Origin of the sequence: Nocardiopsis sp. CNR-923, from assembly GCF_001942255.1 — a bacterium.
Lineage (GTDB): Bacteria > Actinomycetota > Actinomycetes > Streptosporangiales > Streptosporangiaceae > Nocardiopsis.
The window spans coordinates 1-115,343 of record NZ_MKKC01000142.1; the positions used below are offsets into that span (position 1 = coordinate 1).

Consider the following 115,343-nt stretch of genomic DNA (forward strand, 5'->3'; position numbering starts at 1 on the left):
GGACGATCTCCCAGAGCCCATCGGGCAACACGTCACTCACAGTCCGTGATCATGCCAGGCTCGGAGTCATCTCGCAGGACTTTTGAGATGAGCTCTTAGAGGAATCACCGTGAATACCATGCTCCGTGTCGACCCTCGGCAGCGGCGGCGTCTGGAAGAGATCATCCGCAACCTCGGGGACCGCATCGAGGAGGCCCGCGTCAACGGCTGGCTCGGAGAGGTCCAAGGACTCCAGACCAGCCTCGAAGCCGCCCGGAACAAGCTCTCCTCCCTGGACCGGCTGGCTCGGAACCGCATGCGCAACCGGACCTCGGTCGGCTTGGGCATGCCGATCATCCCCGGAGAAGAGCGATGACCGCCGCACTGCCCCACGTGCTGAAAGCAGCGCAGTGAGGGAGCTACTGGCTGCGCGACTCCCCGTCGCGCCATGCGTCGGTGGCACAGGCAACCTCGAAGTGCCACCACCCGTCCTCTCGGCCGCGAACGAGCAACGCCTTGAGTCCGTCAAGGTCTGCATCGGCGGGCACGGTGAAGGCGACCAACGGGAATTCCTCGCTGAAGACCTCACCGCCCAGGCCAAACGGCGACAGCAGCTCATGCACAGCCCGAGCGCTTCGCCCCAGCGGGCCGGAGGGAATGGGCAGGACCCGGATGGTGCAGTTACCCGACGCCTCCACCCGCTCCTTCGCCCAGTGGAGGCCGTCGGCGTCCGTCGCGAACCGCACGATCTCGCCCTCGGCCACCCCGTCCTGCAAGAAGGGACGCTCTCCACCCGGGCGGTATCGCAGCTCAGCCGCGTGGCCCACAACCCCTCAGTGTCATGCGGAAGCCAGCCTTCTCGCGGCACAAACCGGTACCACACCTTGATCCGACCGTTCTCAGCAGCGACGGGCTCGGATGGAGTCATGGAAGTCATGGTCCACATGATCGCGCACTCACCCTGAAGCATCGAACGCAAGTACGCCTGCTCTTAGTCCAGAAAAGGGCCTCCGCCAAGCCGGTGGGAGTGACGGTCCAGAACGACTGGGCCGCCTCACCGAAGTAGATGATCAGGTGGCAGTGCCGGGCCTGGACAGTGGCGGCTTGGGCGTGTTCGACGGCGAACTCGGATCTGTTGCCGCCCAGGCGGGGCAGGCGCTGGGCGCGGCGTGCCCGACAGGAGTTGTGGTCGCACACGGGAAGGGACTGCGCCGAAGGCGTCCGGTCCAAGGGACATGACCCGGGGGAAGCGTCCATGGGCAAGCTCCTGTGACGTCGCTCTCGGTGGGGCGGAAGGTGTGTCACAGGCCACGATCTCGTTACGGGCACCCAACTTCTCAGGTCAGTACACCCCTGCTGATGCGCGCAAGCTACAAACGGTCAGTCCTGACCTGGATTGCCCAGTCGCACCAATGAACGAGAGGCGATCCTGTCTGTTCTCAGGCATCGCGGGGGCGACCTTGGTCGACTCCCCGCACCAGGCGCCTCCGGAATGTCACCTTGCTGAGGCATACTCCTGAACGCCGGTTCCCTCAGTGCTGACGACGCCGAAAGGGCTCAGTGACTTCCCCGAGCACACTCCCCGAACCCGCCGACCAGTTCCTCACCGCCCTCGCCCACGAGGTCAGGGCCCAGTTGGCCGACGACGCCAACTCCAAGGAGAAGGTCGCCCTCAAGGACGGCGAACGCGTTCGAGTCGGCGACAGCGACCATCCCCACGAGTACCTGTTCTCCTGCACCCGTTGGAAGGACTCCTTCGACTCCGACCGGCTTCTGGTACGCCTTTCCCGGTCTCGCCGCCCCTGGCAGCACGCCGCGGCCACAGCCCACCCCGACGGGAAGATCCTCGTCACCACGGAGGCCGACCTCGGTGACCGCCCCGGAAACGTCCAGCTCCGCGACGACGAGACGCGGTCTCTGACCGCCCTCGCTGACCGGGTCCGGGATTGCGAGCAGCGCCCCGGGCCCGTGAACGTGGCAACCGCAGCCTGGATCCTCGGGGACGGTGATCCCTCGGTCGGGGTGCTGGCCAGCCCGCACCGATACATCAGCGGGTACCAGGACATGAAACTGAACGAACACCAGCGCCGTGCTGTGGAACAGGCCCTGGGCAGCGACATCACCTTCATCTGGGGCCCACCCGGTACCGGCAAGACCGCGGTGGTCTCCCTCATCGCCGAGGGCTCCTATCGCCTCGGTGAGCGGATCCTGTTCCTGGCCCCCACCCGGGTGGCCGTCGACCAGGCGCTGGAGCGGGTCTGCGAACAGTTGGAAGGTGAGGACGACTTCGACACCGGTCTGGTACAGCGCGCCGGGGACATCGAGGTCACCTCGCTCCGGGAACGGTTCGGTTCGATGATCGACCTGGAGATGATCGCCGGACGACTGGGCGTCGACCTATCCGCCCGGGCCGAGGAACTGGAGGAGACCCTCAAGGCCGCCGCGGCCCAGCGCCTCGCATACGAACGCCTCACCCAAGCCGAGGCGGAGTTGGGGAGCGGATGTTCCCTTGCGGGGGACCTCACCAACGAGATCTCCCGCCACCGAGCTCGAACCACCCGTGCCCAAAGGGAACTCGACCAGGTGGCCGCGAGCGCCAAGGCGATCGGCACACCCTCGGGACCGTTCGCCAAACGCAAGGCCGAGCGGCTGACCCGCCTGCTTGAGGAGCGGGACCGCCTGCGCAACAACCTCAAGGAGGACCAGTCACGGATCGACGACGCCGTCGCGCGCCTGGAGGACATCAACGCGACGATCACCGAACGTGTCCGGGAACGGGACTCCGCTCTGGAAGCCACCCGCGGCCTTCCTTCCGCTGAGGCCGTAGAGGCACTGATCAGCCAGGCCGAGGCGGAGCTCGCCGAAGTTCGGAAGGAGCTGGACGGACTGCTGGAGGCGGTCCGTTCACGGTGCCGGGTCATGGGCACGACCCTGTCGAAGGCTTTGCAGAGCCGCCGCCTCATGGACGAGGTGGATACCGTGATCATCGACGAGGCCGGCATGGTCGACCTTCCCTCCGCGTGGTGTGCGGCCGGGTTGGCCGACAAGCGTGTCATCGTCGCCGGGGACTTCCGGCAACTGCCCGCCATCACCCAGGCCTCGGGGTCCCGGGCCCTCCAGCCTGAGGAGCAAGAGCACTCCCGATACTGGATGGACCGAGACGTCTTCCACGCCGCGGGGCTGGTCGCCCCCTCCGGTCGGGTGAACGACGATCCCCGCCTGGTCGGCCTGAACACGCAGTACCGTATGCGCCCCGACATCTGTGCCGTGGTCAACCAGGTCGCCTACCGTGACGCTCCCCTGGCCACCGGGCGCTCGGACCAGTCCCGGCTACCGCACTCACCGCTGGTGGACCGACCGGTGGTTCTGGTAGACACCTCCGACAGCCGTGTCCATGTCGGCGGCGCGGGTCGGCACAAGTCCAACCCGGTACACGAGGCCGTCATCCACGAGCTGGTGCGTGGGCTGCAGTACGACGGGATCCTGCCCGGACGCAAGCACGACGGTCCCGTCTCAGCAGACCAGCGCATGGCGGTCATCTCTCCCTATCGTGACCAGGTCAAGCACCTGCGCAGCAGCCTGAAGTACCGGTTCGGCCAGGAGTACGAGGGGCTGGCTGACACCGTGCACCGGTTCCAGGGCAGTCAGCGGCCCGTGGTCATCGTGGACACCGTGGCCGGTGCCGGGGACACACCGGGCTTCTTCTACAGCGGCACGGGGATGTCCTCGTCTACGGCCCGGCTACTCAACGTGGCACTGAGCCGGGCCCAGGACCACCTCGTGGTCGTCGCTGACGTCGAGTACCTGCGCGAACACCTGCGTCCGGGCAGCGAGACCGTCATCATGCTCGACACCCTGGAGGAGTCGGCCCAGCGGATCCCCGCCCAGGAACTGGTTCCCGTCCGTAGCGCTGGCGATCTCGTCGGCCTCAGCGAGGAGGAGCTGCGCCGTCCCGCCTTCTTCCCCGCCGACGAGGTGACCAGGGCCTTGGAGTGGGACCTGGCCCGGGCCAACGAGAGCATCGAGATCTACTGCGCCTTCCTCAACAAGGGCCCCGTCGAACGCTGGCTCAAGCACCTGGCCCCGCGTATTGCCCAAGGGGTGCGAGTCACCGTGTTCACCCGACCGATCGGTGACAACCAGGACAAGAACGCCGAACGGCACGAGGCGCAGATCCGGCGCCTGCAAGAACAGGGGTGCGAGGTACGCCCCCGCGAGCGGATGCACGAGAAGGTCGTGGTGCTGGACGGCACGGTGCTCTGGCACGGTTCCCTGAACCTGTTGTCGAGCAACGGGCCCACCGACCTGATGATGAGGTTGACCGACCCCGATGCCTGCGATCGGGTCCGGCACATCGTGGAACGGGCCCGCCGGGACCAACCGCTGCAACACGTCCGTCAGGCCCAGAGCGAGCAAGTGGCCCCCGCGGACGCCCCCGGTATCGGCGAGGTGGTGGGCGACCGCCTGTACCTCAAGGTCCCCTTCGGCGAGAAGGACGTGGCCAAGCGCGAGGTCAGTGCCCGGTGGGACAGAGAGGCCCGCCTGTGGTGGGTAAGCCCGGACACTCCGCGGGAGAAACTCACCCGCTGGCTGTGACAGCCCTACCCCGCCGCCCGCGCCCTCTCGGGGCGCGGGCGTGGCTACCAGGGGCCGGTGGCGCGGTCGAGTACCGGTTTCACCCGTCCTGTGATCGGCCTGCTACCCATACTCTCGGCGGCTCCACCGGCGCACCGCCCACCCTGGCGCAAGGGTGGCGCCGAGTTGGAGCAGGTGCATTTCCAGTGCTCCCGTGGCCGCTTGAAGGGTGGAGCGGCTGGGGTGGTCCTCGTCCCAGACAAGTGAGATGTCCTCGCGCACGGTCTGAAACACCGCGGCGAAGTCCTGCCACGACCACGCCTCGGTCATGGCCGCCCATCGACGGGCCTGGAGTTCAACGGAAGGGAATTCCTTCTCCTTCAGCTCCGGATGGACGGGTTCGGGCTGGGGTTCCCTCACCGGGGGTGCCGGAGCCGGTTCGATGACCTCGTTCCGGACAGGGGCGGTCCGCGCGGGCTGCGCGGACCGCATTTCCCTGATCCGGGCCGGACCGGTCTCCATGGGGTGCATGTCCAAGACCGTTCAGAAGAATTCCGGATCTGGCCTTGTCAAGGAACCACGTTCCTTGCCCCGAGAATCCCGGCACGACCGTACAGCCCGTCCTCAGCACGCGCAGGTGTGAAACCTGCAAGCCGAAATCAACGGAAAACCCGAGCCGCGGATCACCAGTAGCCGGACCACGGTCCGGAGAGACGGAGAAAGATCGGTCAGACGCGTTCCAGGGGGCCATCAGGCCCCATGAGCGCACGGAAGTGGCTCACCAGTCGCTTGACCTGGGACGGGTCGCGGACCAGGACACCCACTTCGACGTTGTGGTGCAGGGCGTGCCCGGTGAGGTTGGCGCTACCCACCAATGCCTTGCTGGTGTCAGCGGCCACCAGCTTGGCGTGCATGGACGCCTTGCCGTTGGCACCACGGCGCGCCTCGGGCCATCGCCACAGCCGGACCTGATCGGTCATGTGTGTGAAGGGGGTCGTGAACGCCTTCAGCGCCCCGGTCCTCTCCTCCAGCAGCACGTCCACCACCACTCCGCGTTCGGCCGCCGCGGTCAGCTCCTCCACCATCCGGGTCGAGGGGTGGTGGGCGTAGCTCACCACCAGCAGCCGCTTGCGCGCCGAATGGATCACCTCTTCCAGTGCGGCGCCAGTGGTGCGCGCGGCGCTCTTGTGCAGTGCGGAGCCACCGGACGGGCCGGTCGCCACGACGCTGGAACGGCGTTGGTCGGCCCGCTCCACAGCGGCGGCCGCACCGAGCAGGGCCAGGCCCAGGGCCTCACCGCTCAGGTGGGGCCGGCGGTGCCAGAGCCGGGCCAGGTCGGCGGCGTGGTGGCCCATACCCGCCACCGGGTGGGCGTCGAGCAGCACATGCTCCACCTGCCCGGGATCGGTGCACTGCACCAAGACAGAGGCCCATCGCCGAGCGACGGTGGGGTTCAGCCGTCCGGCGAGTTTTGCCAACTCCAGGGCCCAGCGTTCACGTTCCGTCTCCTTCGCGGGGTCCGGGGTCACCGGAAGTACCCGAGCCCGGCGGGCAGGTCCTGGGAGATGGTGTCGACCAGCAGGGTGCGGTCCAGGTAGTGGTTGTTGCGCTCGCAGGAGGTCTCGGAGGCGAACAGGCACACGTGGCAGGCGGCCCCGTGCAGGCGGGCGTGGTCGTCGGGGTCGTGTTCGGCGCACAGGGGGTCGGAGCTGCACAGGCGGGCGGCATCCAGGGCGTGGTCGATGAGCAGTCCCAGCCGGTCCGGGTCGGCGCCGAGGGCGACGAGCCCGCCGAGGGTGCCCTCGCTGTCAGGAGCGGCGGTGTAGAGCAGGATGCCCGCCATGGCGTCGGATCCGCCGCGCGCGTACACCTTCTCGGCGATCCCGGAAGCGCTGTACCCGGCTTCCAGAGAGAGTTCGCGGATGAGGCAGTGGGCGAGCGAGTGCAGCAGCGCGTAGCGCATCCCCGGCCAGTCCGCGGGCGGCAGATTACGGGCCTGGCGCCAGCGTTCATGGCCGCCGGTGAGCTGCTTCTCCCGCTCCTTGACGGCCGGGGCCGACTCCCACGCGGCCAGGGGTTCCTCGGCGAAGCGCAGGAAGATCCCCTCGCCCCGCTGCTCGGCGCAGGGCACCCACTCCGGGGCTTTGGCGGACAGCGGGGCGATGCGGTTGTCGTCGGTGGTGACCACGTCGAACTCGGGGGCGTCCACCCGGGTGAAGCCGTACAGGGCGCTGACCACGCGCAGTCGGGGCACCAGCACCACCTCCGCCAGGCGCTCGCGGTGGTTCTTCGCCACCCTGCCCACGTGCTTGGTGGTGAAGTCGGGCAGGTCCACGTCCTTGGGCTGGGTGAAGGCCTCCCATTCGGGTCCGGCCAGGTCCACCTCCTCGTCCTCGCTCGGCGGCGCCGTGTCATCCGACTGCGCGTCGGCCGCTTGGGCCTGGACTTCGTCCCATACCGCGTCGAAGCCGAACTCGTCGAGGTCGGCCCAGAAGACCATCTGCCGGATCGTGTGCTCCACCTGCTCCTTCGGCAGAACCGCCAACGCCCCGAGCGTGGTCATGTGCTCGGCGACGGCGTCCTTGAGCGCGGTGTCGCCCTGCGGCAGACTGAAGACCCGCATCTGGGTGGGGAACCAACTGTTGGTGGCGCCCAGCACCATGGTGCGGGGTTCCTGGTCGCAGGACTCGAACGCGGCCAGGTGGGGGTGACGGCCGCGGCAGCGGGGCAGGTTCACCGCGTTCTCGGGGCCGAACGCCTCACCCATCGAACGGCCGCCGCCCTGGTTCGGGTCGTCGTTGCATCCCTCGCAGATCACCAGGACGCTGGCGGCCTCGCCCGTGGTGCCCTGCTCGACCAGTTTGAGGGTGTGTTCCCCCGTTTCCGGGACCTGGCCGCGGTGGGCGAAGTACACCCAGGGGAAGTCGTCCAGGTGCCCGGCTTCGCAGGCCATGACGAACCGGGCGGGGACGGCCGCAGGACGTCTGTTGCCCTCACCCCGGCAGCCGTGCACGTAGCGGGTCCGGTCCGGGCTGTAGGGGGTGGAGATCAGGTCGAAGGCGCCCGAGTCCGCGGAGGACAGCCGGTGGCATTTGGTGCAGCGCAGCCAACGGGGGAAGGCGGACACGGGCACCCCGATCTTGGCCCATTCGTCGAAGACGTTGGCGGTGGAGGGCACCCAGGGAGGGCTGCGCAGCTCCTTGACCTGGGGTCCGAGTTTGCGTCGGACCGCGTCCAGGAGCCGGTCCTCCTGCAGGGGTGCGGCGTGGGCGCTCTTCCAGGCGTCGAGCCCGCGCACCACCACGGACAGGTTCGGCAGGTCGACGAGAGCGCCGATACCGAAGGTGTGCAGGAGCTGGCTGGTGCGCAGCTCACCGACACGGATGGGATCGTTGTTCATCGCAGGGCCCCGTTCTGGTCGTCACCGGCACCGTTGTGGGCCTGGAAAGGATGTTGGCTGTCCTCGCCCAGGCTGTCCTGGGGGTCGAGGACCAGACGGATCCCCGGTTCCACCTCGCGCAGGGAGGTCGGGCAGGTGGTGGTGGCCCAACGGCCGTCCTCGGGGTGCCGGATCAGCCCAACGTCCTCCTTCTTGCTCCTGGTGTAGCCCAGGGTGAAGCTCTCCAGGGTCTGTAGGCCGCGTTTGTCGTTCCACAGGTCGAACCGGCGGTCGACCTCCTCTTCGATCGCACGGATCGTGGCCTTGTCACCGGTGACGTCACGGGCCCGTCGTTTGACCTCGGCCGCCAGGTGGTCGGCGGTGCGCCCGGTGCGGTCGAAGTGGCCGGCCCCGGCGTTCGGGTTGAGGAGAGGGTCGTAGCCGCGGACCATGGCGATGAGCAGCCCGGTCAGGCCCCGGTCGATGGCCCGGGCCGCGAAGGGGGTGACCGACAGCGCCTCCACGTGCCGGTACAGGTTCGCGTGGAAGTCGGCGAACTGTTCGTAGTGCGACAGGTCCCGGGGGCGCGCCCAGTTGTAGACGGTGAAGACGATGCCGGGGTGTCGGCGTCCGACCCGGCTGGTGGCCTGGATGTACTCGGCGGTGGACTTGGGCTGGCCGTTGACGACCATGGCGCCCAACCGGGAGACGTCCACGCCCACGGCGATCATGTTGGTGGCCAGCAGCACGTCCAGCGGCTGCGGCCCCTTCGCCTCCTGCTTGCCCTTTCCCGTGCCCTTGCTGGCAGCGGCGTTCAGGGCGGCCTGTTCGACGGCATCGGGGAAGGCGACCCCGAGGCGGTCGAGGATGTAGGGGATGTCGTCGGAGTTGCGCCGGGAGGTGAGCTCCTCCACCCAGGGGGCGCGCCGCCGGGCCAGGCCGCGCTGGTCGGCGCGGCTGAGCCTGGTCGCGACGTCGTCGTCGACCAGGCGGCGCATCCCGCCCAGGTCGCGCAGGCTGTTGAAGTAGCCGACCAGGGTCATGTACGGGTCGGTGATCTCGTTGTGGCCGTACTTCAGGTGCAGTTTCTGGGCGGCGGCAAGGACGGCGACGTAGACCCGGATCTGGGTCGACTTGATCCGCACCCCGTGGGCGCACAGCCCCACGTAGCGGCGCCCGTCGGCGGTGTGGGCAGTGTGGGCGGCGGTGTGGCCGTCGCTCCGCCCTGGCACGAGGACGTCGCCGGGGTGGACGGGGCGCTGCCGGGAGAAGAACGTGTCCGGGGCGTCCAGGCCCTGGGGCGGGAAGATCCGGGTCTCGCCGCGGGCGAAGAGCATTCCGATCTGTTCCTTGGCGCGGCGCACGGTGGCTGTGGAGGCGATGACCTTGGGCCGTACCTTGTGGCGGGTCTTGCTGCCCGGAGCTGTGTGCTCCCAGCCGGCGAGCAGGTCCACGGCGGTTTCGTACAGCCCCACCAGAGAGCCGAGCGGGCCGGTGATCAGGTGCAGCTCGTCCTGGACGATGAGGTCGGGCGGCCGGACGGCGGACGCGGGACCGACCTTGGCGATGGGCAGGTTGACGCCCTTGGACACGGCCTTGTGCTGGAGGGAGCCCTCGCACACCTTGTCGTGCATCTGGCCGGCCAGGTACCCGTGCCGGGTGCAGTGCCGAGAGGCCCGACCGAACAGGCTCTGGGCCTCCCCCTTCCAGGTGAGCTGGGCGAACTTGTCCACGGTGGCGATGACGAGCGAGGGGACGAGCCGGTAGATCTCCTCGTCCACCACGAGCACCGGCAGCCCCTCGCCGTCGCTGAGGTAGTCGCCGAAGGGGCACTCCAGGTCGGGGCAGATGATCCGGGTGCGCCGGGCCTGGCCCTCGGTCTCGATGTGCTTGCCGGGTTCGATGGTCGATCCGCACCAGGGGCAGCTCGTGAGCTGGTGCGGGGAGCCCTGACCGCCGCCGCCCCGGTTGGCCCGCTTCTCCCGGACCCAGTCCTGGGCGCCGTCGAAGGTGTTGGGGGTGACTCGGCCACCGACCCACAGGCCCAACCGGAACGGCACCGCGCCCCAGCGGTCCTCGTCCTGGCGGCGCTCCACCTCGCAGGCGCAGATGAGCGCGGCGGCCCGCTGGAACTGCTGAATGGTGAGCAGCCGGAGAGTGTAGCGCATCAGGACGGCCACACCGGTGTCGGAGCGCGGGGCGTTGCCGCCCTGGGCCGCGTCCCCGTGCTGGAGGCGGCGGACGGCCAGGGTGTAGGCGGTCAGACCGAGGTAGGCCTCGGTCTTGCCGCCACCGGTGGGGAACCACAGCAGGTCGGCGACACGCTTGCCGCCAGGCCCGGTCCCGGAGCGTTCGGGGTGGGCGGGGTCGGTCAGGGAGGGCAGGTTCAGCAGCAGGAACGCCAGCTGGAAGGGGCGCCAGCTCCGGTTCTTCGGAATGTCGGCCCCGTGCACCCGGGTGTCGATGGCGATCTTGCCGTCCCCGTCGGCGGCGATGCCCTGCACCCGCTGGCGGTGCATGGCCCGGTTCGCGAAGCGGAACGCGGCGAGCGCGGCCGGGTCGGATTCGAGCAGGTCGATGGCGGCGGCGATCCGGTTCGCGGCGTGTTCGGCCTCGTCCATGTTGGCTTTGGCCTGGCGCCGGAAGTCGCTGCCGTCGTGCCGCAGCCGGGATTCGGGGGCGTCGATGCGTTCCCGCTGCCGCTCGATCCAGGCCCGGTAGCCGTTGACCAGCGGGTCCAGCGAAGACCGGAGGTCGACGGCGTCCTCGCCTTCCTGCCCGAGGAGCGACATGTCGACCACGAGGTCGGCCAGCTCGGGCAGGTCCTCGTCCTTGTCGGCGCTGGGCACGTCGGTGTGCCGCAGTTCGTGTCCGGGGGTGGCGTTGGTGGCGACCCTGACCGCGCGCATAGGGTCGTCCGCGGCGGTCCGGACATCCACCGCGACGCTGTGGCCGACCGCGAACTGGGCGTGGAACCGGTGGGTCATCGCCAGGTTGCGCTGTTCGTCGCGGTCCCGCTGGTCACCGCCGGAGAAGTTCTCCGGCCGGGGGACGAACACCGGGCCGGCGCCGTCGGCGGCGGTCAGCGAGAGTTCGGCCTGGAAGAGCCACAGGTGCTGTTCCTTGCTCTTGCCCTGCTGGGCGTTGACGAGGAAGACGGTGACCAGTCGGCGGCCCTCGTAGGTGCGGACCCGTCCGCGCAGCAGCACCCCGGGCTGTTCCGGGTCGAGTTCGATCGGGCCCAGGTGGCCGTCCTTCTCCGGCAGGCCGAGGGTGACGTCGGCGGTGTGCGGGAACCGGCGGTAGAAGCGGGCGCGGCCTCGGGGGCCTTCACCTTGTCGTAGTGCGCCCAGGAGGCGTGGGCGTGCAGCTCGGTGGTGTCGGGTTCGACGCAGACGGTGAAGCCGTGGGCGCTGCAGAACATGCTGGCGGCCGCGGGCACGTCCGCCCCGGGGTCGGTGCTGTCGGCCTCCCCGATCCCCGCGGAGTCCTCGACGCCGGACTCGGCGAGGGTGTCCTGCTCACCGGGTTCGATGACCGCGCCGTTGGGGGCGAGCCTGCCGAGGATGTAGCGGTCGGTCACCCGCTCGGAGGTGGGGAACTCCTCGTGTTCGTCACCCCCGATGGGGCCGTGGAGGTCACGGATGACGAGGTCTTCGAGTTCGGCACGGATTTCGCGGGGTGTGGGGGCGTGCAGCACCGTGTGGTCGGCCATGCACACAGGCTAGAGGAGCCCGGTGACGGGCGAACAGCGGAGTTGGGACTTGGTACCAGCCCGTGGGTCGGTGACGCTTCCATCCCGCGTGGTCTTGCTACCGGGGGCGAGTTCGGCGCCTTGGGTTTCGGTGGCTCCGCGCCCCCGGTAGCAAGACCACGCCCGTCCCAGGGGCTCCGTTGCCGGCGCGGTTGGCGGGAGCGCTGGAACGGAGCCCCGGTGTCGGCCTGCGCGGGTCAGAGGCGGGGGTGGCCGACCCGGGCGTGTGCCCACAGGTGGGCAAGGAGGTCGTCCCAGTTCCTCGCCTCGTACAGGCCGGTGGAGGAGGCCACCCAGAACGACTGCGTGCTCTCCCCGAACCACACGATCTGGCGCGGGTGCCGGGCCTGGACCTGCGCGGCCCTGTGGTGTTCGAGGGCGAACTCGGCGCGGTGCCCGCCCAGGCGGGGCAGGGCCTGGGCCCGGCAGGAACGGCAGGTGCGGTGGGTGCAGGAGGGACAGGCCGGTCCGGGCACGGCAGGGGTCCGGTACGGGTTGTTCGAACGGGAGTCCAGCGGACGGCGGGGCGCGGGGATAGGATGCGTCATCGATCCTGCTTTCTTACATAAGCGACTGTGGAATTCAGGGTTTGCGGGGCTCAGGGGACGTGGCTGCGTCGTCCTGAGCCCTCTCTCATCTGCGGAGAGTTCGGGTCAGAGCCGGGACCAGGGGGTGCCGTCCAGGTCCCGCGCGAGGAAGAACCAGACGTTGCGCGCCTCGGGCAGCCCGTTGTCACCCCAGGCGGTCGCGAGGGCATCGACCATCGCCAGCCCGCGTCCGGCTTCGGCGTCCGGGTCCAGCCCGTCCGGGTCCGGGGAGAACCGACCGGCCCCGATCGGGGCCACGCTGCCCCGGTCGCGGCAGGTCAGGTGCATCCCCTGCGCGGAGCGGCGGACCTGGAGGTCGTAGAAACCGCCGGGCAGACCGGACCGGGAGTGCCGGATGGCGTTGTTGGCCAGCTCGGACCCCAGGAGGGTGAAGAGGTACCGGTAGTCAGCGGTGCAATCGGCCGCACAGGTGTCCAGGAACAGTCGGGTCAGCGGCATCAGGTCCGGGATGCCGGGGAAGCTGTAGTCGCGCTGCCGGAAGTGGGGGCGGTCGGTGCGCCCGGAGAAGTAGTGGGAGTGGTAGGGCTGGATGAAGCTGGTCAGCGGGACGGTGACCTCGCTCCGGACGACATCGGGGGCGGAAACGGGCATGACGAACACACTCCTTGGCATGGCTGTACATGAGTCGGGGTCGTGCTGGGAACCCGTTGGAGGAGTCTCACGGATGCCGTGATGCGCGGAACGGGCAAGGCGTAGCCTGACCGGCATGAACTCTCTGCAATGAATCGGTCACTGACTACACCTCCATAGTGCTACCGGAAATCTCTGCTTGTCAATCGAAAACTGGGATTTCCGGAAGACTCTGACTAGGCTGGCCCCATGCAACGCCCGCACAGCCCCACCATCCGCCTCCGGCGGCTCGGCTTCGAGCTACGCCACCTGCGAGAACAACACAAGTTGACCCTTGAGGAAGCTTCCAAGAGGTCAGGGGTCCCCCGGACTACGCTCAGCAAGATCGAGACCGCTGAATCACGCCGCACCCGTGCACGTGACCTCGACGCGCTCGCCGACCTGTACCAGGTCAGCGAAGAAACGCGCGAAGCGTTCCACCAGCTCTACCGAGAATCCAAAGAGAAGGGCTGGTGGTACCGGTACAAGGAGCTCTTCGGCACGACTGGCCTACCAGCCTTCGAGGTTGAGGCGTCCTGATCCGAACCTACGAAGCACAGGTCATCCCCGGTCTGCTTCAGACCCCTGAGTACACACGCGCAGTCTTCACCGGCACCAACGCCTACGCCGATGCCGAGATCCAGCGCCATGTAGATGCCCGGATGGAGCGGCAGAGCATCCTGGCACGCCTCTACCCTCCGGAGTACGCAGCCATCATCGACGAAGCCGCTCTACGACGACCAGCAGGCACGGTCGAGGTGATGAAGGAGCAACTGCGACATCTCGCACACATGGCCACACGGCAACACATCTCAGTGCACATCCTGCCCTTCTCAGCAGGCATGCACGCAGCGAACCTCGGCGGCTTTCAGATCATGGAGTTCGCCGACCCGGCAGATCCCACCGTTTGCTTCGCCGAAGTCCCTACAGCTGGCCTCTTCCTGGAAGAAGAAGCGAGGTTCGTCGATACGACGCGATCTGGCGCGAGGCGCACAACGCAGCGATGACAGTATCTCAGAGCATAAGCTTCATCGAAGAAGCAATCACACCTCTAGAGGGCAAACCGTGACCGATCTGGACTTCCGTAAGAGCAGCTACAGCGGGGCTGGGCAGAACTGTGTCGAGGTCGCCGACCTCCCGCGTGGGGCAGCCATCCGAGACTCGAAGCACCCCGACGCCGGACACCTGCCCTTCCCCCAGAGCGAGTGGACGGGGTTCCTCTCCGTCGTGCTCAAGTAGCCCACCCCTCGAAGCCTGGCCCGGGAGCGATCCCCGTGCCAGCTTCGGCATCTCAGAAGAGAGTGCCCTCCGGAAGGAACAGGCCGTCCTGCATCACTGGTGTAGCGTCCTTCTTCGCCTCAGTCTTCTTCCGAGACTTCTTCTTCGGTGGCCAGATCCCCTTGCGCTCTTCTTCCGCATGCCGATCGAAGTTCAGTTGGAGCAGCCGATCCAAGATCTCTACGCGAGCGACCGGGCTCACCGTCCAGCGCACGCCTTGATCAGTCTCATGGTGACCATGCTGCAGGTCGAGATCGCTCCATCCGTACGCCTCCTTGACCGCCTCATCGATCTCAACATGAATCTCACGAATTCGATCGATGTCCAGATCACCTTGCAGGTCAGGATCATGGACCAAGTTGTAGAGTTTGGTCAGTCCAAATCCTCGGCGCAGCATGATCTCACTACGCTCCCGGTCGAGGGTCTCCCCCACCTCGTCCATACATTCCATTGACCGGGGAAAGGGCAGGGTTTCAAACACATCTGTCGGAGTATACCGAAGATCACCCTTCATACTCGATGCCCAAGCAACCGCCCAAACATAGTGGATTCCACTACTCAACAGGGTCAAGTTTGAATAATTCCCATCCGCAAAAACAGCCAACATATGCGAGAACACCTGACCGCCAGGAACCAAGCAGGGCATAACCGTCTTGCTCGTAAGAGCAAGGACCAACACCCTATCGAGGCCGCAGACAGCCTCCTGCATATTTAGCTGCTTCTCACCAAACTGCCACCAGAAGTCCCGGTAGATCTTTCGGTTGTTTTTTGCACGAATAGGCTTGACATCACGCTCGACCACTTCAAATAGATCAGTAAAGTCTCGGGCTTCCTCTTCAGATCGCACGCCAAAGTTGATCACCCAGCGACTAGCAGAACCATCAGAACGGGAGTTAAGATCTTTTCCAACCAGATATGGAAAGAGCACTTCTCGATTCTTAGAATTATGACGGATCAGCGCCCGCGCGTCGTCAGGGTCCAACAAGAACCCATCACCTAGGACATAGGATCCAATAAAAGACTTCTCCGCGTTAGCCACCAGCTTCCATGGGTTTCCTGTCACCCTCGAACGCGGGTCCAGCGACGGAGTAATCCCGGGGACAGGGATCTCGCTCAGGATCGCCTGTTCTTCCTCACCGGCGTGCCCAGCCCAGACCAAGGACACGTGGACACTCGCATTTCCCGGCCACAGCTGGCTCTTCACCGCTCGATAGATCTGCCAACCCTCCCGTTCGACCATCTGGTCAAGACCCACCTCCCGACTATCGCCCTGGGCAATGGAGTTAGTGGCGATGATTCCGGTCCGCCCAGCAGGGGCGAGTTCAAGGTTGCGCAACAGGAAATAAGAGCAAAGATCAGCATGACCTCGCTTCCCTGAGGCGATATCCACCACCAGATACTCGCGCACGTCAGATCCGAGATTTCCACTTAGACGCTTGCCACCCATGAACGGCGGATTCCCCACCACCGCATCGAACCCACCGTTCCCCATCACCTCGGGGAACTCGATGGCCCAGTGCATAGGCTTGATCGGCTGGTCCCTGTCCCCCCGCAACCAGTCACGGATCTTGGACTTGGTCGCCTCTTCCTTGTAGAAGTCGTACGCACCCTCGTCCAACAACTCCAGGAACTCATCCGACAGGAAGGTCAGCAGCCGGTTGTACGCGTCCTGCCAGTTGTACTTCTTGTCCTCCGCGTCCTGGAGCTTCTTCTCGTAATCCTCCAGGTCGAGTTCCGCGTACCGCTCGGCCGCCAACGCCGCCGCGACCACACCGTCGCACGCCAACCGCAACTGCGTGAGCCGCGCGTCGGCCTCCGCGTTCAGCTTCTCCTTCTGCCGCACTTCCTCCGGGTCGTTCACCGGGGGCAGCGACTCGATCTCCCGTCGCAATGCGGTGACCTCGCCCAGCACCCGGTCGATGTACTCGCCCACGTCGCCCGAGAGGCGAGCGTTGATGGACCGCCCTTCCTCCGGGTCGGTGTGGAAGGCCCGCACCTGTTCCTCGTTCACCAACCCGACCAGGGAGTCCCCGCTCTTCAGCGCGTGGTCCAGGAAGCTGAACGGCTTGTCCCTGGCCAGGGTCTCCAGCCACATCGACAGCTTCGCCAGCTCCACCGCCATGTCGTCGCGGTCCACCCCGTAGACGCACGAGGCCGCCACCCGGCGCTTGGCGTACAGCCTCACGTCTTCGAGCTCGACGGAGCCCTCACCCTGCTCCTTTCCCTGCCCCTCCCCAGGTTCCCCACTGGCCTCCCCGCCACCCCGGCGCAGCTCCTCCGGAAGCCCGTCCCGCTGCCAGGCCTCGACCACCCGCTCCCCCAGGTACCGGGTCGCCGCCACCAGGAACGCCCCGCTCCCCGCCGCGGGGTCGACCACCTTGAGCTTCAGCAGCTCTCCCGCGGGCTTGACCCGCCACTCCCCCTCCGGCGCACCGTCAGCCGGCCCCGGCTGGTACACCAGCGGTTCCAGGGTGTACCGCACCACCTTCTCCGCCAGCTCACGCGGGGTGTAGTGCGTCCCGGTCCTCCTGCGCTCCCCCACCTGTGTGAAGACCACCGACCGGTCCGGGAACACCGTCGGATCGTCACGCAGGTCGGTCCGGAGCAGCCCCCAGAAGGGCAGGGTCCGCTCGGTCAGCTCCGCGTCGCTGTCCCAGGCCGAGTGCAGCCTCGAACGTTCCTCCGGTCCGGGCTCCGCCGCCAGCATCTTCTTGAGCTGGGTCCGCGTCGCCTTGGTCCTATCCTGCAACCAGTCGAGGAAGGCCTCCTCCCCCTCCGAGTAGGCTTCCTCCACCTCCCGCAGCGGCAGCTCCGGCTCCAGCTTTCCCCTGAGCCCCACGTACGGGCCCTGGGTCTTGCGGACGGAGAACTCCAACAGGCCCTCGTACACGTGGCCGATGTCCTCCACCCCCAGACCCTTGTACGAGATCCGGGTCGGGGTGCCCTTCCTGGTCTTGGGCTTGAGCATGACCAGAGCGTCGAGGATCTCGAACACCACCCGGTCGGCGACGGCGAAGCCCGCCAGCCACTCATACGTCCGCGGGTCGAAGAGCGATCCCCCGTACGGCGGCAACCGCAGGTCCGGGTGCTCCGAGCCCTTGTGGATCCCGTTGAACAGGGCGAGCAACCGGGGCCAGGCGGCGGCCCTGCGATCCACGACCTCCTCGCCCAGCCGGTCCCGGTCGGCGGTGAGCTGGTCGTGCAGGCGGCTGACCGAGTAGTGGTCGGCGTACAGGTCGTCGGTCGGCAGCAGCCGCTGCTCCTCCGCGTACAGCAGGAACACCAGCCGCATGAGGACGGTCAGCGCGCCCTTGTAGATCTCCCGCTCACCCACGTGCTCCAGGAACCGGCCGCCGGACTCCCGGTCCAGCCGGGCGATCTCGGCGACGAGCAGCTCCACCGCGCGCAGGACCTGGTTGCCCAGGTCCTCGGTGAGGTCGCTCTGCTTGTCGAAGGTCCGCTCGAACAGCGCCGCCGCCGCGTTGGTGAGCTCTCCGTTCCTGTCCCGGGCGGGCAGCCGTACCCGCTGGCTCTCCAGCAGCGCCGCGAACGCCTGGAGCAGCAGGGGTTCCTCGCCCCACAGGTCCGCGTCGAAGACCCCCACCGAGGTGGGCTTTCCGGGAAGCGCGTGCACCAGCGCCCAGTACTGGCCGTCGGTCACCAGCGCCAGCGGCACCCCGGACTCGCGGCAGCGGGCGGCAGCGGTCTCCACCGGAGAGGGACGCTGCCCTGGGACCGGGCGGGTTCGGTGCCCAGGGCCAGCCGGTAGAAGTGCAGGCGTTCCTCGCGCCCGCTCGGCCCGGGGCCGAAGAGCGCGAACTCGGGGGCTACCCGCGCGCCCTCCGCCGTCGGCTGCGCACGCTGCCCCTCGTCCCAGCCGAGGAGTTCGCCGAGCACCAGCTCAATCCACGCGGGAACCAGGGCACCGGTGCGTTCCCGGTCGAGCTCGTGCCACCCCTGCCGCAGGGTTCGGCGCACCTCGGTCTCGACCGCGGGCAGGCCGTCGGGAAAGGCTTCGAGCAGGACCTCCGCGGAGAGGAAGGGCCCGTCGGGTGAGAGGAGCCCCAGCCACTCGGTGTGCTGTTCGGCGGGTCGGATCGAGGGCGCGCGACGTCGGCGAGGTCCAGGCATGCCTTGAGGTTATCGGCCACCCGCGGTCCAGCCACAGCCCTCCTGAACGCCCCCTGCCCCGTGATCTCGCTACCAGGGGCACGTTCGGCGCGAACGTGCCCTGGTAGCCGAGATCACGACAGGTGGGGAGTTCTATCTACCCCAGGAGTTTCTTCGCCCTGGCCCAGGTCTCGAAACCTCCCTTGGCGAAGGGCAACCGCATGCCGGACTCCCGCAGGGTGTCCGCCAGGGTCGAAGCGCCCGCCAGGGTGTAGTCACCCCGCGCGCAGGCGTCGGCGACCAACCGCATGGTCCCGCAGACGGACAACCCATAGCGCTCAGCCGTCTTACGGGCGTCCCTGTCGTCCATCACCAAGGTTCCGCCCTGCAGCTCGGCGTAGGCGCACAGCATCGTCTCGCCGATGTCGTGGTCGTCCTTGAGCGACATCCGGGTGCTCCAGACCCCGAATGCGTGCAGGAACTCCAGGGAGTCCATCGGCGCCGTGCGGATCCAGGCGGCGCGCACCACCACAGTGTGCGCATCGCGAGCATTACGCCTCACCTCGTCCAGAACCGACTGGGTGGTCAGACAGTCACAGTCCCTGACCAGATAGACCGAGCACGTCCCAGCGATCGGCTTTGGCGGCGTGCAGCAACGGAGAAGCGTCGAACAGGAAGGGATCATCGAAGGAGGTCAGCCCGTCAGTCCTCGCTGAGGTCTCGGAGTTCGATCTGTCCGCGCATCATCTCCACCGCGCGGGCGGGCGTGATCGCGTTCTCCCGCAAAGCGGCGATCACCGCGGACGCGTACCTCGGAGAGACCCGGATGGAGGCCAGGTCGGGCTGTGGTTTCCACCCCACCGCCTCCCGGAGCTCGATCTCGGTGGGCACACGGCCCCGGAGCCGACGCAGCTCACCGCTGTCCAACGTGCCAGAACGTCGAAGCTGCGCGATAGCGAGGCTCCACGACACCCGGTACTCAGCGGCCACTCTCACCAGAGTGCGCCGTCGGCTCTCCTCATCAGGTGCCGCCAAGACCTGGTTCAGCTGGACACTCGGCAACAGGAACTCCGCGGCGAAGACCTCCACCACACGTTCCCGCTCCTCCTGTGAAGTGTGCACGCCCAGATCGTTGGAGTACTCATCGCCCAACACCATGTGCCCCAGTTCGTGAGCGGAGGTGCTGCGCCGTCGGCCGGGTTCCTGGTCCAGGCGAACGACCGCGACCGCGACATCGCCGTCCACCAGCGAAGCACCGTCCGACGACAACGGAGCCACCGCCAGAAACTGACCGGCACGCTCACAGGCATCGGCCACCGACTCGATGGGAACATCTCCCAGGCCGAGGTGTGTCCTGAGCCAGCGGGCCGCGTCCCTGGCAGCGTCGTGGTCCGCGACCTTGCGCGGGTAGAGCGCCAGAGGACGCCGGTTCAGCGTGCCCAGGTCGATCAGCTGACGTACGTCCCGCAGCCACTGGGCGAGTTCAGCTTCGTTTCGGTACGTGTCACGCGCGGCGGCGCTGTCGCTGAGCTCCTCCGCTTCGGCGACGGTCGCCCGGCGCGAGACCACCTCGGGGGTGGGTGAGAGGAAGTGCGTGACCGGGTACCCGAGCACTCTGGCGATAGCGGTCAACTCCATCGCGTCGATGCGACGGGCACCCTTCTCCAGCTTGGAGATCATGCTGCGTTCCAAGCCCACTTGGTCGGCCAGGTCCTGTTGGGAGAGCCCCATGGAAGCACGGCTGTCCCGCACACGCTCGCCGATGCTCTCCCAACTCAGCTGATCCATCATGTGTGCGATCATCGCACTGTGCTCGTAGGTTTTTGACCAGCGCTGATCAATTCCGACTGACAAAAAACCTCACAACTTCGCACATCTCATCGCGCAGTCTTCGAGTCGGCCTGATCACCCCTTCACCGATGCCGGAACCAGAAAGGTGACCGCCACCGGGAACCAGCGTGCCCTGCGGTCGGCGTAGCGGTGGCGCAGGGCCGCCTGCTCCTGGACCTTGCGTCCGGGAACCTCGTCCAGGCGGGCTCGAAGCGCCTCGCGGTCCTGCCGGAGCTGCTCCTTCTCCCGAGGCTCGAAGAGGCTGGTCTGCTCCCAGCGCGGGGTGTCGTCCAGAGCCGCCTCGATCCCTTCCGCCAGTTCGTCCAACACCAGGCCGATCGCGTCGACCTCCTCCTCGCACTTGCGGTCCAGGTCCCGCTGGACCGCCCTGAACCGCTGGTTGGCGCGCTGGTGCAGCGCGCCGCCCACCGCCTTGTCCAAGGAGGGCCACAGGTCGACCAACCGCTTCCGGATCGGTTCAGGAGCCAGGCCTTCGGTGGCGACCTCCATCCAGCGGCCGATCTCCTCCTCCTTGGCCCTCACGAACGAGCCCTGCTCGATCCGGCCACCGGCGAGCAGGACCTCCTCGTGCAGCCGGGTGCCCTCCGCTCCGGTGACCACCACCCGGCCGTGGGCGACGACCGCGGGTACCCGCAACACGTCGGACTCCACCACCCGTGCGGTGACCCGGCTCAGCTTCGACCCCTGTGACCACAGCTCCTCACGGAGCAGGGTCAGGCACAGGTCCACCAGATGGTGTTTGAGGTGTAGCAGGACCAGGTCGTTGCGGCCCACCACAGCGTCAGGGTCGAAGGTCACCAACCGCTCCACACCGGTGACCGGATGCGCCAGACCGGCGTTACGCGCGCTCGCCCACGCCCCGGCCAGCTCCGGCAGGCGGAAGCACTTGGCGGTGACATCCTCCGGAGGTTCGGCGTCGATGAGGTCCTTGCGGTGGGCCAGGTCCAGCCCGGTGCGGACCACCCGCTCCAGGGTTTCGGGGGTCAGGTCGAGACGGTCACGGCTCCCGGTGAGCGTGGCCGCCAACTCCTCCACCCGGCGGTTGAGTTCCCGCTGGGTACTGAGCCGGGCCACCCCCGCACGCGAGGTGATCTCGCTGTCGGTCTCGGCCCACTCCGCCCGCTTGCCGAGCATCTTCTGTTCGACCTGGAGGGCGATGACGTCACCGGCGCTGCCCAGGTCCTCGCGGATACGGTCCACCTTCTCCACCGCGGTGCGCAGGAACCCGAGTTCGTCCTCCAGAGAGCCCGGTTCGGCGGCCTCCCACCCCTTGGGGACGAAGTGGGTGACCTCCACCTGATCCGCCTTCTGACCGTGGCGGTCCACACGGCCGTTGCGCTGTTCGAGCCGGTTGGGGTTCCAGGGGATCTCCCAGTGCAGGATCCGGTGGCAGTACCGCTGGAGGTTGATGCCCTCGCTGGCGGAGTCGGTGGCCACGAGGATCCGGACCTTGTCGAGGTCGGGGCGGTCGGTGAAGACGTTCTTGACCCGTTCACGCTCCTCCGGGTCCTGGCCGCCGTACAACTGGGCCAGTCGCTCTCCGCCCTTGCCGCCGTAGCCGGCGGCGATGAGCCGCTCGCGCAGCCAGCGCTGGGTGTCGCGGTACTCGGTGAAGATGATGACCCGCTCGTCAGTCCAGTCCGCCTGACCGTCCGATCCGCCGGGACCGCCCGGTCCGACCGGTCCGACCGGCTCTCCGTCGACGCCGGGGTGGAAGAGGATCGGATCCAGCCAGGAGCGCAAGGCCGCGAACCGGGCGTCCGAACGCCCCTGGGCTTTCTCCGCCCAGGAACGCAGGCCGACGAGGAGGCCGCGTTCGTGTTCGGCGAGCCCGGGGGCACCACGGCTCACCGTGCCGAACACCTCCGTCTCGGCCTCCTGGTACTCCTCCTCGTGTTCGGAGGTGGCCGACAGGCGTTCCCGCAGAACCGGCAGGACCGCCTGGGCCGGGGCCTGCTCGCAAGTACCGGAGTCCTCGTCCGCGGCGCCTTTGGCATCCATCGTCGCCAGGTGGGTGGTGACGGTACGGGCGAAGGCCTGCGGTGAGGAGAACAGGCGCTTCTTCAGCAGGGTGGTGACGAAGTCGACCGTGTGGCGGCCGGTCTTTCCGACCCGGTCGCGGCGGCTGTCGGCGTACTCCACCAGGGCGCGGTGCGCCTCGCGTTCGGCCTCGGAGTAGTCCACTTCGGCGTAGCCGAGCACCCGTGCGGGAAAACGCGCGGCGCCGTCCCAGCGTTTGGGCAGGTCACGCTTGAGACGGCGGACCATGGCCCGGGCGAGCTGTTCGTCGGAGGGCTTGACCCCGCGGGCGAAACGCTGGTCGTCCAGCAACTCCAGGAGAGCGGAGAACGACTCGGGATAGCCGTTGTGCGGGGTGGCCGACAGGAACAGCCGGTGTTCGCAGTGGGGTGCCAGCTCCCGGATCGCCTTGGTACGCAACGAATCGACCGCGTACTTGCCGCTGCCCGCGGGGGCCACGTTGTGCGCCTCGTCCACCACCAGCAGGTCGACGGTGCGCGGATAACGGGGACTGGCGGGCAGGATCTCACGGAGCATCCGCCGGGGGCGTTCACGCTTGAGCCAGTCGATGCTGACGATCAGGCGTGGGTAGTGCGTCCAAGGGTTGGCGTACAAACCGCGCTCGCGGCGCAGCCGGCGGGCCAGGTCGGCGTCGACCACTCGGAAGTCCAGGCCGAACTTGTCGCGCATCTCGTCGTGCCACTGGGTGGTCAGCCCGGCCGGGCACACGATAAGCATGGTTCGGGCGCGGTGGCGCAGCTGGAGTTCCTGCATGACCAGTCCGGCCTCGATGGTCTTACCGAGACCGACGTCGTCGGCGATGAGCAGGTTGGTCCGGGGCATCGACAGGGCCCGCACCACCGGTTCGAGCTGGTAGTCCTCGATCTCGATCCCCGAGCGGAAGGGCGCCTGCAGGGAGGTGTTGTCGGCCGAGGTGATCGCGCCCCAGCGGACGGCGTGCAGGAAGGCATCCAGGCGGACGGGGTCGTCGAAGCCGAGCGCGGGTGCGGGCAGGTCCCTGTCCTCGTGGATCCGGGTGCCCACCTCCAGCTCCCAGAGGACCTCGATCCGGTCGGTGGAGGCGTCGTCCCCGATACTCACCAGGGACACCATGTGCTGGGGCTTGCCGGTGATCCGGGTGGGATCGCTGGAGACGATGTGGGAGGCGCGCACCTCGGAGACCACCCACTGGCGGTTGCGGACGGTCACCAGCTGCCCGGTGCTGGGGGCCGGAGTGCCGCTCTCATCGATCGCGTCCTCGGAGTGGGGACCGAGGACCTCGATGTGCGCCGCGCCCTGGGGAGTCATACGTGCGCCGCCCTTCGTCGTGTGTGCCTCCGTCATACCAGGGGCCGGTGTCAGGGGTGGCGCCTACCGCGGGGCTCCAGGCCGTTCCCCGTACGTACGACGTTCCGGGAACACCGCACCATTGACCGATATCGGCCACCGGACGAACAGGTCGGTCCCGGGCGCCGGGAAGCCCGACCTCGCAGAGGTTCTCGTCCTATGCTGGTTTGGCAGGCCCCTCCCCTGGACGCCCCTCCCCCACCCCCTGTCCCGGAAAGGCTCCCGTGCCTCAGCTCGCGATCGCCAAGGACTTCCTCACCACCTACGCGGTGCTGGACAAGAAGCTGCGCAAAGCCGTCGACGAGGCCTTGGACAAGTTCGCCGACACCTATTTCGCCGGCGGTCACCTGGAGAAGATCACCGACAGCCGGGACCCCCGCTGGCGAACGCTCCGCATCAACCAGGGCTACCGAGGCGTCGTCCTCGCCCCTGATTCCGGAGACGTGTTCCTCCTGGTGACCGTGCTCGCGCACCGGGAGGCCTACCGGTACATCCGCAACCGACGCCCTTCCGTCAACCAGGCGCTCGGTGTCTTGGAGTTCCGGGACGAGACAGCGCTGGACACCATGAGCACCGCGCTCACCCCGATGGCCGAGGCTTCGGACGACACCCTGTTCCGGGAGGTCCCGGACAAGCACTTCACTCAGCTGGGTATCGACGAGGACACCGTCCGGATCGCCAGACTGCTCCCCGATGAGAGCTACCTCGACGCTCTGGCGATCATGATGCCCAAGGCCCAACACGACGCCCTGACCGCGCTGGCCTCAGGGATGTCCCCTGATGAGGTGTGGGCCCTGCTCAGTCGGGAGCTCGTCGAGGAGGTCACCGCACGGGAGGTCGACCCCGACGACCTGGTGTCGGCGATCCGGCGCAGCCCGGACCAGGCGGTGTTCGTGGAAGGTCCCGAAGAACTACGGGAACTGCTGGAGCACCCGTTCGACGTGTGGCGGACCTTCCTGCATCCGCGGCAGCAACGCATCGCGTGCAGGGATGAGTTCGCGGGTCCGGTGATGGTCACCGGCGGCGCCGGTACCGGCAAGACGGTGACCGCGCTGCACCGGGTGGCGCACCTGACCGACCGGTACGCCCCCAACGGGCGGCAGCTCTCCCTGGACACTGGCGATGTCGCCCCGGACCAGCCCATCCTGCTCACCACTTTCACCACGACCCTGGACACGGCTCTTCGCTCCCAGCTCGAACTGCTGGTGCGGGACGAGGACCGCCGGAAGCTGGTCGACGTGCGCAACCTGGACAAGGTCGCCCACCAGGTGGCGCGTCACGTGCACGGCAGGCCCGACTTCCCGAACTCACGTGAACTCGTCGCTCTCTGGGGCCGCCACGCCGAGGGTTCGGACGTGTCGGGACGGTTCCTGTTGGAGGAGTGGGAACACGTGATCCTCGCCCAGGACCTGCGTACCGAACGTGACTACCTACGAGCCCGACGGCACGGACGGGGACGCTCCGGCCGTATGGGCATCGGACAGAAGCAACGGGTGTGGCGTTCGGTCCTGGACGCCACCGAGGAGATGCGCGCCAACGGGCAGTGGACGTTCACCTGGCTCGCCTCGGAGGCCGCCGACATTCTCAACCGCACCGGAAAGCGTCCCTACCGGCATGTCGTGGTGGACGAGTCACAGGACCTGCACCCGGCCAAGTGGCGACTGGTGCGTGCCTTGGTCCCCGAGGACCGGGACGACCTCTTCGTCGCGGGCGATCCGCACCAGCGCATCTACGACCACCGCGTTTCCATGGCAGCGGTGGGGATCAACGTGCGCGGCCGGAGCCACCGCCTGACCGTGAGCTACCGCAGCACCCAGGAGATTCTCTCCTGGGCCGTTCGGGTGCTCGGCACCGCGCCCGTGGAGGGGCTCGACGGGGTGCGATCTCACCTGACCGACTACACTTCGCCGCTGCACGGCCGGACTCCAGCCATGCACGCCTACCCCACGGAGCAAGCGGAGCTGGAGGCTCTCACCCAGGTGGTCACGGGGTGGCTCACCTCCGATGTCGAGCCCGGGACCATCGCGGTCGCTGCCCGCACCGAGGCTCTGGTCAGAGAAACCAGAGCTGCTTTGGAGGCCGAGGGCATCGACACTTGCGCTCTGGCCCAGGACTCCGGGGTCCGGGTGGGCACGATGCACTCGATGAAGGGGCTGGAGTTCCGCTGTGTGGCGGTGGTGGGTGCGGGGACCGCATACCTGCCCCTGGAATCCAGGGTCACGGACATCTCCGAGGATCCGCTGGCACACGCCCACGACCTGCAGCGCGAGCGGAACCTTCTGTTCGTCGCCTGTACGCGGGCCCGGGACACCCTGTACGTGTCGTACTCCGGCGAGCCCAGCCCGTTCCTACCGAAGTAGGAGTCCGCCCCCGACAGCCCGTCCGAGATTGCGGAGACATGCAGGCCAACGAAACCACCTTCCGAAACATGGTCGAAGGAACCAAGCAGTTCCAGGTGCCGCTGTACCAACGCCCCTACTCCTGGGGCAGGGAGGAACTGGAGCGGCTCTGGGGCGACCTCACCGAACAGGTCGACCGCGACGAGGAGGCGCGCCCGCCCCGGTCCGCCGGGCACTTCCTGGGCTCGGTCGTGCTCGCGCCCGGGTCGTCCTCGGCGAGCACGCTGACCCGTTGGCTGGTCATCGACGGACAACAGCGGCTCACCTCCCTGTCCATCGCGCTCGCAGCCATCCGCGACCGGCTGCGTGAGGTGGAGGTGCTGGAGGAGGGTGACCCCAGCGGCGCGGACCGGATCGATGACGTCTACCTGGTGAACAAGTACAACAAGGGACCTGACAAGTACCGGATCGCGCCGACCCAGGCCGACCGGTCCGCCTTCGCGGCCGTCGTCAACGGGCACCCCGAAGCGGGCGGTGACGACAGGGTCGGGTTCGCCTACAACTACTTCTCCCGCCAGGTCAGGCACTACACCGAGGAGGATCTCCTCCGGATCGAGGAGATCATCGGCCACCGGCTCAGCCTGGTGGACATCCAGGCAGAGGCGGGCGACAACGTCTTCCGGATCTTCGAGTCCCTGAACAACACCGGCAAGGGACTCAGCCAGACCGACCTGTTGCGCAACTACGTCTTCATGCTCCTGCCCGATACCGGACAGGAGGTGTACGACGAGGTCTGGTTGCCGATGCAGGACGAACTGGGTCCGGAGACACTGGAGACCCTGGCCTGGCTGGATCTGGTACTGCGTGGGGACGAGCGGGCGAAACAGAGCGAGGTCTACCACGGGCAGAAGGAACGCCTGGAGAAAGTGTCCCACGCCGGTGGTGAGAGGGCCCTGCGCGGCGAGGTCGAACACCTGTGGCGTCTGGGGCAGCTGCTGCAGCGCGTACTCGACCCCGTCTTCGAAAGCGACCCGGATCTGGCCGAGGTCCTGACCCGCCTCGAATCCTGGGGTAACAAGATCTACCGACCGCTGGCGCTGCACCTGATGGTGCTACGCGACCAGGGGCACACCGACACCGACGAGCTGATCCGCGCACTGGGGTATGTGGAGAGTTTCCTGGTCCGACGGATGATCGCCGGTGTGCCGACCCAGGGGCTCAACAGGATCTTCATGTCCTCACCGAAGGAGATCCAGCCGGGCGGCTCGGTCGCGGACTCCGTGCACCGGTACCTGTCGGATCCGCGTCGGCGCTGGCCGTCCGACAAGGCGCTGCGCGAGGCGGTGGCACACCGCAATTTCTACTGGTCGGGTCAGGCCCTACAGCGCACCTTCGTACTGCGCAGGTTGGAGGAGGCCTTCGACTCCCCCGAGCCGGTGGACTTCGGCAAGGCCAAGGTAAGTATCGAACACGTCATGCCGCAGAGCATGACCGAGGAATGGTACGAGGTGCTGCGCAAGCAGACCGACCCGGACGAGACCGAGAACGAACTGCACGGACGTCTGCTGCACACTCTGGGCAACCTGACCCTGACCGCGCAGAACTCGAAGCTGTCCAACCACATGTTCGAGCGCAAGCAGAAGATCTTCCAGTCCAGCGGTCTGAGCATGAACCGCCAGATCGCCGATGCTCCCAGTTGGGGGAGGCCGGAGATCGAGGCACGTGCCGCCCTTCTCGCGGACCACGCCTGTGCTCTGTGGCCTTCCCCCGCCTCCTCCGGTACTCAGGCACCGGAGGAGATCGGTGAGGATCTCGCCCAGCAACTCGAACACGCGCTGGCGATGCTGGCGTCAGGCCGCTGGACCACGCACCGCGAACTCGCGGTACTCGTCGGGGCCAAGACGGCGACCGTGGCCCGGTATCTGAGTGCCCACCCGGGCACAGCCCACGAGGACCGGGTCTTCCCCGACACCAGGGCCGCAGAGGAGGCGGGATCAGGGCATGAGGGGTTCGTGCCGGCCGCCGCACTGGCTGAACTGGTCGGACTCGAGGTGGACGAGTTCGTCGAACGGGAACGACAGTTCCACTCACTGCTCCTGGAGAACCAGCGGCCCGTGGTCGTACGGGCGGCTCAGGCCCTGATCGACGAATGGAACGCCGCCGGTGGCGACCTGCTCTGGGGGAGCGGCGCCGACACCAGTTGTTTCCTCCTCACCTGGGACGAGAGCGTGAACGCCGACTGGCGATGGGCGCTCGTGCTCTACCCGTTGTCGGGACGCGCTGAGGTGGTCTTCCAGCACATGGCGCGCCGCCCTCCGTTCGACGATGTGGCTCTGCGGAGGGAGCTGCTGCACAAGTTCAACGCGATCCCTGGAATCGACCTGCCCGAGGACTCACTGAACCGACGACCGAGTTTCCCGCTCGAAGTCCTCGTTGAGGATGGCAGGGAGCGAGTGCAGCAGGTGCTGTTGTGGTTCCGTGAGCGCTGCCAGGAGTGGCTGGACCAACAGATGTGACCCTGGCACAGGGTTCACTCGGTGCACCCGTGGGGGTGCACCGCAAGGGCCGAGGGCGTGCACCCTGAGGGTGCACACTCCCCAGCGGAACGCGGGGCAACGCGACACAACCGGGGAACCGCCTCTCTGGGGTGCCCCGGTCAACACCACGGAACCCGCGCTGACGCCCTCCAGAGTCGACACGGTCGCCGTATACCGTAGTCCTGCGACGCCGACGGGCGCGGGTCAGCGGTCAGGTCGGACTCCGCAGGGCCGCGCGGGCGAACGACCTACCCCGGGCGGTTGGCGCGGTACCCCGACTGAACGATCCCTTGGACCACCCGCCCATGGTGTCCAGAACCGCCCACACCTCGTACATGGCATCCCAGGCGGCCGAGGAGTTCACCGACAGTCCGCCGTCGACCCGCCACCCCAGACCGGTCAGGACCGCGGCGACCTCACTGGGCACGTCCCGGCTCCCGGCGGCCACCGCCAGCACCGCCACCAGGCATCCCAGCCGTTCGACCTCGGCCTTGGGCGTGGGCGGCATCCGCGCAGCCAGGTGGTCCCACAGCGCCCGGGGATCCTCGCGTGCCTCCTTGCCCACCTTGGTGAGCAGCAGCCGCCCCTTGTGCTTTCGCAGCAGCCCCGTCTTCTGGGCGGATTCGCGCAGATTCAGCACCGGCAGGGTCTGGACCTCCCGGTTGGCCATGCCGAGCCACCTCCCCGTCAGGTTCAGGGCCTCGGCGGCCTCCCGCACGCTCGCCGGGGGCAGATACCCAGCCCCGGTCAGCTTCACCCCGTCGTCGCCAATGTGGTCCAGCAGCCAGGTGTACGGGCCGACCGCCGCACGCACAATGGCCGCGCTCGGCTCCTCCTCCGGGGTGGCCGCCGCGGCGGCCAGGGCCAGCAGGCGTCCCCGCACCCGCGGGTCACGTACGGAGGCCAGCAGTTCACCGACCGGACCGGGCAGGTCGTCCGGAACCGGCCCGACCACCGCCGCCAAGGTCCGGTTGACCGCGTCCATATCGAACGGGACCGGAGCCCGCGCCGGGTCGGGGTCCATCCCGAAGACCTCCCGGTACTCGGCGAGCGCCTCGGCATGGTGCCGGTGCCCGGTGTCGGTGGCGGCGCTGAACAGTTCGTACCCGGACGGGCCTCCGCAGTCCTCGGGTGGGGCCGACCTGCTCCCGGCGGCGCACACCGCCCTCGGCCCGTCCTCCTTGCGGGGGACGACGGCTTGGAGGGTGAGCAGGTGCTCCCAGTCGTCGCCGAAGTCGTACAGGTAGAACAGCCGATCCCCGACCTCTGCCAGGACCTCGTCCAGACGCACCTGCTCCTCGGGGACGCCGGGTCTGCCCCCCTGCGCCTCGAACGGGCACAGGTAGAGCTCGGCATCGCGGCTGTAGTAGGAACCGCCGCTGGCGAACCCGTGCAGGTGGTAGTTCTCCCACCCGAACGCGGCCTGGAGGATCGCGTGCACCTCGTTGAGGAACAGGTCCGAGTCCAGCTCCAGCCTGCGCCACACCGGCGGCTTGGTGCCGGTGATCTCCACCCGCACCCGGTAGGTCATCGTCTCCTCCCGGCGGGGACGGCGCCGGGACGGTCGCGGGGACTCCTCGAACAGTCCGAACCCGAACGGGGAGCCGTCCCCGATCCCGGAGGCGGCTGCGGCCCCCGGCAAGGCTTCGAATCCTTCGGGAAAGTCATCACGGTGATCACTCATAATGGCAAGCTACCGGCTGCCCGCGTCGGCGGCGGCGGCGGCGGGAAAGGGGTACCGGGATGTGTCATCGGCCAAGCCCCGCCTTGTCCATGCGGCGCTGGAGCCCGCTCTTGCGGCGGTGCCGCTCGCGCAGTTCCCGCAGCGGCCGGTCAAAGGCGACCTGCTCCCCCTCGCGTTCGGCCAGGGCGCACAGGTCAGCGAGCAGGGCCACGGCCCGGTCGTACTCGTCGGGGCGCGTGGTCGCGATGCGGTCCTCGACCTCCTGCCACGCCTGATCGCGCCGTCCGGCCAGGACGTCAAGGCGGGCGGCGCGGGCGGCGGACTCCTCCTCCCTGCGCAGCCTCTCCCGGTCGGCCTCCCTCACCGCCTCCTCTCGTTCCCTGCGGGCTCGGTACTCCCCGGCGGCGGCCCACAGCTCCCGCACGGTCCGAGAACCCTCGGCAACCGCCGGAGCACCGCGGCCGCTCTCCTGGAAGGCCTGGAGCATGCGCGCCCGTGCCCGGACGGCCTCCCCGTCTGCCACCAGTTCCAGCAGACGGTTCTTCTCCTTGGCGGGCCGTTCCTCGATCCACCGAGACATCTCCTTCCCCCGGTCGGCCCCGGTCGGCAGGGGCGGAGATGCCTGGGCGGCCACCGCGAGCAGGTCCGCGTCGATGCGCAGGAAGTCCGCGACCGCGTGCAGGGGAGCGCTCAGGTCCCCCAGCTGCCGGGAGCGGGGGTTCCACCTCCTCATCATCGAGGTCGTCGTCGGCCTGCACCGACAGCAGCCACGCGAGATACAGCAGCCGTCGGTCGCCCCCGAGCAGTTCGGCCCGAGCCGGGGCGATCCCCGCCAAGCCCACCGGGAACTCGACGAACTCGACTCCCTCCTCGTCATCGAAGGTCAGGGAGATGACGGTCCGGCCGCCGCCGGTGGTGTAATGGGCTATGTCGGTGAGCAGGTAGGGCTCGATGTCATGAGGACGCAGGACCGCACTCGGCGCCGCAATCATGACCTGCCGGGTGCCCCACTCGGTGAAATGGGCGAACACGTCGAAGTGGGTGCGCATGAGCCTGACCGGATCGCCGCGGAAGTCGCCCCAGTGGTACTCGTTGGTGAACGAGGTCGCGGTGATGCGCGCGCGGCTGGACAGGGCCCGCAGTTCGGCGCGCTGCCCCTCGTCCAGCGGCCGGTCCAGGGCGAGGAAGTCGTAGTGCTGGTAGGCGCCCATCGCAGGGCACTCCTTTCGTCGTAGCGGTACACGTGGTCGGCGAGCCGTTGCCGGGCGCGTCCCAGGGCGCGCTCCTCACTGCGGAGGGTCCACGCGGCCAGGCCGTCCCAGCCCGCGCCGTGTGTCACCTCCTTGAACCGGGCGAACGCCCCGCGCCCGCCCAACGCACTCTCCAGGCGCTCCCGCAGGGCGGCGGAGGGCTCGGTCGTGAGGTGACCTGGCCCGCCGGACGACTCCAGTATAACGAACACGTTCGTTCCGAACAAGTTCGCGACGGTCTCGGTCCACCAGGCGCACGGCGTGTGCACCACTGCGGAGCTGCCCCCGGCAACGGGCGGGCCGGGCGGCCGACGAGACGGCTTCAATCCTTCGATTTCAATCCTTCGCACCGGGGACGGGCGTGTGCGTGATGCCGTTGACCAGAACGTCGAAACTCCAGCTCATGCGGTCGCCGGGTGAGCCGCTGACCAGAGCGGGCATGTGCGCCTTGATGGCTGGGTGGGCGGTCTCATCCACGGACCGCAGGGCCCGGCTGGTGGCGTTCCAGTCGTCCTCGGCCATGGGGTCGTGTTCTTGCGTTGACTGCTCGGCGGCCGTGGAGGTGGCGTCCTGGAGTAGCTTGTCCACGCCCCAAGCGACCTGCTCGCGGGAGACTCCGCTGCGGGACAGCAGGTCCAGGACGCGCTCCACCAGCCGCAGGTAATTCTCGCCGCTGGGGCGCGCCACGAGAGCCGACCGGGCAAGCTGTGGGTGGTCGAACAGCACGGCGGTGTAGGAAGCCAGTACGGCGCGGAGCCGCTCGCGCCAGCTTTCCCCGGCGCTCCCGCCGGTCAGGTCGACCTCGCCCAGCAGGGCGTCCAGCACGGCCGCATGCAGTTCGGCGGTGTTGGCCACGTAGACGTACAGTGACGCCGGACCGGTGTCCAGCTCCTTGGCCAAGCGGCGCATAGTGACCTTCTCCAGGCCCTCGGCGCGCATGACCCGCACGGCGGTGTCCACGATCCACCGCCGTGAAAGGGCAGGCTTCGCCGCACGTTCCCGGCGGCTGATCGGCTCTCTTCTCGCAGTCATATCCCGATCGTAACGAACATGTTCGCGAATCGCTCGGGTGCGCGTCCCGAACCACCGCTGCCACCAGGCCATACGACGGCCAGTTCAGCCAAGGTACTGGCCGCGCTGCGTCTGCGAACGGATTCACGTCGGTCTGCGACCGGTTCTCCATCTGGAGCAGCTGGTCGCCTACGGGCGCATCGACGAGGACACTCACGAGGCGGCATCAGCCGAACTCGACATCGCCGACAAGGGAATCGAAGAGGGGACGCCGGAAAGCAGGAAGACCTCGCTACCGCTCCCGGCCGCCACCTGCGGTCAGGCCTCGCGTCTGCGGGGGATCCCCGAGCGGGACCTCACGGAGGTTTCCGGGGACTCCCCCTGCTCCTCCGGCATCAGCCGCGCGGCGAGGGAAGCTGCTCCGAGCATCTGGAGGTCCTTCGGGACCCAGGGCGAAAGCCCCGTTAACTCGTGGATCCTCCTGAGCCGGTAGTCCAGCGTGTTCGGGTGGATGTGTAACTGACGTGCGACATTGGAGCGCTCCCGACCGTGCTCGATGTAGGAGACCAGGGTCTCCAGGAGCGGCGCCCCGGTGGCCATGAGCGGGATCAGGCGGCTCGCGAGCAAGGCGGCCAGATCCGGAGAGCGCATCAACGCGATCTCCATCGGCATGTCCTCCACCCGGTGGATCCCGGGCCCTTGCCCCAGGCGCTCGACCGCACCGATCACCATGGCCAGGTCGTCGACGGTCATCTCGATCTGACCACGTTCGGTCGTTGTACCCAGAGCGACGTTCCAGGTGCCGTCGGTGGAATCGATCCAGGAGGTGGCGCGCGCGATCACGTCCTGGGCCACCTCCTGGTGGGAGCCGTCAGTGATCGGGAGCAGGATGACCGTGTCCCATCCGTACAGGAAGGACAGCGCGGAATCCCGGTGGCTGGGCGGAACCAGAAGGCTCGTACCGAGGTGCCCGAAGGAGTACACCTTGCTGTGCGGACCGCTGAACAGGACGACCATGGCGTCGTGGTCGACGGCCGCGGGGGGAACACGCAGGACGGAGAAGACGGAGGAGAGGGTGCGCGCGGTTGGCGAGGATCCGTGTGGGGCTCGGGTCCGGGAGGCGGTGACGCTGAATGCGGAGGCGGTCATGTGATTCAAGGAGATGAGGCTCTCTGACGAGACCGGGTACGGTCGTGTTTCGTCCTCGTGAGGGGGTCTCCCCGTCGAGGCATGGAGGGGATCGTAGCCATACATGCGCATTGTGTCACCCATGATCATGCCTCGCCATCATCACGAGCGGTTTCCGGGACCAGGAGGTGCTCCACCAGGAGCGCCTGTTCGGCGAGCGTGGGTCGGTCGAACACGTCGGCGACGCTGACCGTGACGCCGATCCACCGGCTCACGGCGCCCGCCAGCACGATGGCGTGCAGCGAGTTCCCGCCCAGTTCGAAGAAGTCGTCGGCCACGTCCTGAGGGCGCTCGCCGAGTCGCTGCTCCCACATGTCGGCCAGTTCGTTCTCCAACAGCCCCTCGGGACGCCGTGTCCGTGGATGCCGCAGGTCAGGGCCTGGTTCGGGCAGGCTGGCGACGTCGATCTTGCCGGACGCCAGGCGAGGCCAGTCCGCGACGGCCACCACGCGTCGGGGACCGCGGCGGGGAGGAGCCGTTCGCGCAGGAAGCGCCGTAGCTCGGCCGGGCTCGGTTCCGGAGCCGACGTATGGACGTAGGCGACCAGCTCGGCGCGTGCCCGGCGCGGTCGCGCTGGACGACGAGCGCCTCGGCGATGGCGGCGTGGTCCACCAGGGCGGTTTCCACCTCGGCGGGTTCGACGCGTACACCCCGGACCTTGATCTGCCGGTCGGCCCTGCCCAGCACCTCCAACGCGCCGTCCGTGCGCCGGACGGCCAGATCACCGGTCCGGTACTCGCGCCTTCCCACCCCGTCCGCGGCGGGGACGAACCGCGCCGCGGTCCGGGCTGGGTCCCCCACGTACCCCAAGGCGAGTCCCGCGCCGCCGATCACGAGTTCACCGGTGGTCCCGTCGGGGACGGAACCACCGTCCTCGTGCAGGACGCGCGCGGTGACGCCGGGTAACGGGGTCCCGATGGGGACGTTGCCCGTTTCGCGCCCTGTGACCTGGTGGGCCGTGGCGTCCGCGCACACCTCCGTCGCCCCGTAGATGTTGCGCACCCTCAGGTGCGGGAGCCTCGTGGCCAGGTCCTGGGCCAGGCGCGCCCGCAGGGGCTCGCCGCTCAGGTGCAGGACGCGCAAACACCGCAGCGCCACGCCCAGGTCGCGTCCGAGCGCAGGATCTCGGCCGCCAGCGTCGGCACCATCGTGGCCTTGGTGACGCCCGCCGACGCGAGGACCTCGACCACGTCCGCGGGGTCGCGCACGTCATCGGGCAGGATCGCCGTGGGAACGCCGCGCAGCAGGCCGTCGAAGAGCTCGGCGATCGAGTCCACGAACCCGATGGGGGTCCGCAGGACGAAGACGTCGTCGGCCCCGGCGGGCTCCTCGCGCAGCGACCAGTCGAGGCGGTTCATGATGGCGGAGTGTGAGAGGGCCACGCCCTTGGGCTGGCCGGTGCTGCCCGACGTGAAGACCACGGCGGCGGTTCTGCCCGCGTCAGGGGAGGCCGCGGGCGCGCTCCCAGCGCCCTCGCTCCCGCGAACGTCGACCTCCACGACGCCGTCCGGAACCGGCAGCGGTTCCGTGCGTGCTCGGACGGCGACGGTGCCGCCGGAGGCCGCCAGGAGACGGCGCAACCGTTCCGGGGGCTGGGCGGGGTCGAGGGGCGCGTAGGCGGCCCCGAGTCGCAGCACCGCGAGAACCGCGGTGACGTAGTCCGCCGAGCGCTTCGCGCACACGGGTACCACCGAACCGGCCGTGACACCGTTCCCCGCCAGTCGGGCGGACAGCCGTTCGGCGGCCTCCGACAGCTCCCGGTAACGCACGGTCGTCGCACCGACGTGCAGCGCCGTCGCCTCGGGGGTGAGTGCGGCCTGGTGTGCGAAGCGGTCGTACAGGTCGGTGGCGAACCCGCCGTCGGGCTCTCGCGGAACGGGTTGCGGGACGGGTGCCAGCCGTTCCAGCGGCGCGAGCGACGCGTGGGGTTCCCGGGCCATCTGGTGCAGGGCCTCGGCGTAGTAGCCCGCGATGAGGTCCATCTGGGCCCCGTCCAACCCGGAGTCGGAGAACTCCAGGAACAGCCCGACGCCACCGCTGAGCACGTCGCGCCGGAACTGGGCGGTCAACCGGTGGTACGTCTGGTCGGTCGCCCTCAGTGACAGCAGTCGCGGCCCACCGTCCGCCGTACGGTCCTCGTAGGGGCGAAAGTGCGTGTAATTGAACGTCGTGTCGAACGGGGTGTCCAGCCGCGCGTCCCGCAGCATCTGCGCGTAGGGATAGGCACGGTGCGCCAGGACCGCGGACTCGGCTTCGTGCACCGCGCGGACGGCGTCAGCGCGGGATCCGGGGCCGACCGTCACGCGGATGGGTGTCGTGTTGAGGAACATTCCGACGGCGGCGGCGCCCTGCGTGCTCTCCGGCCGGCTGTTGGCCATCAGGCCGGTGATGACGTCACGGCGCCCGGTCAACAGGGACAAGACCTGTACGTGCGCTGCCAACAGGACCGACTTGAGCGGCACCGCCATCTGGCCGGCGAGGGCCATGAGCCCGTCCGAGGTACGCGCCGTGACCTCCACGTCGCGTACCCCGTAACCGGGTGCGGCCTCCCCCGGCAGCCGTCCCGGGGGAGGGTCGGACAGCACCCCGAGCCAGAAGTCCCGGGAGGTGTCGTCGGCGAGGGCGGCGGCCTCGCGGCGCAGGAACCCGGCCTGGGCTCGGACGGCCTCGCGCGGGACGAGCGGCCCCGAGGCCAGGTCGCGGTAGGTGTCGAGGAGTTCGTTGAGGGCCAGCGCCACGCTCCAGCCGTCCAGGAACGGCTCCGTCAGCGTGAGCTGGAACTCGGCGTCGGTCATCAGGTGGGCTGTGAGCGCCAGGAGCGGGGGTCGGTCCCAGGCGAAGACCCGGTGTCGTTCACCGGCGAACCAGGAGTCGAACGCGGCGCGCCGCTCCTCGTCCGGGAGCGTGCGCACGTCCACGACCGCCAACGGGGTGGGAACCCGGGTGTGCACGAGCTGGACGGGCTCGCCGAAGGTCGTGGTGTCGATCGAGCTGCGCAGGAACGGGTGGCGATCGAGCAGCGCGTCCAGGGCGGTGCGCATCGGTCCTCGTCGAAGGCGCCCTCCAGGCGGAGGGTGGTGGTGTAGACGCGGTGGTCGGGGTTGGCGATCGACTCGTAGTAGAGACCGGCCAGCAGCCGTGAGAGTGGGAAGGCGTCCTCCACACCCGTGGGCACGCGGTCGCGGAGGTCGTCGGGGAACAGGGCGAACGGTGCGGCGTCACCCTCCTGTGCGGGGTCGACACCGTGGTCCACCTGCGCCATCGACGCCAGCGTGGGGTTCTGGAAGACGTCTTCGACGGTGAGCCCGAGCCCCGCCTGGCGGGCGACGGCGACGAGTTCGATGCTCAGGATCGAGTCGCCGCCCAGAAGGAAGAAGTCGTCGTCGAGTCCACCGGGCGGCGTGGCCAGGACCCGCTCCCACAGATGGGCCAGAAGCTCCTCCCGGACCGTCCACGGCCGCTCCCTCCCGTCCGCGGGCGTGTGGTGGGGCCGTTGGGGGTCGGGTAGCGCCGACCGGTCGACCTTGCCCGAGGTCAGCAGCGGAAACTCGGCCAGCACCGTCCACAGTGTCGGAACCATGTGCTCGGGCAGGCGCGCGGCCAGTGCGGCACGGACCCGGGACAACGTCTCCTCGGCGTCGTCGACGCACGTCAGGTACGCCGCGAGTGAGGATGCTCCGGACGGGCCCCGGTGCAGGGCGGCGACGGCTTGGCCGACACCGGGCACATCCCCGATCGCCGCCTCGACCTCGCCCAGTTCGATCCGGAAGCCCCGCAGCTTGACCTGGTCGTCGTCGCGGCCGAGGAACTCGATCGTCCCGTCCGCCAGCCGTCGGCCCAGATCCCCCGTCCGGTAGAGGCGCTCGCCTGGATCGCCCAGGCGGGAGGGGACGAACCGCTCAGCGGTCAGTTCGGGACGGCCGATGTATCCCCGCGCCAGCCCGACCCCGCCGATGTGGATCTCGCCCGTCACCCCCGGGGGCAGGAGTTGGCCGTGCGGGTCCAGGACGTGCACCGAGAGTCCGCTGATGGGACGCCCGATGGGAACGAGGTCGCGTTGGTCGGCACGGCCCCCCGGTCCCAGGTCGTGGGCGGTCACGTCGATGGCGGCCTCGGTCGGACCGTACAGGTTGTGCAGTTCGGCGTCGGAGCGGTGTCCGAAGGAGTCGCGCAGTTCGGGGGTGAGCGCCTCGCCGCTGCACACCACGTGGCGCAGTCCCGTGCACGCCTCGGCCTGGCCGCTGGCGAGGAACGCCCGCAGCATGGAGGGGACGAAGTGGACGACGGTGACGCCCTCCGACCGAATGATGTGTCCCAGGCGCTCGGCGTCCCGGTGCGCTCCGGGTCCGGCCACGGCGAGGGTCGCGCCCACGGTGAGCGGCCACAGGAGCTCCCAGACCGAGACGTCGAAGCTCAGCGGTGTCTTGTGCAGCACGGTGTCGGCGCCGTCGATCGGGTAGGCGCGCTGCATCCAGGCCAGACGGTTGGACAGCCCGGCATGGGTGTTCATCACGCCCTTGGGGCGCCCCGTGGAGCCGGAGGTGAAGATGACGTAGGCCAGCGCGTCGTCCTCCGGCGGGTCCGGGGCCTCCTCGACCGCGGGACCCTCGGCGGTCAGGTCAGCCAGTGCCAGGGGCACGGGGCCGTCCCGCCTGAGGGCGGCGGAGGCGTCGGTCACCACGGCCCGGGGACGGGCGTCCTCGACCATGTCGTCCAGGCGGGCGCGCGGCAGGGACGGATCCAGCGGGAGCCAGGCCCCGCCCGAGCGCAGGATCCCCACGATGGCGACGACCAGGTCGGTCGAGCGCTCCGCGTAGACGCCCACGACGTCCTCGGTTCCCACACCCAGCGCGCGGAGGCGCCCAGCCGCGGCGGAGGCGCGGCGGTCCAGCTCGGCGTAGGTGACCTCCACCCCCTGGCCGCGCACGGCGACACGGTCGGGGTGTCGGTGAGCCGTCCTGGCGATCTGTTCGGGAACGGTTCCCTCGACCGGCTCGCGGCGGGCACCGGTGCCCGCCGTCCGCGCCTGGGTGGCCTCCTCCTCTGACAGCAGGGCGACGCGCGACACGCGGCCGTCGGGGTCGGTGAGCATTCCCCGCAGAACCTGCTCGAGGTGGTTCAGCATGCGCCGCGCGGTCTCGGTCTCGAACAGGTCCTCCTGCGCCCAGAGCATCACCGCCATCTCGTCGCCGTCGGGACGGAGGTACAACTCAAGGTCGAAACGGGCGGCCCCCGTGTCGACGATGTACAGCTCCGGCCGCAGTCCAGCGGTCTCGGGCAGCGGCCGCTCTGGACCGTTGTAGCCGATGAGGACCTGGAACACGGGGTGGTACGCGGTGGAACGCGACAGCCCCAGCGCGTTGACGAGCCGGTCGAAACGCATCTGGTGGTGCCCGGTCCCGGTCAGGATCTCCTTGCGCACGCGCGCCAGCAGTTCGACGACGGAGGGGTCGTCGCCGAGCTGGACGCGCTGGAGGAGGGTGGTGATGTGGAGTCCGACCACATCCGCCTGCTCGGGCCGCACGCGCCCGGAGAACGGGTAACCGACGGTGATGTCGTCCTGGCCGGAGTAGCGGGCGAGGAGCACGTGCAGGGCCGCGCTGTAGAGCATGAAGGGGGTGATGTGCTGGGTACGCGCGAATCGCGCCAGCGCGGCGGTCAGGTCCGCGGTCAGTCGGTGCTCGACCGGGCGGCCGCGGAAGCTGGGCACGCTGGGCCGGGGGCGGTCGGTGGGCAGGGACAGCAGGGGCGGCTTGCCCGCCATCCGCTTCTCCCAGTAGGCGTGGTGGCGCTCGACCCGAGCGGTGGCGCGTTCGCCGAACTGGTCGGCGATGTGGGCCCGATAGTCGGAGCGCGGTGGATCCTGCGAGGGCGGCCGTCCCTCCACGGCCTCCTCGTAGGCGGCCAACAGCGTCCGGTTGATGACGGGAAGCGACAGGCCGTCGACCACCAGGTGGTGGATCGGCATCAGCAGGATGTGGTCGTCGGGGGCCAGACGCAGGAGGGACGGTCGAATCAGCGGGGCGCGCGCGAGGTCGAAGGGGACGGCCATCGCGTGTCGGGCCCTTCGCAGCGCCTGCGCTTCACGGTCCGGGGGCGGGATGTCCGTCAGGTCCGTGAGGGGGAGCTCGGGGGCGGCCTCGGGCGCGACGCTCTGGACGACCTGGGCGCCGATCGTCAGGATCGAGGCGCGTAGCATCGCGTGATGTGCGACCAGGCGGCGCAGTGCCTCGGTCAGGGCCGCCACGTCCAGGGGGCCGCGCAGGCGCAGCGCGTGCGGAACCGTCGAGTTCGACTCCGCTCCGTGCTGGTGGGAGGCGAAGTACATGCGCTGCTGCGTCCACGACAGGGGCAACACCCGGGTGCCCTCGGGGAGCCCGGCCCCCGCGGCGCGCAGCAGGTCGAGCAGTTCGGCGTCGACCTGGGGCGACCTCTCCGGCAGGAGCGCCGGGTCCACGCCCGGGGGCGGGTCGGCGCGCAGGCGCCCATCGCGCTCCGACAGCTCCACGCCCAGGTCACAGAGGCGGCTCAACACCGCGAGGACGGCCTCGTCCAGAGCGGAGACGGTCACGTCGCGTCCTCCGCGCCCAGCCGAGCACGCAGTGACCGCGGGCGCTGGTCCGTCCAGGCTGCGGCGATCCACGCCAGGCACCGCTCGCGGTCGCCGCTCACCCCGATGGGTCGCCATCCGTCCGGACACGCTGACCCGGTGGGCCACAGGGAGTACTGCTCCTCATGGTTGACCACCACGGTGTACAGGTCGTGTGAAGACTGGTCCACGCCCTGCTCCTTTCCTCGTTGCGCTCAGGACGGCGGTGTGGTTCCGGAAATCCGTTGGGGCGAGGTGACGGTCGGCAGGTCCTCGATGTCGCGTGTCCGGCGAATGTCGGAGAACAGAACGGGAAACGCGGCCAGACACATGAGCACGGTCGCGACGAGGACGGTGCCCACCGAGCCCAGGTGGACGCCGAGCCAGCCGCCGATCAGCGCTCCCGCGGCCGAGGCGACGCCGATGCAGAAGCGGATGCTCGCCGTGATGGAACCGAGCCGCTCCATCGGACAGGCGGTCTGCCGGTAGGAGTACTGCGAGATGTCGAACAGGACGAAACGGATCGACGTGAGCAGCAGGTAGCCGACGGCCATGGTGACGGGCAGGGCGGGCGCCACCACGAGCAGGAGGCCCGCTGGGCTCAGGAAGGCGATGAGCCACATGATCCGCGCGCTTCCCACCAGACGCATGACGAAGGAGGCGCCCATCGCGGCGAGCAGACCGCCGCTCTCACCGACCAGGAAGACGACGGCGACGGCCACCGAGGACAGCCCCAGGTCCACGACGAGGTAGTAGAGGAAGACCGCGTTGACCATGCTCAGGCAGAACATGGAGCCGACGGTCGTGGCCGCGGTGCGGGCCAGCGGAGGATTGGCGCCCAACAGCGCGAATCCCTCCCTGACCGAGGCGCCCCAGCGCCGCCACGGGTGTCGGGAACCCGCGTCCCCGGCCCGCGGCCGTTCGCCGGGTACGTCCTTGGGGACGAACATGAACGCCACCGCGCTCGCCAGGGACAGCAGCGCGTCGACGACCAACGTGACCGGACCGCCGACACGCCCGTTGAGCAACGACCCCGCGCTCGGTCCGCCGACACGTGCGATCGACTCGGTGACCTCGATCCTGGCGTTGGCGTCGGGCAGACGCGAACGCTGGACCACGATGGGAACGTACGAGTGGTAGGCGATCCCGAAGACGACGATCGCCACCCCGACGAGGAACGCCGTGGCGTACATCCACGCCATCGTCAACCAACCGACGAGCGCCATGGCCGGAACCGACAGCAGCACCAGTGCGCGCAGGAGGTTGCACGCGACCATCAGCCCGCGCTTGCTCACCCGGTCGATATACAGGCCCGCCGGGACAGCGGCGACCAGAACCGCGACCGACGTCATGGCCTTGAGGACGCCCACCTCGGCCGTGCTCGCTCCGAGGGCGGTGATCGCGATGAGGGGGAGGACGATCGTCGTGATCGCGGTCCCCATCTCACTCATCGCCTGCCCCAACCACAGGACGAGAAACGCCCGATCACGCCACACGGGCCCCCCATCGGTCATTTCACGCCCCTCCACAGCCATGGCGGTCAGGTCGCCAACACCTTAGCCCCAGGCCATCTCCCTGTCTTTGTGACTATTAATAAAAATCTGACCACCCTACCCTTCATGAGATCTAACAAACTCTTGATCACCACTCCTCGATAAACACCGGCAGAGATTATGAGAAACACGGATTTGTCGATACGCGCTTTCCCTGATGTCCCTCGCGCGGCAGTCTCGTCCCGGGCGGTGCGGCGCGGAGAACGCGGCACCGCCCGACACGGGTCCGCCGAGACGACGAGGAGCGCGTATGCCGCTCGATCCACGTGCGAGGACAGAACCGGACACGCGACGCCGGGAACGGGCTGAGGAGATTCTGCGGTCCCGGACGCACCTCGCTGAGCGTCGGCACGCTCTGGACGAGCGGGCCACCGACCTCGAAGTGCTGTCCTCGAGCCAGGAACGCATGTGGTTCCTGCACGCGATGGATCCCGCCAGCCCGGCCTACAACGTCAACGACGTCGTGCGCCTCGTCGGCGACATCGACCTCCCCGCCCTCGTCGCCGCCTGCGCCGACCTTGTGGCACGCCACCCGGAACTGCGGGTGGCCTACGGGGCCGACGGCGACGGGGCGCCTCGTCGCCGCCTGCCCGAGGCCACCCGGCGCTCCCCCGTCACCGTGGTGACGCACCAGCGGGACGAGGCGGCGCTCGTGCACGACTTCCTCCACCGGCCCTTCGACCTCGCGGATCCGCCCCTGGTGCGGTTCCTCATCGTCTCGGGCGGGGACGGCCCCGCACACGAGCACCTCCTGGCGACATCGGTCCACCACATCGCGGCCGACGGATGGTCCCTGGGTGTTCTGAACCGCGACCTCGGCGACCTGTACGCGGCCCGGCGCGGCGACGCGGAACCACCCTCGCCGCCCCGGAGCGACTTCGCCGCGTTCGCGGCGCGTGAGCGGCGGTGGGTGGGCGGGTCCGAGGGGCGGGCGGCCCGCCAGGCCCGGCACCGTTCCCTGGACGGGTTGGCGGCGATCGATCTGCCGATGGCCCGTACCCGACCACCGATCCCCACCTTCGGCGCAGGCACGTGCGAACAGCGCCTGCCCCTGGACACTGTGGAGCGGTTGGAGGGGCTGGGCCGGCGGCACGGCTGCTCCACGTACATGCTCCTGGGAGCGGCCTTCGCCTGCCTGCTGAACCGCTACTCCGGCCAGGACGACATCGTGTTCGGCTCCCCGGTGGCCAACCGCGACGACGCGGACCTGGCCGACGTGGTCGGGCTCTTCGTCAACAGCGTCGTCCTGCGCACCGACCTGTCCGGGCGCCCGTCGTTCACCGACGTCCTCCAGCGCTTCCGTGCCAGCACCCTCGACGCGCTCCGACACCAGCGCGTGCCCTTCGAGGCCGTCGTCGACGATCTCCAGCCCGAGCGCGCCCTGAGCCACAACCCCCTCTTCCAGGTCATGTTCGCCCTTCAGACGCCCGCACCGGAGTACCGCGCCTGCCCGGAACACGGTCCGAGCCGGTGGGGTTCGACGCCGACGTGTCCCGGTTCGACCTGGAGTGGACCCTGTGGCGCGACGACGCAGGGGCCCGTCTGCGGATCAAGTACTCCCGGGACCTGTTCGACGACGCCGTCGCCGCCCGGCTGGGCGCCGAGTACGCACGGCTGATCGACCTGGCGTGCGCGGATCCCACGCGGCCCGTCGACGAACTCCCGATCTTCGACCCGACCGGGGACCGCCCCGCCGAACGTGCCCTGGCCGCCCCCGAGCACGACGGCGGCTGGCACGGCCTCTTCGCCGAGACGGCCCGCAGGCGCCCCGACGCGGTCGCCGTCGCCGACGCCCGCGCGCGGATGACCTTCGCCGAGCTCCACGACCGTGCCCAGCACGTCGCGCGGCGGCTCGGCGCGGCCGGGGTCGGGCGCGGCCAGACGGTCGGCGTCCGTGTCGGCCGCACCAACGACCTGGCCGTGGCCACACTCGGGGCGGCCATGGCAGGAGCCGCGTTCGTGCCGCTCAACCCCGACGACCCCGAAGCCCGCCGCTCGTTCATCCTGGCCGACTCCGGCGCGTCGGCCATCCTCACCGACACGCCCGACGGCACCGACGGCGACCTGACCGTCATCGATGTCACGGCACCGCCCCCTCGGGACCCGGACCCGGTACCGCCGATCGCCGTCTGCGGAACCGACACCGCCTACGTCATCTACACCTCGGGCACCACCGGACGGCCCAAGGGCGTGGTGATGGAGCACCGCGGCATCGCCAACACGCTCCTGGCGTGCCGACGCCTCCTCGGGTTCGGCGACGACGACGTGAGTCTCGTCATGGCCGCCAGCACCTTCGACGTGTTCTACTTCGAGCTGTTCGGGGTCATGCTCGCGGGCGGATCCGCCCGGATCGTCACCCGCTCCGAGCTGTTCTCACCGCCCGCCCTCGTCGAGATCCTGGGCCGTGCGACCACCGTCCAGGCCGTGCCGGGGCTGATGGAGCACCTGCTCACCGCGCTGTCGGAGGAGGGCGTGACGGCGATCAGCCGCCTGCGCACCGTCCTGACCGGTGGGGACACCGTTCCCGCGCCCCTGCTCGGCAGACTCGTCCAGACCTTTCCCGAGGCGCGCGTCGCGGTCGCCTACGGCCCCACCGAGGCGGCGGTGTTCGCCACCATGTACCCGGTCGACCCCCGGGTGGCCGTACACGACCACCCGGTGGGTACGCCACTTCCCGGAGTCGAGGTTCTGGTCACCGACGCCCGGGGCAACGAACTACCCGCGGGAGTCGTCGGCGAGATCCGGATCGGCGGTGCCGGGGTGGCGCGCGGCTACCTCAACCGACCTGACGAGAACGCGGCCCGGTTCGTCACGCGCCACGGACGCCGCTACTACCGCACCGGTGACCTGGGGGTGGTGCGCCGCGACGACGGCGTCCTGGAGTTCAGGGGACGTGACGACACCCAGGTGAAGGTGCGCGGGTTCCGCGTCGAACTCGGCGAGGTGGAAGCCGCGCTCACGGGGCTGCGCGGCGTCCGCCAGGCGGCCGTCGCCGCGGTCGGCGACGACGGCGGCTCCCAGCGCCTGGTCGCCTGCGCGGTCGTGAGCCCCCAGTCGCTGGAGGAGGCCCGAGGTGCGCCGAACCGCTCCGGAGCGGTGGAGGAGTGGCGGGCGCTCTTCGACCGCACCCACGCGGCGGGCTCCGGCGGAGGGCGCGACTTCACCGGTTGGAACTCCAGCTACGACGGGAGGCCGATGCCCACCCGCGCGATGGACGAGTGGGTGGACGGAACCGTGTCCGCGCTGAGGGAGGCGACCGCAGGCGGGCCCCCGCGACGTGTCCTGGAGATCGGCTGCGGGACGGGCCTGATCTTGCTGGAGCTGGCCCCCGGCAGCGAACGCTACGTGGGCACCGACTTCTCCCACTCCGCCATCGCCGACCTGCGAGAACGCGTCGCCGAACGCGACCTGGACCACGTGGAACTGCACGTCGCCGAGGCCGGTCGGCCGCCCGCCGGCCACGACGGCGTCGACCTGGTGATCGTCAACTCGGTTTCCCAGTACCTGACTGACTCCGACCACCTGACGACCGTTCTGGACGCCGCGCTGCACCGCCTGCGCCCAGGCGGAGTGCTCTTCGTCGGAGACGTGCGCTCCCTGCCCCTGTTGGAGGCCTTCCACCTGTCGGTCGCCGACGCGCGCCACCCCGACAGCGACGACGGCGACCGGCTCGCCACCGCCCGTCTGGCCGCGCAGGAGGAGGGGGAGCTGGTCCTCCACCCCTGGTTCTTCCACGACTACGCCGCCAGGCGCGGCCTCGTGTCCGTCGGGGTGGAGCCCCGGCGAGGACACCACTCGAACGAGATGAACAAGTACCGCTACGACGTGGTGCTCAGGACCCCCGGCCCGGTCAACCCCGGTGGCGACCCGCCACCCGCCCCCGAACCGTGGGCGGACCGCGGTTGGAGCCGGAACCGGCTCGCCCGGGTCCTGGAGGACGGACCGGTGGACGCACTCCACCTGGAAGGGATTCCGCACGGCCTCGTCCACCATGACGTGACGCGCCACCGCGCCCTGACGGGCGGTGCTCCCGTCGAGGGCGAACCCCTCGCCCCCCAGGACCTCCGCGACCTCGCCGTCGCCCACGGCCACCGCGCCGTGCTCGACTGGAGCGGGGGTGGCGCGACCTTCGACGCGCTGATCATCCGCGACGGAACCGCCCTCCCGGCACGCCCGCCCCGCGCTCACCCCTGGGACGGGCCGACGGCCAACCAACCCTGGTCGCGTACGGCCCGACGCGTCCTGGCCGAACGGCTGGTCCAGGGGCTGGCCCGACTGCTGCCCGCGTACATGCTGCCCTCCTCCCTGCGGATCGTGGACGCGCTGCCGCTGACCCCCAACGGCAAGGTCGACCGCTCCCGGCTCCCCGCCGCACCCCCGCCCGACACCAAGGGCCGTGCGCCGTCCACCCCCACCGAGCGCGTCGTCGCCCAGGCCTGGGAAGAGGTGCTGGGCACCGGGAGTGTCACGGCGACGGACGACTTCTTCACCGTCGGAGGCACGTCCCTGCTGGCCATCCGCATGACCGTCAACCTCCGCAGGCGCGGTCTGCGGCTCGCCCCCCAAACCGTGTTCGAACAACGCACCGTGGAACGGATCGCTCAGCGTCTCGACCAGCTCGTCACCGGTGACTCCACCCCGGGCGCGAGGCGCACTCGCCCGTGGCGCCGCGACCCGGCGGGGGCCGCGCGAGTGCCGTGGCCGCGCACCCGGGCGACGTGGAAGAGCTCGTCGTCCCGGACACGAGCACGTGGACCACCGCCAACCGCCTCCTCCTGACCGGCGCGACCGGCATGCTCGGCGTTCACCTGCTCGCCCAGGCACTGGACGACCATTCCGACCTGGAAGTGGTGTGCCTGGTACGGGCGAGCGACGCGACCGCCGCCCACAAGCGCCTGGCCGACCTCTACCGATGGCACTTCCCCGACTCGGCGATCGGAGCGTCGGACTTCGAACGTCGCGTCCGCGCGGTCCCCGCCGACCTGACCCGGCCGCGTCTGGGCCTGGACCGCGCCTGGGGTGGTCTGCCCGACTCCTGCGACCGCGTGGTCCACGCCGCGGCCGACGTCCGCCACGTCGCCGCCCGGGAGGAGGTGTTCGCCGCCAACACCGCGGGCACCGAGCGTGTGCTGGAGCTGTGCTCGCGCATGAGCGTTCCCGACCTGTGCCACGTCTCGACCATCGGTGTGGCGGGACACAGCGCCGACGGTGTCGCGCGCACGCTCGACGAGCACGCGCTCGACGTCGGGCAGACCCCCTCCGAGGCCTACTCGGAGAGCAAGATGGCCGCCGAACGGGCGGTGGCCCGTTTCAACACCGACACCGGGGGCGCCTGCGTGATGCGCGTGGGCACCGTCGCCCCGCACTCGGTCTCCGGCCGCTTCCAACGCAACATCAACGAGCACTTCTTCAGCCGCTACCTGCGCGCCGTCCTCCGGCTCGGGATCGCGACCGACTGGCCCGACCGCGGCTTCCGCCTCATCCCGGCCGACACGATGGCGCGGGCGATCCTGGCCCTGTCAGGACAGCAGGCCGCGCGCGGACGCACCTTCCACCTTCAGTCCCCGCACCGTCTCTCCCACGGTGAGCTCGTCCGCCGCGTGAACGACCTGGGCTACGGCATCCGTCTCGTGGCCCCGGAGGACTTCGCCGACCGGGTCATGGCCATCGGCGAACGGACCGGCCTCGACGAGGAGGTGGGCCGCCTGTTGCCCATGATCGACCGCGGCGCGAGCACCCCGGTCACGCTCAGGCACGAGTGGACCGACGCCTGGCTGGCGCGACTGGGGCTGAGCCACCCCCGCCCCACCGCCGCGTGGATCGCCGCCTTCGTCCGGCACGGCGTCGACGTGGGGTACTTCCCGGCACCGCACACCGACCACTGAGAACAGGAAGGCCCGGAGATGGACTTCAGCCTCTTCTACTTCGCCGAAGACGCCGGCGGCCAGGAACGCGATCGCTACCGTCTGCTGCTCGACGGGGCCCGGTACGCGGACCGTTCCGGGTTCCGCGCCGTCTGGGTCCCCGAACGCCACTTCCACCCCGTCGGGGGCCTGTACCCGAACCCGGCCGTCGTCGGGGCGGCGGTGGCCACCGTGACCGAACGCGTCGGCATCCGCGCCGGAAGCGTCGTGGCGCCCCTGCACCACCCGCTCAGGATCGCCGAGGAGTGGTCGGTCGTCGACAACCTCTCCCGGGGGCGTGTGGGGCTCTCCCTGGCCTCTGGCTGGAACCGGCGCGACTTCGTGCTGCGTCCGGAGGCTTCGACACACGCCGGGAGGACACCGTCGCGATGGTCCGTACACTGCGCGACCTGTGGGACGGCGGCGACCCGGGCGAGGAGGACGCCCCGGGTGTCGGCGTCTTCCCCCGCCCGGTCGGTCCGCTGCGCCTGTGGCTCAGCTCGGCGGGCGGCACCGAGACCTTCCGTGCGGCGGGACGTTCGGGTACGGGCGTTCTCACCCACCTCGTCAAGCAGGACATGGACGGGCTGGCCGCGAACATCGTCGAGTACCGCCGCGCGTACGCGTCGGCGGGATGGCCTGGCCACGGCCACGTCACCCTCATGCTCCACACCTTCGTCGGGCCCGACCACGACCGGGCCGTCGAGGTCGCGCGCGCACCGCTCGAACGGTACCTGGTGAGCACGCTGACCCAGGTCCGACGGTCCCCCGACGACCAGGTCGTGGGCCGGGCCCGCGAGGCCGTGCGGCCCGCCGCGGACCGCTACCTGTCACGCGACGGCCTGATCGGCGGGCCCGAGCACACGGCCGATGCCGTCGCGCGCTGCCGCGAGGCCGGTGTGGACGAGATCGCCTGCCTGATCGACTTCGGTATCGACACCGACACCGTCCTGGACGGTCTCGCCCACCTGGACAAGCTGCGCTCGTCCGAGAGCACCGCCTGACCGCCGCACCCCGCGCCGCCGACCTTGAGGACCACGACATGACGACCGAACAGCTGGAGACCGAGATCCTGAGCGCCTTCCGTGAGGTCCTGCGCAAACCCGACCTGACGGCCGACGACGACTTCTTCTCCGTCGGAGGCGATTCGCTGCTGGCGGTGGAGGTGTCCTACACCATCTCCGAATCCCTCGGGCAGGAGGTGGACCCGCTCATCGTCTACGTCAACCCCACGGCGACCAGTTGCGCGAGCGCGGTCGCCGAGGCCACCACGGGCGACCAGGACGGGAGGGATCCGCATGCGCGATGACGACAGGGAGGACTGGCGCGTCTGGGACCACGTCCTCGTGAGGGGGGCCGGGTTCGCCGCTGACGGAGTCCTGCGCCTGGCCGCCCCTGAGCTGGCGGCCGCCGCCGACGCGCTCGCCGCCACCGGGCCCGGAGGGGATCCTGCGGCCTGGGAGGACTTTCGCGTCCGGTTCGAGGAGAGCGCACGGACGATCTCGGTCGAACTCCAGCGCATCGCCGCGCGCGACGACTTCCTCCGCGCACTCACCTGGCAGAACCACCGGCTGGTCGACGGGGCCGTACGTCCCTTCCTCCAGTGGGACGCCACGACCGGGCGACGCAACTCCAAGCACCGGCAGCGCGAGGAGCTCATCGCCAACTACTGGCAGCGCTACTGCGTCAAGAACGACACCATCGGCTTCTTCGGGCCCTCCGCCTGGGGCCGCCTCGCGGAGCGGGACACCACCCGGCCGCGCCCTGGGGCGCGCCTGGTCCGTGACGGCGACGTCTACTTCGAGGCGTGGGCCGTCGACGCGGTGGCGCGCGCGATGGAGCTCCTGCCGGGGATGTCCGCCTGGCTCAAGCCTCGTAGGGTCTCCTTCATCCGTCTGGAGGGCGACGAGGTCGTCCCGCCCATCGGCTCCCGGGTGCGGCCCGCGCCGGCCCAGCTGGACGTGCTGCGCCTGTGCGACGGGGTCCACCGCGTCCACGCCATCGCCGAGCGTACCGGGCTGCCGTTGGAGGAGACCGAGGTGGCGCTCGCCGAACTCGTCCGCCGCCGGTGGGTCGTGCGAGCCATCGAACTGCCCATCACTCCGAACCCCGAACACGACCTGCGCGCGTTCCTGGACGGCGTCCTCGACGACGGTCCCCGCCGGATCGCGCTGGGGTGGCTCGACTCCTTGGAGAGGGCCCGCCGGTGCGTGTGGGAGGCGCCCGACGCCGCGGGGCTGGCCAAGGCCCTGGACTCGCTCGACTCCCTCTTCACCGAGATCACCGAGAGCGCTTCCACACGCAACGAGGGGCGCACCTACGGCGGACGCACGCTCGTTTACCACGACACCAGCCGCGACCTGGACATCGAGGTCGGACGCGACCTGGTCCAGGCGTGCCGCCCCGTGGAGCTGCTGGCCCACGCGGCTCGGTGGTTCTGCTTCCGCGTCGGCGAACACGTACGCACGACCCTGCGCGAGGTCCATCGGCGAGCGACGGACAAGCACGGAGGTCCCGTCGACCTGTCCGTGCTGTGGTTCGAGTCCCTGCGCCCACTGACGCGTGCCATCGAGCGGTCCCTCGCCGAGGTCGAGGCCGAGTTCACCGACAGGTGGTCGAGGATCGTCCCGCTCCCCGAGGACGGCCGTGAGGTCGGCTTCTCCTACGACGAGCTGCTGCCCCTGGTTCGCGAGGCGTTCCCCGACACGCCTCCGGGGTGGGAGGGAGCACGCTACTTCTGCCCGGACGTGATGGCGGCGGCCTCCGGCACCGGCGGCGGCTCCGGAGACCGGCGTCTGGTCCTGGGAGAGGTCCACATGGCCATCAACACCGTGCGCAGTCACTGCTTCGTCACCCAGCACCCCGACAAGGAGTCGTTGCTCGCCGAGGTGGACCACGACTTCCCCGAGCCGCGGCTGCTGACGGTCCTGCCGAAGGAGAGTCCGCCCCGGCTGTCGGTCCGGACGCACCCCGGCCTCGTCCGGGACATCGACGCGATGGTCGAATTCAGCCACCACACGGTTCCCGCGGACCGCCCCGGTCTGTACCTGAGTCGGGACGTCGCCGTCGCGGAGGAGGCCGGGACCGTCGTCGTCCGTCTTCCGGACGGCAGCACCCACGAACTCATCGACGTCTTCGCCGAGATGCTCATGGGCATGGTCATCGACCGCTTCCAACTCTTCGCCGACCGGCCGCACATGCCCCGCGTCAGCATCGACGACCTGGTCGTCGCACGGGAGAGCTGGCGGTGGGCCGCGACCGACCTCGGCTTCGCCGCCGAAACCCGTGAGGCGGACCGGTTCGTGCGCGCACGTGGCTGGAGGCGGGAGCACCGCCTGCCCCGGTTCGTCTTCGCCGGGTCCACGGCGGCCGAGAAGCCCGTCTACGTGGACTTCGACAGCCCGGTGTACGTCAACGCCCTCGCCAAGATGATCCGGCGCACCATCGCCGACGACCGGCTCCCCGACAAGACCATCACGATCGTGGAAATGCTGCCCGCCCACGACGACCTGTGGCTCAACGACGCGGAGGGCGCCCCGTTCACCTCGGAACTGCGCTTCACGTGGGTCGACCAGCGCAGGCGTGACGTCCCCGCGCCCGCGGAAGGAGAACAGGAATGACACCCCCCGTACCGCCCGCCTCGGCCGAGACCCGAGAGTGGCTGCTCGAGACCGACCGTGCCCATCTGTGGCATCCCTGGGCTCCCCACCGCATCAGCTCCGAGACACTGATCATCGTGTCCGGCCACGGATGCCACGTCCGAGACGCCGAAGGCCGCCGCTTCCTCGACGCCAAGGCGTCGGGCCTGAACGCCACACTCGGCTACGGCTGCCGCCCCGTCATCGAGGCCATGAACGAGCAGCTGACCCGCCTGATGACCTACGACACCGTCGAGGGCAGCAACCTCCCCGCCATCGAGTTGGCCCGCCGCATCGCGGAACTGACCGGTCCCGACCTGACCCGCACGTTCTTCTGCAACAGTGGCTCGGAGGCGATCGAGACGGCCGTCCGCGTCGCACGCGCCTACCACGCGCTCCTCGGCGCACCGGAGCGGACACGTATCGTTTCCGTGGACAACGGCTACCACGGCACGACGGCGGCGGCAGCGGCATGCACCACCGGCTCCGAGGCGGCCGGGTTCGTCCGCGTCCCCGGTCCCGCGGGACCGGGCCGACCCGACGGGCGGCCCGGTGTCGAGGGTGTCCGCGCCTACCTGGCGGAGCACGCGACCGCCACCGCCGCGCTCGTCCTGGAACCCGTGCAGGGGCTGGGCGGCCACATCGTGTCCGACGACGACCTGGCGGCCCTACGCGCGCTGTGCGACGAGCACGACGTGCTCCTCGTCCTGGACGAGGTCCTGACTGGCTTCGGGCGCACGGGACGCATGTTCGCCTACGAGCACGCCGGGGTCCGGCCGGACCTCCTCGTGACCAGCAAGGGTCTGACCTCCGGATACGCATCCCTGAGTGCGGTGACCACCACCCCGCGCGTGTTCGACGTCTTCGGACGCGACCGTGAGACCGGTGGATTCGCCCACGGCCACACCCACTCCGGCCACGCGACCGCCTGCGCCGCGGCCCTGGCCGTCCTCGACGTCCTGGAGGGCGGTGTGCTCGACACGCGCGCGAGCGCGGCGTCCAACTCCTGGACACGCTGACCGCGGGCGTCGACGTCCCCTTCGCGCGCCAGGTCCGCGGGCGTGGACTCCTCGTCGCCGTCGAACTCGACTCGCCCCGCAGGCGGTGAGGGTCAGGCGGACCATGCAGCGGGGCGGCGTGCTCGTCCGGCGCAGCGGAGCGAATGTCATCCTCGCGCCGCCCCTGGTCATCACAGCCGAGGAGACCGACGCCGCCGCCGAGACCCTGCTCAAGGCACTGACGTCGACCGACGTCCTCGCGGCCTGACACCCCCACCCCCACCTCCACCCCCGCCCCGAGAGGGAGACCACCATGACCGATCAGCCCCTACCGGAGTCGTCCGTGGACCACGTCGTGTTCCACGTCGGCGACGCGCACGCCGCCGCGACCGCGGTCCGAGACGGATACGGTCTGGACGTGTACGCCATGAGTCGGACGGACCGGGAGGTGTCCGTGGCGGTCGGCGCGGGCGGCATCCGGCTCGTCTTCACCGAGGCGCGCACCGACGACCACCCGGCCGCCGCCTTCGTCAGGGAGCACGGAGACGGCGTCGCCGACATCGCCCTTCGCACCCCCGACGCCCGTGCCGCCCACACGGCGGTCGTCAGCCGCGGCGCGACCTCGGTCTCGCCGCCAGCGGAGCATCAGGGGATCGTGACGGCGACGGTCGGCGGATTCGGGGACGTGGTCCACACGTTCGTCGAACGCGCTCCGGGGATCGACGTGCGGAGCCTGCCCGGGCTCACCCCGGCTGGGGGTACGCAGGAGCGGGCATCGGGCACGGGCCTGCACGAGGTCGACCACTTCGCGGTCTGCCTGGAGGGCGGACGGCTCGACCCCACCGTGCGCTTCTACCGCGACGTGTTCGGCTTCGCGACCATCTTCACCGAGTACATCGTCGTCGGCGATCAGGCGATGGACTCCACGGTGGTGCAGAGCCCCTCAGGCCGCATCACGCTCACCCTGATCGAACCGGACCTGTCCCGTGAGCCTGGGCAGATCGACGCGTTCCTCAAGAATCACGTGGGCCCCGGCGTCCAGCACATCGCCTTCACGACCGACGACATCGTCCGTACCGTCGGTCTGCTGCGCGAGCGCGGAACGGAGTTCCTCGCCACGCCCGACGCCTATTACCGGACGCTCTCCCGAAGCGTCAAGCCGAGCAAGCACTCCATGGAGGCGCTGCGGCGCCTCCACCTACTCGTCGACGAGGACCACGACGGTCAACTCTTCCAGATCTTCGCCCGCTCCACACACCCACAGCGCACGTTCTTCTTCGAGGTCATCGAGCGGTTGGGCGCCACCACCTTCGGCAGCGGCAACATCAAGGCCCTCTACGAGGCGGTCGAAGAGGAGCGCTCCCGGTGACGGGGGTCGGGACGGGCGGAGCCCCCGCGCCGACCGAGATCGCGGAGTTCGCCGAGCGGGCACGATCCGCCCTCAGCACGGCGGTGTGGGACTTCGTCGCCGGGGGGAGCACCGAGCCGGGGCCCGGCGCCAACGAGGCGGTGCTGGAGGCCATGCGCGTCGTGCCGCGGGTCCTCACCGGCGCCGCCCCGGTCACGACCCGCGCCCGTGTGCTCGGCGGATGGGCACGTGCTCCCCTGGCGGTGGCGCCCATGGCCTACCAGTGCCTGCTCCACCCCGACGGGGAGGTGGCGGCGGCCGCGGCCGCCCACGACAACGGCGTCCCCTACGTGGTCAGCACCCTCGCCAGCCGCACCCTGGAGGACATCGCGGGCACCGGTGCCGAACTCTGGTTCCAGCTCTACTGGGTCGCAGACGAGGGGCGGGTGCGTGACCTGGTCGATCGAGCGCGAGACGCCGGATGCCGCGCTCTGGTGCTCAGCGTGGACGTGCCCGTCATGGCGCGGCGCCCGCGCGACGTCCGCAACGGGTTCCGGCTGCCGCCGCACGTGCGGGCCGCCCTCCTCCAGAATCCGGGCGACGAAGCCCACCGCGCGGGGGCGGGGTCGGCCGTGGCCCGCCACACCAACGCGCTCTTTCATCCCGCTCTGACGTGGGACCACGTGGAACGGCTGCGGAACTGGTGGGAGGGCCCCCTGGTCGTCAAGGGCGTCCTGGACCCGCGGGACGCCGTCCTGGCCGCCGACCACGGCGCGGAGGCCGTGGTGGTGTCCAACCACGGAGCCCGCCAGTTCGGCGCCGCTCCCGCCGCCTGCACGAGGATCGGCCCCGTCGCGGGCGCGGTGGCCGGCCGTTGTGAGGTGCTCTTCGACAGTGGCGTGCGGAGCGGGATGGATGTCCTACGCGCGCTGGTCCTGGGCGCCTCGGGTGTCCTGGTCGGGCGCCCCGTGCTGTGGGGGCTGGCCGCCGACGGCCAGCGAGGTGTCGCCCGGGTTCTGGAGGCCCTGCGTTCCGAACTCGCCGAGGCCCTGACCCTCGCGGGATGCGCCGACCTGGCGTCGGCACGCGAACTGAGGGCTGAGGGAGTACGGCCGTGAACACCGCGGACCTGCGCGTCGACAGCCTCCACTGGGCTCTGGAGGACTCCGCCCTGGCTTCCATGGACTTCCTCAACGAGGTCGCCGAGCAGTACCCCGACGCGGTTCCCCTCGCCGCCGGACGCCCCCACGACGGGTTCCTGTCACCGGACGCCGTCCATCACCACCTGGACACCTACCACCGCTACCTGCGGACCGAGCGCGGTCTGAGTCCTGAGCACGCGTCTCGCACCATGTTGCAGTACGGCCCCGCCCAAGGCGTCATCAACGAGGTGCTCGCCCGCCACCTGGCGGTGGACGAGGGCATTCAGACCGATCCGGAATCCATCGTGGTCACGGTCGGGTGCCAGGAGGCGATGTTCCTCGTCCTGAGGGCCCTGCGAACCAACGACCGGGACTTCGTCCTGGCCGTGTCCCCCACCTACGTCGGCCTCAACGGGGCCGCCAAGCTCGCGGACATGCCCGTGCTCCCGGTTCCCACCGACGACTCCGGTGTGAGCCTGCCCGACCTCGTGGCCGACATCCACCAGGCCAGATCGGAGGGGCGACGGCCCCGGGCCCTGTACGTGATGCCCGACTTCGCCAACCCGTCCGCCGTCAGCATGGACCTCTCCACCCGCCAAGCGCTGCTGCGTGTGGCCGAGGAGGAGGACATCCTCCTGATCGAGGACAACCCCTACGGGCTATTCCACGGTGAGAGGCACCGAGTCCCCACGCTCAAGGCGCTGGACCGCGCGCGCAGAGTCGTGTACCTGGGGTCGTTCGCCAAGACGGTGGTACCCGGCGCCCGCGTCGGCTACGCGGTGGCCGACCAGGTCGTGACCGACCGCGACGACCGCTCGGCCACCTTCGCCCAGCACCTGGCGCGGATCAAGGGCATGTTGACCGTCAACACCTCGCCCATAGCGCAAGCGGTCGTCGCGGGCCGGCTCCTGGAGAACGGATGCAGTCTCGTCCGAGCCAACCGGGAGGAGCGACGCTTCTACCGACGCAACCTCCAGCACCTGCTACGAGGCCTGGCGTCTCGCTTCGCGGCGGTGTCCGACCAGGTCACCTGGAACGCACCCGCCGGCGGCTTCTTCGTGGTGGTCACACTGCCGTTCCGCGTCGACGACGAGGAACTGCGCCGGTGCGCGGACGAGCACGCCGTCCTGTGGACCCCTATGTCCCATTTCTACGAGGTCGACGGCGGAGAGAACCAACTGCGGCTGTCCTGTAGCGCGGTGTCGGCCGAAGCGATCGACACCGGCCTGGACGGACTGCGTGACTACGTCATCGGGCGGCTCGGATGAGGCCGCACCGTTCACGGAAAGAGTCTCCATGTTCCGGACCATGTTCAGGTCGAGGATCCACGGCGCGGCCGGAGCGTGCGAACTGCTGCACGGGTCCGACCGGGAGAGCGACCGACGGCGCCTGAGGGCACGCGATCCGCGTTGGGAGGAACGGCAACGGGCCCGCGTGGCCGACCTGTTCGTGGACCGGGGCGACGAGTAGGCCGAACGCTTCAGGGAGCCCCACCGGGCATGGGTGGCTGCGCCGACGCGAGCGGTTGCGGGACACCTGGCAGGCCCCGAACCAGATCGCCCGCCTCCTGGAGGCGGAGCGCGAGTTCACCCGGATCGGTGACGACTGGGGGCGGTGGCGCACGTGCCTGGTCCTGGGTCAGGTGAGAATGGCCCACGACCGGCACCTGGGCGAGGAGGAGATGCTGAGGGCCGCCGCGGGGTCCTCGCGGAGACACTGGTGCTGCTGGCCGAGACGCTCTTCCACCGTGATCGGTTGGCGGCCCTGCGCACGGCTCAGGAGGCCGTGGCGCTGGCGGAACTGGCGGAGCACGACGTCGGCCAGGGCGCGGTGCCGAACGCGCTGTTCCAGGAAACGCGGGAGATGACGAGGCAGACCCGCAGGCTCCTGCAGGCCTTCCACGAAGGGCGCGACTGAACACCGGGGATGACGGCGGCCCGGACCGAGCGCTGTGGACGAACATCTGAGGGACGCGCTGGGGGAAGGGAGCACGGCGGCTGGGAGGCCATCGGGTGAACTCCGGGCTGAGGTTGCGCCAACGCCCCACATGCCGGCTTTGTCCACCCTCCGGCCAACGGCAACATAACGGGATGCGCCCGAATCTCGTGTGGCGTGCGACGCCACCCACGACCCCCCGACCGGGAGACGGAGCCGAACGCCCGCGTTCCGCGTCCCGTGGCGACCGCCGATTCCGCCCCGAGGTGCAGGGCCTGCGCGCCGTGGCCGTGCTGCTGGTCCTCGTCTACCACCTGGACCCGCGGCTGCTCCCGGGCGGCTACGTCGGCGTCGACGTGTTCTTCGTGATCTCCGGTTTCCTCATCACCTCGCTGCTGCTCCGCGAGGCCACCGAGCACGGCCGGGTGGGGCTGCGCCGTTTCTACGTGCGGCGCGTGCGACGCCTCCTGCCCGCATCGACCGTGGTGCTGGCGGCCACGGGCGCCGCCGCGCTCGTCCTCCTGCCCGTCACCCGCCTCACCGACACCGCGTGGCAGTTGGTGGCCTCCGCGGCCTACGTCGAGAACCTCTACCTGGCCGACCAGGCCGTGGACTACCTGGCCGCCGAGACGCCACCCAGTCCGGTGCAGCACTTCTGGTCGCTGTCGGTGGAGGAGCAGTTCTACGTCGTCTGGCCGTTGCCGTTCATGGCGTGGGCGCTGGCACGGCGACACCTGCACGCCTCCACGGGGCCGCTGGTCGCGATCCTCGGAGCGCTGTTCGTCCTGTCCTTGGCGACATCGGTCCTGCTGGCCCTCGACGGGACCGCGGCGGCCTACTTCCTGCCCACGACCCGGGCCTGGGAACTGGCGGCCGGAGGGCTGCTCGCTCTCGCCCTGGCCAGGGGAAGCCTCCCCGTCCGACCGCGGCTCGCGTTGGGCTGGCTGGGCCTGGCCGCGATCGCGGCGGCCGTCGTGCTCTACGACGAGGACACGGTCTTCCCCGGGTGGGCGGCGGCCCTGCCCGTCCTCGGCGCGGTGGCCGTGATCGCCGCCGAGGACTCCCCCGGTCTGCGCTCCGCGTCGGCGGTGCTGGGGACGGCGCCGGCCAGGTTCGTCGGCGACATCTCCTACTCGCTGTACCTGTGGCACTGGCCGCTCATCGTCCTCACCCTGGCGGTGACCGGGCGCGAGCGGTTGGGCGTGCTCGAAGCCGTGCTCGTGGCCGCGTCGTCCCTGCTGCTGGCCTGGGGGACGAAGCTCTGGGTGGAGGACCCGGTACGCGGGCGCGGCCTGGTGCCGAACGGGCGCGCAGCGCTCGCCGTCGCCCTGGCGGGCCTGCTGGCGGTAAGCGCCGTGGCCGCGGTGGGCCTGGTGAGCGTGGAGCGCTCCGGTTCGGTGTCCTTCGACCCCGACGTGCACACGGGTCCGGCCGCGATCGACCGGTCGGCGCCCTCCTCGGGTGAACTGATGTACCCGGCGCCGTTGGACGCCGCCCAGGACCTGCCCGCGGTCTACGACGACGGTTGTCAGGCCTCCCAGGAGGCGACAGCGCCGGACACCTCGTGCGTGTACGGCGTCGAGGACGCCGAGCGGACTGTCGCGGTGGTGGGCGACTCGCACGGCGCGCAGTGGATCCCGGCCCTGGAGGAACTGGCGCTGGAGCGGGACTGGCGGCTCGTCGCCCTCACCAAGTCCGCGTGCGCGTTCACGGACACGCTGACCTCCCGGGGCGACGCGGTTCCGTACGAGGAGTGCCGGACGTGGAACCGCGCCGTCGTCGAGGAGCTGCTCGACCTGCGTCCGGACCTGGTGTTCACCAGTTCGTCCGCCATGGCCGACCCCGCCGAGGAGGTGCCCGGAAGGGACTCGGGGGCCCTGATGGCGGAGGGCATGGGCCGGTTGTGGAACCGGGTGGGCGAGGCGGGGATCGACGTGGTCGTGATCCGCGACACCCCCCGCACGAGGGAGGACGTCCTGGAGTGTCTGGCGGCCAACGCGGACGACCTGTCCCGTTGCGACCGGTCCGAGGACGAGGCGCTGCGGCTCCCCGACCCCCAGGAGACGGCCGTCCGGACGGTCGATGCCGACGCGTCCTCATCGACCTCAGCGACCGATTCTGCGCGCGGGGCACGTGCCCGGCCGTGGTCGGGAACGTGGTCGTCTACCGGGACTCCCACCACATGACGCAGACGTACGCCCGGCTGCTGGGCTCGGCCCTGGGGGAGCGGGTGGACGCGGCACTGGACTGAGGCGGTCAGCGGGTAGCACTACCCGGGTCAGGGGGGCTCGTGCGGGTCGGCGTCGGCCTCGGCGGTCTCCGGGAACAGGCCGCGCAAACGGCTCGCGACCTGTGTGAACCCGCTCCGTTCGAGGACGCGCACCTGGTCCCGAGCGAAGGCCGTGCGCTCGCCCGCGTCCCGGGCGGAGTCGATGAGACCGCGCAGGATGGCCACCTGGACGTCCTGTTCGGCGGCGTGGGAGCCGGTGCGATCCTCGGCCGGCCACCAGTAGCTCTCGTACCCCTCGCCGTCGACGTCGCTGCCCGGACCGGGCGGCGGGGCCGCGTCGGGGCCGTCGAAGGGCGCGAGCTCCTCGAAGTCGTCCTCGTCGTCGTCCGGTCCGGACACGGCGCGGGACGCCGTCGACATCGGCGGGGGCGGCAGCTCGGCGAGGTCCTCCTCTGCCTCGCGAATCTCCTCCCGCAACGCGCGGTCCTTGCGCAGGGCGGCCATGCGACGCAGGCGCTCGGCGTCCTCGTCCGGCAGGCGCAGACGTACGTCCTGCGCCCACACGACGATTCCGGCGCCGGTGACGGCCCGCTCGACGGCGAGCAGCGCCCCCAGAGCGGTCTCGGCCAGGCCGTGGTCGACGGGGTCGACGTCCCGGGCGAGTTCGGCCGCCCTGGTCACCACGGCGTGCACGGCCGGACCCGCCGGGTTGCGCAGCCGCAGGTCCACGTGGCCCTCCCAACGCCAGTGCACCTCCGCGGAGAAGTCGAGACGGTGGTCCTCGACGGCGCAGGCCAGCGCGACCGTACGCACCCGGGTGCCCGTCGACCGCGCCTCCCCCTGCGCCGGGTGCGTCCGCTCCTCGCCGCCGAGGCCGTCCTCGCCGGTGGCGCCGAGCACGTCGGGGCCCGCCGGGGGGCTCGCCAGGACCGCGACGGCCAGAAGGACCGCCGGCGCCCACAGCACGGCCCACACGGGTGGGAGTAGGTACACGGCGCAGGGGACGGCGAGGGTGGCCGCGGCGACCGCCATGACTCGCGGACGGGGGACGGGGGACACGGGGTGCGTCTCCTCTCGCGGTGCGGCGTCGGGAGGCGGAGCCGCGACCGGGGGGCCGGTGCGTTACCGCCTCACGCCAGTGTGCCCGAGCCGGCGGGCGCGGGTGCACGAAACGCCTCCGGACGACCGGCGTGGCGTCGGCGCGAACCGTGCACGGCCCCCGTGGCCTCACTGCTCCGTGAAGCCGTTGTCCCGTAGCCACTGGGGGTCGGGGGCGACCGCCTGGAGGATCTCCACGTGAATCCCCTCGGGTGCGACGACCTGGAATCGGCGCTGCCCCCAGGGCTCGGTGACCAGGTCGAGGGTGAACTCCGCCCCGGCCTCGCGCAACCGTGCCGCCTCGGCGTCCACGTCCGCGACGAGGAAGGCCAGGAGCGCGCCGGCGGTGTGCTGGCCGCGCAGGCTCCCTGGCCAGGACTCGTGGGCTCGGTCGACGAAGTCCAGGGACAGGTTCTTGTGCTGTGCGTGCTGGGTGTTGACGTACCAGCCGAGGTCGACGCCGACCTCGAAGCCGACGTGCTCGACGAACCACGCGGCGCAGGCGCGCGGGTCGTCGCAGAGCAGGGCGGTGCCGACGAGTTCGATGTTCACGGGGCCTCCAGGGGATCGCTTCTTTTAACTACATGCAAAGTACTACAGAAGTAGTTGTACTACAACAGCGAAACCCGGGAAAAGCGAACGTGCCCGAGGGAGAGATCCCCTCGGGCACGCAGCGGTTGGTCGGTTCAGTGGCTCGGGGCCGCCTGCGGGTTGGCGCGGTGGAAGGCCTGCCGCGCCTCGTTGTCCCGCTCCCAGCGGACGAAGCGTTCGCTCTCGCCGAGCAGCATCGTGGTCAACCAGACCGCGGCGCCGACGTCGTCCGCGACTCCCAGCACCGGGATCATCAGTTCGGGCAGGAAGTCGATCGGGGAGACGATGTACAGGAACAGGGCCAGCATCCCCGCCAGCTTGGCTCCGCTCAGTTCGGGGTACCGACCGCTGAGCCGGGCCCCGACCATCCTGGGCACCGCCCCGGCTCGCCGCCACACGGAGATGCGGCTGTCGGTGTTCTGGATGACCTGCCAGGCGGCCGCTCCGGCCGCGGCGCGGTTTTCCTTGCGCATCGCTCGTCTCCTCCAACAGGGGGCTTTTCAAGATATGACGCGAATCCTGCCCGATTCGTTCCCGCCCCGACCACGAACCTCCGGCCCTCAGACGCCCGCCGACTGCCGCTCCGGTTCCTCGGTCTCCAGGACCGCCGCCGCCGGAAACGCCGGGCGCCGGGCGCGCCGCGCGAACAGCGGGAACAGGGCGACGAGCACACCGACCAGGGCCACCGAGGTGACGAAGATCAGGCCGGGCTGGAACTGTTCGAGCATCTGGGCGGCCCCGCGGCCGGCGCCCTCACCGGTCGCGTGGTCCACCGCGATGACGGCGGTCGTGACGGCGAGGATGAGCGCGCCGCCCACCTGGGCCGAGGTCTGCACGAGACCGGCCGCCAGCCCCTGCTCGTCGTCCGCGCGCCCGCGGTCGCCTGCACGTTGATCGCGGGGAAGGCGAGCGCGAAGCCCACCCCGAGCAGCAGCGCGGTCGGCAGGAGCATCGGCAGGTAGGAGAACTCGGCGTCGACTCGCAGGAACAGCAGGTAACCGGCGGACAGGGCGACCAGTCCTCCGACGATGAGCGTGGGCGTGCCGAAGCGGTCGATGAGACGGTCGGCGAACGGCGCGCTGAACGCGACGAGCAACCCGGCGGGAAGCAGGGACAGCGCCATCTGGAGCGGGCTCTGCTGCAGGGCCTGCTGGAGGAAGAGCGTCAGCAGGAACTGGAAGCTGATAAAGGAGCCCATCAGCGCCACGGCGCCGACGTTGGCGCGGACGAGCGTGCCGCTGCGCAGGATGCCGAGGCGGACCAGGGGGAAACGGACCCGGCGTCGACCCACACGAACAGGGACAGCAGTGCCGCGACGCCGACGAACGAGGCCAGGGTGACCGGGTGGGCCCATCCGGTCACCGGCGCGGTGACCACGGTGTACACGAGCAGCAGCATGGTCGCGGTGAGGGTGGCCGCGCCCACGAGGTCGTAGCCGCCGCGGGTGTCGGGGCGGTCCTTGGGGATGAGCGCGAACCCGGCGACCAGGGCCAGCAGAGCGAAGGGAGCGCCGAAGAAGAACGTCCAGCGCCAGCCGAGGGACATGAGGAGTCCGCCGAACAGCAGTCCGGAGGAGAAGCCGCTCGCGCCGAAGACGGTGTAGACGGACAGGGCGCGGTTGCGCTGTCGGCCCTCGGCGAAGGTCGTGGTGAGGATGGACAGCCCGGTGGGAGCGGTGAACGCGGCCGCGATGCCCTTGATGAAGCGGCTGGCGACGAGTAGGGCGCCGCTGTCCACCAGACCCCCGATGACGGAGGCGAGGGCGAAGACGCCCAGGGCGATGAGGAACACCCTGCGGCGGCCGAGGAGGTCGGCCGTGCGGCCGCCGAGCAGGAGGAAACCGCCGAAGCCGAGGACGTAGCCGCTGATCACCCACTGGAGGGTGGCGGTGGGCAGGTCGAGTTCGGCCCCGATGGAGGGAAGCGCGACGGCGACCATCGAGACGTCGAGGCCGTCGAGGAAGAGGGCGAGTGAGAGGACGATGAGCAGCGCCCACAGCCGGGGCGACCACCGTTCGTCGTCCCGTGTGATCCGGGAGGTGCTGTGGGTCTGTGGAGTGGTCATGCGCCGAGACATTACATGCGTGCACATTTATTGTCTACGCATTAAATGTCATTGCATGAAATCTTGTCGCGTGTTAGGATCCCGACCATGCCCCTGACACCGGACGTCGAGCTGTGTGAGCGGTGGCGGCAGCTGATGACCCGCTACCACGACATCTCGTGCGCGCTGGAGCGGGCCCTGAGCCAGCAGCACGACCTGGGGATCAGCGAGTTCGAGACGCTCGACCTCCTCGTCACGTCCCCGTGCGACAAACAGTTCGTCCACGAACTGCAGGCGAACATGCACCTGAGCCAGAGCGCTCTCTCGCGGACCGTCGCCCGGCTGGAGAAGCGCGGGCTGGTCACGCGGGCGATGTGCTCCAACGACCGACGGGCGGTCACCGTGGCCCCCACCGAGGCGGGCCGTCGGCTCCACGCCGAGGCCGCGCCCACGCACGCGGCCATCCTGTCCGAGCACAGGGGCGATCTCCAGTCACAGGCGTAACGTCTGCGGGGGCCGCGCGGGAACGGAGTCGTCCACAGATCGCGACAGGCCGTTGAGACGGCCGTCGACGTGCGGCATCCTCAAGGGTGAGAGCACTCCGACGTCCACACCGGATCCGCACCAGACGGGTCCACCCCGCGAACGGCTAGCTGATACCCACTCCCCTGTCCACGCTGTGGCCACATGCGGTCACACCACGTGTGACCCGTGCGGAGGTACACGACCCCGCCACGACGCGATCCACACCGGCCAGCGACGGAACGCCGTCACCGGACCGGCCCCAGCCCACGCCCGCCCTCCCGACCCCGGCCCGCCTCCGCTCCGTGTTCCACGGGGCGGGACGCGCGGTCTCCCCCACCCGCCCACACATTCGTTACGATGCGACCGAGTGGCACCTTCGGCGCGGGACGCCGCTCCCGTCCCGAAGGACCCACATGCGCAGAACCGATGGAGCTTGCCCCGTGTCCCATGCCCTACCTCGGTCGACCACGACCGTCGCCCTGTTGGCGGACATCCCGAGCACGGGCCACGTGGGCGAGGTCCGGGCACGACGGTTCCCGATGCACGGCGACGGCATCGGCGAGCGCAGCGCGGCGTTCGTCGACTTCGCCCGCGAGGAGGTCACGGCGGGCCGCAAGGTCATCGCGCTCCTGCCCGCCTGGCAGGCCGCGGACGCCGAGCGGGCGGTCAACTTCGCCCGTGCGTCCCTGCGCACCGACCACGTCGCCGGGGTCACCGTCGGCCTCTCGCCCCTGGCCCTGTCCCTGGTCGCCGACCAGCTCGCCTACCTCGCCCCCTACCTCCCTCCGGGAATGGTCGCCGCGCTTTGCGAGGAGCTGCCCCGGCACGTGCTGGCCGGGGCCTGGCTGCGCACCGTCTCCGGCCTGTCCACCATCCCCACGTCGTTACGGCAGCACGTGGGATCCTTCGCCCCGTCGGTGTCCTTCCTCGCCTACTGCGCGCCCATCCCCCAGGTGGGACGCCTACGCCCGGCCGACTTCCCGAGCAGCCTCCCCTTCCGGCCCGTCCCACCGGTCCAGCTGCTCTACTCCACCCCCGACCCCGGCATCACCGGAGTCTTCGACGACCACCTGCCCCAGGCCATCCAGCCGGTGGCCACCCGGTCCCTGCCCGCCCAACCGCTCGGCCCCACCTACTGGGGCACCGGCAAGTACGTGGAGTTCGTCGCGTTGAGCGCCCACCCCCAGGCCCTCGCCTACGCGGCCAGCGCGATCCGCGCCAGCACCTGCTCATGGTGCGGCGAAGCCATGGCCGCCGAGCGCTGCCCCTTCTGCTCCGCCACCGCGGCCCGGGCCCCCTCGCCCCCAACGCCCCCCAGACCCGCCGACCCGCCCGCGCACCGTCCCCCACCGTCTGCGGACCGGCCCAGCGGGAAGGCCGCCGCTCCCCAGCCCGACACCCCGCGCACCTACTCGCGCTGACGCCCCCGCACACGCGGACCGCCCACGACCGTACAGGAATCGGAACGGCCCCCGGATCCCGGTCCTGGAGGATCGATCCTCCAGCCCGCACGGCCGCGGGCCGCCAGCACCAGCACCAGCACCAGTCAAGCCCGGAGGAGGCAACCAGTTGGCCACGTTCCACGCGAGGCGGCGGGTCCGCCGGGCCGGGCCACCTCAGTGGCCCGCTCGGGAACCCGCGTCGGCGAACACCCTCGGGACCGAGAACGCGCCGGGGCGCGACCGCCGCGGGGCACCCGGACGGGAGCACGCGCGAGAGAGGACAGCCGCTGTCCCACGCGCCGGGGACACCCACGCCGACCGGGTGGCCGTCCGCGACACCGCCGAGTTCGACGTCACCACCGTGCACGGCATCCACCACCGACACGTCCGTCCGCTCCAGCGCGCGGACGGCCACGCCTACATCACACAGAGGGAGGGAGGGGCCCGCACCCCGGCCTGAACGCCAGTGCTCGCGCCCCAACAAGTTGATGAACCCCCGTCAGCGACGAGGTGTCCTCCTCATGATCGTGGCGGCGATCGGCGCCGTCGCCGTGTTCGTCTCCGTGTTCACCTACCTCACCTCCCAGCAGGAGCGGCTGGGCGACACCGTGACCGTGCTGCGGCTGGCGGAGGACGTGGACGCCTACCAGCCGATCGGCGAGGACTCCGTCGAACGTGTCCAGGTGCCGAGCATCTACTTCGATCCGGAGGTCTTCATCACCGATCTCGGCGAGATCGAGACCCCCTCCGACCAGCGACTGGTCGCGGCCTCCTTCATGGAGGCGGGCGTCTACCTCCAGCACGGCATGGTCATGCCCCAGCCGACGCTGACCACGGGCGAGCGGGAGATCGCCATCATGGTCGACGCCGAGACGGGTGTGGCCGGCAAGGTCCAGCGCGGCTCCATCGTGGACATCTACGGCACGTTCGAGGCACGCGACCACGGCGAGGCCTGCGCGGTGCGCGTCATCACCGAGGTCGAGGTCCTCGACATCGGGGAACTGCGCACCCAGGAGAACGCCGCCGGCGGTGTCGCCGGGGTCGTCCCGGTGACCTTCCGGCTGGAAGCTCAGGACGCGCTCCAACTCGCCTACGCCGAGGACTTCTCGGCCAAGCTGCGCCTGGCCCTGGTCAGCCCCGACGGTGGTGGCTCACCGGGCGAAGCCGAGTTCTGCAGCGGCGACTTCGCCGACATCATCGGCGCCCAGGACCAGGAGGACGACACCACCACGACGGACCAGCGGCGCACGCCGCGGGGGGAGTAGACGTTGAACTTCCGAGTTCTGGCCGGGATGCCCAACTCCGAGGCGGAGATGGTCCTGGCCGCGCGCTTCGAGGAACTGGCCACCGCCGATCTGGTGGCCTCCCGCCCCACCACGTCCGCCCTGATGGACGCCGCCGGCGAGTTCCCCGAAGTCGACGTCGTGCTTGTCCACCAGGACCTGGGGCCGGCGCCGGTGTTCGACGCGATTCGGGACCTGTCCCACCGCCATCCCCAACTGGCGATCCTGCTCGTGTCCACCACCATGGACCCCGACACGTTCACCGGCGCCATGGAGGCCGGAGCGCGCGGCGTGCTCGCCGAGGACGCCGGTATCGCCGAACTGGAGGCCCGCGTGGCCAGGGCCGCCGAGTGGTCGCGGACGCTCCGCCGCCACCTGGAGTCGGCCACCCTCGACCTGCCCGCCTCGGGCGTGCGCGGCCGCATCCTCACGGTCAGCGGGGCCAAGGGCGGGGTGGGCACGACCACGTGCGCGGTGCACCTGTCGATGGCGGCCGCCGGAGCGGGACGGGTGGTCTGCCTGGTCGACCTCGACCTCCAGACCGGCGACCTGCCCGCCTTCCTCAACCTGCGGCACCGGCGCTCGATCAGCGACCTGGTCGAGGCCGGGGACGACATCAGCCCGGGCATGCTGTCGGAGACCCTGTACGTGGACCCGCGCGGCCCGCACGTGCTGCTCGCCCCCGAGCACGGGGAGCGGGGCGAGGACGCCGACGCCCGAGCCACCCGACGGATCCTGTCGGCCCTGCGGTCCCGCTACGAACTGGTGATCGTGGACTGCGGGTCGACCATGAACGAGGCCACGGCCATGGCGGTGGAACTGGCCGACACCGCCGTGGTCACCGTCACCCCGGACGTCCCCGCGATGCGCGGCGCCCAGCGACTGATGGCGATGTGGGATCGTCTGCAGATCCGCACACAGGACTCGGTGTTCTGCCTGGTCACCCGGCACAGCCGCAGGAACGAGGTGCAGCCGGACTTCCTGCGGCAGCTCATGGGCACACGGGTTCTGCGCACCCCCGTCCCGGCCAACTACCGCGCGCTGGAACCGGGCGAGAACAACGGCGACCCGACCAAGGTCACCGACGAGGCGCTGCGCAGGGCCTTCGCGCGCCTGGCCGGAGAACTGAACCTGCTCAACGCCCCTGACCAGGGAACAGGGGGCGGCAAGGGCACGGTCTCGGCCGTCCAGTCCGGCGGGGTGGGCGCCCCCGCGCGCTCGGCCGCCGCCCGGGGCGGCTCACCCTCCACCCGCGACGTGTCCGGCTTCCTCAACGCCACCGCGCCCGAGAGCGCGCGCTCCACGTCCAACGGACACCCGGGAACGCCGCCGGGGCCGTCGTTGAAGGACTACCGGCCAGGCTCCGGGGTGCCCGGAGGATCGGGTGGGTTCCGTGAGTGACGGGCCCGTCATCCGACAGGACGGCCCGCGGGACCGGCGCCGGGCGGAGGCCGGTGCGCTCCCTCGACGGAGCACGCGGCGCCGTGCGCGCCGAGGCGATCACGGCGGCGTCATCGTGGAGTTCGCCGCCGTCGTTCCGTTCCTCATGTTGGCGCTGGCCTGGTGTGGCAGGTGCTGCTGCTCGGGATCACCTCCATGTACGCCTCGCACGGCGCGGCCGAGGCCGCCCGTCAGGCGGCGGTGACCCCCGACGACCTCGAACGCATCGACGCGGAGGCCAGGCGGCGGGTCCAGTCCCCGTGGAACGGCGAGGACGTGCTCACCGTGGCCGTCGTCGAGCGCGACGCGCCCGGTACGCCCAGGTCACCATGGCGATGCCGTTGTTCCTGCCGGGCACGGACGGCCCCTGGGACGTCACCGCCGAATCCCGGGTCGTGACCGAGGTCGAGCCCATGGGGGTGACACCGTGATCCGGACGTCCGCGCGGGCACGGCGCCTCGCACTGGGCGACCGCCCCCGCCGCGACTCCGATCGGGGCGGACCGCTCCTGGAGTTCGCCGCGATGTTCCCGATCCTGCTCCTGGTCTGCGTCATGGCGATCGAGGCGTTCCTGGCCTTCGTCGCGGTCGAGCGGCTGGAGTCGGCCGCCCGCGCCGGGGCGCGCGTGGCCGGCGCCGAACAGCTGGCCGGGGCCGAACAGGCGGCCCGCGCGGCCCTGCCGACGTGGCTGGACGACGCGACGATCACCAGCGGCGCCAACGACAGCGACGGCTACTACGTGGAGGTCTCCCACCCGATCCCGATCGTGTTCTCGTCCGCGGGGTTCGACCTGACGCTCACCCGCCGCGTGGACATGCCCAATGTCTGACTCGAACCCGGCACGCGGCCGCTCCGCCGCACGGGTCCCCAGGGAAGGAGTGCAGAGCCGTGGGCCTGAAGGACCGGCTTGAGGAGGACCGCGCCAACGAAGGGCGCGGCGACCGCGGGAGCGTGACGCACTGGCGGCGACGCCTGTTGGAGGAGATCAACCTGGAGGACCTCACCCGGCTGACGCTGGCCCAGCGCCGCGTGCGGCTGGAGAAGGTCGTCGGGCACATCCTCTCCCGTGAGGGGCCGGTGTTGTCCGACCGCGAGCGGTCACTGCTCATCCGGAGGGTGGTCGACGAGGCGCTCGGTCTGGGCGTGCTCGAACCGCTGCTGGCGGACGAAACCGTCACCGAGATCATGGTCAACGGCCCGGACCACGTGTTCATCGAGCGCGCTGGCCGGATGCAGCGGGTCGACGCCGCGTTCAACGGCGAGGAGCAGCTGTACCAGACCATCGACCGGATCGTCTCCCTGGTCAACCGGAGGGTGGACGAGTCCTCTCCGATGGTGGACGCGCGTCTGCCCACCGGCGAGCGGGTGAACGTGATCATCCCGCCGCTGTCGCTGTCCGGCCCCATCCTGACCATCCGCCGGTTCCCCAAGCCCTACCCGATCGACGAACTGGTCAGATGGGGAGTCTGGACGCGGCCACCGGCATCCTGCTGTCCGCGATGGTCCGGGCGCGGTTCAACATCGTGGTGTCGGGGGGCACCGGGACCGGGAAGACGACCTTCCTCAACGCCATGTCGGCGTTCGTGCCGACCAGCGAGCGCATCGTCACCATCGAGGACTCGGCCGAGCTCCAACTGATGCAGGACCACGTCGTGCGTCTGGAGTCGCGTCCCCCCAACATCGAGGGCAGGGGCCAGATCAGCATCCGCGACCTGGTCCGCAACGCCCTGCGGATGCGGCCGGACCGGATCATCGTTGGCGAGGTCCGCGGCGCGGAGACCATCGACATGCTCCAGGCGATGAACACCGGCCACGACGGGTCACTGGTCACCGTGCACGCCAACTCGGCCGACGACGCGATCCACCGCCTCCAGACCCTGGCGACCCTGGGTGAGGGGCTGGTCCCCTACGAGGCGATTCGCGACCAGATCAACGACGCCGTGGACGCCATCGTGCACCTGGGCCGGTGGCCGGACGGATCGCGCCGGGTCAACGAGGTGTCCGTGGTCTCCTCCCGAAGGCGCGAGGAGTTCCGGTTGGACACCGTGATGAAGTTCGAGGCGCTGCCGATGGCCGCCAACCGGGCGGTCGAGGGCGAGTTCCGGCACCTGCCGCTGCCCCGGCACGTCGCAGGGCGGATCTACCAGGTGGGCGAGAGCGTCCCGGCCGCGTTCGGCGTGGTACCGGAGGACCGACCCAGGGGCGAGCGGTGAGCCGCCCCGCGCCGCCCGACGGGGCGCGAGCGTTCCGTCCACTCCGAAGGGAGCCCCGGTGACCTGGCAGTTCCTGGCCATTCTCGGTGGCCTGGTCATCGTGCTCGCACTGGCGATGTGGGCGCTGTGGGAGTTCGTGGCCAGCGCGAAGACGCGGCGGTTGATCGCCGCGCGCAGCGCGCTGGCCCAGGCCGAGTACGAGGCGTCCACGCCGTCGGCGCGGTTGGACCTGGCGATCCACCGCACGCAGTGGGGCGCCCGGCTGTACCGGCGGATCAACCGTTCCGGCGCGCAGGTGCGGCTGTCGACCTTCGTGGTCGCCCTCGTGGGCGGCTCGCTGCTCGCCGTGGTCGTGGTCTGGCAGGTGCTGGCCCCCGTGCTGGGACTGCTCGCGGCTGGCGGCGTGGCATTCCTGTTCTTCTCCTACCTGAACCGGGCCGAGGCCAAGCGGCGCGAGGAGTTCACCGCGCAACTGCCGACGTGGCACGGGTGCTGGGCAACGCCACCTCGGCGGGGCTGGCGCTGCCGACGGCGGTGTCGATGGCCGCGGAGGAGCTGGACGGCCCCGCGGGTGAGGAGCTGGGCCGCATGGCCGAGTCGATGAAGGTGGGCGCGAGCTTCGAGGAGGCGGTCGCCGAGCTGCGCGAGCGGATGCCGTCGCGGGAGCTCGGAGTGCTCCTGTCGACGCTGGTCGTGGCGTCCCGTTCCGGTGGCTCGCTGGTCACGGCGCTGCGCAACATCTCCAGCACGCTGGAGAACCGCAAGGAGACGCGGCGCGAGGTGCGGACCATTCTCAGCGAGACGACGAGCACGGTCTGGGCGCTGGGGTTCATGTCGGTGGGCGCCCTGTTCATGATCAACGCCATCGAACCCGGGATCCTGCGGACGATGACCACCTCCCCCTCGGGGGTGGCGGTGTTGCTGGTGGTGGCCGCCCTGTACACCGTGGGCTTCCTCCTGGTCGCCCGGATCACCAAATTCGACCTGTAGAGAGGCGTGTCCGATGAGTGGCGTGTACTCCCTGGTGCCCTTCGCCGCGGCGCTGGTGTCGACGCTCGTGGTGCTGACGGCCTGCTACGGCGCCTACCTCACGTTGTCCCACACCCGGGTCCGGGTGGACGACCCCGCCGCGCTGCCACCGCGCACCCGGTCGGACCGGACGTTCGTCCTGCACCGGATCACCGAGCGATCGGACGGCCGTTCGCCCGGTCGGTGCTGATCTGGCTGGGCGAGCGGCGACGCGCGGCGATCAACGAGCGGATCGACGCGGCGGGCCGTCCCGAGGGCCTCACGGTGCAACGCTACGTCCGGCGCAAGATCGGCGAGGTGGCGCTGTACGGGGGAGTCGGCGTGCTCATGCTGCTGTCGGGCAACGCGCTGATGGCGGTGATCGTGGCCGCGTTCGCCGGGCTGACCGACCTCAACCTGTACCTGGAGGGGCAGGAACGCTCGGACCGTGTGCAGTCCCAGTTGCCGGACTTCCTGGACGTGCTCGCGGTGACGGTGAGCGCGGGGATGTCCTTCCGGGCGGCGTTGGCGCGGGTCGCCGAGTCGATGCCGGGTGTGCTGTCCGAGGAGTTCTCGCTGGCGCTCCAGCAGATGGAGCTGGGAACCTCTCGCCGGGAGGCGTTCGAGGCCCTGCGCAAACGCAACCGCAACGAGTCGCTGAGCAAGTTCGTGACCGCGATCCAGCAGGCGGAGGAGCTGGGCGCCCCGCTCAGCGACACCCTGGTGGACATCAGTCAGGACATGCGCAGGGCCGACGCGCAGTACATGCGGCGCAAGGCGCAGCGGATGAACCCCAGGGTGACGATGGTGACCGCGGTGACGCTGCTGCCGGGCCTGCTGATCCTCGTCGTGGGCTCCATGTTCCTGGGCACCGAGGTCAACCTCGGCGCGATCCTGGGCGGGTGACCGCGTCCCCCGAAGCGACGCGGGGGACGCGGTCACCGGGCCAGGCCCCGCGGTCACCCCCCGGCGGGGGCCGTCGGCGGGAACGGGATGGCCGCCAGGGTCGGGAACAGCTCGGACTCCTCGTAGTCCAGGTGCGCTTCCAGCTCCTCGGCCATCCGGTCCAGGTCGGTGCGCAGCCGCACGGGGTCGGCCGTGGACAGGTCGCGGAGCAGGTCCTGGAGTTCACCGCGCAGACGGTTGACCGTACGGTGCTCGGCCCTCAGCCGCCCCAGCACGCCCGCGAGGTCGGGGTCCTGCTTCTCCAGGTGGGGGAACATGAACTCCTCGCCGTCGTGGTGGAAGCTGAGGGACTCGCAGAAGGCCAGGCAGTGCTGGCGCAGCTGGAGGTTGAGTCCGAGTGGCGCGGTCCCCTCGGCCCCGGCGTCCCGATCAGCCAGGTAGGCCTCCGCCTCGGACCTGACGTGGTCGAGCTGTGAACGCAACCAGGTGTGCACCTCGACGAGTTTGTCGGCGAGGGTGGCGACCCCGCCCCCGACGTGGTGGCGTTCCAGCGAGACGAGCGGGATCACCCGATCGGTTCTCGCCTGGTAATCGCCGTATCCCGGGACCCGTTCGACGACCTCGGTGAACACCCGGTCCCGTTCGCCGCCCTCCAAGGGGACGGCGACCGCGCCGAACTCCCGCGTGCCCAACTCCACGCGCACCATCGGATGGGAGAGCAGGTTGTGGAACCAGTCGGGGTGGCGGTCGGCGCCGGCCGCCGAGCCGACGACGAACAGGCGGCCACCGAGACGTACGTACCCCAGCGGGGTGGTGTGCTCGCGGCCGGAGCGCGCGCCGACGGTGGTCAGGAGCAGCAGGTCGCCGCCCTCGAACATGCCGCCGACACGGCCGCCGTTGGCGCGGAACTCCGCCACGACGGGAAGGTTGAAATCGCTGACGTGGGGTTCGGGTCGGACGTGGGGGTTCTGTGGCATACGAATCTCCTTCGACGATGGTGGTGTGGGGCGACCATCCCCGGAGGCGTCCTCGGCGGCCGCGAGCGCGGGCGGCGGGCGGGGCCGTCCACGGCCTGGAGCACCCGTGCGGCGGACGGGGCCGGGAGGGCATGACAGGAGTCCGGGCAGGCCGGTGACGGTTCGGGGCGGTCGCGAGGGTCGACGTCAGGGGCGTGGCGGTGGCCTACGCCGACGGGACGGACCTCAGACGCTGGACGCGCGGTGTGCTCTGCTCACGGCTGGCTCCCCAGGACTCGCGGCGCCTCCATACCGCCCGACCGGCCCACTTCTCTTGATCGGGGGCACGCGGCACCGCGGGCAGCCTACCGGAGACGCAGGGGTAGGGCCAGCCCTACGGGAAAGGGTCGCCCGGGCGGGATGGGACGCCGCCGCCTCGCTCCGTAGCGTTCTCCAGGAACGATTCGAGCGGAAGGAAAGCTTATGGACCGCCCCCCTCCGGATGTCCGGACGCCACCCGCGCCGACCCGTGTGCTCGCCCCCGACATCGCCCGCGGCTTCATGCTGTTGTTCATCGCGTTGGCGAACGCCCAGTTCTTCCTCACCGGCTCCGACCTGGTGCGGTCGGCCGCCGACCAGGCGGTGGCGGTGGTGCAGGGCGTGGCGGTGAACGGACGCGCGATCCCCCTCTTCGCGTTCGTGTTCGGGTACGGCCTGACGCAGATCCTGTCCCGGGTGCGCGGCGCCGGCGGCGGCTGGGTCCAGGCGCGGGTTTTGCTGCGTCGGCGCGGCTGGGTGCTGCTGGCGATCGGTTTCGCGCACGCCGCCCTGTTCCTGCCCGTGGACATCGTCGGCACGTACGGACTGACCGCGCTGGTCTTCGTCGGACTGCTCCGGGCGAGGGACTCGGTGCTGCTGTGGACCGCGGGGCTGACCGCCGCCCTCGCGACCGCCGGCACGGCGGCGTTGGCGCTCCTGCTGTCGTCGGGCGGGGACGGAACCTCGGCCGCTCCCCCGTCCCTGACCCAGGAATCGTTCTGGGTCGCCGCCGGTGAACGGCTCCAGGAGTGGCTGCTCTACACGCCGTTCACGATGCTGCTGGACACGTTGCCGATGGTCCTGGTCGGCATGTGGGCGGCGCGGCGCCGCGTGTTGGAGGATCCCGGCGCGCACCTCGGCCCGTTGGCGCGCACGGCCGTGGTCGGGCTCGGGATCGCGGTGGTCGTCGGACTCCCGGACGCCCTGGTGACCGCGCGGTTGCTTCCGGCTCCGTCACCGGTCACCGCGGTGACGCTCGCGGTGACCCATGACGCCGCAGGTTGGGCGGGCGGGCTGGGGTGGGCGTGCGTGATCGCCCTGGCCGCGTGGCGGATCGGCGAACGTCGCGGCCCGGTCGTGTCCGCCGTGGCCGCTGTCGGCCAGCGCTCGCTCAGCTGCTATCTGCTCCAGTCCGTGGTGTTCACGCTGGTCTTCGCGCCCTACGGCCTGGGCCTGGGCGCGACACTGAACCTCACGGGAGCCGCGGTGGTGGCCGTGGGAACGTGGCTCGGAACCGTGGTTCTGGCGGGGGCCTGCACCGGTCCGGCAGGCGCGGTCCCGCCGAGGTGCTGCTGCGGCGTCTGGCCTACGCGCGCACGGCGCACGTCCCCAGTCGGTGAACACCACGGGTGAGGGGGTCGGTGGAGGACGGGTGGACCGTCGTGATCGCAGGTGCTTGTCCTGCTCGACCGGACCCGCCCGCTCGTTGCCGGTCCCCCGGGCGTGCGAACCGAGCACGGTCGGCCCATCCGACCTCGGCGACCGTGCTCCGGCCCGCCGATGCCGCGTCCGCGGATGAGGCCGATCTCGATCAGCGCTCCGCAGACCGCGGGCACCTCACGGCGAATCGGCCCCGCCTCCGTTCCCTCTGACACATAATGGCGAACGGAGGCGGATCCGCGGCGGGCCCTCCACCGCCGGGGCCGTGCCGTCCCTTGGCGCCAGGAGAGGAGCGCGCGTGAGGAGGGTCACGTCGGACCAGACGGGTGTGGACGAACACGGCACCATCACGTACGAGGGCGTGCCCTTCACCGGCGAGTCGATCTGCACCGGAGCGGGCGGCCGGCTGGAGGAACTGGTCACCTACCGCGACGGCCGCGAGCACGGACCGTGGCTGGAATGGTACCCGGACGGCACGCCACGTGCGCAGGGCGAGTGCCACCATGAGCGCGGGGTGGTCAACCTGTGGCGTGAGTGGCACGCGAACGGCCGGATCTCCCTGGAGGAGGTGCGCACCCCCGAGGGCCACCTGGCCACCAGCCGGGAGTGGGACGACGCGGGCTCCCTGATCCGGGACACGTTCTGCGCCCACTCGTCCGGCGGCGCGGCCAGGGTGCCCGGGGACGACCTGGAAGAGGGGCCCGACGGCGTGCTCGTCGCGGGCGTCCCGTTCACCGGCGAGGCGTTCGCGACCGACGCCGCCGGCATGGTCGTCGCCTTCACGTGCTACGTCGACGGCGCGGTGCGGGGTCCGCGGTACACCTGGCATCCCAACGGCGTGATCCGGTCCGAGGAGCACGTGCGCGCGGGGTCGGCGGTCAGCGGGCGGCGACGCTGGGGGCCCGACGGGGTGCGCGTCCGCGAGGAGGAGACCGCCGGACCGGCGGCCCCGGACCACGGGTGAGTCGCCCGCGCCCCGCGACCGCGCCTCGGGCGCTCGGGCGCCCCCGACAGCACCGGGCCGTGGAGATACCGGGCCCACGACGAGAACGCCAGAAAGGCCAGGGTCCCGAACGTACGACAGGACGCCGAGGACGGTCGCCTCGGTGACCTCAGCCGGGTCCTGGAGGACGAGTCGCACCACGAGCGAGAATTCGACCACGGAGCACGCACGGGGTTGGCCGGTACCGGTGACCCACCCCGTATGGACGCCGTGTACGGGCACCAGCGGCGATTGACGCACGCGATCCCGAACCCGACCAGTTGCTGGGACTTGGTTCCACAGCGAAGCCGAGACTCTCCTGACACGCCTCACGGCGCCTGGTGGCCGCCGTTCCACGCGTCCCGACAGGCGAGCACACACTCCAGCAAACCGGGAAACCTGCCCTCCAACTCCTCCTCGCGCAGGGAGACGAAGCACCGCGTGCCCTCGGTTCGGCTCTGGACGACCCCGGCGTTGCGCAGGATCTTCAGGTGATGGCTCAGCGTCGACTGGGCGATCGGCAGGTCGATGTCCTTCCACGCCCGTTCGCCCTCCATCGCCGCGAGCATGCGCACGATCCGCAGGCGGGTCGGTTCCGCGAGCGCCGACAGGACCGTGACCAGCTCCACGTCCTCGACGGCCGGATGCGTGTGCTCCCTGGGCGCCAAGGCACACCTCCTCGTGCTGACCCGGCGGCGGCCGGACGGGATGTGGATCGCGGTCAGGAATGAGTGTAGCTTCGATATTCGATGTTCGTCGAACATCGAATGTGCACGCCCGTCGGGCTCGGACCACCCGGTCCCCCGCACGGGCCACCGCCGCAGGAACCGCTCGCTCACCGGGGGAAGAGGGCCGCCATGTCCACAGTCGCGCTGTCCGTGCTCGACCACGCCACGATCATCGAGGGCTCCAACCCCGGGGACTCGCTGCGCTCCGCGCGGGAGCTCGCCCAACATCTGGAGACCTGGGGTTACACGCGGTTCTGGCTGTCCGAGCACCACAACATGCGCGCCATCGCGAGCGCGGCAACCTCGGTCGCGCTCGGGTTCGTCGCCGAGGGCACGTCCACGATCCGCGTCGGCGCGGGCGGGGTCATGCTCCCCAACCACTCCCCGCTGGTGATCGCCGAGCAGTTCGGAACACTGGAGTCCCTGTACCCCGGACGGATCGACCTCGGCCTGGGCCGAGCTCCGGGAACCGACCCCCGTACCATGCGTGCGCTGCGCCGCGACCGGACCACCTCGTCCACCTTCCCCAGCGACGTCCAGGAGCTGCGCGCCTACTTCGAACCGACCGAGCCGGGCCAGCCCGTCCGCGCGGTACCGGGAGAGGGGCTGCGCGTGCCGCTGTGGATCCTGGGCTCAAGCCTCTTCGGCGCCCAGCTCGCCGCGCAGCTCGGCCTGCCGTACGCGTTCGCTTCCCACTTCGCGCCGGACGCCCTGTACGAAGCGCTCAGGGCCTACCGGACGGACTTTCGCCCCTCCGAACAGGCGGGCGAGCCGTACGCGATGGCGGGGGTGAACGTGGTCGTCGCCGACACCGACGCGGAGGCGCGGCGCCTGTTCACCTCGATGCAGCAGCAGTTCCTCGGCATCGTGCGCGGCGACCGGGGTCTGCTCCGCCCGCCGGTGGAGAGCCTGGACACGCTCTGGCGGCCGGGCGAGAAGGAGCGCGTCGACGGGACACTGCGCTACTCGTTCGTGGGGTCACCGGAGACCGTGCTCGCGGGACTGGAGCGGTTCCTCGCCGACACCGGGGTGGACGAACTGATGGTGTCGACGATGATCCACGACCAGAAGGCGCGGCTTCGGTCGTACGAGGCCTTGGCGGACATGTTCGACCTGGAGGGGCCCGGCGTGGACCTGGTCTGACCACGAAGGAGGGCACGCACGGCCGGGTCGGTACGGGTGGCCGGTCCCAGGCCCGGGAACGGGTCAACCGCCTCCGCCGCCGTCACCACCGCCGAGGCCGTCCGAATCGCCGCCTCCGCCGTCACCTCCGAACCCGCCTCCGCCCGGCCCGGTCCCGAACCCGCCTCCCCGTCCGTCGCCCGCCGAGCTCGACGACCCCTGGCACAGCTCCGCGAACGAACACAGGTCGCGGAGGTCGTGGGTCCGCGAGGAAGCGTCCACGGTCAGGGACGGGACAGCGTCGACGGGAGAGGACCGGAGGACCGCCAAGCGCCGCGGGCTGACCCGCGTGCGCCCCGCCGGAGAGGACGGCCGCCGTCGTCATCGGAAGGATTTCGCCACCGTCGACCACGCCCCTTGCCTTCCTCGTCCGGAGTGGACCCGCCGTGGGGACGAGGGCCGGCCAGGACATCCACCACCAGGAACGTGGTCGTGCGCGAAGGTGGGGTGGTCGTCCGCCTTCGCCCATGGCGCTCGACGAGACCGCGTGCGATCATGGTCACCCGCTGAGCACTCATCGTGACCCCGGACGGCAGGAACGTGATCGAGTCCCGACGCGCGCCCCGGCGCGACACCAGGCGGCAACCAGCCTGTGGACGGTGTGTGTCCGTGACCGACCGGGGGAATCATGAACGCACGTGGCCACATCCGGCCAGGGGCCGCGCCCGCACCCGGTCATGTGCCGGATAGTGGGATTGGGTGAGTGGGCATGCCGCACACGAACCCCCGGTAGCCCCGTGCGATCCGTCGTTCCCCAACGAGCAAGAGACCACGCCGACGTGGTGCACAAGACCCTCTCCCCTAGGAGCCACCTCCATGAGCAGTCTGACGAAGCTCTGGGTAGTCCTCAGTACCCGAACCTGCCCATCCCCTCGGAGGAACGACCGCGGTGGCGGAATGGTCGAGTACGCCGCCATCATCATCCTCGTCGCGGCGATCGCGACTGCGGTCTACCAGCTCGGACTGGCCGGTCGGATCAGCGACGGAATCGGCGGAGCGATCATGGGAGTCCTTCAGGGTTCACCGGACGCCCCGCTGGTCCAGCCCGCCGAGACGACCCCCTGATTCCAAGCGATAAGACCTGCTTCCGTCGCACTGAGACTCAGCCCCAACGATGATGTTGACAAAATACGTCAAACAAGGCGGGAAGATGCCGATGCCCGTGACTCGTGGTTCTCACATCGGCCGCGTTCGATCAAACCTCCGATCGGGTTTGATTATTACTCTGACGATGCTCCTGACCGCTGGCTGCGTGGTCGGTTCGGATACGGCCACCCAGGACACCGAAGAACGATGGCCAGGCCAAAACTCAGCCAGCCCATCAATTCCCACAGACGGCAATGCGAGATCAGAAGTCGTTGCGAGTAGTTCAACCTCATCCACTGTGATCGACCACCATTTTCAGCTTGACGTGTACGCATTGGAAAACGTCGGAGATGAATTACTGAGACTTCGTCTCGGCGCGACGAATAATTCCGAACGCAGCTTTCCCCTTAACAGCGGCCTTGGCGATCCTGACAACCCACAGTCCGCGACAGGAATCACCTTGCTCGACATGGAATCGAGAAAACGCCATCTCAATTTCCAGCAGAGCGACGGATCGTGTTTCTGTTCTCCAACCAGCGGGAACATCCCCAGCGGTGAGACCTTGGAAATGTGGATCATCTACCCACAGCCACCAGCGGGAGTGGATTCCATGACGATCACCACTCCGCTGACCCCGCCTCTCTTGGACGTACCGATCAGCGAGTCCGCCGATAGAATCGAAAATCCCGGTCTCAGCGAGCCGAGAATCATCGACATCATCAACATCAGCGACAACTTGGAGGATCAGACTGGTCGAACTGAGAGCTCCGATGAGGTCAGCATTCTCCTTTCGTCCGATGTCCTCTTCGGGACTAACAGTGCGGAACTCAACTCAACAACTGAGGAGATCCTGCAACAGGTAGCCCGTGAGATCGACGATGCTGACGCCGATGTCGTGAGTGTCGACGGACACGCCGACAACACTGGCAACGAAACGGTGAACTTGCCACTGTCGCGGGAACGCGCCGAGGCTGTTGAATCCGCTTTGAGTGAACTCGTCACAAACGACGGAGTAACCTTTGACATCGAGGGCCATGGGTCCAGCGACCCCATCGCCAGCAACGAAACCGATGAGGGCCGTGAAAGAAACCGTAGAGTCAGCGTTACTTTCGAAAAGTAGGGGCGCACAGTGAAGTCAATTTTTCGATGCCTCGGACTTTTCGGAATTTCGACACTCCTACCCTTCATGACATCCGCTGGAGCAGGCGCGAGCACGATCCTGGTTTCCGATAGTCTAGATTCCCTGGGAATGGGGACTGGAAATTCCAATGCATCCGCTTCACTGCTCGCAGAAATTCATCAGGCAGATCGAAATGAAGCAGGAAATCTGCTGTCCGTGATCTGGAGCATCGAGAACTCTGGAAGCAGTCAAGCATCACTTCTGTGGCTGCGCGACCGATCCTACACATACGCTGGACAGAATTTCGCCGGCGTCACCGCGACGAGCCCGGAAACCGGCACCAGATACCATCCGGTCATGGACGGCGAGGGCGCTTGCCTGTGCTCCGGAAGCACATCGAACGACCTTGTCCAAATACTGAACCCGGGTGAACAGGTCGCCTACTGGTCTCTCTTCTCGGTTCCCACCGACCTCGACAGCGTGACGGTGGAGATCCCGAACTTCGATCCGATCGAGGACATCCCCATCTCCTGAACCCCTTCCCCACGGCCCCACCCCACGACTGGAGACGGCGTTGCCCACTCCCCTCGGCCCCGCGCTCGGGGACACCCGGCGGCCCACCCCCACCGGACCGCCCCGGCGGTCCGATGACCGCAACGGCCCACCGCGCGTGCGGAGCCGTCTGCGTGCCCTCTTCGGCGCTGCGCGCCCGCCACACGGGCCCGGCGGCGATCGGGGAGCCGCGTTCGTGGAGCTCGCGGCGGTCACCCTCCTGGTCGCGGCGATCGTCCTCGCCGTCTACCAACTGGAGCTGAGCCGGACCTTCAACGAGGCCGTCCGGCAGATGGTGTGCCTGGTCGAAGGGCCCGGCTGCGGTGACGAGACCTGGGTGGAGGACCAACGTCCGCAGGAGCCCGGCCAGTACGAGTGGACCGGCGACTCCTCCAACTCCATCGACAATCAGGCGATCGGTCTGAGCCAGGCGGAGAACCAGGGGTGGACCGGCCAGGAGTGGGACTGCCTGGACAACCTGTGTCCAACGTCTCCGGTTGGGACCACACGCTCGTCCACCCCGACACCGGCGCGTCGGCATCCCCGGGTTCCTCGCCGGCCAGCACGGTGCGATGCCGCCGGAGTTCACTGAGAGCGCGTCCGCACAGATCGCGTGGGGCATCGCCTACATCGACCGGTACCACGAGACCCCCTGCAACGCGTGGAGCTACTGGGAGGGCACCGGCTCGTACTGACGGCCGCCGGGCCGCGCGCCTGCCCTCGCGTCCTCCTCTCGACCGCACCCGCCGTCTGGGTGAGAGCGGTGTGAATGGGCCGCAAAGGGCCGCCAGTGCTCGGCAAACCTTTCGGCACGTCTACAGAAAACACTTAATTCGTCACAAATACCCCCATAACCTGATCTTTCACCCGCCCGTCAGCCGCGGCCGGGTCCTGTTTACGCGTCCAAGGAAGTGCCCGAAACCGCGACGGCGGAGAGCGGTGGGGGCACGGAGATCTCGGGGGAAGCGGTGAAGATCGCCTATCTGATCAACGACATGTACGGCATCGGTGGCACCGTCCGCACGGTCGCCAACCAGGCCGCGACGCTGTCCGTGCGGCACGAGGTCGAGATCGTCTCGGTGTTCAGGCACCGCGCCGAACCCGTCCTGCCCGTCCCCGCCCAGGTGCGTCTGCGGCCCCTCGTCGACGTGCGCCAGCACTCCGGCGCCACGGGGGTCGGCGGACGTCCGCTGTACGAGGGGTCGGAGAGGGCCGGTCTGCCCCCGCTGCTGTTCCCCCCGGAGGACGCCCGCGGAGCCGCCCACAGCCGGCTCACCGACGACCGGCTCGAAGAGTTCCTCGCCACCACCGACGCCGACGTCGTGGTGGGCACCCGCCCCGGTCTCAACGTCGCGATCGCCCGCGCGGCCCCGTCCCACGTGGCCAAGGTCGGCCAGGAGCACCTGACCTACGAACAGCACTCGCTTCCGCTGCGACGGGTCATGGAGCTTGAGTACCCGAACCTGGACGCCTTCGTGACCGTCACCGAGGCCGACGCGCGCACCTACGGCGTCCGCATGCCGCTGCCCGGGGTCGAGGTCCTGTCCATCCCCAATGCCGTGCCCGCCCCGCACTTCACCGCCGACGGCCACGACTCGCGCACGATCGTCGCCGCGGGCCGACTGGCTCCCAGCAAACGCCACGACCTGCTGGTGCAGGCCTTCTCCATGGTCTGCGACGATCACCCCGGCTGGACACTGCGCATCTACGGGCGCGGCGGTCTGCGCGACACCCTGGCCCAGCTCGTGGGTTCGCTGGGCCTGCAGGACCGCGTGTGGCTGATGGGACCGCACCCGAGGGTCGAGGAGGCGTGGGCACAGGGGGCGTTCGCCGCGGCGACCTCCAGCGAGGAGCCGTTCGGGATGACGATCGTGGAGGCGATGCGGTCGGGGCTCCCGGTCGTGAGCACCGACTGCCCGCACGGCCCCGCAGCCATCATCCGCCACGGTGAGGACGGAATCCTGGTGCCGAACCGGTCCGTCCAGGGCATCGCGCAGGGCCTGGCGGAGCTCATGGCCGACGACGGGCTGCGAGAACGGATGTCCCGTGCCGCGCTGGCCGACTCGGTCCGGTTCGATCCGGCCAACGTGGTGCGCGAGCACGAGCGCCTGTTCGCCCGCCTGTCCGGGGAACGGCTGCCCGCCGCGTCCCTGGTGCCCTCCCCCCGACCCGAGCCCCCAGCCGCGTGCCTTGTGCGGGCGTCCGCGGCGGACGGGCGCGCGGTGCTGTCCTTCACGCACCCGCCGGAGCGGCTGGTGTTGGAGCGGCCTGGCGAACGTGTGACGCTGGCCCCGGACGAGGACGGGAACGTCGTGGTGGACGCCGACGCCGACCGTCTGGCGGCGCGCACCTGGGACGTGATCCGCGTGGACGGCGGGAAGGAAGCTCCCCTCCTCGACCTGGAGATCCGCCAGGACGGGTACCCGCTGTCCGCCGGTGACGTGGAGCGCCTGTGCCTGGTGCTCCCCGACCGGTCGTCGAAGGGGCGGCTCGTCCTCCACGTGCGACGGGCGGCACGGCACGCCGAGGTCGAGCACGTGGAGGTCGCAGACGAGCTGATCACCGTGCAGGGAAGGGTCGTCGGACGCCGGGGCGCCGACGCCCGCGCCCGGCTCGCGGTGCGCAACCGGGCGGCGCCCAGGATCCTTCGGGAGTTCTCGGCCCCGGTGGCGGCCGACGGGCGCTTCACCGGTGTCATCGACCCGGAGACGGTGGTACGCGGGCGGCACGGCGAGCCGGAGACGTGGGAGCTGCGCCTGGTGCTGTCGGACGGGTCCGAGCACACGGTGGGGCGCCACCTGACGGGGGTGGCGGGCTACCGGGGGATCATCCAGTACCCCGCGCACCACGTGGCGGCCCGTCGCGGGTACGGCTCGCGGGTGCGCCCCTACTACACGGTCAACGACCGGTTGGGGCTGCGCACGTCGCCCGCCGCACCGGCCCTGGGCGTGGACGAGGTCCGGGTGCGCCCCGCGGGCCGGCGCCGGGAGCTGCTGCGGTTCGACGTCCGTCTGGACACGGCGCCGCCCGAGGGCATGGAGTGCGCGGTGGAGGTCGTGCGCGGCACCGACGCGGGCCAGCGGTTCCCCCTGCACGAGACGGCGGCCTCCTCCGGGGGCAGGCTCGTCGGGAGCCTGCCGTTGTTGGACCGCGCCGAGTACGGTGCGGTCTCGGGGCTACGGGCCGTCTGGCAGCTCAGGCTGTTGATGGGACCGTCGGGTGGGCTGGGACGCGTGGGGGCGCGGTCGATTCCGCAGCGAACCGTGCGCCGCTGGCGCCGCGGGCCGTTCATCAGGTCGGTGACCGTGGGGCCCCAGGGCGGCGGAGATCTCATTGTCACCGTGGCCGACGTGCACGTGATGGAGGCGATCGACCGCCGTCTGCGCTGATCAGCCGTTCCTGAGGCAGTCCGCTCGCACCCGGGTCACCGCTCGGAGCGGGCGGACCCTCGTGCGCGCTCCTCCGCCCGGCCCGAGCGGGCCGGGGCACGGCCGTCCACAGACCCTACCGATCACTGACAGGGACGGATAAGCTACGCGGGAGGTTCGCCCTACCCCGGGACGCCTCCGCGACCGAACCGCCCCGGTCTCACCGCGCCCGCGGTGCGGGACCCCTCCCCCACGGAAATCAGTCATGCGACTGCGACGGACCTCCGCGAGCGCGGCTCCCCCCGTGCGACGCTCCCGCCACCTCCAGGGCCGCGATGACCGCGGTCAGGCCAACGTCCTGCTCATCTTCGGCCTCACCCTGGCCCTGCTCGCGCTGACTCTGCTGTTCGTGCGGGTCGGCGCGGCCAACGACTCGCGCTCCCAGACCCAGACCGCCGCGGACGCGGCGGCGCTCGCGGCCGCCAGCGCGCTCCAGGACAGCGCGGCCGAGGACCTCCTGGCGGGCGAGTACCCGATGCCGTGGTTCGACGAGGAGATCGCCGAGGCACGCGCCGACGAGTACGCGCGTGCCAACGGGGCGGTGCTCACCGACATCCGCGCCAGCGACAACTCCATGGGGCGCAGCGGCAACATCATCCGGGTGGAGGTGCGCGGCGCCCTGTGCCAACGGGAGTTGGAGGAGGACGGTTCCAGGGCGTGGAACGACGTGGTGTGCGACGGTTCGGAGGAGGAGTCCGAGACGACCGTGGGCAACGCAGCGGCGATCGCGATCGTCGAGCCGCCGTACGAGTGTTCCCGGGTCGACGGAAGGGTCTCGTGCGGCGGGAACTCCCCCGGCGACGTCGACCAGGCCCGGGCGCTGATCGACGTCCACCTCGTCGACCGGGAGGGCCAGTTCAGGTTCGACCCCACCATCGCCTACTCCGGAGGAGCCATCGTGGACTGCCCCTCGTTGGGTCAGCTGCATCCGACCATGTGCGCCGTGCACGAGACGCTCCAGGAGGAGTTCGGCGGCTTCTACCTGACGGCGGGGGGCAGGCGCAACGAACCCGGCAGCGACCACGGCCAGGGGATGGCGGTCGACTACATGATGTCCGGGCTCGGCTCGACGCCCACACCCGAGATGCACGCCACGGCGATCACGGTGATCAACTGGGTCATCCAGAACGCGCAGGCCCTCGGAGTCAAGGGGCTCATCTACGACCACCACATCTGGAACGCCTCCCGGGACGCGGTGGGACCGTGGGAGCAGGTCAGGCGGTTCCACCAGGACTCGGGAAACAACACCCAGGACCACGTCGACCACATCCACCTGGCGGCGGGTCCGGGGCGCATGCTCTGACGTCCGGTCGTCCACAGGTTCGGATCGGGCCTTGTCCGCCACGGCCTCACCCCCGAACCTGGAGGTATGACACAACGTGACGAGCCGCTCCCCGACCGTTCCCTCCTGCTGCGCACCCTGCGCCCCGTCCTGGCGCTGATCTCCGCGGACGCGTGACGTGCGACGTCACGGCCGCCTACGTGTGGGGGGTCGACCTTGTTCCGCGCGGGGCCAGGGTCACCGGGACCCGCCTGCACGTGGCCGTGCCCCGGGGCGTCGCGGGCGTCGGGCGCCACGCGGTCATCCCCCACCGCGAACCGGTCCCGGAGGGGGACCGCGACCTGGTGGAGGGCGTCCGGGTCACCACGCCGGCCCGAACCGCCTGCGACGTCGCTGCCCGCGCGCCCTCGCTGTTCGTGGCCACGGCGCGGCTGGACGCCTTCCTGGGGAGAGGTCTGGTGGGCCGAGCCGAGCTGCGCGAGGCCGCGCACCGTCCCAGACCCCGGGTCCATCACGACCGCCTGCTGTCGGCGTCGCGGCTGTGTTCGGCACACAGCCAGTCCCCCGCAGAGACCTTCCTCCGGGTCCTCCTGGACCTGGCCCGGCTGCCCGCCGCCACCCCGCAGTGCCCGGTTCCGACCACCGAGGGGACGTTCCGCGCCGACCTGGGCTGGCCCGAGTACCGGGTGGCGCTGGAGTACGACAGCGCCGAACACCACTCCGTCCGAACCGCGCTGCTCCGGGACGAGTGGCGGCACGCGGTGATGCGCGACCAGGGCTGGCGGGTGCTCTCGGTCCGCGCCCACGACCTGCGTCGGAGTCCGGACGGCCTGCTCTTGCGGATCGCGGGAGAACTCGCCGCGCGCGGCTGGCGTTGCACGGAGGAACAGAGACATCACGTTCAGCGGACCATCCGGCGGTACGGGCGAAGGTCCCCGCCTCTGTTCGGGGGAGGGTGAACCGTGCGGCGCGCGCACAGCGAGAAGACGGGTGGGTTCACGGAGCCCGCGCGCGGCCAGGTGATCGTGCGTCTCGCGCGTCCGGTGACGGGCCCGAGCACGGGGCGCGCGGCACGGTTGGGCACCAACCCCGAGCACGGCTGGCCGAAAGGCCCGACCGAGACGCGGCCGCAAGCGGCCAGTCCCGCGGCGCCGAGGGCGATCGACCACCGGAGCGGGGCAGGCCCAGTGCCGGTCCCGGGCAGGAACGGAGGCATGCACGTGTGCGGAAACGCCACGAGAGTCGTTCCAGACCCGTATCTTCGGTGTTCTCGACCGCCTACCCAGAGCACGAACCGGTCGCGGAACGTTTCGTTTCGTGGCAGCGGGCAGCCCTCCCATCCGTGCCACCATCGAACAGAACAACGAGTCACCCCATCGAACAGCACGTACGCACGACCCCGGCGTCAGGCGACGACGGTCCGCAGCAACCCCCGCGGCCGCACCGGCCGTTCACCGAACCGCAGAAACGAGGCCGAGCCCGTGTCGATGTCGATACCGGACACCTCACCAGTCGAGGACGTTCCGGAACAGGAACCGCCCCTGGCCGGGGCGCGCCCGAACTGGTGGGTGTCCCTGGCCGTGGTCCTGGTCTGCCTCGTGGTGGTGGCGACCGGTTGGGTGGTCACCAAGCTCGCGGTGGGCGACGGATCGCGTTCCCGCGACCTCGCCGACGGGACGGGGCCCATCACCGTCGCGTCGGCGCCGTCCGTCGAGGGCGTGGACCCCGAAAACGCCAGTGCCTTCGTCGGCGTGTCCGCGGATCTCGTGGAGAACGCGTCCACGTTCCGGATCACCTTCTCCGTGTACGAGATCCAGAACGCGGATCGGTCAGGCGACGGGGGGACGCACCCGGGCGAACCGGCCGGCCAGGAGGGTTCGGCGCCCGGGAGTCGGACGGCGTCGGGGAGCCCGGTGACGGGGATGCCGCGGGGCCGTACGACGCGGGTGGCCCCGGCTCGGTTCCCGACGCCGATGTGGCCCGGTCCCCTCTGGGTGAAGGGCACGTGTCTTCGACGCCAGGAAGAACCCGAAGTTCGAGCACGTCTTTCGCACCCCCGACGGAGCGCGGGTCGACCGCTACCAGATGAGCGCCGACCAGCTGGTGATGACCGCCGACGTCGGAGTGCCCGGACTGGTCGTGCTGGACCCGCCCGAAGAGGCCGACCGGTACCTGTGCTCCAACGATTTCGCCACCGCTCACCTGCGCGCGGTACTGTCCACCTCCACCGACCTGATGTTCGTCGAACGGGATCGGGTGGAGCTGAGCGGCGCGGAGGAGTCGGTCGCCCACGACGCGTACCTGTACACCGGAACCTTCACCTCCCTGCGGGGCGGCTATGACACCGCGACGGGCGACAACACGCTCACCTCGGTGACGGGCACGGAGTTCCGACTGTGGATCGACGAGCTGGGGTACCCGCGAAGACTCGTCCTGCGGTCACGTGACGGGATCGGTGAGACCCACGAGTTCCACTCGTTCGGCTGACACTCCCCGCCAGTGCCACGGGTCGCGGCGTCCATCGGCGGTGCGTCACAGCCGTTCGACGGACAACTGGGCCCGGTGCCAGCTCGGCGCCAGGACACGCTGCACGTCGGCGACTGATCCCCCTCGTCCCGTCCACGCCCCCGACGCAATACCGGACCGAGCCGCCCAGCACGGCCCACCGGGCACCGGACGTTCGATCGGCGCCGGCACCAGGGCGGACCGGACCACGCACGCGCTCAGTCGCGTCAGTCGACGCCCGCGCCCTCGATGACCAGGTCGGGGATGGTGACGGTGTCGTCCGGCTCATACGTGTAGGGCGGATCCGGCACCTGGCCGCGCAGCTCGGGCTGTTCGGAGTCGACGAGCAGGTTGTCCCTGGTGACCAGGTTGCCGGGCTCCTCCTCCCCACTCGACGCCGAAAGGGTCGTGCCCTCGAAGTAGTTGCCCTCCACCAGGACGTTGGCGTCGAGGAGCGAGGTCACCCCGTACTCACCGTTGTCACGGAAGTAGTTGTTGAACACGTGCACGTGTTCGGCGTTGCGAGCGCTCGGGTTTCGGGCGGAGGTTCCGTCGAAGAAGTTGTGGTGCAGCGTGACGCGGAGCGCCCCCGTCTCATCGTCCTCGCCCCCGATGTCCACGGCCGCCTCCGCGTCGCGGAAATGGTTCCAGGACAGCGTGACGCGGTCGGCCCCTTCGGTGACCGACACCAGCGCGTCCCCACCGCCGTCCGTGAAGGTGCAGTGGTCCACCCACACGTGCCGAGCCCCGCCCCGAACGGTCACCGCGGCCCCCTCGACGGTCATCTCCAGATTGGCCAGGACGACGTTGGCGGACCCGTCGACGACCAGTCGACCGCCGGTCAGCACGGCGCCTGCGCCCACGCCCACGAGTGTCTTGTCCGAACCGACCTCCATAGATCCGCCCAGGTCGATCTCCCCGGTCACCTCGATGGTCAGGGGTTCCTCGGCCGTCAGGAGATCGGCCAGTTCGTCAGCGCCGGAGGCGGTGACCGTCTCCCCCTCGGCTCCCCCGGTGACACCGGGTATCCCGTCTCCACCCGCGGCCAACGGCTGGGCGGCCCAGCCCACGGCGGTGCGGACCGGCTCCGCTTCCCCGGTCTCCCGCGGTGAACTGGACTCGTCCGCGTCGTCGGACGCGGACGATCCGGACGCGGATCCGCTGGCGTCCTGGTCGGCGGCCGCGCCGACGGGGGGTTCAAGGGCGTCCTGGGCAGGTTCCTCGTCGCTCGCGCAGGAGGCGAGCACAGCGCACATGAGCGCCGCCGCACACGCGGTGGCAAAGGGATGAAGTCTCATCGAGGGCTTTCCAACGAACGGAACCGGGGGGTGTCTCGGACGTGAAGAGACTGTCACAGCCCGCCCGGGAGTCCCAACCCGAGGCCCGGCATGGAGGCACGAGTTCCGCACCGGGCTTGGCCCTGCGGACCGGTGCCGTTGGCCGCACTCCCCAACCCCGCGCCTGGCCCTGCCCACCGTCCGGCGTACCGCATGGGCCGACACCGGGAACCCACGCAGCCCGTGTCAACGCGCGCGCCGCCACCGGTGCGCCACACACGCCCCCGACCGCGCGCGCACACCGGCGGGCGCCGACCCCTCGCGGGGGCCGACACCCGGGTGTTCACCGTCTCCTGGCGGTCACGGACCTACTCGGCGAGCCAGCCGATGTCCTCGTAGACGTAACTGGAGGCCAGACCGAACTCACCCCAGTTGCGCAGGTTCTCATCCATGACGTAGAGACCGGGACGCTCGAACATCGGGATGGTCAGAACCTCCTCCCAGACGGCCGCGTCGAGTTCGTTGGCGATCTCGGCGTACCGGTCCGGGTCGGTCGCGGCCTGGAGCTCGTCGAACAGGTCGTTGATCTCCGGGGTGGAGTGGAAGCTGAGGTTGTTGCCCCAGTCCGCGTCCTCACCCTCCCCGCTCACCGGGCCGCCGTAGTTGCCCGAGGAGTCCCCGGCGTAGGGGTTGGCGCCGACGAGCACGAAGGTGGCCAGCTCGTAATTGCCGGGAACGATGTACTCGGGGAACAGCGCGTTTCCGGGCACCTGCTGAACGTCGACCTCGACACCGACCTCGGCGAGCATCTCGCGGCCGATGTCGGCCTCGTTCTGTGCCAGGGTGAAGTCGTCGGAGGCCACCCAGGTCAGTGTCAGGGTGTCGCCGTCCTCGTTGGTGCGGAACTCCGCGCCCTCCTCCAGGGTCCACCCGGCCTCGTCGAGCAGCTCCCTCGCGCGCTCGGGATCGTAGCCGCCCAGTTCACCGCTGTTGTCCCCGAAGCCGTACTGGGTCGAGCGGAGCAGGCGGTTGACCTGGCCAGTGATCGGCCACTCGATCGGTCCGAGCGCGGCCTCGGCGAGCGTTTCGGTGTTGATGCCGAGCGCCAGAGCCTGGCGAACGCGCACGTCCTCCAGCTCCGGGCTGCCGGCGTTGACCGAGACGAACCGGTGACCGTGGTTGACGGCGCGGGTGAAGTAGGCGCCATTGCCCTCGCGATCACGCAGCAGCTCGTAGCCCGCGGCGTCGTAGCCCAGGTAGAAGCCGTCGATCTCACCGTTGTCGAAAGCGGTCGCGGTGGCGTCGATCGCCAGGGAGTCGAAGATGATCCGGTCCAGCTTGGCGGGCTCGCCCCACCAGTCCCCGTCGCGGTTCACGGTGATCCGCTCGGTGGTGGCGTCGAACTCCACGTCGCCGAACGGGCCCGCGGTGACCGGGTAGTCGTTGAAGTATCCCTCCTCGAAGAGTTCCTCTTCCTCCATGTACTCCGCCGGGTACAGCGGGGAGAACAGGGACGGCCACTCCGCGTAGGGCTCGGCGAAGACCAGTGTGAACGAGTACTCGTCGTCGCCTTCGACGAACTCCTCGACCAGGTCGTACCCCGTGGTGGAGCCGATCTCGAACTCGCCCTCGCGCTGGCCCGACCAGGTGAGGTACTGGGCCTCGTAGTCGGCCGAGGTGATCGGCTCGCCGTCGGACCACACCGCGTCCGGGTTCAGCTGGTAGGCGACTTCGAGGCCGTCCTCGCTGACCTGGGCGTCCTGAACGAACTCGGTGATCGGCTCGGGCAGGCCCTCGGCGTCCCAACGGAACGCGTTCGGCAGGACCGCGCTGGAGATCCGCCGCACGTCGGCCAGGTTGCCCTGTGTGTGCGCCATGTTGTGCTGCTCGTAGTAGCCGCTGATGGCCCAGACGAAGTCCCCGCCGTCCTCCAGGTCCTCCCTGGGAGCCGGGTTGAGGTCCTGGGCGGGCAGCGCGGCCAGGTCCTCCTGTGCCTGCTCGGTGTCGTTCTCGGCGTCCGCGCCTCCGCCGCACGCGCTGGCGAGCATCACCAGGGCGGCGACGGGGGCGAGGTGACGTGCCTTCCCGATTCGCATGGGGATCTTCCTCTCAGGGGTGATAGTGCCAGCGCGCGGGGCGGCGCTGGCCGTGCCGTGTCGGGCCGCCGTCAGACGACCTGCCGCCCCTCGGCGAAGTGGCAGGCAGCCCCCTGGTCACCACCGTTGGTGGGCAGGATCCGCGGCTCGACTGTCATGCACTGCTCCTGTTCGTTCGCGGAGAGTGTGATGAACTTCTGGCACCTGTCCGGAACCTGCAGCCCGTGGGGGGGTTGGCGGGGCTGGGCAGGTCTCCGTCCAAGACGATGTGCGTGCGTGCGCGTTCCTTCTCCGGATCGGGGATGGGGATGGCGGACAGCAGCGCCTGGGTGTAGGGGTGCGAGGGCCGGGTGTAGATCGAGTGCGTGTCGCCGATCTCCACGATCCGGCCCAGGTACATGACGGCGACGCGGTCGGCGATGTGCCGCACCACGGACAGGTCGTGCGCCACGAACAGGTAGGCGAGGCCGAGTCTGGCCTGGAGCTCCTCCAGGAGGTTGACCACGCCCGCCTGGATGGACACGTCCAGGGCGGAGACCGGCTCGTCCAGGACCAGCAGTTTGGGCTCCAGGGCCAGGGCACGGGCGATACCGACACGCTGGCGCTGGCCGCCGGAGAACTCGGCGGGGAAGCGCGTGGCGTGCTCGGTGTTGAGGCCGACCAGGTCGATGAGTTCGTACACCCGCCGGGTGACCTCGGACGGGGACTCGCCGTGCGTGCGCAGCGGTTCGGCGATGATGTCGAAGACCGGCATCCGCGGGTCGAGGGAGCTCATCGGGTCCTGGAACACGATCTGCATGTCCCGCCGCAGGGCGAACCGGGCGGACCGGCTCAGTCCGGCGGTGTTCTGACCCATGACCTCGATCGTGCCGCCCTGTGGCCGCTCCAGCCCCATGATCTGCATGAGTGTGGAGGACTTGCCGCAGCCGGACTCGCCGACCAGGGCGAGGGTCTCGCCCTCGCGGATGTCGAAGTCGATCCCGTCGACGGCGTAGACGGTGCCCACACGACGCCGGAACACGGTGCCCTTGGTGAGCGGATGGTGCTTGATCAGCTCCGCCACCCGCAGCATCTCGGCCCGGTCGTCCCGGCGCACGGCGGAGACGGGGGTGTCGGGGATCTCCGGCACCGGGTAGATGTCCCGGGCCGTCCACGCGTTCTCGGCGATCTCCCCCGAGCGCACGCACGCCGACCGCTGCACCCCCGTGTCGTGGACGTCGTCGGCGGCGGAGGCGGGGGCGGGCGTTCCGTCGTGGACGGCGCGGATGAACTCCGCGGAGGGCTGGTCGCCGATCGGCAGGAGGTCGGGTTCGGCCAGTTCGCACTCGGGCTGGGCGATCGGGCACCGGGGCGCGAAGGGGCAGCCGGGTGGCAGGTCCGACAGCGAGGGCGGGGTCCCCTGGATGGGGACGAGCGCGCCCTGCCGGTCCAGGTCCATCCGGGGCACCGCGCCCAGGAGGCCCATGGTGTACGGCATCCGGCTGCTGTAGTAGATCTCGTCGACGGCGCCCATCTCGACGGGGCGGCCCGCGTACATGACCAGGACGCGGTCGACGAACCCCGCGACGACGCCGAGGTCGTGGGTGATCATCACGATGGCGGCGCCGGTCTCCCGCTGGGCGGTGCGCAGCAGTTCCAGGATCTGCGCCTGGATGGTCACGTCCAGGGCGGTCGTGGGCTCGTCGCAGATGATGACGTCGGGGTCGTTGGCCATCGCCATGGCGATCATGACGCGCTGGCGCATACCGCCGGAGAACTCGTGCGGGAACGAGCGGTACCGCTGCTCGGGGTTGGGGATGCCGACGAGTTCGAGCAGCTCGACCGCCCGCGCCCGCGCCCTGGCCCTGGATGTCTTGGGGTCGTGGACGAGCACGGCCTCGGCGAGTTGGTCGCCGACCGTGTACACGGGTGTGAGGCCGGACAGGGGGTCCTGGAAGACCATGGAGATGACCCGGCCGCGTTTGCGTGCCATGGCACGGTCGTCCAGCCCGAGGATCTCCTCGCCGTGCAGGCGGACCGACCCGGTGATCCTCGCGTGGTCGGGCAGCAGGCCCATCGCGGCCATGGAGGACACGGACTTGCCTGAGCCGGACTCGCCGACGATGCCCAGCACTTCGCCGCGGCTGATCGCGTAGCTGACGCCGCGGACGGCGTACACGTCGGTGGTGTCGTTCAGGCCGGGGAAGGTGACGGTGAGGTCGGTGACCTCCAGGACGGGGGCGTCGTCGCCGCGCCCGGTGCTCGGGGCGTCGGTGGTCGTCACGGTGTCAGTGCTCATGTGTGTCGCCCCCAGGACGTGTTCCGTGGATGCCGTCCGTCACGAGCGGCGCATCCAGTGGTGCTGACGCGAGGCCGACGAAGGAGTCAGCCCGGGTTTGGCTGTCGACTGGTGGGAACGCGGCGGGAGTGCCGCTGGCACCAGGTGTGGTCGGGCGAGTGTTCACGGAGCACGTCCTAGGACCGGCGCGACTTGGACGACGGGTCGAGGGCGTCGCGCAGCCCGTCCCCGATCATGTTCACGGCCAGCACCATCACGACCAGCAGCATCGCCGGGAACGCGAACATCCACCAGCCGTGGTGGCGAACCGCGAACCGGCGGCGATCACGACGCCGAGGCTGACGTCGGGCGTGCACGCCCAGTCCGAAGTAGCTGAGCGCGGTCTCCCCGATGATCGCGGCGCTGACCATGATCGTGGCGTCCGCGATGAGCAGGGAGGACATGTTCGGCAGGATGTGGCGCAGGATGATTCGGTGCGGGGGAACTCCCATGAAGCGGGCGGCGTGGATGTACTCGCGTTCGCGCAGCGAGATGGTCATGCCCCGGACCATCTTGGAGGTGACCATCCAGCTGAACACGGCCAGGAGGATGACCAGGACGAACCAGCCGCCGTTGCCGGCGAAGTGGGTGGACAGGATGGCGAGGATGACGAAGTTGGGCAGGACCAGGGCCAGGTCGGCGACCCACATCAGGCCCTTGTCGACGAGTCCGCCGAAGTAGCCGGCGAACGAGCCGACCAGGGCCGCGAACCCCGTCGTGAGCACGGCGACGAGAAGACCGATCAACAGGGACTTGCGCAGACCCGCCGTGGTCCGGGTGAAGATGTCCTGACCCGTCTCGTTGGTCCCCATCCAGTGCTCGGGGGACGGCGCGGCGAGCATGTCGGTGAAGTCGCGCTCGCCGACCTCCCAGCCGCTGAGCAGCGGGCCGAGGAAGGCGAACAGCGCGAGGAGCGCGAGCAGGACGAGGCCGACGATGACGCGCCGGGTTCCGAGGAGTTGGCGGCCCAGGTCCTTGAGCCGGTTGGGAGCCGGGGGCGCGGCCGGCGCCTCCAGGTGCTCCTTGCTCACGTGGGTCGTGCTCATGGCGTGGTCTCCAGCAGGGATGCCGCGTGGGTGCGGGGCGGTACGTGGCTGTTGGGCGGGGTCGGTGTCACGGTCACACCCGCACCCTCGGGTCGAGCCAGGCGTAGAGGATGTCCGAGAGGAAGGACGCCGCCATGATCGTGATCGCCATGAACCAGGAGACGGCGGCCACGACGTGGACGTCCTGGCTGAAGATGGAGTCGATCAGCCAGGCGCCCATGCCGTGCCAGCCGTAGATCTTCTCGGTGAAGGTCGCGCCGGACACCAGGGCGCCGAAGGTGAACGTGAAGTAGGTGATGGTGGGGATCAGCGCGGTGCGCAGAGCGTGCTTGAACAGGGCCGCCCTGCGGGTGAGCCCCTTGGCCATCGCCGTACGGACGAAATCGGAACCGAGCACGTCCAGCATCATGTTCCGCTGGTACCGGGCGAAGGCGGCGAACAGCGCCACCGCCAGCACGAACGTGGGCAGGACCGCGTGGTGGATCCGGTTGAGCAGCAGTTCCCACCCGTTGCCCTGGAATCCCGCCGAGTACTCACCGGAGTAGCGCAGCAGCTGGAACCCGAGGAGGTCGTTGATGCCGTTGGCCCCTACCTGGACGGCGAGCGCGATCACGACGGTGGGCACCGAGAGCACGAAGAACGCGGCGGCCGTCGACACCTTGTCGAACCCGCGGTACTGCCGGACAGCGGCGTAGGCGCCCACGGCGATGCCGACGGCGCTGCCGAGGATGGTGGCGACGGTGATCAGGCGCAGGGTGACCCCGGCCTTCATCCACATCTCCTCGGTGACGTCTCCGCCCTGGATGGTCTGGCCGAAGTCGCCGACGACGACACCGCTCATCCAGGTGACGTAGCGCTGGGCGATGGGGGTCTGGTCGTTGAGGTTGAGCGCGTCGAGCTGGGCGTTGACGGCCTCCGGGGAGGGCGGTGGCTGCATCTGCTCGAAGTACCCGCGCGGGTGCAGGTTGGTGGCCGCCAGGAGGTAGGCGAAACTCGTCGCGAGAAAGATCAACACGACGTAGTTCAGTAGCCGCCTGGCCAGGAACTTGCCCAAAACTGTCTCCGAACCTCGCACCGAACCCGGCGCTCTTCACCAGTTCCGCCGTTGATCACCGGGGTGTCCGTGGCACCGAGGGCGCGCCGCTCGGGTGGGTCCCACCGTTGAGCGCTCGCGATCCCGAGACCACGGGCGAGGTGACGCCCAGTGACCAACGAAACACACTTCCTTCCGATTCACGCTCCGTGACCGGAATGTCAAGAGTCTGCGGGATGACTGGACACTCGGAGGTCACCGCCCCATCAAGAAAAGACAACGGTGCCTTCATGGGGGTCAACCACCAACCGCATTGTCAAGGCTTGTACTCACAGTAAGAGACTCGCGACGCAAAGCCACGATGCACCACACTGACCTGCGAAAACTTCCTCGCACACCGCAAGCCTTCCGATGTCGGACGTCACATGGGCCAAACTCGGCAAAACGTTCCAACGGGGAAAACATTAAAAATCTCTGCACGATACACATAACCGGCACCATGCAGCGCACACCGAAAGCAGGTCCGACGTCTCGGGATAGTCACTAATCGCGCTTTTAACACAACCGATTTTCGTGAATGAGAGTAGACACAGTTAATGACCGCTCGCCAGCGAGAGCGCACTCTCCCTCACGTCCGCGGTTCCGCCACGGCCGTGGGCAGGGGTCCGCACCGCCACCGGCCGTGAACCCGGCACCAGAGGCGCCGGCGAACCCGACCGCGCCACGCCCCACCAGGCGCCCAGGGATCGGGCGGCGTCCCCGGCCACGGCCAGGGCGGTCCAGGACACCGGGTCCACCAGGGCCGCCCCCCGGCCCCGGTGCCAGGCCCCCAGGTGCGGCAACGTGAGCGCCGCGCCAGCGGCCACGGCGACCCACCGCGCGCGGCGGGACGGGGTCGCGGCTCGCGGGGCCCGGAAACGCACGACGGCCGAGGAGGACGGGAGCACCGTCCGGCGCGACGCCGGCGGCCGCGTCCCGGGTCCCGACCGCCGTAGCGCGACCGCGCCCGCCCCGACAGCTACGGCCGCCAACACCGGCCACCACGTCCCCCGCACCCACCGCCCGCCCGTCCTGGCCGTGTGAAACAGGTCATGCCCGGCCAGCCGCAGCGCCTCGGGCAGCGTCTCCGGCGACACCCGGGACAGCTCCCAGGCCGCGCCCGCAGCCCCCAGCACGACCGCGCCCGTGGCCAGCCCCGGTCGTCCGGCCGCGACCAGGGCGAGCCCGACCGCGCTCGGCCACGGGAGGTCCGGACCGGCCGCGCGCTCGCACCGCCCCCGCGCGAGCGGTCCGGCCGCCGCTGCGCGCGCGAAACACGCGCGCAGGTACCCGCCCAGGTCCGTGACCGGTGGATTCCACACCCGCGATCCGGGCTCGTAGCGCACCGCCCACCCGTCCTCGGCCAGCCGCCAGAGCGCGTCGACCTCGGCTCCCGCACCCAACCCGGGGTCGAGGCGCTCGACCGCCGCCCGGCGCAGGACCAGGGTGTCCACCGGGCTGAGCGGATCGGCCTCGGTGTGCTCGTTGGCCGTGCCCGGCGCTCCCGTCCCGGCCGTTCCCCGGCCCCACGGCAGGACCGCGGCCGGATCCGCCCCGCGGTCGGCCCCGGCCCGGTCGGCGGCGACGGCGGCGATCGTCATCTCACCGTACGAGGGGGCGTTCGGACGCGCGGTCAGCACGCGCGGCAGGACGGCCGCCACACCGGGGTCGGCGAAGTGGCCCAGCGCCGCCTCCAGCCACCCCGGACCGGGACGCGCGCCCGCCACCAGCAACGCCAGGAGCGGTGCGGAGCACGCGTCGAGCGCGACGGCTCGGGCCGCCGCTCCCCCGGGGGGACCCGGGACGGTCCGGGCGCCACGGGCCCGCGCGACCCACGCACACTCACCGGTGGCGCCCACCACCACGGGGCTCAGCTCGGGGTGGTCTGCGGCGAGGGCGTCCAGGGTCCGCGCCAGCGCGGCGGATCCGGCCTGGCCGACGACGGCCACGTCCACCGTGCCCGGCTCGACGGGGACGGCGTCACGCTCGGGCCGAGGATGGGCGAGTCCGGCGTCGACCAGGCGCCGGGCCAGCGAGCGTTCGACGCGGCCGACGGGCCGAGCCCCGCTCGACCAGCGGATCAACGCGCTGGCCTGGTCGGTCGTGAGGCGCACGGCACGCGCGGGAGAACCGCCCACCAGGACCGTGCCCTCTTCGAAGAGGCGGACGGCGCGATCGATCTGGACGCCCAGCCATGCGGCAGAGGGGACGTGCGGGGAGCGCGCACCGCGGGCTCCGTGTGGAGGGACCCGACTCTCCGCCACGCCGCTCCGGGGCGGTGGAGGGTGGCGGCGTGGCGTGGGACCGGAGCCGTGGGTTCTGGTTCGGGGGCAGTGGGGGGCGACGGGAGGCCATGCGACATACCCTGTCGCTTCGGACATACAGGGCGCAAGACCGCGTGAGAACCAGAGTTCAGGTGAGATTCATCGAATCGTTACCCAACCACGCGCGTCCCATCAGCCACGAAACGTTGTCGTCGCCCATCCGAGATCCTCGTCACGACCTGACCGGAACCCCCCTTTTTCCAGTTCAGAGCTGGATATCCTGTCCACGCCAGGCCGACCGGGTTTCGGGGGAGGTACAGAGCGTATGCTAAGCGCTGATGCGCCCTCCAGTGTCGTAGGGCACATCCCTCACCAAATATGACCATCCATCACGGGCCGCCCCTCGGCCCCACCCCCTCCCAGCGGGGAGCCGCACGGCTCCGCCCGCTACACTCGCCGACCCACGCACACCGTGCGCCCCGTGGCACCCGACCACTTCCCTCCCTGACCCAGGGAGCACCGATCCGTGTGTCCATTCCGCGCCGTGACCCGCCTCGTCGGGCATGGACGCCACGAGGGCCCGGCGCACCCTGTCCCGTCAGCAGCGCACACGCCATCGGGAAGTGAAACCCACCATGTGTGACATCGCAGCCCAGGGTTCCCCGGTCATCCGACACGCCCTCGAACCGGAGGCCGTTACCCCGCCGCCGGACCCATTCCCGATCTCGCCCCCCATGTCCCGTCCGCCCCACGTCCGGCGAAAACCATGGAAGAGTCCACCCCGACCCGTACCTCCACCGCGACGAGACCGGTCAGACGCCGGTTCCCGGGCCTGCCGAGCCAGATCGCCTACGCACGCCGCTTCGTCGCTCGTCAGCTCTCGTCCTGCCCCGAGCTGACCACGGCGACCCTGCTCACCAGCGAACTCGCCACCAACGCCATCACTCACAGCGCGTCCGGCCGCGCGACGGGCAAGTTCGAGGTCTGTGTCCACCAGGCACCCGGCTGGGCCCGGGTCGAGGTGCGCGACCTGGGCAATCTCTCCGAGTCGCCACAGCCCCAGCACCGGGACCCCTACGACACCGAGGAACACGGTCGGGGCCTGGATCTGGTCGAGGCGCTCTCCAGCGCGTGGGGCACCGAGCCCCGCGGCGACGGGATGGGGCGCAGGGTCTGGTTCGAGTTGGTGTGGGAGCGCGACGGCGACCCGCTCTGAGGACGGCACGCGGGACCGTCTCGGCGGTACGCCGCCGCGCCTGATCCGTGCGTCGCCGTCACTCCGTCGCGGGCGCGTTCACGCCGCCCGCGTCGGAGGTCGCGGGCAGGCGGAAGCGTTCGTACAGTCGTCGGGCGTAGTCCTTGGCCTCCTGGGACGGTTCCTCGCCCAGCTCGTCGCGGACCAGGTCGTCGAGGCTCTTGTTCGATTCGTCCATGTGACGCAGACTGCCTGGAGTGCCCGGAGAGCACAAATCAACGCCCCGGTGACCGCGTGAAACATCCGCACCGCACACCGCCGGACGGGCCGCCGCGTCGGCGAGGGGCGCCCCGCACCGTGTGCGGAACGCCCCCAGTGATGTCCGATCACCCGGAGGGGCCGGCGCCGTCAGCGACCGACGGGCTCGCCCGTGAGATCGCCCGAACCCCCGGTTCCGTTCGGCCCGGAAGCCCCGTTCATCTCCGGTACGGACCGGCCGCCCCCGTCACGCCCCGCCTGGCCGCGTCCTTGGCGCGACGGCGCTCGCGACGGACCGCCCGCTTGCGCGCACGCCGCTCCTTGCCCGCCTCGACCAGCTGGTAGACACGGGGACCAGGACCAGCGTCAGCAGGGTGGACGAGACCAGACCGCCGATGACCACGATCGCGACCGGGCCGGAGACGAACGCCCCGCCGCCGGTCAGACCGGTGGCGAGCGGCACAAGCGCCGCGATCGTGCCCGCCGCCGTCATGAGGATCGGCCGCAGGCGGTGCCGGGTGCCCTCGACGATCGCCTCGCCCAGCGCCATGCCGTTGGCCCTGTTCTGGTTGATCAGGTCCATGAGCACGATGGCGTTGGTGATCACCACGCCGATGAGCATGAGCATGCCGATCATGGCCGCCGCGCCGAGCGGTGTGCCGGTCAGCATCAGCAGGCCCAGCGAACCGGTCGCCGCGAAGGGCACCGACACCAGCAGCAGGAGCGGCTGGATCAGGCTCTTGAACGTCGCCACCATGATCAGGTAGCAGATGACGATGGCGGCGAGCAGCGCCATGACCAACTGCAGGAGGCCCTCCGTCTGGTCCTCGCTGACACCGGCCAGCGCAACGGTGCGCCCGAGGGCAGGTCCAGCTCGTCCAGGGCCTGACCGATCTCGGCGCTCACCGCTCCCAGGTCGGAGGCGGTCGGGCTGGCCGAGACCGTGGTGCTGGTGACGCCGTCGATCCGGGTCAACTCCGGCGGCTGCACGACCTCCTCCACGTCGGCGACGCGGTCCAGACTCACCTCGCGCCCGGTGGGCGTGGTCAGAGTCAGGTCCTCCAGTTCCTCGCGGGACTCCGGCGCCTCGTCGACCAGCACGACCACGTCGCGCCGGACGTCGTCGACGGTCGCTGTGCCCGCGCGCTGGCCGTCGAAGGCCGCGGCGACGGCCTGGCCGACCGCGGCCTCACTCAGGCCCAGCTCGGCGGCCTCCTCGGCGTCGACGTGCACCTCCAGCGCCGCCTGGGAGGCGGACACGCCGTTGACCACGTCGTCGGCGCCGTCGATGCCGCGCAGGGCCTCCTCGACCATGTCCGCCGCCTCGGCGAGGGCCGCCTGGTCCTCCGCCATGACCCGTACTTCGAGCGCGGAGCCACCCATGCCGCCGGAGGCGTCGAGCCGGGGCTCGTACTCGGTGTCGAGGGCGGCGAACTCCTCCCGCAGCACCTCGCGGTTGCGCAGCTGGTCGGTGTCGGGGTCGGCGGTGACGGTGTAGCTGATCCGGTCGGTGCCGGCAGCCGTCATCGGGTTGGCGCTGCCGCCCACGCTGACCTGGTAGTCGTCCACCCACGCCATGCCGGCGAGCAGTTCCTCGACCTTGGCCGCCTCGGTGTCGGCAGTCTCCAGGGAGGTGCCGGGTTCCAGGTCCTGCACGGCCCTGTAGGTGTTCTGCTCCGCCTCGCCGAGCCAGTCGGTCTCCATGCGCGCGCCATGAGCACCGTGCCGCCGAAGACGACCGAGGCGGCCACCAGGATGATCGCGGTCGCGCTCTTGCGCTTGGTGGTGATCCAGCGGATGATCGGGACGTAGACCCGCTGGAGCGGCGAACGCAGCTCGGCCTGGCTCTGCCGGAGCTCGATCTCCTCCTGTGTGGCGTCACCGACGTCCTCGGGCCGCATGAACCAGTAGCACAGGACCGGGGTGAGGGTGAGCGCGACCAGCAGCGAGGCGCCGAGCGCGAGCGAGCTGGTCACGGCGAACGGTGTGAAGATCTCGCCGACCTCGCCGCCGACGAAGGCCATCGGCAGGAACACGGCGATGGTGGCGAAGGACGAGGAGGCCACCGCGGTGGCGACCTCACGGACACCGTCCTTGACCGCGGCCATGCGCTCCTTGCCGTAGCCCATGTGGCGGCGGATGTTCTCCAGGACCACGATCGAGTCGTCGACGACCCGGCCGATCGCGATGGTCAGCGCCGCCAGGGTGAACATGTTCAGGGTGAAGCCGAACACCTGCATGCCCACGAAGGTGGCCAGGATCGACACCGGGATCGACACCGCGACCACGAGTGTGGAGCGGATCGACAGCAGGAAGACCAGGATCACGATGACGGCCGCGACCAGGCCCATCAGGCCGGCGTGGAACATGTCCTCGATGGACTCGTTGATGAACGGCGCCTGGTCGAAGACGGGGGTGATGCTGATGCCGTCCCCGAGCAGGTCGGCCTGGTCGTCCAGGACCGACTCCACCCCCGTCGAGATGTCGACGGTGTTGCCGTCCGGGGTGGGCATGACCATAAGCATCACGGCGGGTTCGCCGTTCACGCGGGAGATCTCGCTGGGCTCCCGCGGGACCAGCGCCGCGTCGGCGACCTCGGAGAGCTGGACCGGCTCGGCGGCGACCGGGGCGGCGGACATCGCCGCTCCGCTCTGGGCGGACCGGATCCACACGTCCTCGATCTGTTCGAGGCTGGTGCGCTGCTCGCCGGTGGTGACGCTGAGCGTGCGGTCGTCCTCGTCGATCGTGCCGCCCGCCTGGAGCAGACCGCTGCCCTCCAGTGCCTGGGCGATGTCCCGCACAGTGAGGCCGGCCGACTCCAGCTCCCCGGTGTCCGGGGTGATCTCGACCCGCTCCTCCTCGACTCCGATGAGGACGGCGGAGCGCACCCCGGTGACCGACTCGATCTCGGGGATGAGGACGGTCTCCACGGTGGAGGCCATGTCCCGCTGTTCCAGGGTGTCGCTGCTGACCGCGAGGAGCTGGGCGGGCAGGATGCTCGATCCCATGGACGAGACGCTGGTGTCCACGCCCTCGGGCAGGAAGCCCTCCACCTGGTCGATCGCGACCTGGGTCTTGCGGACCAGTTCGGCCTGCTCGATCCCGTAGTCGAACTCGGCCTGGATCGTCGCGGTGCCGGTGCCGCTGGTGGACGTGACGGCGGTGATCCCCTCGACGCCCTGGACGGCCCGCTCCAGGGGTTCGGCGACCTGGCCCTCCACCACCTGGGGTGTGGCCCCCTCGTAGGTCGCGGTGACCGTGACCATCGGCAGCGAGAACTCGGGGAAGAGCTCACGCTTGACGCTCATGGCGGCGAGCACGCCGAAGGCCATGACCGCGAGGGTGATGAGGAGGATGAGCGCCCGGTTGCCGAGGGAGACGTTCGACAGGCGGTTCACGTGTACGTCCCTTCTGTTCCGTGGGCCGGGGTCCCCGTGGGGGGCCGACCCGCGGCACAGTGAGTTGTCGCCGATCTGGACATGAGGGGTTGTCGCTCCTCATCGCTGCCGTGTGGTGGTCTGGATCGCCCCGTGGCCGTGCGGGCGCGTGCGCACACCGCGGACGCCGGCGGGTCGGGCCGGTCGTCGGGCGTCGCTGGGGTCGTGGTGGTCTTCCGAGGACGGGGCCGGGGGTCGGGCTTGCGCGTCCATCGGGCGCACCACACACCATACGTCGCGTTATATCTGGACTTACGCTTCTCCGGCCCACTTCAGGGATCTCTCAGGGAGACGTCAGCCTTACGTCAGGGTCGGCACCCGACGAAAGTCGGGCACGCGTCGCAGTACCGCGGACTGACGTGGTCTCGGCGGACCGCGCCGCGGACCCGTTGCCGGGGCTCAGGCCACGGAGGACCGCTCGTCGACCGGCACGTGCGGCTGCGCCGTCCCCCACACGACACGGAGCAGGTCGTCCAGGGCGTGCGCGAGGGAGGCGTCGACCAGCTCGTAGCTGACCTGGCGCCCCCGCGCCTGCGTGCGGACCAGGCCGCAGTCGCGCAGGCACGCCAGGTGGTTGGAGACGTTCTGGCGGGTGAGCCCGAGCTGGTCGGCCAGACCCGCGGGGTAGTGGGGGCCGTCCAGAAGGGCCAGCAACAGGCGGCAGCGGGTGGGGTCGGACAGGGCGCGCCCCAGGCGGTGGATGGCGGACAGGCGCTGCTCGGAGGTCAACATGAAAATCATTGTACATAGGTTGCTGTATAGACAGCTTCGACTGTATAAACAGTGGTGACTGAATCATTCGTCACGCCGGGGCGGAGCCACCGACATCTCCGCCCGCGAGAGGGGTACGCGATGGGTGCCGGACACGGGCACGGGCACGGCACGGTGACCGCCGGGGCGGCCAACGGCAGGCGGTTGGCCCTCGCCCTGGGACTGATGCTCACCGTCGCCGCCATCCAGGTGGGCGGCGCCCTCGTCAGCGGCAGTCTCGCCCTCCTCGCCGACGCCGGGCACACCGCCACCGACTCCTTCGGCGTGGCCCTGGCCCTGACCGCCGTGTGGATCGCGGCCCGGCCCGCCACCACCAAACGGACCTTCGGCTTCCAGCGGGCGGAGATCCTCGCCGCCGCCGTCAACGCGCTCGCACTCTTCGCCCTGTGCGGCTTCATCGTCATCGAGGCGGTCGACCGGCTGCGGTCGCCGGCCGAGGTGTCCGGCCCCGGGATCGTGCTCGTGGCCGGTGTCGGTCTGGTCGCCAACGTCGTCGCGCTGCTCGTCCTGCGCTCGGGGGCCGAGGAGAGCCTCAACGTCCGGGGCGCCTACGTCGAGGTGATGAGCGACGCCCTGGCCTCGGTCGGCGTGATCGTGGGCGGGGTCGTGCTGTGGCTGACCGGGTGGAGCCGCATCGACACGCTCATCTCCCTCGCCATCGCCGCCATCATCGTCCCCCGCGCGTGGTCGCTGCTCAGGGAGGCCGTGCACATCCTGCTGGAGGCCACCCCACGCGGGATGGACCTCGGCGAGGTCCGCGAACACCTGCTCGGCCACCCCTCCGTCGTCGACGTCCACGACCTGCACGCGTGGACCATCACCTCCGGCGTGCCCGTGATGTCGGCGCACGTGGTGGTGGACGAGGAACGGCTCCGGGACAGCGGACGGATGCTCGACGAACTGCACACCTGCCTGACCGGGCACTTCGACGTGGAACACTCGACCCTGCAGCTGGAGCCGCCCGGCCACGCCGACCACGAGGGCGCCAGACACGCCTGAGCACCGACGACGACCCGCGTTCGGTGACGCGTTCGGTCCATACCTGATGGCAGAATCGTTCAGGTCCGGACAAGGCGCAAATGGAAACTCGGGTGGAAACGGGATCATGCGGTGGGTTCCCGATGGGGCGCGCGCGAGCGCCGCGCAGACGGCCAGCGCGACCCGGCGGCTCATGGACCGCCTCCTGTACCGGATCTTTCTGGGCGCGCGCCGCCGCTCCTCCGACCAGCGCTCGCCCTACCGGCCGCGCAGCGCGTGGGGCAAGCCCGCCCGCGCCTTCCTGCTGATGTTCGTGGCCGCCGACCTCCTTGGTGCGGCGCTGCTGATGACGCCCGTCGCCTCGACCGACGGCGAGGGGCTGGACTTCGTCGCCGCGATGTTCACCTCGACCACCGCACTCGCCGTCTGCGGCCTCTCGGTCATCTCGATCGGCGACGACCTGTCCGTCTTCGGTCAGCTCGTGCTCATCGCTCTGATCCAGGTCGGCGGCATCGGGATCATGACCCTGGCCTCCCTGCTCGGTTCCGCCCTCGTGCAACGGTTCAGCCTGCGCATGCAACTCAACGTGCAGGCGGAGAACCGCGCGCTCGCGGTCGGGGACGTGCGCGGCATCGTCAGCCGGGTGGCGTTGGTCTGCCTGGTGATCGAGGCGGGAACGTTCGCGGTCGTCATGCCCGCGATGTGGCTGCGCCACGGGATGGGGTTCGGCGAGGCCGCCTACTCGGCGTTCTTCCACTCGGTGTCGGCGTTCAACAACGCGGGCCTGTCTCTGTACGACGACAGCCTCACGCGTTTCTCCGGGGACCCGGTCATCCTCGGCGCCGTGGCCGTCGCCGTCGTCCTCGGCGGCATCGGCTTCCCCGTGCTCCTGGAACTGCGCCGCCACTGGCGCGCCCCGAGGCACTGGAGCCTGCACACCCGACTGACCATCGTCACGAGCGCGCTCCTGTTCCTGGTCACCGGCGTCCTCGTGATCGCGATGGAGTGGGGCAACCCGGACACCCTGGGCGGGTTGCCTGGTGGGCGCGGATCACCGACGGGTTCTTCCACGGGGTCATGCCCCGCAGCGGCGGTTTCAACGTCACCGACACCGGGGCGATGAACGACTCCACGCTCCTGCTCACCATCATGATGATGTTCGTCGGCAACGGCAGCGCCGGAACGGCGGGCGGCATCAAGGTCGCCACGCTCGCGGTCCTCTTCCTCGTCCTGTGGTCGGAGGTGCGCGCGCACGACCGCGTCCACGTCTACGGCCGCCGCCTCCCCTCGGACATCATCCGGCAGGCCCTGAGCCTGACCTTCCTGTCCATGACGGTGGTGGCGGTGACGACCGTGTTCTTCCTGCACACCACGGCGTTCACGTTCATGGAGACCCTGTTCGAAGTGGTCTCGGCCGTGGGCGTGGTCGGCCTGTCGATGGGGATCACGCCCGATCTGCCGCCGTGGGCCCAGCTGCTGCTGGTCGTGCTGATGATCGCGGGACGCATCGGCCCGGTCACGTTCGTCACCGCCATCGCCTTCCGGGAACGCAAGCGCCGTTACGACCTGGCCGAGGGCCGGACGATGATCGGTTGAACATCCGTACACGCAGTCACCGGAGGAAGGCCCCGTGCCGCACACCAAGAAGGAATCCGACAAGCGCATCCTGGTCATCGGCCTGGGCCGGTTCGGCAGCTCCATGGCCCTGGAACTGGTCAACCACGGTTGGGAGGTGCTGGGCATGGACTCCAGCCCGCGCCTGGTGCAGATGTTCGCCGACGCGCTGACGCACACGGTCATCGCGGACGCCACCGACGACGAGGCCCTCCGGCAGATCGGCGCCGCGCAGTTCACGCACGCGGTCGTCGCGATCGGCTCGCACCTGGAGGAGAGCATCCTGGCCACGTCACAGCTGGTCGACCTCGGCGTTCCCGATATCTGGGCCAAGGCGGTCAGCCGCCGGCACGGCCGCATCCTCGAACAGGTGGGGGCGCACCACGTGGTCCTGCCCGAGCACGACATGGGCGAGCGGGTCGCGCACCTGGTGTCCGGGCGGATGCTGGACTACGTCGAGTTGGAGGAGGGGTTCTCCCTCGGCAAGACCAAGGCGCCCAAGGAGCTCATCGGCAGGCCCCTGGCCGAGACCAGGGTCCGCCAGAAGTACGGGATCACGGTGGTGTCGGTCAAGCACCGGGGCGCGGCCTTCACCTACGCCAGCCGGGAGACCGTGCTGAGCAAGGGGGACGTGATCGTGGTCGCGGGCCGCACCGAGGACGTGGAGCGGTTCGCCGAGGCGGACTGACGGGACGGTGGGCCGCACGGCCGGTATCGGATCTTCCCCACCTAGCGGACAAATTGACAACCGTTTTCATTGTCCTCATGATGGTCCCATGCGAACTGGGACAACCGTGCGGGCCGCCGCCCTCGGCACCGCGACACTCATGATGATCACCGCGTGCGGCGGCGACGGCGTGGCCGAAGGCGCGGAGGACGCCGAGCTGGGCCTCGTCACCGGCGTCTACCCCCTGGAGTGGCTCGCCGCACGGGTCGGCGGCGACCGCGTGGCCGTCGCCCAGCTCACCGAGCCCGGCGCCGAACCCCACGACCTCGAACTGACCGGCCGTCAGATCGGCGAGGTCAGCGAGGCGGACATCGCCTTCTACGTCTCGGGGCTCCAGCCCGCCGTGGACGAGGCCGTCGAGCAGGAGGCCGCGGAGGCCGCGCTCGACGTCGCCGACGTCGTCGAACTCCACGCCGTCGGCGACGACGGTGGACACGACCACGAGGGCGAGGAGGTGCACGCCCACGAGGAGCAGGGCGGGGAGGCCCACTCCGAGGACGAGCACGCCCACGAGGGGGAAGGCGGGGAATCCCGCTCCGAGGAGGAGGGCCACGCGGGGGGCGACGGGCACGACCACGGCGACCTCGACCCGCACTTCTGGCTCGACGTCGGCCTGATGGCGGAGGCCGCCCACGCCCTCGCGGACCGGATGGCCGAACTCGACCCGGACGGCGCCCAGACCTACGAGGGCAACGCCGCGGCCGTCACCGACGAACTGGAGACGATCGGCCAGGAGTACGACGCCGGCCTCGCCGAGTGCGCGCGCCGCGAGGTGGTCGTCGACCACACCGCCTTCGCCTACCTCACCGAGGCCCACGGGCTGGAGCAGATCGGCGTCAGCGGCGTCGACCCCGAAACCGAGCCCTCTCCCTCGCAGATCGCGGCGATCACGGACACCGTCGCCGAGCGCGGCGTCACGACCGTGTTCACCGAGCCGCTGATGCCCGCCGCGACCGCGCAGACCATCGCCGCGGAGACCGGCGCCGAGGTGGCTGTCCTCGACCCGCTCGAAGGCGTGACCGACCGGTCGCCCGGTGACGACTACCCGTCGATCATGCGGGGCAATCTCGCCGCGCTGACCACGGCCCTGGACTGCGGCTGACCGAACAGGACCTTCTCCCTCCCCTCCCCTCCCCGAGCCCCACCGGCCCCCGGCCGGTGGGGCTCACCCGTTCGCACGGGCCCTCCCACGCTCCGGGAACGCCGTCTTGGCCCGCCTGTTCTGTCACCTTGTCGGGGTGTTCGTCCCACCACGCGCCGCTCCGCGCCGGACGGCCGATTACATGGCGCTTACATCGCACGAAAGCCCGGGACAAGTGGCCGCCGTCACGCTAGTCTTGGGAATCGCGACAGTGCCGATGCACGTGCATATGTCAGTGCATCAGCACGGCACTCCCCTCAAGCGACAAAGGAGCAGCAGAGCACATGAGCGCACACAACGGCATCACCGCGACCGAACTCACCGGTGTGGCCTGGCAGAAGGCCAAGCGCAGCAACTCCCAGGGGGCCTGCGTGGAGATGGCGCGACTGAGCGACGGCTCGATCGCCGTGCGCAACTCCCGCTTCCCCTCCGGGCCCGCACTGGTCTACACCCAGGAGGAGATCGACTGTCTCATCCTGGGCGCCAAGGACGGTGACTTCGACAACCTGCTGAGCTGACGTCCCAGCGGTCCGACGGCGCGGTCCGGGCTCTCCTTCGGACGACCGTCCGACCGAGCGGCCGCACAGGGACTCTCTCACCCTGGCCGGGCGGCCGCGCCGCCCGGGGGCTCCGCCATCGTGGCGGAGCCCCCGGGACAGACGGGTCCACGACCGCGCGATCACCGGGCGCGCGGCGTGGGCGAGGTCCGGGACCCCCGAGGCGCGCGACCCGCGCCGGATCCGGTCACACGAGGCGCCGGGCACAGGAGTACCGCGCCGTTCGGACGCGTGGCCCTCAGTCCCGCTCCAGGTCCGCCAGCATCTCTTCAAGCATCTCCAGCGTCTCGTCCGGCGTGGCCGCCGCGACGCTCAGCCTGGTCATCGCCTTGGTGTAGGCCTCCACCACGCTACGGCGGTCGACGATCTCACCGTCGGTCAACTGCTCCAGGTAAAGCAGGTCCGCCAACTCGAAGTCGGAGTAGCGCAGGAGGGTGAACGATCCCGCCTCGGCGGCGTGCGCGCCCACCACGAAGGGGACGATCTGGAGGGTGATGTTGTCGTAGTCGCGGCAGAACTCGATCAGCCGACGGATCTGTCCGCGCATGATCTCCCGACCGCGCGACTTGCCGCCGATGGGTCGGCGCACGGCCGCCTCGTCGAGAATGACCCACATACGCATGTCCTTGTCGCGGTCGAGCCGCTGTTGTCTGCGCAGTCTCGCCTCGATCCGCTGCTCGGTGACCATGTCGGTCTCGACGCCCCCGGTGATGATCTCGCGCGCGTACTCCTCGGTCTGGAGCAGGCCGGGCACGAACTGGGACTCGTAGATCCGGATGTGGTCGGCCGCCTCCTCGAAACCCACGTAGCGGACGAACCACTTGTGCAGGGAGTCGCCGTACTCCTTCCACCAGCCCGGCTTGTTCGATTCACGGGCCACTTCGAGGAATTGCCTGACGACCTTGCGGTCGGCGACCCCGTACATCTTGAGGAGGTCCTCGATATCCCGCAGCTTGAAACCGACCCGGCCGAGTTCCATCCGGCTGATCTTGGACGCGGACGCGCGAATCCGGTTGCCCGCGTCCTCACGGGTGATACCGCGCTGTTCGCGGTACTGCCGAAGCTCGTGCCCGAGGAGCATGCGACGCACGGTGGGGCCACTCCCCTTGCGCAATCGAGCGATATCCACCTTCGCCGCCTCTCTGTCATTCCCCGAACAAGGGTATCCTGACCGATCGGACACCTTTGCCGCGCGGTCAGGACACCACACGTACACGATATAGCCAATGCGTCCGTACGCACGGAGACACATCCGGTCACCGGGACCGTCCCGGGGCCCAACGACCGGTCGCGGGCACGGCGGGCGGCTGGGAGGTCGTCCACCGGATCCCGGGAGCACCTCACACGAATTGCGCCCATACGAACTTTCCGCTGGGAGGTGTCGGAATCACTCCCCACTCTCGCGCGAAAGCACTCACCAGTGCAAGCCCTCGCCCGCCTTCGAGGGTGAGATCCTGCTGCCGTCTGCGCGGCCACCGTTCTCCACCGTCGCGAACCGCGCAGATGAATTCTCGGCCGCTGCGCATGAGGGAGAGCTGAATACCGCTCTCACCCCTCCTGGCCACCGGCAGCGGTGCGCCGTGACGGACCGCATTGGTGACCAATTCGGAAACGACGACCGCGACATCGCCGGACAAGTACCCCATCTCCCATTCGCGGAGAAGGGCCTCGGATATCTCCCGTGCGGCTCCCACGGCATCCGGCCGGGACTCGAAGGCCCACGTGACGGCGTCGTGGCGGTCACCGCACACGGGCGTGTTCCAGCGGCTGGAACCGTGCTTCAGGACTCTGAACCACCAGCTGCCGGCCGGTTCCGCCACCGCCTCCGCACATTCCATGCCTTCCACTCCTCACCGGCGCCTGTGCTCCGAACCCGCCCCTCCGGTCGTACGCTTTCGGATATCGACGGAAGGTCCGCGCTCCGCGCCGAGGATCGGCGCGACGACCTCCTCAGCGCGTGCCGCTGCACGGTTGGAATGCACGTGCACCCTGGCCCTGGAGGCAATCGTAGGCCAACGGGTGACAATGTGCAGCGAAACCGGGACAGCAATCGTGGCCGAGGTTTTCGGCGCACGTCAGGGGGTCGTGGAGAACTTCCGCATTCACCGCCCCGATGACGTACCGACCAGTAGGCATGACGGTAGGATTCCCCCGCGCCCACCCGTGAACCTTGGAGGTAACACCATGTCCCCAACACCCCGTGTGGCCATCGTGACCGGCGCCGCCCGAGGGATCGGCGCCGCCACCGCCGAGCGGCTGGCGCGAGAGGGCCGGGCCGTGGCCGTGCTGGACCTGAAGGAGACCGACGCCCAGGCGGTCGTGGACCGGATCACCGCCGAGGGCGGCCGGGCGCTCGCGGTCGGCTGCGACGTGTCCGACGCCGACCAGGTGGCGGCCGCCGTCGACGCGGTCGCCGAGCGGCTGGGGCCGCCGCAGATCCTCGTGAACAACGCCGGGGTCCTGCGCGACAACCTGCTGTTCAAGATGTCGGTGGAGGACTGGGACACCGTGATGAACGTGCACCTGAAGGGCGCGTTCCTCATGAGCCGGGCCGTCCAGGCGCACATGACCGAGCACGGTTGGGGCCGGATCGTCAACCTGTCCAGCTCCTCCGCGCAGGGCAACCGCGGGCAGGCCAACTACTCAGCGGCCAAGGCGGGCCTCCAGGGGTTCACCAAGACCCTCGCCATCGAGCTGGGCAAGTTCGGCGTCACGTGCAACGCGGTGGCGCCGGGGTTCGTCGAGACGGACATGACGCGGGCGACGGCCGAGCGGATCGGCGTCGACTACGCGGCCATGAAGGAGGTCAAGGCCGCCGAGATCCCGGTGCGGCGCGTGGGCGTGCCGGAGGACATCGCCGACACGATCGCCTTCCTCGCGGGTGAGGGCGCGGGCTTCGTGTCCGGGCAGGTCATCTATGTCGCGGGCGGTCCGCTCTCATGAGGAGAGTACAGCCGCTCGGTTAGCGCGTAGTACATCAGCGGCGGCCCGTTCGGCCTGACGCTCGCGTGGGAGGGGCCCGGACCCCTCCCACGTCTGTGTCCACTTCCGAATAGGTCAGGCCGCGTGCGGCTCGAACCAGACCGAGTCGATGTCGTGTCCGGCCGTCAGTCGGACATCCGCGTTGAGCGCTGCCGCGAGTCGGCGCAGCAGGTCGACGGTCGGCGCAGTCCCGCCTTCCTCGATGCACTCGATCTCGTCGGGAGTCATGACCGCCCGTTCAGCCAGCTCATCAACGGAGAGCCCCAGAGCCGTCCGCCGGTCATACAGTGCCTTACCGAAAGCAAGGGCCTCCCGAATCGCGATCCGCTCCGGGTCTTCGGGCCGAGGATCCGGACGCACCCAACGCGTGTGGTAACCAGCCATCACACCCGCCTCTCGTAGCTCTCAACGACCGGCCCGTCATGCTCGTTCGCGCAGATCTTCTGGGCCCGAACCGCCCTGTCGATCTGCCGTTGATCATGCTGCTTCGTTTTACGGAAGACTGTGAGCAGTACGATCCTGCCGTCAGGCCTGCACCAGTACGTTACACGGGCGGCCACTCCTCGCAAGCGAAGGCGTAGCTCCCATACCGGACCCTCCAGATGGTCTGACCAAGGACCGCCCAGTCCACTCCCCCGCTCGGCCAACATCCCGGCGACCTCGTCCACACGCTTGAAGTCACTGTCGCTCAGACTGTCAAGCCAGTCACGTACCTCTGGCTCTATCTCGAAGTCGTGCAGTTCACGCACTCTGGGCTCCCACCGTGTCAGAACTGCGCCAACACTAGCGCCCGATCACCCACGGTCACACTCTCTTCGCGGAATCTCTGGGCCCATCGGGGTCAGCTCAGCGGTATCCAAGGGCGACAGGAAGCCCTCGCGGTCCCAGATCAGTAGATAGCGCACAAGCGGCGGGCCGCTCGGCTGAGGTCCCGCGGAACGGCCCCGGCGGCGGTCACCCGATGGCCGCCGCCGGAGCCCCGGGGCCCACCGGGACGCCGGGGGCCTCCAGCACCCCGGTCACCAGGGACACCAGCTCCTCGACCATGCCCACGCCCGAGACGTAGTCGGGGTGGTCGTCGGAGAGCACGGCGACCAGGTACTCCCGGTCGGGGCCTACCACGTAGCCCACGCTGTTGATGTTCCACAGGCCGCCGTTGCTCCGGCGTGGGACCCAGCCGTTCTTGAGGCCCACGGTGTCCGCGGGTCCGGCCGCCGCGCTGACCCCCCACGCCTGTTCGGGGGCGACCGACTCCATCAGTGCGCGCACGTAGAGGCGGTCCTTCTCCGGTAGCGGACCCTCGTCCGTGTACAGGGCGCGCAACAGGCGGATCTGGTCGGAGGCCGTGGTGAGCGTGGCCCCCCACCTCCCGCGCGGGTGCGGTTCGGTGCCGGTGAAGCCGAGCCTGCGGGCGCCCCGCTCGAATCCCTCGGTGAAGCCCGCGCGCAGGTACAGGCCGTCGGTGACCGTGTTGTCGCTGTAGCGGATCATCCGCTCGACCTCGGCGCGCTCGGAGGCGGTCAGGGCGCGCCCCTCCTCCTCGGCGCGCAGGAGCAGCAGGGTGAGGATGGTCAGCTTGACCGTGCTGGCCGTGTAGAAGGGGTCCTGCGGCGCGTGGCTGAACGTGGTGCCCGTGCGCAGGTCCTGCACGGCGACGCCGCAGCGCACACCGTGCCCGTCGATGATCGACGCGACCCGTGCGGCGAGTTCGTTCCTCCGCTCCGGTGGCAGCACGGAACCGCCCGTGGGGGGTGCGCCGCCAGGCTCGGGTGCGGACGACGCCAGGGGAACGTCGCCGACCGCGACGCCCGCCGGGCCGGGGTTCCCGCGCACGGCCGAGCCCGCCCCCGGCAGGGCGAGGGCCATGGCCACAGCCACCGTGACCGCAGCGAGCGCGCGCGGCCAGGTGCGCGAGTCGGCAGGAGGGCGCCGCGGCACACTATCACCGGTCCGTGAGCGGGGTGGATTGGGATGTTTTGCCCATTATCAACCCGTAGACCGGAATCCGATCCAGCCGATATGCAATCGGAATGGCCGGTTACCGACCTGTATTGGAGCTTCCCGTCCGGGTGCCGCGTGTCTCCTCGTCGATCCCTCGGGCCACGAGGGCCTCGCCGGTCGCGTCGGCCATCCGCAGCAGCTGGACGATCACCGGCACCACGAGCAGGTAGGGGCGCCCGGTCAGGCCCCGCGCCTGGTAGCCCTCCCGGGCGGACCGCCAGGCCACCTGGACCATCGGCACGGAGCGGACGGTCAGGGCGAGCACCAGGGCGACGCGGTCGGGGTTGGCCCCCACACGGGCCAGGGGGCGCGCCAGGCGCTCGAAGAGTTCGAGCATGGCGTGCACGCGTGTGGTCAGCGTGACGGCGTTGGCCAGCAGCACCAGCGCGGCCAGTTGCGCGCAGAGCCGCAGGGCCGTCTGCCAGTCCCCGAACAGGGTCTGGAAGACCCCGATGACCAGGAGGAACGGCCACAGGACACGCAGCGCGCCGAGGGCGTGGCGCGGGGGGAGGCCCACCGCCGGGTACAGGACGAGGGCGGCGGCCAGGGCGCCACCGCCAGCCAGTGGTGGGAGGCGACGATCAGGGCGACGCCGACCGCCAGCAGGACCAGCAGCTTGGGTCCGGCCGGGACCCGGTGCAGCGGTCCCGTCCCCGGCACGTAGAGGCCGATCACCGATCGGCCCCCTCGACCATGCGATCGGTGTAGAACGTGACCGCCGCGTCGGGGGCGCCGTCGAAGGCCACGCGGCCGTCGTCGATCACCAGGACGCGGTCGAAGTCGGCGAGCAGGTCCAGATCGTGGGTGAAGAGGATGACCTGCTGTTCGAGGCCCTTCAGCGTGCGGGCCACCGTGCGGGTGTTGCGCAGGTCGAGCAGGGTGGTGGGCTCGTCGCAGACCAGCACGTCGGGTTCGGTGACCAGGACCGACGCCAGGGCCAGGAGTTGCTTCTGACCGCCCGAGAGCAGGTGTCCGGGGTGGTCGCGGTGCCCGTCCAGACCGAACCGCTCCAGGATGCGGTCGACCCGGCGGGCGGTCTCGTCGGCGCCCAGCCGCAGGGAGCGCAGCCCGATCTCCACGTCCTCGACGACCGTGGGCATGATGATCTGGCTCGCCGCGTCGGAGAAGACGAACCCGACCCCGCGGCGGATCCGCCTGGCGTGGCGGCGGGTGTCCCACTCCCCCAGTGTCACCGTGCCCCGATCGGGGACGACGAGGCCGTTGAGGGTCCGGGCCAGCGTGGACTTGCCGGACCCGTTGGCCCCGATCACGCCGATGCGGCGCTCGGCGAGATCGAGGGTGACGTCGCGCAGCACGGCACGGCCGTCGTAGGAGTGGGACACCCCCTCCAGACGGAGCATCAGGCGGCCTCTTGGAGGACCGGACGTCCGGCGGGCGGGATCGGGTAGGCGCGGTACACGGTGGCCGCGATCAGGGCGGTGACCACGGCCTTGGCGGCGTCACCGGGCAGGAAGGCGAGCATGGAGTATCCGGCGGCGAGGACGCCGTCACCGAGGGCCACGGCCATCCACGGCACGCCGATCGCGTAGATGACGGCGATGCCACCGACCAGGTTGATCCCCAGGCCCTTCCAGAAGGAGTACCTGCCGCCGCGGACCATGAGGTCGGTGAGCACGCCGATGACGAGGGCGGCGAAGATCCAACTGACGATGAAACCGGCGGAGGGTCCGGCCAGGACGGCCAGACCGCCGCGGCCACCCGCGAAGAGGGGGAGTCCAGCGAGGCCGAGCGCCAGGAAGGCGGCGACGGCGAGGGTGCCGCGCTTCCAGCCCAGGAGGCTGGGGGCGAGCATGATGCCGAGGGTCTGGAGGGTGATCGGCACCGGGGAGAAGGGGATGGGGATCGCCACGGCGACGCTCAGGGCCGCGATGAGGGCGGCGAAGACGGCGATGAGCGACAGGTCGCGGGCGGTGAGGCCCCTGTAGCGAACGCGGGTGGTCGTCGGGGTGGGCATGCGGGACTTCCTCGGGGAGATGTCGGGGGTGGACCAGAGTCCATTGTCCGATATGTCCACTACGTCGAGGTAGACCGGGACACACAGAACGGCGCGCCCCGAAGTTGTGGGAGTCCGACTGAGACGCGCGTCACTCCGGGCGGGCGGTCTCCGCGAACTCGACACAGTCACCCCCCTGGTTGCCGCTGTGGCTGGACTTACGCCAGTGAGAAGGGGTCGATCCCACGGCTGTGCGCCTCCTTGTATCGGGAGATGAGGTCAAGTGACTCATCCGGGGAGAGTGACAGTGACTGTAGCGCCCCGAACCGCGTCGTCGACTGCCCCTGCGGCGGTGCTCCCTCCGGTTCGCCGGGCGGCCCCAAGGCGTCCGCGAGGCCCGCCACTGGCTCGACCGGCGGATCGCCCTGGCGAACGCTCCCGAGAACGTCGCCGACACCGCACGCCTCCTCCTCTCCGAGCGCGCCACGAACAGCGTCCAGCACTCCCCCGCCCGCCGGGGCCAGCGCGGCGGCTTCCACGTCCACGCCTTCTTCTTCCACGGCTGGCTGCGGGTGGAGGTCCGCGACAGGAACGGGCGTCCCCCGACCCTGAGGACCGTCTCCCCCGACGTCATGGCCGAGGGCGGCCGGGGCCTCGTCCTGGTCTACGCGCTCGCCTCGCGCTGGGGGCGCTTCCGGTCGATCCTGGGGCCGGGCATGTTCTTCGAACTGCGC

94 protein-coding genes and 10 pseudogenes (1 of these 104 running past the window's edge) are annotated in these 115,343 nt (G+C 70.0%); 53 read left to right on the forward strand and 51 right to left on the reverse strand.

The window, feature by feature from the left end; genetic code table 11:
* Positions 1 to 118 precede the first annotated feature (118 nt).
* Positions 119 to 355 (forward strand): hypothetical protein, encoded by a 237-nt coding sequence (locus BJF83_RS24065; protein ID WP_262391828.1) that lies wholly within the window; start codon positions 119 to 121, stop codon positions 353 to 355.
* Positions 356 to 398: 43 nt separating this feature from the next.
* Here the strand turns inward: BJF83_RS24065 and BJF83_RS24070 are convergent, their stop codons facing one another.
* Complete coding sequence (locus BJF83_RS24070; protein ID WP_262391829.1) at positions 399 to 743, reverse strand: DUF4265 domain-containing protein; 345 nt, start codon at positions 741 to 743, stop codon at positions 399 to 401.
* Positions 744 to 1,539: 796 nt separating this feature from the next.
* On the opposite strand from BJF83_RS24070, the gene BJF83_RS24080 reads away from it, so the two are divergent.
* Positions 1,540 to 4,575, forward strand: coding sequence for an AAA domain-containing protein (locus BJF83_RS24080; RefSeq protein WP_075928115.1), 3,036 nt, complete (start codon positions 1,540 to 1,542; stop codon positions 4,573 to 4,575).
* 102 nt (positions 4,576 to 4,677) lie between these two features.
* Here the strand turns inward: BJF83_RS24080 and BJF83_RS24085 are convergent, their stop codons facing one another.
* The 6 genes from BJF83_RS24085 to BJF83_RS24110 all read right to left on the reverse strand — a co-directional run bounded on the left by BJF83_RS24085 (position 4,678) and on the right by BJF83_RS24110 (position 12,886).
* On the reverse strand, positions 4,678 to 5,085 hold the full coding sequence (locus tag BJF83_RS24085) for a hypothetical protein (RefSeq protein WP_143832068.1): 408 nt from the start codon (positions 5,083 to 5,085) through the stop codon (positions 4,678 to 4,680).
* Positions 5,086 to 5,282: 197 nt separating this feature from the next.
* Positions 5,283 to 6,083, reverse strand: a complete 801-nt coding sequence (gene drmC / locus BJF83_RS24090; RefSeq protein ID WP_075928117.1) for a DISARM system phospholipase D-like protein DrmC — start codon at positions 6,081 to 6,083, stop codon at positions 5,283 to 5,285.
* The gene (drmB, locus tag BJF83_RS24095; RefSeq protein ID WP_075928118.1) at positions 6,080 to 7,954 is read right to left on the reverse strand and encodes a DUF1998 domain-containing protein; all 1,875 of its coding nucleotides are present in this window, start codon (positions 7,952 to 7,954) and stop codon (positions 6,080 to 6,082) included. Before drmB ends, drmC begins: the two co-directional genes overlap by 4 nt.
* Positions 7,951 to 11,352 (reverse strand): DISARM system helicase DrmA, encoded by a 3,402-nt coding sequence (gene drmA, locus BJF83_RS24100; protein WP_316042354.1) that lies wholly within the window; start codon positions 11,350 to 11,352, stop codon positions 7,951 to 7,953. Before drmA ends, drmB begins: the two co-directional genes overlap by 4 nt.
* A gap of 532 nt (positions 11,353 to 11,884) precedes the next feature.
* On the reverse strand, positions 11,885 to 12,235 hold the full coding sequence (locus BJF83_RS24105; RefSeq protein ID WP_075928120.1) for a hypothetical protein: 351 nt from the start codon (positions 12,233 to 12,235) through the stop codon (positions 11,885 to 11,887).
* 105 nt (positions 12,236 to 12,340) lie between these two features.
* A complete protein-coding gene (locus BJF83_RS24110) occupies positions 12,341 to 12,886 on the reverse strand; it encodes an ATP-binding protein (protein ID WP_075928196.1) in 546 nt (181 codons plus the stop codon).
* A 306-nt stretch (positions 12,887 to 13,192) separates the two neighbouring features.
* Between BJF83_RS24110 and BJF83_RS30725 the strand changes: the two genes are divergently transcribed.
* From BJF83_RS30725 to BJF83_RS24120, 3 genes are read left to right on the forward strand one after another with little or no spacing between them, the layout of a single operon-like run.
* Positions 13,193 to 13,444 carry a helix-turn-helix transcriptional regulator gene (locus BJF83_RS30725; RefSeq protein WP_316042348.1) on the forward strand — a complete coding sequence of 84 codons (252 nt, stop codon included), beginning with the start codon at positions 13,193 to 13,195 and terminating at the stop codon, positions 13,442 to 13,444.
* A gap of 32 nt (positions 13,445 to 13,476) precedes the next feature.
* On the forward strand, positions 13,477 to 13,911 hold the full coding sequence (locus BJF83_RS30730; protein ID WP_316042355.1) for a DUF5753 domain-containing protein: 435 nt from the start codon (positions 13,477 to 13,479) through the stop codon (positions 13,909 to 13,911).
* A gap of 58 nt (positions 13,912 to 13,969) precedes the next feature.
* Positions 13,970 to 14,143, forward strand: coding sequence for a DUF397 domain-containing protein (locus BJF83_RS24120; protein ID WP_262391831.1), 174 nt, complete (start codon positions 13,970 to 13,972; stop codon positions 14,141 to 14,143).
* A 52-nt stretch (positions 14,144 to 14,195) separates the two neighbouring features.
* Here the strand turns inward: BJF83_RS24120 and BJF83_RS24125 are convergent, their stop codons facing one another.
* The 5 genes from BJF83_RS24125 to drmD all read right to left on the reverse strand — a co-directional run bounded on the left by BJF83_RS24125 (position 14,196) and on the right by drmD (position 23,506).
* Positions 14,196 to 17,858, reverse strand: coding sequence for a BREX-1 system adenine-specific DNA-methyltransferase PglX (locus BJF83_RS24125; protein ID WP_262391832.1), 3,663 nt, complete (start codon positions 17,856 to 17,858; stop codon positions 14,196 to 14,198).
* Positions 17,840 to 18,313, reverse strand: a complete 474-nt coding sequence (locus BJF83_RS30025; RefSeq protein WP_262391833.1) for a hypothetical protein — start codon at positions 18,311 to 18,313, stop codon at positions 17,840 to 17,842. Before BJF83_RS30025 ends, BJF83_RS24125 begins: the two co-directional genes overlap by 19 nt.
* A 136-nt stretch (positions 18,314 to 18,449) precedes the next feature.
* On the reverse strand, positions 18,450 to 18,818 hold the full coding sequence (locus tag BJF83_RS24130; protein WP_262391834.1) for a hypothetical protein: 369 nt from the start codon (positions 18,816 to 18,818) through the stop codon (positions 18,450 to 18,452).
* A 176-nt stretch (positions 18,819 to 18,994) separates the two neighbouring features.
* Positions 18,995 to 20,083 (reverse strand): XRE family transcriptional regulator, encoded by a 1,089-nt coding sequence (locus BJF83_RS24135; RefSeq protein ID WP_262391835.1) that lies wholly within the window; start codon positions 20,081 to 20,083, stop codon positions 18,995 to 18,997.
* Between the two features lie 114 nt (positions 20,084 to 20,197).
* Positions 20,198 to 23,506, reverse strand: coding sequence for a DISARM system SNF2-like helicase DrmD (gene drmD, locus BJF83_RS24140; RefSeq protein ID WP_262391836.1), 3,309 nt, complete (start codon positions 23,504 to 23,506; stop codon positions 20,198 to 20,200).
* Between the two features lie 227 nt (positions 23,507 to 23,733).
* On the opposite strand from drmD, the gene BJF83_RS24145 reads away from it, so the two are divergent.
* Complete coding sequence (locus BJF83_RS24145) at positions 23,734 to 25,869, forward strand: UvrD-helicase domain-containing protein (RefSeq protein ID WP_075928122.1); 2,136 nt, start codon at positions 23,734 to 23,736, stop codon at positions 25,867 to 25,869.
* A 68-nt stretch (positions 25,870 to 25,937) separates the two neighbouring features.
* Complete coding sequence (locus tag BJF83_RS24150) at positions 25,938 to 28,364, forward strand: DUF262 domain-containing protein (protein ID WP_262391837.1); 2,427 nt, start codon at positions 25,938 to 25,940, stop codon at positions 28,362 to 28,364.
* 232 nt (positions 28,365 to 28,596) lie between these two features.
* Here the strand turns inward: BJF83_RS24150 and BJF83_RS24155 are convergent, their stop codons facing one another.
* From BJF83_RS24155 to BJF83_RS24200, 10 genes and pseudogenes are all read right to left on the reverse strand, one after another.
* Positions 28,597 to 30,027 (reverse strand): plasmid pRiA4b ORF-3 family protein, encoded by a 1,431-nt coding sequence (locus tag BJF83_RS24155; protein ID WP_262391838.1) that lies wholly within the window; start codon positions 30,025 to 30,027, stop codon positions 28,597 to 28,599.
* 106 nt (positions 30,028 to 30,133) lie between these two features.
* Complete coding sequence (locus BJF83_RS30030) at positions 30,134 to 30,805, reverse strand: hypothetical protein (RefSeq protein WP_262391839.1); 672 nt, start codon at positions 30,803 to 30,805, stop codon at positions 30,134 to 30,136.
* 850 nt (positions 30,806 to 31,655) lie between these two features.
* Entirely contained in the window at positions 31,656 to 32,279 is a 624-nt protein-coding gene (locus BJF83_RS24165) for a TetR/AcrR family transcriptional regulator (RefSeq protein ID WP_262391840.1), read from the reverse strand.
* A gap of 369 nt (positions 32,280 to 32,648) precedes the next feature.
* The gene (locus BJF83_RS24170) at positions 32,649 to 33,479 is read right to left on the reverse strand and encodes a CdaR family transcriptional regulator (protein WP_075928126.1); all 831 of its coding nucleotides are present in this window, start codon (positions 33,477 to 33,479) and stop codon (positions 32,649 to 32,651) included.
* Positions 33,480 to 33,604: 125 nt separating this feature from the next.
* Positions 33,605 to 33,967, reverse strand: a complete 363-nt coding sequence (locus BJF83_RS24175; RefSeq protein ID WP_143832070.1) for a phosphopantetheine-binding protein — start codon at positions 33,965 to 33,967, stop codon at positions 33,605 to 33,607.
* Positions 33,891 to 34,601 carry an AMP-binding protein gene (locus BJF83_RS24180; protein WP_262391841.1) on the reverse strand — a complete coding sequence of 237 codons (711 nt, stop codon included), beginning with the start codon at positions 34,599 to 34,601 and terminating at the stop codon, positions 33,891 to 33,893. Before BJF83_RS24180 ends, BJF83_RS24175 begins: the two co-directional genes overlap by 77 nt.
* Entirely contained in the window at positions 34,583 to 36,559 is a 1,977-nt protein-coding gene (locus BJF83_RS24185) for an AMP-binding protein (protein ID WP_075928129.1), read from the reverse strand. The genes BJF83_RS24180 and BJF83_RS24185 overlap by 19 nt, the downstream gene beginning before the upstream one ends.
* A gap of 224 nt (positions 36,560 to 36,783) precedes the next feature.
* Positions 36,784 to 40,170: pseudogene (locus BJF83_RS30035) on the reverse strand (amino acid adenylation domain-containing protein); the annotation flags it as partial.
* Positions 40,086 to 40,298 carry an MbtH family NRPS accessory protein gene (locus BJF83_RS24195; protein ID WP_075928131.1) on the reverse strand — a complete coding sequence of 71 codons (213 nt, stop codon included), beginning with the start codon at positions 40,296 to 40,298 and terminating at the stop codon, positions 40,086 to 40,088. The gene BJF83_RS24195 and the pseudogene BJF83_RS30035, both read right to left, overlap by 85 nt.
* 24 nt (positions 40,299 to 40,322) lie before the next feature.
* The gene (locus tag BJF83_RS24200; RefSeq protein WP_075928132.1) at positions 40,323 to 41,642 is read right to left on the reverse strand and encodes an MFS transporter; all 1,320 of its coding nucleotides are present in this window, start codon (positions 41,640 to 41,642) and stop codon (positions 40,323 to 40,325) included.
* A gap of 268 nt (positions 41,643 to 41,910) precedes the next feature.
* On the opposite strand from BJF83_RS24200, the gene BJF83_RS30040 reads away from it, so the two are divergent.
* The 16 genes and pseudogenes from BJF83_RS30040 to BJF83_RS30735 all read left to right on the forward strand — a co-directional run bounded on the left by BJF83_RS30040 (position 41,911) and on the right by BJF83_RS30735 (position 58,875).
* The gene (locus BJF83_RS30040; RefSeq protein ID WP_075928133.1) at positions 41,911 to 43,278 is read left to right on the forward strand and encodes a condensation domain-containing protein; all 1,368 of its coding nucleotides are present in this window, start codon (positions 41,911 to 41,913) and stop codon (positions 43,276 to 43,278) included.
* 86 nt (positions 43,279 to 43,364) lie between these two features.
* Positions 43,365 to 46,439 carry an amino acid adenylation domain-containing protein gene (locus tag BJF83_RS24210; RefSeq protein WP_262391860.1) on the forward strand — a complete coding sequence of 1,025 codons (3,075 nt, stop codon included), beginning with the start codon at positions 43,365 to 43,367 and terminating at the stop codon, positions 46,437 to 46,439.
* Positions 46,379 to 47,545: an SDR family oxidoreductase gene (locus tag BJF83_RS24215; RefSeq protein ID WP_158070449.1), complete on the forward strand. Its 1,167-nt coding sequence runs from the start codon at positions 46,379 to 46,381 to the stop codon at positions 47,543 to 47,545. Before BJF83_RS24210 ends, BJF83_RS24215 begins: the two co-directional genes overlap by 61 nt.
* An 18-nt stretch (positions 47,546 to 47,563) precedes the next feature.
* Positions 47,564 to 47,845 (forward strand): annotated as a pseudogene (locus BJF83_RS31360) (LLM class flavin-dependent oxidoreductase); the annotation flags it as partial.
* A gap of 107 nt (positions 47,846 to 47,952) precedes the next feature.
* The gene (locus BJF83_RS30045) at positions 47,953 to 48,567 is read left to right on the forward strand and encodes an LLM class flavin-dependent oxidoreductase (protein WP_262391843.1); all 615 of its coding nucleotides are present in this window, start codon (positions 47,953 to 47,955) and stop codon (positions 48,565 to 48,567) included.
* Between the two features lie 38 nt (positions 48,568 to 48,605).
* Complete coding sequence (locus BJF83_RS24225; RefSeq protein WP_075928136.1) at positions 48,606 to 48,872, forward strand: phosphopantetheine-binding protein; 267 nt, start codon at positions 48,606 to 48,608, stop codon at positions 48,870 to 48,872.
* A complete protein-coding gene (locus BJF83_RS24230; protein ID WP_075928137.1) occupies positions 48,862 to 51,183 on the forward strand; it encodes a lantibiotic dehydratase in 2,322 nt (773 codons plus the stop codon). Before BJF83_RS24225 ends, BJF83_RS24230 begins: the two co-directional genes overlap by 11 nt.
* Positions 51,180 to 52,220, forward strand: a complete 1,041-nt coding sequence (locus BJF83_RS24235) for an aspartate aminotransferase family protein (RefSeq protein ID WP_262391844.1) — start codon at positions 51,180 to 51,182, stop codon at positions 52,218 to 52,220. Before BJF83_RS24230 ends, BJF83_RS24235 begins: the two co-directional genes overlap by 4 nt.
* A gap of 103 nt (positions 52,221 to 52,323) precedes the next feature.
* Positions 52,324 to 52,467, forward strand: a complete 144-nt coding sequence (locus tag BJF83_RS30050; RefSeq protein ID WP_262391845.1) for a hypothetical protein — start codon at positions 52,324 to 52,326, stop codon at positions 52,465 to 52,467.
* 45 nt (positions 52,468 to 52,512) lie between these two features.
* The gene (gene hppD / locus BJF83_RS24240) at positions 52,513 to 53,568 is read left to right on the forward strand and encodes a 4-hydroxyphenylpyruvate dioxygenase (protein WP_075928138.1); all 1,056 of its coding nucleotides are present in this window, start codon (positions 52,513 to 52,515) and stop codon (positions 53,566 to 53,568) included.
* On the forward strand, positions 53,565 to 54,665 hold the full coding sequence (locus tag BJF83_RS24245) for an alpha-hydroxy acid oxidase (RefSeq protein ID WP_075928139.1): 1,101 nt from the start codon (positions 53,565 to 53,567) through the stop codon (positions 54,663 to 54,665). Before hppD ends, BJF83_RS24245 begins: the two co-directional genes overlap by 4 nt.
* On the forward strand, positions 54,662 to 55,957 hold the full coding sequence (locus BJF83_RS24250) for a PLP-dependent aminotransferase family protein (RefSeq protein WP_075928140.1): 1,296 nt from the start codon (positions 54,662 to 54,664) through the stop codon (positions 55,955 to 55,957). Before BJF83_RS24245 ends, BJF83_RS24250 begins: the two co-directional genes overlap by 4 nt.
* A 28-nt stretch (positions 55,958 to 55,985) precedes the next feature.
* Entirely contained in the window at positions 55,986 to 56,159 is a 174-nt protein-coding gene (locus BJF83_RS27710) for a hypothetical protein (RefSeq protein WP_158070450.1), read from the forward strand.
* Positions 56,160 to 56,408: 249 nt separating this feature from the next.
* Positions 56,409 to 56,606: a hypothetical protein gene (locus tag BJF83_RS24255; protein ID WP_075928141.1), complete on the forward strand. Its 198-nt coding sequence runs from the start codon at positions 56,409 to 56,411 to the stop codon at positions 56,604 to 56,606.
* 284 nt (positions 56,607 to 56,890) lie between these two features.
* On the forward strand, positions 56,891 to 58,810 hold the full coding sequence (locus BJF83_RS24260) for an acyltransferase family protein (protein ID WP_316042349.1): 1,920 nt from the start codon (positions 56,891 to 56,893) through the stop codon (positions 58,808 to 58,810).
* Positions 58,768 to 58,875 carry a hypothetical protein gene (locus BJF83_RS30735; protein ID WP_316042350.1) on the forward strand — a complete coding sequence of 36 codons (108 nt, stop codon included), beginning with the start codon at positions 58,768 to 58,770 and terminating at the stop codon, positions 58,873 to 58,875. Before BJF83_RS24260 ends, BJF83_RS30735 begins: the two co-directional genes overlap by 43 nt.
* Before the next feature lie 27 nt (positions 58,876 to 58,902).
* Here the strand turns inward: BJF83_RS30735 and BJF83_RS24265 are convergent, their stop codons facing one another.
* From BJF83_RS24265 to BJF83_RS30750, 6 genes are all read right to left on the reverse strand, one after another.
* Positions 58,903 to 59,913 carry a hypothetical protein gene (locus BJF83_RS24265; RefSeq protein ID WP_075928142.1) on the reverse strand — a complete coding sequence of 337 codons (1,011 nt, stop codon included), beginning with the start codon at positions 59,911 to 59,913 and terminating at the stop codon, positions 58,903 to 58,905.
* A 168-nt stretch (positions 59,914 to 60,081) separates the two neighbouring features.
* On the reverse strand, positions 60,082 to 60,504 hold the full coding sequence (locus BJF83_RS24270) for a VOC family protein (RefSeq protein WP_075928143.1): 423 nt from the start codon (positions 60,502 to 60,504) through the stop codon (positions 60,082 to 60,084).
* 134 nt (positions 60,505 to 60,638) lie between these two features.
* A complete protein-coding gene (locus tag BJF83_RS24275) occupies positions 60,639 to 61,016 on the reverse strand; it encodes a YkvA family protein (RefSeq protein ID WP_075928144.1) in 378 nt (125 codons plus the stop codon).
* An 87-nt stretch (positions 61,017 to 61,103) separates the two neighbouring features.
* Complete coding sequence (locus BJF83_RS30740) at positions 61,104 to 61,271, reverse strand: hypothetical protein (protein ID WP_316042351.1); 168 nt, start codon at positions 61,269 to 61,271, stop codon at positions 61,104 to 61,106.
* Positions 61,244 to 61,741, reverse strand: coding sequence for an MFS transporter (locus BJF83_RS30745; protein WP_394329382.1), 498 nt, complete (start codon positions 61,739 to 61,741; stop codon positions 61,244 to 61,246). The genes BJF83_RS30740 and BJF83_RS30745 overlap by 28 nt, the downstream gene beginning before the upstream one ends.
* Positions 61,741 to 62,607: an MFS transporter gene (locus BJF83_RS30750; RefSeq protein ID WP_316042353.1), complete on the reverse strand. Its 867-nt coding sequence runs from the start codon at positions 62,605 to 62,607 to the stop codon at positions 61,741 to 61,743. Before BJF83_RS30750 ends, BJF83_RS30745 begins: the two co-directional genes overlap by 1 nt.
* A gap of 87 nt (positions 62,608 to 62,694) precedes the next feature.
* On the opposite strand from BJF83_RS30750, the gene BJF83_RS24285 reads away from it, so the two are divergent.
* The 10 genes and pseudogenes from BJF83_RS24285 to BJF83_RS24330 all read left to right on the forward strand — a co-directional run bounded on the left by BJF83_RS24285 (position 62,695) and on the right by BJF83_RS24330 (position 71,403).
* Positions 62,695 to 63,090: a MarR family winged helix-turn-helix transcriptional regulator gene (locus BJF83_RS24285; RefSeq protein WP_075928145.1), complete on the forward strand. Its 396-nt coding sequence runs from the start codon at positions 62,695 to 62,697 to the stop codon at positions 63,088 to 63,090.
* A gap of 461 nt (positions 63,091 to 63,551) precedes the next feature.
* Entirely contained in the window at positions 63,552 to 64,532 is a 981-nt protein-coding gene (locus tag BJF83_RS24290; RefSeq protein ID WP_075928146.1) for a hypothetical protein, read from the forward strand.
* A 343-nt stretch (positions 64,533 to 64,875) separates the two neighbouring features.
* Entirely contained in the window at positions 64,876 to 65,013 is a 138-nt protein-coding gene (locus BJF83_RS27715; protein WP_158070451.1) for a hypothetical protein, read from the forward strand.
* Between the two features lie 28 nt (positions 65,014 to 65,041).
* Positions 65,042 to 65,818 (forward strand): Flp pilus assembly protein CpaB, encoded by a 777-nt coding sequence (cpaB, locus tag BJF83_RS24300; RefSeq protein WP_075928148.1) that lies wholly within the window; start codon positions 65,042 to 65,044, stop codon positions 65,816 to 65,818.
* Between the two features lie 3 nt (positions 65,819 to 65,821).
* A complete protein-coding gene (locus tag BJF83_RS24305; protein ID WP_075928149.1) occupies positions 65,822 to 67,237 on the forward strand; it encodes an AAA family ATPase in 1,416 nt (471 codons plus the stop codon).
* A gap of 115 nt (positions 67,238 to 67,352) precedes the next feature.
* Positions 67,353 to 67,707, forward strand: a pseudogene (locus tag BJF83_RS24310) (pilus assembly protein).
* Complete coding sequence (locus BJF83_RS24315; RefSeq protein ID WP_075928150.1) at positions 67,704 to 68,105, forward strand: TadE/TadG family type IV pilus assembly protein; 402 nt, start codon at positions 67,704 to 67,706, stop codon at positions 68,103 to 68,105. The pseudogene BJF83_RS24310 and the gene BJF83_RS24315 overlap by 4 nt, the downstream one beginning before the upstream one ends.
* A 59-nt stretch (positions 68,106 to 68,164) precedes the next feature.
* Positions 68,165 to 69,489, forward strand: a pseudogene (locus BJF83_RS24320) (CpaF family protein).
* A 58-nt stretch (positions 69,490 to 69,547) separates the two neighbouring features.
* Positions 69,548 to 70,479 (forward strand): annotated as a pseudogene (locus BJF83_RS24325) (type II secretion system F family protein).
* Positions 70,480 to 70,492: 13 nt separating this feature from the next.
* A pseudogene (locus tag BJF83_RS24330) lies at positions 70,493 to 71,403 on the forward strand (type II secretion system F family protein).
* A 53-nt stretch (positions 71,404 to 71,456) separates the two neighbouring features.
* Here BJF83_RS24330 and BJF83_RS24335 read toward each other — a convergent pair.
* On the reverse strand, positions 71,457 to 72,380 hold the full coding sequence (locus tag BJF83_RS24335) for a nitroreductase/quinone reductase family protein (RefSeq protein WP_075928151.1): 924 nt from the start codon (positions 72,378 to 72,380) through the stop codon (positions 71,457 to 71,459).
* Positions 72,381 to 72,842: 462 nt separating this feature from the next.
* On the opposite strand from BJF83_RS24335, the gene BJF83_RS24340 reads away from it, so the two are divergent.
* A complete protein-coding gene (locus tag BJF83_RS24340; protein ID WP_262391846.1) occupies positions 72,843 to 74,030 on the forward strand; it encodes a DUF418 domain-containing protein in 1,188 nt (395 codons plus the stop codon).
* A gap of 325 nt (positions 74,031 to 74,355) precedes the next feature.
* Complete coding sequence (locus BJF83_RS24345) at positions 74,356 to 75,021, forward strand: toxin-antitoxin system YwqK family antitoxin (RefSeq protein ID WP_143832073.1); 666 nt, start codon at positions 74,356 to 74,358, stop codon at positions 75,019 to 75,021.
* Positions 75,022 to 75,368: 347 nt separating this feature from the next.
* On the opposite strand, the gene BJF83_RS24350 is transcribed toward BJF83_RS24345, so the two are convergent.
* Positions 75,369 to 75,707 carry a helix-turn-helix transcriptional regulator gene (locus BJF83_RS24350; protein ID WP_075928153.1) on the reverse strand — a complete coding sequence of 113 codons (339 nt, stop codon included), beginning with the start codon at positions 75,705 to 75,707 and terminating at the stop codon, positions 75,369 to 75,371.
* 189 nt (positions 75,708 to 75,896) lie between these two features.
* Here BJF83_RS24350 and BJF83_RS24355 point away from each other — a divergent pair, with 189 nt between their 5' ends.
* From BJF83_RS24355 to BJF83_RS24395, 9 genes are all read left to right on the forward strand, one after another.
* A complete protein-coding gene (locus BJF83_RS24355) occupies positions 75,897 to 76,910 on the forward strand; it encodes an LLM class flavin-dependent oxidoreductase (RefSeq protein ID WP_075928154.1) in 1,014 nt (337 codons plus the stop codon).
* Positions 76,911 to 77,846: 936 nt separating this feature from the next.
* Complete coding sequence (locus tag BJF83_RS27190; RefSeq protein ID WP_158070452.1) at positions 77,847 to 78,014, forward strand: hypothetical protein; 168 nt, start codon at positions 77,847 to 77,849, stop codon at positions 78,012 to 78,014.
* Positions 78,015 to 78,180: 166 nt separating this feature from the next.
* Entirely contained in the window at positions 78,181 to 79,155 is a 975-nt protein-coding gene (locus BJF83_RS28050; RefSeq protein WP_187347212.1) for an OmpA family protein, read from the forward strand.
* A gap of 66 nt (positions 79,156 to 79,221) precedes the next feature.
* Positions 79,222 to 79,689: a hypothetical protein gene (locus BJF83_RS30055; protein ID WP_262391847.1), complete on the forward strand. Its 468-nt coding sequence runs from the start codon at positions 79,222 to 79,224 to the stop codon at positions 79,687 to 79,689.
* A gap of 214 nt (positions 79,690 to 79,903) precedes the next feature.
* Positions 79,904 to 80,299 carry a hypothetical protein gene (locus tag BJF83_RS30060; protein ID WP_262391848.1) on the forward strand — a complete coding sequence of 132 codons (396 nt, stop codon included), beginning with the start codon at positions 79,904 to 79,906 and terminating at the stop codon, positions 80,297 to 80,299.
* Complete coding sequence (locus BJF83_RS30065) at positions 80,280 to 80,402, forward strand: hypothetical protein (protein ID WP_262391849.1); 123 nt, start codon at positions 80,280 to 80,282, stop codon at positions 80,400 to 80,402. The genes BJF83_RS30060 and BJF83_RS30065 overlap by 20 nt, the downstream gene beginning before the upstream one ends.
* A 273-nt stretch (positions 80,403 to 80,675) precedes the next feature.
* Positions 80,676 to 83,096, forward strand: coding sequence for a glycosyltransferase family 4 protein (locus BJF83_RS24385; protein ID WP_075928201.1), 2,421 nt, complete (start codon positions 80,676 to 80,678; stop codon positions 83,094 to 83,096).
* A 244-nt stretch (positions 83,097 to 83,340) separates the two neighbouring features.
* Complete coding sequence (locus tag BJF83_RS24390) at positions 83,341 to 84,438, forward strand: pilus assembly protein TadG-related protein (protein WP_075928157.1); 1,098 nt, start codon at positions 83,341 to 83,343, stop codon at positions 84,436 to 84,438.
* Positions 84,439 to 84,590: 152 nt separating this feature from the next.
* Complete coding sequence (locus BJF83_RS24395) at positions 84,591 to 85,376, forward strand: endonuclease domain-containing protein (RefSeq protein WP_262391850.1); 786 nt, start codon at positions 84,591 to 84,593, stop codon at positions 85,374 to 85,376.
* Between the two features lie 446 nt (positions 85,377 to 85,822).
* Here the strand turns inward: BJF83_RS24395 and BJF83_RS27720 are convergent, their stop codons facing one another.
* Positions 85,823 to 86,044, reverse strand: a complete 222-nt coding sequence (locus tag BJF83_RS27720; RefSeq protein ID WP_158070453.1) for a hypothetical protein — start codon at positions 86,042 to 86,044, stop codon at positions 85,823 to 85,825.
* Between the two features lie 458 nt (positions 86,045 to 86,502).
* Between BJF83_RS27720 and BJF83_RS24405 the strand changes: the two genes are divergently transcribed.
* The gene (locus tag BJF83_RS24405) at positions 86,503 to 86,904 is read left to right on the forward strand and encodes a hypothetical protein (protein WP_075928159.1); all 402 of its coding nucleotides are present in this window, start codon (positions 86,503 to 86,505) and stop codon (positions 86,902 to 86,904) included.
* A gap of 245 nt (positions 86,905 to 87,149) precedes the next feature.
* Here the strand turns inward: BJF83_RS24405 and BJF83_RS24410 are convergent, their stop codons facing one another.
* From BJF83_RS24410 to BJF83_RS24435, 6 genes and pseudogenes are all read right to left on the reverse strand, one after another.
* The gene (locus BJF83_RS24410) at positions 87,150 to 88,220 is read right to left on the reverse strand and encodes a polysaccharide lyase family 1 protein (protein ID WP_075928160.1); all 1,071 of its coding nucleotides are present in this window, start codon (positions 88,218 to 88,220) and stop codon (positions 87,150 to 87,152) included.
* Positions 88,221 to 88,567: 347 nt separating this feature from the next.
* A complete protein-coding gene (locus BJF83_RS24415) occupies positions 88,568 to 90,295 on the reverse strand; it encodes an ABC transporter family substrate-binding protein (protein WP_075928161.1) in 1,728 nt (575 codons plus the stop codon).
* 71 nt (positions 90,296 to 90,366) lie between these two features.
* A pseudogene (locus BJF83_RS24420) lies at positions 90,367 to 92,573 on the reverse strand (dipeptide ABC transporter ATP-binding protein).
* 176 nt (positions 92,574 to 92,749) lie between these two features.
* Positions 92,750 to 93,658 carry an ABC transporter permease gene (locus BJF83_RS24425; protein ID WP_075928162.1) on the reverse strand — a complete coding sequence of 303 codons (909 nt, stop codon included), beginning with the start codon at positions 93,656 to 93,658 and terminating at the stop codon, positions 92,750 to 92,752.
* Between the two features lie 73 nt (positions 93,659 to 93,731).
* Positions 93,732 to 94,712 carry an ABC transporter permease gene (locus BJF83_RS24430; RefSeq protein WP_075928163.1) on the reverse strand — a complete coding sequence of 327 codons (981 nt, stop codon included), beginning with the start codon at positions 94,710 to 94,712 and terminating at the stop codon, positions 93,732 to 93,734.
* 572 nt (positions 94,713 to 95,284) lie between these two features.
* Entirely contained in the window at positions 95,285 to 96,994 is a 1,710-nt protein-coding gene (locus tag BJF83_RS24435) for a family 2 glycosyl transferase (RefSeq protein ID WP_262391851.1), read from the reverse strand.
* A 766-nt stretch (positions 96,995 to 97,760) separates the two neighbouring features.
* On the opposite strand from BJF83_RS24435, the gene BJF83_RS24440 reads away from it, so the two are divergent.
* Positions 97,761 to 98,210, forward strand: a complete 450-nt coding sequence (locus BJF83_RS24440; RefSeq protein WP_075928164.1) for an ATP-binding protein — start codon at positions 97,761 to 97,763, stop codon at positions 98,208 to 98,210.
* 58 nt (positions 98,211 to 98,268) lie between these two features.
* Here the strand turns inward: BJF83_RS24440 and BJF83_RS28055 are convergent, their stop codons facing one another.
* From BJF83_RS28055 to BJF83_RS24450, 4 genes and pseudogenes are all read right to left on the reverse strand, one after another.
* Positions 98,269 to 98,427, reverse strand: a complete 159-nt coding sequence (locus BJF83_RS28055) for a hypothetical protein (RefSeq protein WP_187347213.1) — start codon at positions 98,425 to 98,427, stop codon at positions 98,269 to 98,271.
* Between the two features lie 267 nt (positions 98,428 to 98,694).
* Positions 98,695 to 100,076: pseudogene (locus tag BJF83_RS31365) on the reverse strand (efflux RND transporter permease subunit).
* Positions 99,971 to 101,845, reverse strand: coding sequence for an efflux RND transporter permease subunit (locus BJF83_RS31370; protein WP_394329383.1), 1,875 nt, complete (start codon positions 101,843 to 101,845; stop codon positions 99,971 to 99,973). Before BJF83_RS31370 ends, BJF83_RS31365 begins: the two are co-directional and overlap by 106 nt.
* 438 nt (positions 101,846 to 102,283) lie before the next feature.
* Entirely contained in the window at positions 102,284 to 102,616 is a 333-nt protein-coding gene (locus BJF83_RS24450) for a helix-turn-helix transcriptional regulator (protein ID WP_187347214.1), read from the reverse strand.
* Positions 102,617 to 102,736: 120 nt separating this feature from the next.
* Between BJF83_RS24450 and BJF83_RS24455 the strand changes: the two genes are divergently transcribed.
* The 5 genes and pseudogenes from BJF83_RS24455 (at position 102,737) to BJF83_RS24475 (ending at position 107,633) form a co-directional block, all read left to right on the forward strand.
* A complete protein-coding gene (locus BJF83_RS24455; protein ID WP_075928166.1) occupies positions 102,737 to 103,654 on the forward strand; it encodes a cation diffusion facilitator family transporter in 918 nt (305 codons plus the stop codon).
* A 172-nt stretch (positions 103,655 to 103,826) separates the two neighbouring features.
* Positions 103,827 to 105,229: pseudogene (locus BJF83_RS24460) on the forward strand (TrkH family potassium uptake protein).
* A 34-nt stretch (positions 105,230 to 105,263) separates the two neighbouring features.
* Positions 105,264 to 105,935, forward strand: a complete 672-nt coding sequence (locus BJF83_RS24465) for a TrkA family potassium uptake protein (RefSeq protein ID WP_075928167.1) — start codon at positions 105,264 to 105,266, stop codon at positions 105,933 to 105,935.
* 88 nt (positions 105,936 to 106,023) lie between these two features.
* On the forward strand, positions 106,024 to 107,076 hold the full coding sequence (locus BJF83_RS24470) for a metal ABC transporter substrate-binding protein (RefSeq protein ID WP_075928168.1): 1,053 nt from the start codon (positions 106,024 to 106,026) through the stop codon (positions 107,074 to 107,076).
* Between the two features lie 323 nt (positions 107,077 to 107,399).
* A complete protein-coding gene (locus tag BJF83_RS24475; protein WP_075928169.1) occupies positions 107,400 to 107,633 on the forward strand; it encodes a DUF397 domain-containing protein in 234 nt (77 codons plus the stop codon).
* A gap of 277 nt (positions 107,634 to 107,910) precedes the next feature.
* On the opposite strand, the gene BJF83_RS24480 is transcribed toward BJF83_RS24475, so the two are convergent.
* Together BJF83_RS24480 and BJF83_RS24485 are read right to left on the reverse strand one after the other, a co-directional pair.
* Complete coding sequence (locus BJF83_RS24480) at positions 107,911 to 108,753, reverse strand: helix-turn-helix transcriptional regulator (protein ID WP_075928170.1); 843 nt, start codon at positions 108,751 to 108,753, stop codon at positions 107,911 to 107,913.
* Between the two features lie 259 nt (positions 108,754 to 109,012).
* Positions 109,013 to 109,510: an ATP-binding protein gene (locus BJF83_RS24485; RefSeq protein WP_075928171.1), complete on the reverse strand. Its 498-nt coding sequence runs from the start codon at positions 109,508 to 109,510 to the stop codon at positions 109,013 to 109,015.
* Between the two features lie 346 nt (positions 109,511 to 109,856).
* Between BJF83_RS24485 and BJF83_RS24490 the strand changes: the two genes are divergently transcribed.
* Positions 109,857 to 110,615 carry an SDR family NAD(P)-dependent oxidoreductase gene (locus BJF83_RS24490; RefSeq protein WP_075928172.1) on the forward strand — a complete coding sequence of 253 codons (759 nt, stop codon included), beginning with the start codon at positions 109,857 to 109,859 and terminating at the stop codon, positions 110,613 to 110,615.
* Positions 110,616 to 110,729: 114 nt separating this feature from the next.
* On the opposite strand, the gene BJF83_RS24495 is transcribed toward BJF83_RS24490, so the two are convergent.
* From BJF83_RS24495 to BJF83_RS30070, 8 genes and pseudogenes are all read right to left on the reverse strand, one after another.
* Positions 110,730 to 111,038 carry a helix-turn-helix domain-containing protein gene (locus BJF83_RS24495; protein ID WP_075928203.1) on the reverse strand — a complete coding sequence of 103 codons (309 nt, stop codon included), beginning with the start codon at positions 111,036 to 111,038 and terminating at the stop codon, positions 110,730 to 110,732.
* On the reverse strand, positions 111,038 to 111,403 hold the full coding sequence (locus BJF83_RS24500; protein WP_075928173.1) for a type II toxin-antitoxin system RelE/ParE family toxin: 366 nt from the start codon (positions 111,401 to 111,403) through the stop codon (positions 111,038 to 111,040). Before BJF83_RS24500 ends, BJF83_RS24495 begins: the two co-directional genes overlap by 1 nt.
* A 205-nt stretch (positions 111,404 to 111,608) precedes the next feature.
* Positions 111,609 to 112,592: a serine hydrolase gene (locus BJF83_RS24505; protein WP_075928174.1), complete on the reverse strand. Its 984-nt coding sequence runs from the start codon at positions 112,590 to 112,592 to the stop codon at positions 111,609 to 111,611.
* A gap of 100 nt (positions 112,593 to 112,692) precedes the next feature.
* Positions 112,693 to 113,330, reverse strand: a pseudogene (locus tag BJF83_RS24510) (energy-coupling factor transporter transmembrane component T family protein).
* Complete coding sequence (locus tag BJF83_RS24515; RefSeq protein WP_075928175.1) at positions 113,327 to 114,016, reverse strand: energy-coupling factor ABC transporter ATP-binding protein; 690 nt, start codon at positions 114,014 to 114,016, stop codon at positions 113,327 to 113,329. The pseudogene BJF83_RS24510 and the gene BJF83_RS24515 overlap by 4 nt, the downstream one beginning before the upstream one ends.
* Positions 114,016 to 114,630 (reverse strand): biotin transporter BioY, encoded by a 615-nt coding sequence (locus BJF83_RS24520; RefSeq protein WP_075928176.1) that lies wholly within the window; start codon positions 114,628 to 114,630, stop codon positions 114,016 to 114,018. The genes BJF83_RS24515 and BJF83_RS24520 overlap by 1 nt, the downstream gene beginning before the upstream one ends.
* 130 nt (positions 114,631 to 114,760) lie before the next feature.
* Positions 114,761 to 114,856, reverse strand: a complete 96-nt coding sequence (locus tag BJF83_RS31375; RefSeq protein ID WP_075928177.1) for a DUF397 domain-containing protein — start codon at positions 114,854 to 114,856, stop codon at positions 114,761 to 114,763.
* Complete coding sequence (locus BJF83_RS30070) at positions 114,828 to 115,154, reverse strand: hypothetical protein (RefSeq protein ID WP_262391852.1); 327 nt, start codon at positions 115,152 to 115,154, stop codon at positions 114,828 to 114,830. The genes BJF83_RS31375 and BJF83_RS30070 overlap by 29 nt, the downstream gene beginning before the upstream one ends.
* Between BJF83_RS30070 and BJF83_RS24530 the strand changes: the two genes are divergently transcribed.
* Positions 115,035 to 115,343 carry the 5' portion of an ATP-binding protein gene (locus tag BJF83_RS24530; protein ID WP_262391861.1) on the forward strand. Its footprint extends 156 nt past the window's final position, so the window shows 309 of its 465 coding nt (coding positions 1-309); the start codon lies at positions 115,035 to 115,037; its stop codon lies beyond the right edge, outside the window. The genes BJF83_RS30070 and BJF83_RS24530 overlap by 120 nt on opposite strands.

Coding starts and splice junctions, on each gene's coding strand:
- BJF83_RS24065 (WP_262391828.1), top strand. CDS start 119: ATGCTCCGTGTCGACCCTCGGCAGCGGCGGCGTCTGGAAGAGATCATC.
- BJF83_RS24085 (WP_143832068.1), bottom strand. CDS start 5,085: ATGCACCCCATGGAGACCGGTCCGGCCCGGATCAGGGAAATGCGGTCC.
- drmB (WP_075928118.1), bottom strand. CDS start 7,954: ATGAACAACGATCCCATCCGTGTCGGTGAGCTGCGCACCAGCCAGCTC.
- BJF83_RS24105 (WP_075928120.1), bottom strand. CDS start 12,235: ATGACGCATCCTATCCCCGCGCCCCGCCGTCCGCTGGACTCCCGTTCG.
- BJF83_RS24110 (WP_075928196.1), bottom strand. CDS start 12,886: ATGCCCGTTTCCGCCCCCGATGTCGTCCGGAGCGAGGTCACCGTCCCG.
- BJF83_RS30025 (WP_262391833.1), bottom strand. CDS start 18,313: ATGCCTGGACCTCGCCGACGTCGCGCGCCCTCGATCCGACCCGCCGAA.
- BJF83_RS24135 (WP_262391835.1), bottom strand. CDS start 20,083: ATGATGGATCAGCTGAGTTGGGAGAGCATCGGCGAGCGTGTGCGGGAC.
- drmD (WP_262391836.1), bottom strand. CDS start 23,506: ATGACGGAGGCACACACGACGAAGGGCGGCGCACGTATGACTCCCCAG.
- BJF83_RS24150 (WP_262391837.1), top strand. CDS start 25,938: ATGGTCGAAGGAACCAAGCAGTTCCAGGTGCCGCTGTACCAACGCCCC.
- BJF83_RS30030 (WP_262391839.1), bottom strand. CDS start 30,805: ATGATGAGGAGGTGGAACCCCCGCTCCCGGCAGCTGGGGGACCTGAGC.
- BJF83_RS24170 (WP_075928126.1), bottom strand. CDS start 33,479: ATGACCGCCTCCGCATTCAGCGTCACCGCCTCCCGGACCCGAGCCCCA.
- BJF83_RS24185 (WP_075928129.1), bottom strand. CDS start 36,559: ATGCGCACCGCCCTGGACGCGCTGCTCGATCGCCACCCGTTCCTGCGC.
- BJF83_RS24200 (WP_075928132.1), bottom strand. CDS start 41,642: ATGGCTGTGGAGGGGCGTGAAATGACCGATGGGGGGCCCGTGTGGCGT.
- BJF83_RS30040 (WP_075928133.1), top strand. CDS start 41,911: ATGCCGCTCGATCCACGTGCGAGGACAGAACCGGACACGCGACGCCGG.
- BJF83_RS30045 (WP_262391843.1), top strand. CDS start 47,953: ATGGTCCGTACACTGCGCGACCTGTGGGACGGCGGCGACCCGGGCGAG.
- BJF83_RS24225 (WP_075928136.1), top strand. CDS start 48,606: ATGACGACCGAACAGCTGGAGACCGAGATCCTGAGCGCCTTCCGTGAG.
- BJF83_RS24230 (WP_075928137.1), top strand. CDS start 48,862: ATGCGCGATGACGACAGGGAGGACTGGCGCGTCTGGGACCACGTCCTC.
- BJF83_RS24235 (WP_262391844.1), top strand. CDS start 51,180: ATGACACCCCCCGTACCGCCCGCCTCGGCCGAGACCCGAGAGTGGCTG.
- BJF83_RS30050 (WP_262391845.1), top strand. CDS start 52,324: ATGCAGCGGGGCGGCGTGCTCGTCCGGCGCAGCGGAGCGAATGTCATC.
- hppD (WP_075928138.1), top strand. CDS start 52,513: ATGACCGATCAGCCCCTACCGGAGTCGTCCGTGGACCACGTCGTGTTC.
- BJF83_RS27710 (WP_158070450.1), top strand. CDS start 55,986: ATGTTCCGGACCATGTTCAGGTCGAGGATCCACGGCGCGGCCGGAGCG.
- BJF83_RS24275 (WP_075928144.1), bottom strand. CDS start 61,016: ATGCGCAAGGAAAACCGCGCCGCGGCCGGAGCGGCCGCCTGGCAGGTC.
- BJF83_RS30740 (WP_316042351.1), bottom strand. CDS start 61,271: ATGCTCGAACAGTTCCAGCCCGGCCTGATCTTCGTCACCTCGGTGGCC.
- BJF83_RS30745 (WP_394329382.1), bottom strand. CDS start 61,741: ATGGGCTCCTTTATCAGCTTCCAGTTCCTGCTGACGCTCTTCCTCCAG.
- BJF83_RS30750 (WP_316042353.1), bottom strand. CDS start 62,607: ATGACCACTCCACAGACCCACAGCACCTCCCGGATCACACGGGACGAC.
- BJF83_RS24285 (WP_075928145.1), top strand. CDS start 62,695: ATGCCCCTGACACCGGACGTCGAGCTGTGTGAGCGGTGGCGGCAGCTG.
- cpaB (WP_075928148.1), top strand. CDS start 65,042: ATGAACCCCCGTCAGCGACGAGGTGTCCTCCTCATGATCGTGGCGGCG.
- BJF83_RS24335 (WP_075928151.1), bottom strand. CDS start 72,380: ATGCCACAGAACCCCCACGTCCGACCCGAACCCCACGTCAGCGATTTC.
- BJF83_RS24340 (WP_262391846.1), top strand. CDS start 72,843: ATGGACCGCCCCCCTCCGGATGTCCGGACGCCACCCGCGCCGACCCGT.
- BJF83_RS24355 (WP_075928154.1), top strand. CDS start 75,897: ATGTCCACAGTCGCGCTGTCCGTGCTCGACCACGCCACGATCATCGAG.
- BJF83_RS27190 (WP_158070452.1), top strand. CDS start 77,847: ATGGTCGAGTACGCCGCCATCATCATCCTCGTCGCGGCGATCGCGACT.
- BJF83_RS28050 (WP_187347212.1), top strand. CDS start 78,181: ATGCTCCTGACCGCTGGCTGCGTGGTCGGTTCGGATACGGCCACCCAG.
- BJF83_RS30055 (WP_262391847.1), top strand. CDS start 79,222: ATGACATCCGCTGGAGCAGGCGCGAGCACGATCCTGGTTTCCGATAGT.
- BJF83_RS30065 (WP_262391849.1), top strand. CDS start 80,280: ATGCCGCCGGAGTTCACTGAGAGCGCGTCCGCACAGATCGCGTGGGGC.
- BJF83_RS24390 (WP_075928157.1), top strand. CDS start 83,341: ATGCGACTGCGACGGACCTCCGCGAGCGCGGCTCCCCCCGTGCGACGC.
- BJF83_RS24405 (WP_075928159.1), top strand. CDS start 86,503: ATGAGCGCCGACCAGCTGGTGATGACCGCCGACGTCGGAGTGCCCGGA.
- BJF83_RS24410 (WP_075928160.1), bottom strand. CDS start 88,220: ATGAGACTTCATCCCTTTGCCACCGCGTGTGCGGCGGCGCTCATGTGC.
- BJF83_RS24415 (WP_075928161.1), bottom strand. CDS start 90,295: ATGCGAATCGGGAAGGCACGTCACCTCGCCCCCGTCGCCGCCCTGGTG.
- BJF83_RS24425 (WP_075928162.1), bottom strand. CDS start 93,658: ATGAGCACGACCCACGTGAGCAAGGAGCACCTGGAGGCGCCGGCCGCG.
- BJF83_RS24440 (WP_075928164.1), top strand. CDS start 97,761: ATGGAAGAGTCCACCCCGACCCGTACCTCCACCGCGACGAGACCGGTC.
- BJF83_RS28055 (WP_187347213.1), bottom strand. CDS start 98,427: ATGGACGAATCGAACAAGAGCCTCGACGACCTGGTCCGCGACGAGCTG.
- BJF83_RS24450 (WP_187347214.1), bottom strand. CDS start 102,616: ATGTTGACCTCCGAGCAGCGCCTGTCCGCCATCCACCGCCTGGGGCGC.
- BJF83_RS24455 (WP_075928166.1), top strand. CDS start 102,737: ATGGGTGCCGGACACGGGCACGGGCACGGCACGGTGACCGCCGGGGCG.
- BJF83_RS24470 (WP_075928168.1), top strand. CDS start 106,024: ATGCGAACTGGGACAACCGTGCGGGCCGCCGCCCTCGGCACCGCGACA.
- BJF83_RS24475 (WP_075928169.1), top strand. CDS start 107,400: ATGAGCGCACACAACGGCATCACCGCGACCGAACTCACCGGTGTGGCC.
- BJF83_RS24480 (WP_075928170.1), bottom strand. CDS start 108,753: ATGCTCCTCGGGCACGAGCTTCGGCAGTACCGCGAACAGCGCGGTATC.
- BJF83_RS24485 (WP_075928171.1), bottom strand. CDS start 109,510: ATGGAATGTGCGGAGGCGGTGGCGGAACCGGCCGGCAGCTGGTGGTTC.
- BJF83_RS24490 (WP_075928172.1), top strand. CDS start 109,857: ATGTCCCCAACACCCCGTGTGGCCATCGTGACCGGCGCCGCCCGAGGG.
- BJF83_RS24495 (WP_075928203.1), bottom strand. CDS start 111,038: ATGGCTGGTTACCACACGCGTTGGGTGCGTCCGGATCCTCGGCCCGAA.
- BJF83_RS24515 (WP_075928175.1), bottom strand. CDS start 114,016: ATGCTCCGTCTGGAGGGGGTGTCCCACTCCTACGACGGCCGTGCCGTG.
- BJF83_RS24520 (WP_075928176.1), bottom strand. CDS start 114,630: ATGCCCACCCCGACGACCACCCGCGTTCGCTACAGGGGCCTCACCGCC.